Here is a 110,105-nt window from a genome sequence, read left to right as displayed (position 1 = left end):
GCCGGGCGATCACCGCCTGGGGCTCGGCCAGCTGTTCGGCGGTGGCCTGGGTATAGCCGCTGACCGGCCCGGCGAAGGCGACCAGCAGGGGGGCGCTGGCCAGCAGCCAGAGCACCCCCGCCAGCTGGGGCCGGGTGACGCGACCGCTATCGACCTCGCCCTTGTAGCTGGCCCAGAAGAACACCGAGCCGGCCCGGGACATGGCGATCAGCGCGCAGAGGCCGGCCAGCAGCAGCAGCGGCCAGAGCCACAGCCGCGCCGACCCCTCGGCGGCCTGCATCAGCAGGGCCTTGCCGAGCGATCCGGCCAGGGGCGGCAGACCCGCCACCGCCACGGCGGCGACCAGGAACATGCCGCCCAGCAGGTGGCGCTGATGGAGCCGGCGGCCCCGCACCAGGCGGGTGCCCGCCTTGCCGCGCTGCTGGCTGATCAGCTCGGCGATCAGGTAGAGGGCGCCACAGATCAGGGTGGTATGGGGCAGGTAGTAGAGCAGCGCGCCGATGGCATCGACGGAGCCCAGCGCCGTACCGGCCATCAGGGTGCCCACGGAGACCAGCACCAGGTAGGCCACCAGGGTTCGCAGGTCCCGGGCCGCCAGCACCCCGACGCCCGCCAGGGCGATGGTGGCCAGCCCCGACCACCACAGCCAGGTGGCAATCGCCTCGGCTACCGGGGTGTCGGCGAAGATCAGCGACTGCACGCGCAGAATGGCGTAGAGGCCGAGCTTGGTCATGATGGCGAACAGGGCGGCCACCGGCGCCGGCGCCGCCGCATAGGTGCGCGGCAGCCAGAAGTAGAGGGGCAGCAGCGCCGCCTTGAGGCTGAAGACCACGATCAGCAGCAGGGCGCCGGCGGTGACCAGGGCCGCCTGGTCGCCGGACATCTGCGCCACCCGGCGGGCCATGTCGGCCATGTTGAGGGTGCCGGTGGCGCCGTAGAGCACCCCCAGGGCGACGATGAAGAGCGCCGAGCCGGCCAGGTTCAGGATCACATAGTGCAGGCCGGCACCGATGCGCTCCTTGCCGCCGCCGTGCATCATCAGGGCGTAGGAGGCCAGCAGGGTGATCTCGAAGAAGACGAAGAGGTTGAACATGTCGCCGGTCAGGAAGGCGCCGTTGAGCCCCATCAGCTGCAGCTGGAAGAGGCCGTGGAAGTTGGTGCCGCGAGCATCCTCGCCGGCGCAGGCGAAGAGCACGCTGCCCAGTGCCAGCACGGCGGTCAGGATCAGCATCAGCGCGGAGAGCCGGTCCAGCATCAGCACGATGCCGAAGGGGGCGTGCCAGTTGCCCAGCGCATAGAAGAGCATCTGGCCGTCGCCCGCCACCGCCAGCAGCCAGGCGGCCACCAGCACCTGGGCCACGCAGAGGGCGGTGCTGAGCTGGCGCCTCCGGGTATCGCTGGCCTGGTTGAAGAGCAGCAGGGCAAGGGCGCCGATCATGGGGATCAGGATCGGCAGGGTCACGAGGTGCTGGCTCATTTGGCGTCTCCCGCTTCGCCGGACTGGCCGTCCACATGGTCACTGCCCAGCTCGCTGCGAGCGCGGATCGCCAGGATCACCACGAAGGCGGTCATGGCGAAGCCGATCACGATGGCGGTGAGCACCAGCGCCTGGGGGAGGGGGTCGGAGGGCGTGATCGATTCGCCGATGACCGCGGCGGCGTGGGTGTTGAGTCCGCCGGTGGAGAAGAGGAAGAGGTTCACCGCATAGCCGAGCAGGGCCAGGCCGATGATCACCGGGAAGGTGCGCCCGCGCAGCAGCAGGTAGATACCGCTGGCGGTAAGGACACCGACCACCAGGGAAAAGAGGGCTTCCATCAACGTTCCTCCAGCGTCGGGCGGTGGATCGTGGTGACCCGGCCCAGGTTGATCAGGATCATCAGGGTGGCGCCGACCACGGCCAGGTAGACCCCCACATCGAAGAGCATGGCCGAGGCGAGTTCGATCTCACCGATCAGCGGGATATGGAAGTGACCGAAGGTCGAGGTCAGGAAGGGGTAGCCGAAGAGCCAGCTGGCCAGGCCGGTGGCCACGGCGACGACCAGGCCGGATACCGCCACCGCCGGGTAGGAGATCGGCAGTCGCTCCCGAGTCCAGTCGTGGCCCCGGGCCATGTACTGCAGGATCAGCGCCACGGCGGTGATCAGGCCGGCGATAAAGCCGCCGCCGGGCTGGTTGTGGCCCCGCAGGAAGATATAGACCGAGACCAGCAGGGCCAGGGGTAGCAGAATCTGGGCGATCACGGCGAGGATCAGCGGGTAGCGGTGGCGCGACCAGCGGATCCCCTCCAGGTTGCCCGACGGCTTGAAGAGCTTCATGCGGTTGAGCAGCTTGAAGGTGGCCAGGCCCGCCAGGGTGAGCACGGTGATCTCGCCCAGGGTGTCGTAGCCCCGGAAGTCCACCAGGATGACGTTGACCACGTTGGTGCCGCCGCCGCCCGGCACCGCCTCGCGCAGGAAGTAGTCGGCGATGGAGATGGTCTCCCGGGTCAGCAGGGCGTAGTTGAGCATCGCCACCACCAGCCCCAGGGAGGCCGCCAGCAGCAGGTCGCGCAGGATGCGCCGCTGGGAGACCAGCAGCGGCGGGCGCTGGGGCAGGAAGAAGAGCGCCAGGATGAAGAGGATCATCGACACCACCTCCACCGAGAGCTGGGTCAGTGCCAGGTCGGGGGCGGAGAAGCGCACGAAGGTGAGCGAAACGGTCAGGCCTACCACCGAGAGCATCAGCAGCGAGACCAGCCGCCAGCGGTGGCTCAGGGCGCTGCCGACGGCGCCGAAGATGATCAGCGCCGCCCCCAGCACCAGCATACCGTCCAGGGGCTGCATGCCGAGGGGGCCGGTCAGGGTGTCGAGGTTGGCCAGCCCCACGCCCACCATGACCAGCGCACAGAGTACCAGCAGCGCCTGGTAGCGCTGCAGGGAGCCGTTCTCCAGGCGCTGGGTCAGCCAGAGGGTGGCCTTGATCACCTTCAGTACCGCCGCCTCGAAGGTCAGGCTGGCGTCGCGGGTCGGGAAGAGGGCGGCGATGTTGGCCAGGCGGCGATGCTGGCGCACCAGCAGGATGCCGCCGATGACCGCCATCAGGCTCATGGCGAGGGGCAGGTTGAGGCCGTGCCACAGCGCCAGGGAGATCAGCGGGGTGGTGTCACCCTGGACGGCGAGGCTGGCGGCGTTGACCAGCGGGGCGGCCAGGGTCATGGGGAAGAGCCCCACTGCCAGGCTCATGGCGGCCAGGAAGAGGCCAGGGGCCAGCATGCCCCGGGCCGGATCATGGACGTGCATGGGCGGCTCGGCCTTCTGCTCCCGGGTCAGCTTGGGCGCGGCGAAGAAGAGGCTCCAGATCAGGCGCAGCGAGTAGGCCACCGAGAGGGTGGCGGCCACCGTCACCAGCAGCGGAATCAGGCCGCTCAGGGCCCCCAGCACGTCGTTGATCAGGCTCTGCTCGAAGAGCATCTCCTTGGAGAGAAAGCCGTTGAAGGGGGGGAAGCCGGCCATGGCGGCGCCCGCCAGGATCACCATGGTGCCGGTCAGCGGCATCATCGACCAGAGCGCCCCCAGGCGGTCGATGTCCCGGGTGCCGGTCTCGTGATCGATGATCCCCACGCTCATGAAGAGTGCCGCCTTGAAGGTGGCGTGGTTGAGGATATGGAAGACCGCGGCGACGATGGCCAGCGGGCTGCCCAGCCCCAGCAGCAGGGTGATCAGCCCCAGGTGGCTCACCGTGGAGAAGGCGAGGATCCCCTTGAGGTCGCGCTGCAGCAGGGCGAACCAGGCGGCGTAGAGCATGGTGGTCAGGCCCACCAGGGAGAGCGCTACGGCCCACAGCTGGCTGTCGCCCAGGGCCGGAGTGAGGCGTGCCATCAGGAAGACGCCCGCCTTGACCATGGTGGCCGAGTGCAGGAAGGCCGAGACCGGGGTAGGTGCGGCCATGGCGTGGGGCAGCCAGAAGTGGAAGGGGAACTGGGCCGACTTGGTAAAGGCGCCCAGCAGCACCAGCGCCAGGATCAGCGGGTAGTGCGCCGAGGCGCGGATGACGTCGCCGGCGGCCAGCACGTCCGCCATGGCGAAGCTGCCCACCACGTTGCCGATCAGCAGCAGGCCGGCGAGCAGCGCCAGGCCGCCGGCGCCGGTGACCGCCAGCGCCATGCGCGCGCCGCGGCGGGCGTCGCTCCGGTGGCCCCAGAAACCGATCAGCAGGAAGGAGGAGACGCTGGTCAGCTCCCAAAAGAGCCACAGCAGGATAAGGTTGTCCGCCATGGCGATGCCGACCATGGCGGTCATGAAGAGCATCATGTAGGCGAGGAAGCGACCGTCATCCTCGTCGGCGCTGAGGTAGTGGCCGGCGTAGTAAAGGATCAGGCTGCCGATGCCCAGGATCAGCAGCGCAAAGAGCAGGGTCAGGCCGTCGATACGCAGCGCCAGGTCGAGGCCGAGCAGGGGCATCCAGGTCAGGGAGACCGAGACCACCTCGCCGGCCAGCACCGCCGGGGCGTGGATCAGCACCAGGCCCAGGGCGAGCAGGGGGGCAACGAGGGTCGCGAGCGTGCAGAGGCGTCGGCCGTGGCGGGAGGTGGCAATCGGCACCAGGGCGCCGAGAAGAGTGAGAAGGGGAATCCACAGCAGTGCCATCGGTATGCTCGTCCACTCAGTGGCGGAAGCGTACCTTCCAGGCCCTGGACGCCGGGGCGGCGCCTGTGGCCCGGGCAGTCACGTCACCGCCCGGCTCGTCTTCATTCCGCTGGCCAGCAGCCACCGGAGCGCTGGGGTGCGGCAACCGGGCGCGGCCGAAAATCGCATGGTAATCATTCACTAATGATATGATGTCGACTTCCGTTTAAGGTAACGCGCAGCCCGTTCTTGCCACTCGCCGGCGAGAGTCTATAGGCTTTCTCTATTGATAAACAGGCTCCGGGGTGCTGCGCTGCGTCATCCATTAGGCGAATGCTGATCCAGATCAGGCCGCCTGCCATGCGCCCTTGGACCTCAGGACGAACACGACCAGGAGAGCCCCCTTGATCCAATTCGCCGTGCTGTCGGGATTCCTGCTGGCCGCCCTGGCGCCGCTCTTCCACCGCTGGTTCGGCGACCGGACCAGCTTCGTGCTGGCCGTCTTTCCGGCGGCCCTGGCGCTATGGTTCCTGAACCAGCTGCCGGCCGTGATGGCCGGCGAGACCCTGGTGCTCAGCATGGAGTGGGTGCCCTCCCTGGGCATGAGCCTGACCTTCGTGGTCGACGGCCTCTCCATGCTCTTTGCGCTGCTGGTCACCGGTATCGGCACCTTCGTGCTGATCTATGCCGGGGGGTACCTCAAGGGGCACCCGGACCTGGTGCGCTTCCACCTGGCGATCCTGGCCTTCATGGTCTCCATGCTGGGCCTGGTGCTGGCCGACGGCCTCTTCACCCTCTTCGTCTTCTGGGAGCTGACCAGCATCACCTCCTACCTGCTGATCGGCTTCAACCACACCGATCTCGAGGCGCGCAAGTCGGCCCGCCAGGGGCTCTTCGTCACCGTGGCGGGGGGGCTGGCGCTGATGGCGGGCCTGGCCATGCTGGGGGTGGCCGGGGGCAGCTGGTCGCTCGCCGAGCTCAACGCCATGGACGATGTCCTGCGCGAGCACGACCTCTATACGCCGCTGCTCATCTGCCTGCTGCTCGGTGCCTTTACCAAGTCGGCTCAGTTTCCCTTCCATTTCTGGCTGCCCAACGCCATGGCGGCCCCGACGCCGGTCTCGGCCTACCTGCACTCGGCGACCATGGTCAAGGCGGGCATCTACCTGCTGGCGCGGCTGCAGCCGGGCCTCGGCGGCACCGAGATGTGGACGGTGACCCTCTCGGTGGTGGGGGCGCTGACCATGTTCACCGGCGCCTTCCTGGCCATCCGCCACACCAATATCAAGAAGCTCCTGGCCTACTCCACGGTGATGGCCCTGGGCACCCTGACCATGCTGCTGGGTATCGGCACCGAGGGGGCGATGATCGCCTTCGTCACCTTCCTGCTGGCGCACTCGCTCTACAAGGGGGCCCTGTTCATGGTGGCCGGGATCCTCGACCACGAGACCGGCACCAAGGACGTCACCGCCATGGGCGGCCTGCGGCCGCTGATGCCGATCACCGCGGTGATCGCCATGGTGGCGGCGCTCTCCCTTGCCGGGGTGCCACCGCTGTTCGGCTTCATCGGCAAGGAGCTGATGTTCGAGTCGGTGCTCGACGCCAGCGCCTGGCGATGGCTGGTGGTGCTGCTGGCCTTCAGTGCGGCCATCCTGACCATCGCCGTGGCGGCGATCATCGCTTTGCGTCCCTTCTTCGGCCAGCGCCGCCAGACCCCGCGGGTGGCCCACGAGGCGCCGGCCTCCATGCTGCTGGGGCCGGCGGTACTGGCCACGCTCTCCCTGCTGCTCGGCCTGCTGCCTGCCCTGGCCGGCACCGGCCTGCTCACCGCCGCCGCCTCGGCGGTGGTCGGCGCGCCGGTGGAGGTCAAGCTCTCCCTGTGGCACGGCATCAACCTGCCGCTTCTGATGTCGGTGGTGAGCCTGGTGCTGGGCTATCTGCTCTTCCAGCGCTGGGATCGGGTGCGGGCGCGCCTGGCACGGCTCGACCCGCTGATCGCCCGGGGTCCCGAGTCCGGCTATGACGCCTTCATGGACGGCGTGGTGGTGGTCTCCGAGTGGCAGACCCGTATCCTGCAGAACGGCTATATGCGCAACTACATCCTGGTGATGATCGTCACCCTGATCGCCCTGATCGGCAACTCGCTGCTCCTGCGCCACTCCCCCCAGCTGGCCTTCGACCTCGATGTCCAGTTCCACGAGGCGATCGTGGTCGGCACCATGGTGCTGGGGGCGCTGTTTGCCGCCATCTCCCGCTCGCGGCTCGGCGCCGTGGTCTCGGTGGGCATCATGGGCTTCTCCATCGCCCTGACCTTTATCCTGTTCAGCGCCCCCGATCTGGGCATCACCCAGCTGCTGGTGGAGACGCTCACCGTGATCCTGCTGGTGCTGGTGCTGTTCCGCCTGCCGCGCTTCTCCAGCCTCTCCACCCCCATCGAGCGGGTGCGTGACATGGCGGTGGCCGGCAGCCTGGGCGGCCTGATCACCCTGCTGGTGCTGACCTCCTGGAGCATCGATCAGTTCGTGCCGATCTCCGACTACATGATCGCCAACAGCGCGCCCCTGGCCTATGGGCGCAATATCGTCAACGTGATTCTGGTGGACTACCGCTCCCTCGATACCCTGGGCGAGATCTTCGTGCTGGCCCTGGCGGCCATCGGCGTCTTCGCCATGCTGAAGCTGCGCGCCCCGGAGAAGCCGAAGAAGTCCGCCCCGGCCAAGGAGAACGCCGATGGTTAAGTCCGGTACCATCATCCTCAACACGGCGGCGCGGCTGCTGATGCCGCTGCAGCTGCTGTTCTCCATCTTCCTGCTGCTGCGCGGCCACGATGAGCCCGGCGGCGGCTTTATCGCCGGCCTGGTGGCCGCCGGCGCCTTCACCCTCTACCTGTTCGCCTTCGGGGTCAGCGCCACCAAGGAGGTGCTGCGCATGATCGACCCTCGGGACCTGATCGGCATGGGGCTGCTGCTCGGCATGATCTCGGTGGTGCCGGCCTGGTTCGTGGGTGAGGCCTTCCTGACCGCCCAGTGGTGGGAGATTCCCGGCATCGACTTCAAGGCCTCGACGCCGCTGATCTTCGACGTGGGGGTCTATCTGGCCGTGCTGGGCGCGGTGATGACCATGGTGATGACCCTGATGGAGGTGGACAAGGATGAGCCCTGAGAACGCCGCCCACCGGACAGGAGGTGACCAATGGAACCCGTGATGGCCATCGCCATCGGCCTGCTCTATGCCGCGGCGATCTTCCTGATGCTGCGTCGCTCCATCGTCAAGCTGGTGATCGGACTGATGCTGCTCTCCAACGCCGCCAACCTGTTGATCTTCACCTCGGCGGGGATGACCCGGGGGGCTCCGCCGCTGATCCCCGAGGGGATGCTGGCGCCTGCCGGCGCGGTGGCCGACCCGCTGCCCCAGGCGGTGGTGCTGACCGCCATCGTGATCGCCTTCGGCGTGCTGGCCTTCGCCGTGGTGCTGATTCGCCGTGCCTACGAGATCGTCAAGGCCGATGACCTGGACAAGATGAAGGATACCGACACGTGAGGCCCGAAGTCGCACTTCCCGTCCTCCTGCCGCTGCTGTCGGGCGCCATCTCGCTGCTCTTCTGGCGCTCGCGGCCCATGCAACGCTTCACCGCCGTGGCCGGCAACCTGGCGCTGATGGTGGTGGCGCTCTGGCTGCTCGTCTCCGTCCATCAGGAAGGCTATGTGACCATCCAGATGGGCGGCTGGGAGGCCCCCTACGGCATCACCCTGGTGGCCGACATGCTCAGCGCGGTGATGATCGTGCTCACCGCCCTGATCGGCCTGGCGATCGCCATCTACTCCCTGGCCTCCACCGGGCCGGACCATGAGAAGTTCGGCTACTACCCGCTGATGCACCTGCTGCTGGCCGGGGTGGCCGGGGCCTTTCTCACCGGGGATATCTTCAACCTCTACGTCTGGTTCGAGGTGATGCTGGTCGCCTCCTTCGCGCTGCTGATCCTCGGCGGCGAGAAGGCCCAGATGGAGGGGGCGATCAAGTACGTCACCCTCAACCTGCTGGCCTCGGTGATCTTCCTGACCGCCATCGGCCTGCTCTACGGCATGGTGGGCACCCTCAACATGGCCGACATCGCCCTGCGCCTCCACGAGGCGGAGCACCAGGGCATGGTGGAGGTGCTGGCGGTGATGTTCATGGTGGCCTTCGGCATCAAGGCGGCGGCCTTTCCGCTCTTCTTCTGGCTGCCGGCCTCCTACCACACGCCCCCGGTGGCGGTATCGGCGCTGTTCGCCGGCCTACTCACCAAGGTGGGGGTCTACTCGCTGTTCCGGGTCTTCACCCTGATGTTCGACGAGACCCTGGACTACACTCAGGACCTGCTGCTCTGGGGGGCGGCCTTCACCATGGTCACCGGGGTGCTGGGGGCGGCGGCCCAGTACGAGTTCCGCCGCATCCTGTCGTTCCATATCGTCAGCCAGATCGGCTACATGATCCTGGGGCTGGCGCTCTACACCCCCCTGGCCATCGCCGGCGGCATCTTCGCGGTGATGCACAACATCGTGGTCAAGACCAATCTCTTCCTGATCAGCGGCATCACCCGGCGCCTGCAGGGCACCTACCAGCTGAAGAAGATGGGCGGACTCTACAAGGAGCGTCCCTGGCTCGCCGTGGCCTTCTTCCTCTCCGCCTTCTCGCTGGCGGGGATTCCGCCGCTGTCGGGCTTCTTCGCCAAGTTCGTGATCGTGCGCGCCGGCATCGAGGCGGAGGCCTATGTGGTCACCGGCATTGCCCTAGCGGTGGGCCTGATGACCCTCTACTCCATGGTCAAGATCTGGAACGAGGTATTCTGGAAGGCCCTGCCCGAGGACAACCTGGTGCCCGAGCAGGAGACCGTGGTGGGTGACGACGGCCGCATGGTCAAGCCGAGCCTGTGGATGATGACCCTGCCGGTGGGGGTGCTGGCCGCGCTGTCGCTTTTGATCGGCGTCTTCGCCGAGCCGCTCATGGTCATGATGAACACCATCGGCGAGCAGCTGATGACCCCCCAGGGCTATATCGACGCCGTCCTGGGCGGTAACGTGGACGTCAGTGAGGCCCTCATCGAGGCGCCGGCAAGCGAGGAGACAAGCCCATGACCGGAGCCATCTGGAACCTGCTGCTGGCCCTGGCCTGGGTCGTGCTGAGCGGCGACTTCACCGGCCTCAACCTGGTGGTGGGCCTGGTGTTCGGCTATATCGCCCTGCTGTTGATCGAGCCTCAGGTGGAGTCGCTGCAGGGCTATCCGGCGCGTATCCCGAGGATCCTGGGCTTCATCGGCTTCTTCATCAAGGAGCTGCTGATGGCCAACCTCAAGGTGGCCTTCGATATCCTGACGCCCCCCTGGCACATGAAGCCCGGGGTGATCGCCATGCCCCTGGAGGCGCGCACCGAGCTTGAGATCACCATGGTGGCCAACCTGATCTCCCTGACTCCCGGTACCCTGAGCCTGGACGTCTCTGACGACCGCAAGGTGCTCTACATCCACGCCATGTTCCTCGACGATGAGGAGGAGCTGCGCCGCAACCTCAAGGAAATGGAATACCGTGCCCTGGAACTGTTTCGCTGAGCCTGACCGCGAGGTGCCGACATGGAGATCGTGATTCTGATCAGCCAGGTCATCATGAGCCTGGCCCTGGTCCTCGCCTTCGTGCGGGTGGTGCGCGGGCCCAGCCTGCCCGATCGGGTGGTGGCCCTGGAGCTCTTCGCCAGCATCGTGGTGGGCCTGGTGGGCGTCTATGCCATCCAGTCCGATGTCTCGAGCTTTATCGATGCCGCCATCGTCATCGCCCTGATGGGGTTCCTGGCCGCCATCGGCTTTGCCCGCTTCCTGGAACGTGGAGGACCCCGCGATGATTGATTTCATAAAGGGTGTCTTTGTCCTCTCTGGCGCCTCGCTGATGCTGCTGGCGGCGCTGGGGCTGCTGCGGCTGCCCGATCTGCTGACTCGCATGCACGCCACCACCAAGGCGGCGGCCCTGGGCGTCATCCTGATCATGCTGGCGGTGGCGATGCATTTCGCCGAGGTGGGGGTGGCGGCACGGGCCCTGGCGATCATCATCTTTATCCTGATGACCGCCCCGGTGGCGGCCCACGTGATCGGCCGCGCCGGCTACTTCGTCGGCTCCAAGCTGTGGAGCGGCACGGTCAAGGACGAGCTGCGGCCCAACTATGACCCCCTGACCCACGAGCTGAAGAGCGGCTACGAGACCGAGGCCAATGCCCGTCGCGAACCCAGGGAGGGAGAGAGCTCCTGACGCAGTCGCTTGCCCGCCGACGAAGGCCGCCTCCGGGCGGCCTTCTTCGTTGGGGAGTGAGCCGAAGCGGAAAGACTTTTAATTGTACACACCCTGTACGATAATCTATGTATGTCCACTTTTAATGGATGCCGACATGCACCGTAAACCCCACCTGCCGAGCAAGCCGTGCGCCCACTGTCGACGCCCCTTCACCTGGCGGCGCAAGTGGGCCCGCTGCTGGGAGGAGGTTCGCTACTGCAGCGAGCGCTGCCGACGCGAGTCGCGCCAGGGGGGAGGTGCCTCATGGGCGTGACCCTCGCCTGGCTTCGCCATGACCTGCGGCTGGCCGATAATCCACTGTTCCGGTTCGAACGTCCCCCCGAACAGCTTCTCTGCGTCTATGTGCTGGACCGCGACTGGCTGGCGCCGCCGCCCGGGCTGGGCCTCCCGCGCATCGGCCCGGCCCGGCTGCGCTTCCTCTGGCAGAGCCTGATCGCCCTGCGCGGCGAGCTGCTCAGGCGCGGCAGCGATCTGCTGGTTCGTGTCGGGGACCCGGTGGAGGTGGTGGCAGGGCTCGCCGAGCGGCACGGCGCCTCCGAAGTGCGCGTGCGCCGCGATGCGGGCTGGGATGAGACGCAGCAGACGCTGCGGCTGGGCGAGGCGCTGGGGGAGGGCGTCAGGCTGTGGCAGATCGACGGGGGGATGCTGCTCGATGAGGCCAGCCTGCCGATGCCGCTTGCCTCGCTGCCGCCCGGGTTCTCCTCCTTCCGACGCCGGGTGGAGCGTGACTGGGCGGTGCCGGCGGCCTGTCAGGCGCCGGTTACCCTGCCGCCCTGGCCAGACGGGGCCCCCCGCGGGCTGCCGCCGCTGGCTCGCGTCTGTGACGGTGCGGCTCGCTGGCGACCCGATGCGCGGGGCGCGTTCAGCTTTGCCGGTGGGGAAGAGGCGGGGCTGGCGCGCCTGGAGCACTACCTGGCCAGCGGCGCCGTGGCGCGCTACAAGCAGACCCGCAACGGGCTCTCCGGCCCCGATTTCTCCACCCGTCTCTCGCCCTGGCTGGCCCACGGCTGCCTCTCGGCGCGCCAGGTGCACGACGCGGTGCAGGCCTGGGAGGCCCGGCACGGCGCCAATGAGTCGAGCTACTGGGTCATCTTCGAGCTGCTGTGGCGAGACTACTTCCACTGGGCGGCCCGCCAGGAGGGGGCTGCGCTCTTCGGCCCTCGCCGGCTTCCTCCTGAGGAGGCGGCCTTCCTCGCCTGGCGCGAGGGTCGCACCGGGATGCCCTTCATCGATGCGGCCATGGGCGAGCTGGCCGCCACCGGCTGGCTCTCCAACCGGGCACGGCAGAACGTGGCCAGCTACCTGGTGCATGAGCTGGGCGGTGACTGGCGCCTGGGGGCGGCCTGGTTCGAGCATGCCCTCATCGACTTCGACACGGCCAGCAACTGGGGCAACTGGCGCTATATCGCCGGCGTCGGCCGCAGCGCTCAGATGCATCGCTTCGACGTGCTCTGGCAGGCCGAGCGCTACGACCCCGAAGGCGCCTATGTGGCGCGCTGGCAGCCGGAGCTTGCCGAGCTGCCGGGGGGGCGGGCGCGGCAGCGGCCCTGGACGGTGGCGCCCGAGCGCTTTGCGCCACCGCTGGCGGGCACGTCCGGCCAGGGGGCTCGGGCCGGAGCGCGTCAGGGTGGCTGAGGCGCCCGTCCAGCTGGTGTGGTTCAAGCGCGACCTGCGCTGCCACGACCACCTGCCTCTCGCCGAGGCCTGCGCCCTGGGTCCCGTGCTGCCGCTCTACGTGATCGAGCCGTCGCTCTGGCAGCAGCCCGACAGCGCCCAGCGCCACTGGGATTTCATCGCCGAGAGCCTCGAGGCGCTGGCCGATGCCCTGGCCGAGCTCGGTCTGCCGCTCTGCGTGCTGGAGGGGGAGGCGGTGGAGGTGCTGGAGCGGGTCACCGCTGCGCTCGGCCCCTGTGCGCTGCGTTCCCACCAGGAGACCGGCAACGCCTGGAGCTTCGACCGGGACCGCACGGTGGCCGAGTGGTGTCGGCGCCGGGGCGTACCCTGGCACCAGGCACGCCAGCAGGGGGTGATCCGCGGGCTCGGGCACCGCCGCGGCTGGGCGACCCAGTGGGAGGCGCTGATGGCCGAGCCCCTGGCTGTCCCGCGTCCGGCCCGTCCTCCGTCAGGGTGGCAGGAGCTTCCGAGCCTGCCCCGGGCGCGCTGGCAGGCACGGCGGCTGGGCGTGGGGCGAGAGCCCTGTCCGGGGCGGCAGGCCGGCGGGCGCCCGGCGGGGCTCGATGTCTGGCACGCCTTCCTGGCGGGGCGCGGGGTGCGCTTCCATCGGGACATCGGCAGCCCCGACCGCGCCCGCCGCGCCGGCTCCCGGCTCTCACCCCATCTCGCCTGGGGCACGCTCTCCCTGCGCGAGGTGGTGCAGGGGCTGCGCCGGGCCAGGGGCGAGCGTCGCGACGATCCCGAGTGGTCACGGGCGCTGGCCGCCCTGGAGTCGCGGCTGCACTGGCACTGCCACTTCATCCAGAAGCTGGAGAGCGCGCCCGACCTGGAGCATCGCACCCTGCACCCCGCCCTGCGCGGGCTGCGCGAAACCCCCGCCCCCGAGCGGCTGGTCGCCTGGTGTGAGGGGCGCACCGGGGTACCCCTGGTGGATGCCTGCATGGTCTCCCTGCGCGAGACCGGCTGGCTCAACTTCCGCATGCGCGCCATGCTGGTCTCCTTCGCCACCTTCGGACTGGGGCTGCCCTGGCGCGACCCGGCCCTGCACCTGGCGCGGCTCTTCGTCGACTATGAGCCGGGCATCCACTACCCCCAGGTGCAGATGCAGGCGGGGCTCACCGGCACCAACGCCCTGCGCGTCTACAACCCCCTCAAGCAGGCCGAGGAGCGCGACCCGGAGGGGCATTTCGTGGCACGCTGGCTGCCGGCCCTGGCGGGGCTGCCGCCCACCTGGCGACACCGCCCCTGGGCCCTGCCGGTCGCCGAGCGCACCGTTCTGGGCTTCCACCCCGGGCGCGACTACCCGCTGCCGGTGCATGATTTTGAGTCGGAGGCGCGGCGCTGGAAGCGCCAGTTCCACGCCGCCCGGCGCGCCCCCGAGGCTCGAGCGGCCAGCGAGGCGCTGCTTGAGCGGCTCGCCAGCCGCCGGCCTGCGCGTCGCGCCGGAGCGCCCGCCGCCTCGCCCCAGCTCTCGCTTTTTTCGGATTCGGACAAGGAGACGCCATGACCCTCGCCGCCCTGCCTCGACTGCCCCTGGCCCTGGGCCTCGCCGGCCTGATTCCTTTCGTGACCACCGCGGCCATGGCCTGGTGGGCCCCCTTGGCCTGGCAGGTCGTGGCGATCAAGGCCTTTCTGTTCTATGGCGCGGTGATTCTCTCCTTCCTGGGCGGCGTGCAGTGGGGGGTGGCGATGTCCCTGGAGCCGGCGGAGAGTGCCGGCTTTCGAAGGCGCCTGCTGCTCAGCATGGTACCCAGTCTGATTGCCTGGCCGGCGCTGCTGCTGCATCCCTACAGCGGCGCCTGGGTCCTGGCGGCGGGCTTTCTGCTGGTACGCCTGCATGAGGCGGGGCGCGACAGCCGCGAACTGCAGCCGGACTGGTACCAGACGCTGCGCACCCTGCTGACCGTGGCGGTAGTGGCCTGCCATGGGGTCGTGATCTGGCGCCTCTCGTCAGGCTGAACGGGGCTGGTGGCGTGGGCCATTCTGGGCGATGATCGCCCTGAACCATCCCCCCTGAACCTCGCCACGGAGTGCGTAAGCGTGATGAAAAGGACCCTGACCCTCGGCCTGCTGATGCTCCTGCTGGCCGGCTGCCAGAGCGGCCCCGCCCGCGAGGCCAGTGCCGCGGACGGATCGACCCACGAGGCCCCGGCTGCCGGCGACCCCCCGTCCTCCCGGGCCGAGGCCGAGCCGGCCCCGCCCGCGGACTTTCGCGACTGGCTGGCCCGCTTTCGCCAGGAGGCTCGCCGCGAGGGCATCTCGGAGGCGACCCTGGCCAGCGCCCTGGACGGCGTGCGCTATCGCCCGCGGGTGATCGAGCTCGACCGTTCTCAGCCCGAGTTCGTGCGCCCCATCTGGCAGTACCTGGACAGCGCCGTCTCCGCCCAGCGCGTGACCCAGGGGCGAGCCAAGCTCGCCGAGCATCGCGCCACCGCCCGGCAGATGGAGCAGCGCTACGGCGTGCCCGCCGAGGTGATCGTGGCGATCTGGGGCATCGAGAGCAACTACGGTGGCAACTTCGGCAGCTTCTCGACCCTGGAGGCCCTGGCCACTCTGGCCTATGAGGGGCGCCGCAGCGACTTCGCCCGCGGCGAACTGCTTGCCGCCCTGCGCATCATCGACGCCGGCGACATCGCCCCGGAGCGCATGGTGGGCTCCTGGGCCGGCGCCATGGGACATACCCAGTTCATCCCCTCCAGCTTCGAGGCTTACGCCGTGGATGGCGACGGCGACGGGCGGCGAGACATCTGGGGCAGCATTCCCGACGTCATGGCCTCCACGGCCAACTATCTGGCCCGGGCGGGCTGGGTCTCGGGCCAGCCCTGGGGCGTCGAGGTGGTGATTCCCGACGGTTTCGACTACGCCCAGGCGGAGCTCTCCACCCGGCGCAGCGCCGCCGAGTGGGCCTCCCTCGGCGTGCGTCCGGTCGGCGGCGGTCGCCTGCCCGACTTCGACGCGGCCTCGGTGATCGTACCGGCGGGCGCCCGCGGGCCGGCCTTCCTGGTGGGCCCCAACTTCCGCGCCATCCTGCGCTACAACAACGCCACCAGCTATGCGCTGGCGGTGGGCACCCTGGCCAACGAGATCGCCGGGCGCGGCGGCATCCAGGGAAGCTGGCCCCGGGAGGAGCAGCCGCTTAGCCGCGCCCAGATGCGCGAGATGCAGCGCGCGCTCAATGACCGCGGCTTCGACGTGGGAACCCCGGACGGCATCATGGGTCCCAACACCCGTCGCGGGCTGCGCGCCTACCAGCGCTCCATCGGCGTGGCGCCGGACGGCTTCGCTACCTTGCGCCTGCTCGAACGCCTGCAGCGTTAACGGGAGGCCCGGTGCCGGCGAGATAGGACAGATCACTCATCGCCGGCGGGTTCAACGACGGCTTCGGCACCCTCCTGGGCGGTTTCCCAGGCCTCGCGGGCCTGCTCCCGGGCCAGATCCCACCACTCCTGGTCGTAGCGAGGCAACTCCTCGAAGGCCTCTTCGTGGATCTCGACGATCACGTCATGGCTGGTGTGGCCGTCATCGTCTTCGTAGGAAAGCAGGTGATAGCCGTCACTGCCGATCACGACCGAGCTATCACCGATGCCCAGGCTGTTGTGGGGACGCACCACCAGTGCCTCCACCTGCATGGCGTCGTCGAGCAGGATGTCCACGACATCACCTGCCTCGCTGTCCGGTGCGGCCTCGAAGTGAACATCGGCGTCGAGGATCGACATGACCGAGTAGAGCCCTTGGGGGCCGGTCTGGGCCTGGGCATAAGCGGTCAGGCTGGCTGCCAGCAAGGCGGCACCGGTGATCAGAGACGTTTTTGCAACACCTTGATATTCCATGGGTCGACCTCCTGATCTGGCGGTGGCGCCAGTGTCGGGTGGTGAGTTCAGAGTGGACTTGACGACGTCCTGCTCTTCAGCCTTGGAGAGAGAAGCGATATCGTCAAGCAATGGCTGGCAGTGAGCCTGATACGAAAGGAGGAGTTTCCATGCGATCGACCATATCTGGCCGGCGGCTGTCGGCGGCCATGATGGGCCTGCTGGTCGGCCTTGCGCTGGCTACCCCGCAGGCCCTGGCCGACAAGGTGTTCGGCTGGGTGGAGCGAGCCACCATCGAGCCCTGGGGCGTGGCGGTGAAGGCCAAGCTCGACAGTGGCGCCCTGACCTCCTCCCTGGATGCCCGGGAGATCGAGCTCTTCGAGCGAGAGGGGGAGGAGTGGGTGCGCTTCCGGCTCAAGCTCGAGGATACCGAGAGCGAGGAGGTCTTCTCCGAGCAGCTCGAGCTGCCGCTCTATCGCGACCTCAAGGTGCGCGGGGCGGGGGGGCGCGACGAGCGGCCGGTGGTGCTGATGAAGGTCTGCATGGGCGACACCGTCTACGAGGAGCAGTTCAGCCTGCGCGATCGCGGCGAGATGCTCTACCCGCTGCTGCTGGGGCGGCGCACCATCAGCCACCTGGGGCTGCTCGACGTGCGCCGGACCTTCCTGCAGGGTCCCAGCTGCGATGCGGACTCCCCGCTGCAGGCGTATGAGCCGGACGACCTGAGCGAGGGGCACTAGGCGTCGCCGCGGGGGCTTTCAGCGGGAGGCGCTCGGCCCGGGCGCCGGCTCAGGAGAGCCGGGCGAGCAGGGCGAGGGGCACTAGGCGTTGCCGCCGAGGCCGTCAGCGATCAGAAGAGCCGAGCGAGCAGGGCGGTCACGGCGGTCTCCACGCGCAGGATGCGCGGCCCCAGGTGGATGCCTTCACAGCCCGCCTCGAGTAGCTTCTCCACCTCCCAGGGGATGAAGCCCCCCTCGGGGCCCACCAGCAGCAGGGTGGGCGTCTCGATGCCCCGCGGGCAGGCGGCCGCCATGCCCGGGTGGGCCAGCAGGCCGCGGCGCCCCGCCAGCAGGCCCGGCAGCCGGTCCTCCAGGAAGGGGCGAAAGCCCTTCTCCAGGGTCACCGCAGGCAGCTGGGTATCCCGCGCCTGTTCCAGCCCCAGCTCCAGGTGTCGGTGGATCTTCTCGGGCTCGAGCTCCGGCGACATCCAGTAGCTCTTCTCCACCCGGCGGGTGTGCAGCAGGGTGATCTGCTTGACCCCCAGCGCCGTGACATGCTCCAGAGTGCGCGCCAGCATGCGCGGTCGCGGCAGGGCCAGCACCAGGTGGACCGGCAGCGCAGGGGGCGGCGGCTGGTCGAGGACATCGAGGGCGAAGGTGGCCTCGTGGTCGTCGAGGGTGAGCAGCTCCCCCTGACCGATGCCGCCCTCCATGATGCCCAGGGTCAGGCGATCGCCGGGCCTGGCGCGGTGCACCTCGCGCAGGTGGCGCAGGCGGCGGGGATCGGTGAGCCGTGCCAGCCGGTCACTCTCGAGCGCTTCCGGGGCGAGCAGAATCAGGTTCATAAAGCCTCGTGTTGGCGGTATGCCTTGCATGGATGGTGTCGCGGTGCACAATAGCCGTACAGGGGCAGACGCCCCCCACACTGAAGTAGGAGCAGCGCCGTGCGCGTGATTCGCAAGTATGCCAACCGCAGGCTCTATGATACCCAACAGAGCCGCTATGTGACCCTCGAGGATCTGCGTCAGCTGGTGCTCGACAATGAGCCCTTCCGCGTCGAGGATGCCAAGAGCGGTGAGGACCTGACTCGCACCATCCTGCTCTCGATCATCATCGAGCAGGAGCAGGCCGACGGCGATGCCGAGGTGTTCTCCAACGATCTGCTGGCCCAGTTCATCCGCGTCTACGACATGGCCCAGCCGCTGCCCCTGGCCCGCTATCTGGAGCAGGGCACTCGGCTGATGATGGAGCAGCAGCAGCGCATGCAGGACCAGTGGCAGCAGGCCATGCGCCACTCCCCCATGGAGCTGATGCGCGAGCTGGCCGAGGAGAACATGAAGTTCTGGCAGCAGACCATCGGCCAGGCCACCGGCAACGGCGTCAAGGACGACGAGGACGACGACAGCCGTTCATGACGGCCACGCCGGGCGCCCGGGCACGCTTTCTGACATAATGCCGCCTCGGCTCATGAAGCTCTCGATTCGCAGAACGAAGGTGTAACGGATGAAGGTGCTGATCATCGGCGGCGGTGGCCGCGAACATGCCCTGGCCTGGAAGGTCGCCCAGTCCCCCCTGGTGGCGCAGGTCTTTGTCGCTCCCGGCAATGCGGGAACCGCCCGGGAGCCGGGGCTGGCCAATGTGGATATCGGCGTGGAGGACCTCGATGGCCTGCTGGCCTTCGCTCGGGACGAGGGCGTCGACCTGACCATCGTCGGCCCCGAGGCGCCGCTGGTGGCCGGGGTGGTGGACCGCTTCCGCGAGGCGGGCCTGGCGATCTTCGGTCCCAGCGCCGGTGCGGCCCAGCTCGAGGGTTCCAAGTCCTTCACCAAGGACTTCCTGGCCCGCCACGCCATCCCCACCGCCGACTATCGGACCTTCACCGAGGTGTCGCCGGCCCTCGCGTATCTCGCCGAGAAGGGTGCGCCCATCGTTATCAAGGCCGACGGCCTGGCCGCCGGCAAGGGCGTGATCGTGGCCATGACCGAGGCCGAGGCCGAGGCGGCAGTGCGCGACATGCTCGAGGCCAACGCCTTCGGCGACGCCGGTGCCCGGGTGGTGATCGAGGAGTTTCTCGACGGCGAGGAGGCCAGCTTCATCGTCATGGTGGACGGCGAGACCGTGCTGCCCATGGCCACCAGCCAGGACCACAAGCGGGTGGGCGAGGGCGATAGCGGCCCCAACACCGGCGGCATGGGGGCCTACTCGCCGGCGCCGGTGGTCACCGATGAGGTGCATGCCCGCATCATGGAGCGGGTGATCCTGCCCACGGTCCAGGGCATGGCCGCCGAGGGGCACCCCTACACCGGCTTCCTCTACGCCGGTCTGATGATCGACGCTGCGGGCAACCCCAGGGTCATCGAATACAACTGCCGCTTCGGCGACCCCGAGACCCAGCCGATCATGCTGCGCCTGCAGTCCGACCTCGCCGAGCTCTGCCTGGCCGGTGCTACCGGCAAGCTCGCCGGCAAGGCGTGCGACTGGGACCCCCGCGCCGCGGTGGGCGTGGTGCTGGCCGCCGGCGGCTACCCCGGCAGCTACCGCAAGGGCGATGCCATCGAGGGCATCGAAGCGGCCGAGGCGACCGGCTGCAAGGTCTTTCATGCCGGTACGGCGGAGCAGGATGGCCGGCTGGTCACCGCCGGTGGCCGGGTGCTCTGCGTCACCGCCCTGGGCGAGGGCGTCTCGGCGGCCGCCGAGCAGGCCTACCGCGGCGTCGATGCCATCCGCTGGGAGGGCGTGCTCTGCCGCCGCGATATCGCCTATCGGGCCATTGCCCGGGAGCGCGGCCAGGCCTGAGGCCCACGACGGCAAGCGACCTCGACCACAACAAGAGCAACACAAGGAGGCATGCATGGAGCGCGTCAGGCTCGAGTTTCCCGAGACCGCCATCGTGCACCGTCAGCCGCTGACGGTGCGCGTGACCGACATGAACTATGGCCGCCACCTGGGCCATGACACCCTGGTGTCGCTGCTCCACGAGGCGCGCATTCAGGCCCTTGCCGCCCTGGGGCTCATCGAGTGGGACCTGGGGGGCTACCCCAGCGTGGTGGCGGACCTCGCCATCCAGTACCAGTCCGAGGCGCGCTGGCCCGATGCCCTGGTGGTGGAGACGGCGATTCCGGCCCCCGAGGGGCGAGCGATCACCGTCTACCATCGCGTGCTCCATGCCGAAGGGGGGCGCCCGGTGGCCACGGCCCGGCTCAACGTGCTGCTGGTGGACCCGGCGACGGGCCGCCCGGTGGCGGTGCCCGAGGCGGTGACCACCGCCATCGCCGGAGCGGGGGGCGCCTGATGTCCCGGGAGTATCCGATCATCGCCGTGACCGGCTCCTCCGGGGCCGGCACCACCACGGTCAAGCGCACCTTCGAGCGGATGTTCGCCCGGGAGGATGTCCACGCCGCCATGGTCGACGGCGACGCCTTCCACCGCTACACCCGGGAAGAGCTTTCGCGCATCTTCCGCGAGGAGCCCGAACGCAAGGACGAGCTCTCCCACTTCGCCGTGGAGGCTAACCTGCTCGACGAACTCGAGGCGCTGTTCGTGGAGTATGGCGAGCATGGCACCGGCACCTATCGCCACTATATCCACGCCGAGGACAAGCGGATGATCGAGGCCGGCTACCGGGTCGGCACCTTCACCGAGTGGGAGCCGCTGCCCTGCGGCACCGACCTGCTCTTCTACGAGGGGCTGCACGGCGGGCTGGTCACCCCCGAGCACGATATCGCCCGCCATGTGGATCTGCTGGTGGGGGTGGCGCCCACCATCAACCTGGAGTGGATCCAGAAGATCGTGCGCGACACCAAGCTGCGCGGCCACTCCCAGGAGGCGGTGATCGACACCATCCTGGGCCGCATGGATGACTATGTGCGCTATATCCAGCCGCAGTTCTCGCGCACCCATATCAACTTCCAGCGGGTGCCCACCGTGGATACCTCCAACCCCTTCGAGGTCCAGGATATCCCCTCCGATGCGGAGTCCTTCGCGGTGATCCGCTTTCGCGAGCCGGCTACCGTGGACTTCCCCTACCTGCTGGCGATGATTCCCGATGCCTTCATGAGCCGCCCCCACACCCTGGTGGTGCCCGGGGCTCGGGTGTCGCTTGCCATGGAGCTGATCCTGGCGCCGCTGGTGCGCCACCTGCTGGCCCAGCGCCGCTTTCGTTGATCAGCCTCAAGCCACGCTTGCTGCAAGGAGTCGAGATGTCCACGCTGTTCAGCCAGATCATCGCGCGTGAGATTCCCGCCGACATCGTCTACGAAGACGATCAGGTGCTTGCCTTTCACGACATCAACCCTCAGGCCCCGACGCATATCCTGATCATTCCCAAGAAGCCCATCGCCACCCTCAACGATCTCACCGAAGAGGACCAGGCGCTGGTGGGGCGGCTGCCGCTGGTCGCCGCCCGGCTGGCCAGGCAGTTTGGCTTCGCCGACGATGGCTATCGGGTGGTGATGAACTGCAATGACGATGGCGGGCAGACGGTCTACCATATCCATATGCACCTGATGGGCGGTCGACGCTTCACCTGGCCGGCTGGCTAGCCGGCGCCCTGCGGGAAACCGCGCAAGCCCGGGCGATCGACGCATCGGGTGCAGCTTTTTCTATCGATGAGATTGTCATGAACCGCCAACTCTCCCGAACCGACAACCTGATCCACCAGTTCGATACCGTGCTGCGCACCCTGGTGCCCCATGCGGCCCAGGCGTCGCGGCCCTCGCCGGCCACGCCGGAGGTGCGCGACGAGCCCATGGATGACGAGGAGCGCCGCCATGCGGCGGGCCTGATGCGTATCAACCACACCGGCGAGGTGTGTGCCCAGGCGCTCTACCAGGGCCAGGGGCTGACCGCCAAGCTGCCCGAGGTGCGCGGCCAGATGGAGGAGGCGGCAAGCGAGGAGATCGACCACCTGGCCTGGTGCGACGAGCGTCTTCGGGAGCTCGGCGATCGTCCCAGCCTGCTCAACCCCCTCTTCTACGCCGCCTCCTTCGGCATCGGCGCCGCCGCCGGCGCGGTGGGCGACCGGGTGAGCCTGGGCTTCGTGGCTGCCACGGAGGAGCAGGTGGGGCGCCATCTGGAGGAGCACCTGGTGAGGCTGCCGGCGGGGGACCACCGCTCCCGGGCGGTGCTGCGCCAGATGGCCATCGACGAGGCCCACCACGCCCAGCTGGCGCTGGAAGCGGGCGGCGCCCGCTTCCCCGCCCCGGTCAAGTTCGGCATGAAGCTGATGTCGAAGGTGATGACCGGAAGCGTCTATCGGGTCTGATCGGACCGGGGAAACCAGCGGCTGTTCTGGCGGTGGGGCGCGCTACTCTTCAACGATGGTAAAGGAGTGCGTCACCTCGACGCCGCCCTTGACCAGCATGATGGAGGCGCTGCAGTACTTCTCGGCGGAGAGCTCCACGGCCCGGGCCACCTGCTTCTCCTTGAGCCCCTTGCCGGTGACGGTGAAGTGCACGTGAATCCTGTTGAAGACGCTGGGCACGGCGTCGGCGCGCTCCGCTTCGAGACTCGCCACGCAGTCGCTTACCGGGGCGCGGGACTTCTCGAGGATCTCCAGCACGTCGAAGGAAGTGCAGGCGCCCATGCCCATCAGCAGCATCTCCATGGGGCGCGGGCCGGTGTTGCGGCCGCCGTGGTCGGGCGGACCGTCGATCACCACGCTGTGGCCGCTGCCGCTTTCGGCAACGAACTGACGTCCATCGGTCCATTTCACGCTGGCTTTCATGATTCTTGATTCCTTCTCGATTGTCGGGAAATCGCGGCAGCATAGCAGTCGTTGCTAAGCCCCGCACATCGCTCAAGGCTGTTCCGGCGACAGGCCTGTTCGGGGGCGCTGTAAATACTTCCCTGTACGCTACCGATGCCATCCCTGGCATAGGACCCCCTCTCAGACCTGCCCCCGGCGCCTCTCGCTCTAGGAGATATGCCTATCGCGCAGGCGCCGGTCGAGTTCGGCCAGCCGCTCGGGGGTGCCCACGTCGACCCAGTCGCCGCGATAGTGGTGGCCGCCCACGCGGCCATCGGCCATGGCGCGGCGCAGCAGCGGCGCCAGGGCGAAGGCGCCCTCCGGTTCGTCGGCCACCAGCGCCGGGTCGAGCAGGCTGATGCCGGCGAAGGTGAGGCGCGGCTCGCCCTCGGCGTGGACCCGGCCGGCGGCGTCCAGGTGGAAATCGCCACTGGCGTGGTGCTCCGGGTTGTCCACCAGCGCCAGCCACGCCAGGTCGTCGCCCAGGGCCGGCAGTGCGGCCGGGTCCAGGTCGCACCAGACGTCGCCGTTGACCAGCAGGAAGGGCGCCTCGCCGAGCAGCGGCAGGGCCCGGCGGATGCCGCCGCCGGTCTCCAGCGGCGACTCCTCCCGGCTCCAGGCGATCCGCACCCCGTGCTCGGCGCCGTCTCCCAGGGCGGCGATGATCTGCTCCGCCCGATAGCTGACGTTGATCACCACCTCGGTGATGCCCGCCGCGCGCAGGCGCGCCAGGTGGTGGACGATCAGCGGCCGGCCGGCCACCGGCAGCAGCGGCTTGGGGCAGCGGTCGGTGAGCGGGCGCATGCGCTTGCCGAGGCCGGCGGCCAGGATCATCGCCCTCATGCCGTCCCCTCCAGGCGTGCCGCCAGGGCCGGGCGGAAGGTGTCGCCCAGCCAGGCCTTGAAGGCGTCATGGCCGTGGAGTCCCGTCAGGCTATCCTCCAGGTGGGCGAGGAAGTGCGGCAGGCGTTCCAGGTAGCCGCTCTTGCGGTCGCGCAGGGTCAGCCGACAGAAGATGCCCAGCACCTTGAGCGAGCGCTGGGCGGCCATGGCCTGGGCCTGGGCGAGGAAGGTGGCGGCGTCCACGCTGGAGGGGAGACGGCCGTCGGCCACGGCGCGGCGGCGAAAGGCCTCCACCCAGGCGGCGAAGCGTGCGGCGTCGAAGCGGCAGTAGCGCCCCCGCAGCAGCGATATCAGGTCGTAGCTCAGCGGGCCTGCCACGGCGTCCTGGAAGTCGATCAGCGTCAGGGAGTCGCCCTGCACCATCAGGTTCATGGCGTCATAGTCGCGATGCACGGTGACCACCGGCTGGACCAGGGCCGAGGCGATCAGCGCCTCGCGCAGGGCCTCCCATCCCGGCGGCGCGTCGAGGGCGAGCCACTCGCCCAGGCACCACTCGGGGAAGAGGTCCAGCTCACGACCCAGCAGCTCGGCATCGAAGGGGGGCAGCGCATCGGGCCCCGCCCGGTTCTGCAGGGCGTGGATCAGCGCCAGGGCGCGCTCGTGCCAGGCGCCGATCTCGGCGTCGCCGATAAAGCAGCGCTGCAGGGGGGTGTCGCCCAGATCCTCCAGCTCCAGGAAACCCTCCGCCAGGTCGTCGGCGTGAAGCCGCGGCACCGGCAGGCCGGCGGCGGCCCAGCGCCGGGCGATGGCCACGAAGGGGCGACTGTCCTCCTGCTCGGGGGGCGCATCCATCAGCATGCGGGTGGTGCCGTCGGCAAGGTAGAGGCGATAGTAGCGGCGAAAGCTGGCATCGCCGGCGGCCAGGCGCAGGTCGACCTCCGCAAGGGGCAGGCCGTGGCGCTCGGCAACCCACTGCCTGAGCTGCTCGAGGCGCGAAAGGGAGGCGTCGGTCATGGCGGGCTTGGCTCCTGGTCGAAGAGGGTGGGGCAGGGTGGATGCTGTTGCCGGAGGCGGCCTGTATAATACCGATTCACCCTGCCAAGGACATCGAGGAACATGGGCAAGCGACTCACATGGACGGCCCTGGCCGGCCTGGCGACCCTGGGCCTGGGCGGCGCACCCCTGGCGGCGGCCTCGTCCGCCTCCCTCACGGCCGAGTCGCTGGACTTCCGCCCCTGGGGCGATGACCGGCCCGCCGACGCGCTCTGCCGCGGTGTCTACGTGATGCCCGACTACCGCCTGCCCGAGCCGCCTGCCGGGCGGGTCACCAGCGAGTCCGACAGCGCCAGCTACGGCGAGGATGGCGAGACGATTCTGCGCGGCGAGGTGGTCCTGCGCCGCGACGGCGCCCAGCTCGAGACCCCAGAGGTGCGCGTTCCGGGCTCCCGGGAGCGTGCCTTTGCCGAGGGTCCAATGGCCCTGCGCGACCAGAACCTGCTGGTGCGAGGCGAGGCCGCCGAGCTCTCCCTGGTCAGCGATGCAGCAAGCATCGACGACGCCCACTATGTGATTCACGACCGTCACCTGCGCGGCGACGCTCGGCGTCTTGAGCGCCTCGAGGATGGCCGCTACCGGCTCTCCTCGGCGAGTTTCACCACCTGCGACCCGGGTGACGACCTCTGGCGCCTGGTGGGGGGCGACGTGGTGCTCGACCGGGAGAGCGGCTTCGGCACCGCCCGCAATGCACGGCTCGAGGTGGGGCGGGTGCCGGTCTTCTACTGGCCCTGGGTGCGCTTTCCCATCGATGACCGCCGCCACACCGGCTTCTTGTGGCCCAACGTCGGGCTTTCCAGCGACGCCCTGGACTACGCTCAGCCCTTCTACTGGAATATCGCGCCAAACCAGGATGCCACCATCACCCCGCGCTGGATCACTGACCGCGGCCTGCTGCTGGGCGGTGAATATCGCTACCTGCTGCCCAGCGACGCCGGCCAGATCGAGGGGGCTTTCCTCGGCAGCGACGACGGCGGATCCAGCGACGACCCGAACGCCGCCTCGCGCCGCTACGAGGGCGAGGATCGCTGGTACCTGGACTACCGCCACGCCGGCGTCCTGAACCCGCGCAGCCGCTACCAGCTGCGCTACGGTGCGGCCAGCGACGGCCGCTACTTCGACGACTTCGGCAGCGACTTCGCCGAGCAGAACACCTCCGCCATGCCGCGCCTGGCCCAGATCGACTACCGCGGCGACGTCTGGCGCCTCGACGCCCGGGCCCAGGGCTTCCAGAAGCTCGACGACCCCCTGCGTGACCGCGACAAGCCTTTCTATCGGCTGCCGAGTCTCTCCGCCAGTGCGCGCTGGAACCAGGGGGGCTTCTACCAGCAGTGGGGCTCCAACTACACCTACTTCTGGCGTGACGTGGACGAGAACCGAGTGCGTGAGCGTGAGTCCGCCACCGGCTCGCGGCTGCATCTCTCCCCGGCGGCGGGCTGGCGCTTCGACGAGAGCTGGGGCCACCTGGAGCCGCGCCTGGAGTGGCTGGCCACCGCCTACGAGCTCGACTACGGCGAGCGTGACACCGACCGCGACACCAGCCTGACACGCCAGGTGCCGGTGGCTTCGGTGGACGGTGGCCTGGTCTTCGAGCGCGAGCTGGAGCTTGGCGGACGCGGCTACCGCCAGACCCTGGAGCCCCGGGCCAACTACGCCTATGTGCCGGCCCGTGACCAGTCCGAGTTCCCCGACTTCGACACCAGCGAGCGCGCCTTCTCCTGGAATCAGCTCTGGTCGCCGCACCGCTTCTCGGGCAGCGACCGGGTGGGCGACCTCAACCGCCTCTCACTGGGCGTCGACTCGCGGCTCCTCGAGGACGAGCGCGGCCGCCAGCGGCTCGCCGTGGGGCTGGGGCAGGCCTTCTACTTCGAGGATCGCACCATCGATATCAATGGCGATCCCGACGTGATTCCCGACCGGGACAGTGATTTTGCGAACTGGTACCGGGCGACCCGGGACCGCTCGCCCCTGGTAGCCCGCGCCGACTGGCAGATCACCGACCGCTGGCGCACTCGCTGGCAGTGGCTCTACGACGACAACTTCGAGCAGACCGAGCGCACCTCGGTGGACCTGCAGTATCGCTCCCCGGCGGGCCACGCATTGAACCTCGGCTACCGCTGGGAGCTCCAAGGCTTCGACCCCTCGGTCGAACCGGGGGATGACGAGTTCCGCGACTTCAACCGCGAGGAGTACGACCTGTCATTCGCCCTCAAGGCCAGCCATCGCGTTGACCTGATCGGTCGTTTCCTCTACGACAACACCAATGACCGCGCCCTGGAGCAGCTCGCCGGCGTGCAGTGGAACGACTGCTGCTACGGTCTGCAGCTGGTGTGGCGGGAGTGGATCGACGACAACGACACGGCACGCATCGACGATGACTTCACCGATCGCGGGATCTTCCTGCGCTTCGTCTTCAAGGGTCTGGGCGGCGTGGGCCGTGAGGCCGACAGCTACTTCGAGGAGGCCATCCCGGGCTACCGTTCCACCGCCTTCTGACCCGGGTGCCCCTGCCGTTGCCAACTTCCAGAGAGGAAAGATGAAACAGAAGCAGACATTGCGCCGCCGGACCCCCTTCCTGGCCGCCGGGCTCGCCCTGGCGCTGGGCCTTGCCGTCGCCCCCTTGGACGTCCAGGCCCAGCAGTTCCAGTCCATGCAGCGCCAGGCCCTGGATCGCATCGTGGCGGTGGTCAACCAGGGGGCGATCATGGAGAGCGAGCTGGAGGAGCGCCTGGCCCAGACCCGCAGCCAGCTGACCGCCCAGCAGATCGACCTGCCCCCGGAGCGGGTGCTGCGTGAGCAGCTGCTCGAGCAGATGGTCCTCGAGGAGATCCAGCTGCAGATGGCCCGGGATGCGGGCCTCTCCATCGACGATACCGAGCTCAACCGCCAGGTGCGGGCGATTGCCGAAAATAACGGCATGAGCGTGGAGCAGTTCGCCGACGCCCTGGAGGCCGACGGGCTGGCGCTGGCCACCGTGCGCGAGGAGATCCGTCGCGAACTGGTCATCCGCGAGCTCCAGCAGCGCCGGGTGGGCAGCCGGGTCAACCTCTCCGAGCGCGAGGTGGAGCGGCTGGTGGAGCAGGAGGGCGTCAGCCGCCAGCAGGCCCAGCAGAGACTCTTCCAGCGCCGCGCCAATGAGGAGCTGGAGGGCTGGCTGCAGGAGATCCGCTCCGAGGCCTTCGTCGACTACCGCCTCGACGACCGCTAATGGCCTCTATGCCGCGCCCCGTGCTGGCCCTGACCAGCGGCGAACCTGCCGGCATCGGCCCCGAGCTCACCGTCATGCTGGCCGCCGAGGGGGTGGCCGGCGTGGACCTGGTGGCGGTGGGCGACCCTGACCTGCTGGCCGAGCGCGCCGAGCGCCTGGGTCTCTCCGTCGAGATTGTGCCCCTGGCCCTGGATGAGTCGCTGCCGGCACCGCGTCCCGGCCGGCTGCCGGTCTGGCCGGTGGCGCTGCGGGCGCCGGCGCCCCCCGGCCTGCTGCAGGTCGCCAATGCCGACTACGTGCTCGAAACCCTGGACGTGGCGGTGCGCGCCTGCCTGGCGGGGCGGGCCGCCGGCATGGTGACCGCACCGCTCCATAAGGGGGTGATCCTCGAGGCGGGGCACGCGGGCTTCACCGGCCATACCGAATACCTGCGCGACGCCTGCGGAGTGGAGGAGGTGGTGATGATGCTAGCCACCGACCGTCCCCTGCACGCCACCCGCGAAGGCTGGCGGGGCCCGGGGGCGCTGCGGGTGGCCCTGGCCACCACCCACCTGCCGCTGCGCGAGGTGGCCGATGCCATCAGCGCCGAGGGGCTTTCGCGGGTGCTGCGCATCCTCGACGCCGACCTCCAGCGCTGGTTCGGTCTCCCGGCGCCCCGCATCGCCGTCTGCGGGCTCAACCCCCACGCCGGCGAGGGAGGACACCTGGGCCGCGAGGAGCTCGAGGTGATCGAGCCGGCCCTGGCGGCCCTGCGCGCCGAGGGGCTGCGCCTCGACGGCCCGCTCCCCGCCGATACCCTCTTTACGCCGCGCCATCTCGAGGGGGTCGATGCGGTGCTGGCCATGTATCATGATCAGGGCCTGCCGGTGCTCAAGTACGCCGGCTTCGGCAGCGCGGCCAATATCACCCTGGGTCTGCCGCTGGTACGCACCTCGGTGGACCATGGCACCGCCCTGGACCTGGCCGGCAGCGGCCGTGCCGACCCCGGCAGCCTGCGGGTGGCCGTGGCCCTGGCCGCGGAGATGGCCGGGCGCGACCCCATCAAACAGCGATAGAAGGACACCCCTGAATGGCATCTCGCCCCCCGGTACATCGGGCTCGCAAGCGCTTCGGCCAGAACTTCCTGCGCGATCGCGGCATCATCTCGCGCATCGTGCGCGCCATTGGGCCGCGTCCCGGCGAGCGGATCGTGGAGATCGGCCCCGGCCAGGGCGCGCTCACCGAGCCGCTGCTGGAGGCCGCCGAGGGACGCCTCGAGGTGATCGAGCTCGACCGCGACCTGATTCCCGGGCTGCGGGTGCAGTTCTTCAACTACCCCGACTTCGTGATCCACGAGGGCGACGCCCTCAAGTTCGACTTCCACGCCCTGCGCGGCGAAGGGGAGCCGCTGCGGGTGGTGGGCAACCTGCCCTACAACATCTCCACGCCGCTGATCGCCCACCTGCTCCAGGCCGGCGATGCCATCGCCGACATGCACTTCATGCTGCAGAAGGAGGTGGTGGAGCGCCTGGCCGCCGAGCCGGGCGGCCCCGACTGGGGGCGCCTCTCGGTCATGGCCCAGTACCGCTGCCGGGTGGAGTCGCTCTTCGTGGTGCCGCCGGAGGCCTTCGTGCCGCGGCCCAAGGTGGATTCCGCCATCGTGCGCCTGACGCCCCATGCCGAGCTGCCCCACCCGGCCGCCGACGAGGCGCTGCTCTTCACCCTGGTGCGCGAGGCCTTCGGCCAGCGCCGCAAGACCCTGCGCAACAACCTCAAGGGGCGTATCGAGGCCGAGGCCCTGGAGGCGCTGGGCATCGACCCGGCGCGGCGCCCCCAGACCCTCTCGGTCGAGGAGTTCGTGCGCATCGCCAACCACCTAGCCGCCGTCGGCGAGGGGGAAACCCCATGAGCCAGCGGCTGCCCGAGGCCCTGCCGGACCAGGTCCGCGTCGAGGTGGAGCCCGAGTTCCGTGACGAGGAGTCCGCCCCGGGGGAAGGGCGCTTCGTGTTCAGCTATACCATCACGGTGCACAACGCCTCGCCCCACAGCATCCAGCTGATGGCCCGCCACTGGAAGATCACCCAGGGCAGCGGCAAGGTGCAGGAGGTACGCGGCAAGGGGGTGGTGGGCCAGCAGCCGGTGATCGGCCCCGGCCAGCGCTTCCGCTACACCAGCCGCGCCATTCTCGACGGCCCGGTCGGGGTGATGGAGGGGGACTACACCTGCGTGGATACCGCCTCCCAGCGCCCCTTCGAGGTGGCCATCGCCCCCTTCCGCCTGGCCGGCCCCAACCAGGTACACTGAATCCACTGCTTCACCCCTTGCTGGGAGCGCCATATGACCACCTATGCCGTCGGTGACCTCCAGGGCTGCCACGCCGAGTTCGTCGAGCTGCTCGAGACCCTTGCCTTCGACCCGCGCCGCGACCGGCTCTGGCTGGCCGGGGACCTGGTCAACCGCGGGCCGGAGTCGCTTGCCTGCCTGCGCGAGGCGATGGCGCTGGGGGAGGCGGCACGGGTAGTGCTCGGCAACCATGACCTGCACCTGCTGGCGGTGGCCCGGGGCGGCGCCGGGCTCAATCGCAAGGACACCCTGGACGCCATCCTCGCCGCCCCGGACCGCGAGGCGCTGCTGGACTGGCTGCAGTCGCGCCCCCTGCTGGTGGCCGAGACCCGGGACGACTCCCCTGGGGCGGCGACGGTGATGACCCATGCCGGCCTGCTGCCCCAGTGGTCGCTGCCCCAGGCCCGCCGCCTGGCCGGCGAGGTGCAGGAGGTGCTGGGCGGCGAGGGCGCCGGGGCCTTCCTCGAGCGCATGTACGGCAACGCCCCGGCGCTCTGGCGCGACGACCTCGAGGGCATCGACCGGCTGCGCGCCGTCGTCAACGTCCTCACCCGCATGCGCTTCATCGACGCCGAGGGAAGGCTCGACTTCGCCGCCAAGGAGGGGCTCGACAGTGCCCCGCCGGGCTTCGCCCCCTGGTTCCAGTACCCCCGCGGCGACGATGCCCGGCTGCTGTTCGGCCACTGGGCGGCCCTGCAGGGCGCGACGCCCCACAGCCGGGTCGACGCCCGGGCCCTGGATACCGGCTGCGTCTGGGGCGGCAGCCTGACCGCCCTGAACCTCGAGAGCGGCGAGCGCGTCAGCGTTCCCAGCCGCCAGCGCCCCTAGGCGCCGCTTTCCTCATCCCCGACGACGACCTTCCCCTTCTCCGACGACGAGATTTGCCCATGAGCTTCCAGCACCTCGATATCGCGACCCTGACGGCCTGGCTCGATGCCGGCCGCCCCCTCGCCCTGGTGGATATCCGGGACCCCATGAGCTTCGCCCAGGGGGCCATTCCCGGCAGCCGCCGCCTGGACAACGACAGCGTCGGCGCCTTTCTCGACGAGACTCCGGCGGAGCGCCCGGTGGTGGTGGTCTGCTATCACGGCCACTCCAGCCAGCAGGCGGCGGCCTGGCTTGCCGGTCAGGGCCTCGGCGAGGTCTACAGCCTCGACGGCGGCTTCACCGAGTGGCAGCTGCGTCACCCCGACCGCGTGGAGGCCTGAGGTGGGTGCCCCGCGGGATCCTGCCGTGGAGGGCCTCGAGGTCTACTGCGTGGGCGGCGCGGTGCGCGACGCCCGCCTGGGCTGGCCGGTCTACGACCATGACTGGGTGGTGGTGGGCGCCACCCCGGAGGCGATGCGCCGCCGCGGCTTCAGGCCGGTGGGGCGCGACTTCCCGGTCTTCCTGCATCCCGAGACCCACGAGGAGTATGCCCTGGCGCGCACCGAGCGCAAGGCCGGCCACGGCTACACCGGCTTCGTGGTCCACGCCAGCCCCGAGGTGACCCTAGAGGAGGATCTCGCTCGTCGGGACCTGACCATCAACGCCATGGCCGAGAGCCCCGAGGGGGAGCTGGTCGACCCCCACGGTGGCCTGGCCGACCTGGAGGCCCGGGTGCTGCGTCACGTCTCGCCGGCCTTCGTGGAGGACCCGCTGCGGGTGCTGCGCACCGCACGCTTCCTGGCCCGCTATGCCGGCCTTGGCTTCACCATTGCCGAGGAGACGCAAAGCCTGATGCGTCGCCTGGTGGAGAGCGGGGAGATCGCCCACCTGGTGGCCGAGCGGGTCTGGGTCGAGACCGAGAAGGCCCTCGGCGAGCCCTGGCCCGAGGTCTACTTCCAGACCCTGGCCGGCTGCGGTGCCCTGGCGGTACTGATGCCGGAGCTCGCCGCCGACGAGGAGGCCCTGGACGACGCTCTGGGGCGGCTGCACCGCTTGCCCGAGGAGCTCGACGACGAGGCGCTGGTGCGCTGGCGCTGGGCGCGGCTGGTGGAGCACCTGGATGACGGGGCCCGCGGGCGGCTGGCCGAGCGGCTGCGTCTGCCCCGGGCCCATGCGGCCCTGGCCCGCCAGGCGGCACTGACCCGTACCCTCTGCGCCCGGGCCGCCCGGGAGGGGCTCGACGGGGAGGCGGTGCTGGCCTGGCTGGACGCCATCGATGCCTGGCGGCGCGGCGAACGGGTGGCGCCGCTGCTCAGCCTGATCAGCCTGGAGGCGCCGGCGCTGGCCGAGACCCTGGCGCTGGCCTGGCGGCTGGCCGCCCAGGTGCTGCCCAGGGCGCTGGTGGAGGAGGGCTATCAGGGGCGTGAGCTGGGCGAAGCGCTGGCGCGCCGCCGCCAGGAGGCGATCGAGGCGGCCCTGGGCGGGAGCTGAGGTGCGCCTCAGTCGGGGTGGGAGATCTTGCGCCCCGCCCACGCGAAGGGTACCGCCCAGAGGCGCTGGCTGCCGGGGTCGAAGTCGGCCCAGAGAGCGGCATAGGTCGCGCCGCTTTCGGGGTGGCGCGTTTCGGGGAGCAGCTCGGCCAGGGGCTGGAGCACGAAGGCGTGGTGGCAGATCTCGCCCCTGGGCAGCGCCACCCCGTCATGCTCGCCGGTGAGCTCGCCCACGGTAAGCAGGTCGATATCCAGGGTACGGGGGCTGAACTTGGGGCTGTCAGGGCGCCTGCCATTGGCGAACTCCAGCCGCTTGCACCAGGCCTGCAGTTCGCCCACCGACCAGTCGCTCTCGAAGGCGGCCACCAGATTGTAGAAATTGCGCCCATCCTCGAAGCCCACCGGCTCGCTCTCGAACACCCGCGATATCGCCAGCGACTCGAAGGTGGCCGCCAGGGCATCCAGGCAGGTGCGCACATGGCGGTCGCGCTCGATATTGCTGCCGATGCTCACCGTCACCAGGGTCATCAGCTCGCCTCCGGGCGCTGTCCACGCTCGATCTGCACCCCCACCGCGGCGGCGGCGGCCACTGCGCCGGGTTTGCGCACGGCAAGGCGCAGCCAGGGAATGCCGAACTCCTGGCGCAGGGTCTCGGCCAGCCGCTCGGCGAAGGTCTCCACCAGGGCGAAGTCGTGCTCAGCGGCGAAGTCCTGGATACGCTCGCTGATGGCGGCGTAGTCCAGGGTCAGGGCGATATCGTCGTCGGCCGCCGCCGGGCGAATATCCGTGGCCAGCGCCAGGTCGAGCACCAGGCGCTGGGTGATGGTGCGCTCCCAGTCGTAGACGCCGATCACGGTGTCGACGCCGAGGGACTCGATCAGCACGAGATCCATGGTGAGGGTTCCACGCTAGAGAGAGTGAGGCCGGGTGGGAATGGTCCGGCAGGCGTGGCCGGATTGTACGCGAGGCGGCCTTCGGGGAACACCGCCGGCGCTGGGCGCGCCGGGGTTCGCCTGGCAGAATGGCAGCTGTTCGAGTCTCGGGAGGTCCGCCATGGAGGCGCCACTTGTCCTGCCTCTGCCGGCCCTGCTGCCGCCGCTGGTGGCGCTGGGCTATCTCAGCGGCAGCTGGCTGGGCGCGCTGAGCGTCTGCCGCCTGGCCGGCGTGGAGGATCCGCGCCTGGCGGGCTCCTTCAATCCCGGTTTCTCCAACGTGCTCAGGGTGCATGGCCCCCGGCTGGCCCTGGCCACCCTGCTGGTGGATGCCGCCAAGGGCGTGCCGGTCCTGCTGCTGGCGATCCTGCTGGGGCTGCCTCCCTGGGCCCAGGGCGTGGTGGGTCTGGCGGTGCTGCTGGGCCACAGCTATCCGCTCTGGCACCGCTTCCGGGGCGGCAAGGCGGTGGCCAGCGCCTTCGGGGTGATGCTGGTGCTGACGCCGGGGGTAGCCCTGGTGTGCGCCGCCCTCTGGGCGCTGCTCGCCTGGCGGGTGCGCACCGCGGCGGTGGCGTCGCTGGTCAGCGCCGCTGCCGCGCCCCTGACCAGCCTGTGGCTGGCGCCTGACTATGTGGTCGTGGTGATCGCCTTTACCCTGCTGGTGCTGCTGCGCCACCTGCTCAATATCCAGCGCCTGGGGCGCGGCGATGAGCCGGGGCTCTAGCCGGGCAAGGTACTCGCCGGCCGGGTAACGAGACTCGCGATCCCGGGAACGAAACCCTGCCACTTCGCTTGCCGCTTGCACGTCGGGGCACAACATAATCCCTCACGGGTGCCCCTCACTCGACATCCCTGTCGATTGACGTGCGCGGCGGCGCTCGTTGCCAGCGTTCCCGGGTATATATCGCGTCGCTTCGTTACCCGGCCTTCCGCCTTGCCGCCCTCAGTGCCGTTCAGCTTCCGGCAGGAGCCTCCAGGGTATCCATCGGCCAGCGCGGTACCGCCTTCATCACGCCCTGCTCGTCGCGCTCGCCCGCCAGCAGCCGCTGGGCACCCACATAAGCGATCATGGCGCCGTTGTCGGTGCAGAAGCGGCCCCTGGGGTAGTAGGACCGGGCGCGGCGCTTCTCGCACTCGTGCTCCAGTCGCTCGCGCAGGCGCGCGTTGGCGCTGACCCCGCCGGCCATCACCAGGCGCTTGAGCCCGGTCTGGTCCAGGGCGCGGCGGCACTTGATCACCAGGGTATCCACCACCGCCTCCTCGAAGGCGCGGGCCACGTCGGCGCGGGCCTGGTTGTCGAGCCCGCCTGACGCCTCGAGCTGGCGGATGGCGGTGAGGGTGTGGGTCTTGAGGCCCGAAAAGCTGAAGTCGAGCCCCGGGCGGTCGGTCATCGGCCGCGGGAAGCGGAAGCGTCCGGGGTCGCCCTGCTCGGCCAGTCGCGCTACCTGGGGGCCGCCCGGGTAGTCCAGGCCGAGCATCTTGGCCGCCTTGTCGAAGGCCTCGCCGGCGGCGTCATCCACGGATTCGCCGAGCAGCGTATAGCGCCCCAGGCCGCGTACCTCCACCAGCTGGGTGTGGCCGCCCGAGACCAGCAGCGCCACGAAGGGGAACTCGGGGCGCTCATCCTCCAGCATGGGCGCCAGCAGGTGGCCCTCCATGTGATGAACGCCGAGCACCGGGATGCCCAGCGCCCGGGCCATGCCGTGGGCGGTGGCAGCGCCTACCATCAGAGCACCCACCAGGCCGGGCCCCGCGGTGTAGGCGATGGCGTCCAGCTCGCTGCGGGAGAGCCCCGCCTCGTCGAGCACCTGCTGGATCAACGGCAGCAGGCGGCGGGTGTGATCACGGGAGGCCAGCTCCGGTACCACGCCGCCATATTCGGCGTGCATGGCGACCTGGCTGTAGAGCGCATCGGCCACGAGGCCGCGCTCGGTGTCGAAGAGGGCGACGCCGGTCTCGTCGCAGGAGGTCTCGATGCCCAGTACGCGCATGGTGTTGGCTCGGTTGTGCGGAACAGGCCGGCATTCTACGCGGTTTGAAGGGGGAAAGCATTTGCAAAGGCTGGGGCTGACGACTAGACTACCGTGCGCTGCAAGACTGGGTCGTGCACCCAGGTGGCGACTCCCCGCGACCGACACGCTGCCCTCCGGCTCGCTTACGCGCTCCGGAACAGCTGCTGTCGCGATCACTGCCACCCACAGGGGTGTGCGTACTAACCGAACTCTAGTTACCTAAGGTAGGTGAGTGCTTAATGCCTTCTGTTAAAGTACGTGATAACGAGCCGTTTGACGTCGCACTGCGTCGTTTCAAGCGTTCCTGCGAAAAAGCCGGTGTTCTCTCCGAAGTGCGTCGTCGCGAGTACTACGAGAAGCCGACCGCAGAGCGCAAGCGCAAGTCGGCGGCCGCCGTCAAGCGTCACGCCAAGAAGCTCCAGCGTGAGCGCAAGCGCTTCGAACGGCTCTACTGATCCGTACTGGAGGCAGCCAGGGCCCCGGGCCCGGGCGGTCTCAGGAGGACGCCAAGCGGCCGCCATCCGGTGGCCGCTTGTTTTTTCCGGGGCGTTGGCCCACTGGTGCCGGCGACCCGCCGCGATCGCATCGCCAGTCGTCGAGGTGATCCGACCCCATGGCAGGACAGATTCCCCAGCGCTTTATCGATGACCTGCTGGCCCGCGTCGACGTGGTCGAGGTGGTGGGCGAGCGCGTCAAGCTCAAGAAGGCGGGCCGCAACTACTCCGGGCTCTGCCCCTTTCATCAGGAGAAGACGCCGTCGTTTACCGTCAGCGCCGACAAGCAGTTCTACCACTGCTTCGGCTGCGGTGCCCACGGTAACGCCCTGCGCTTCCTGATGGAGTACGACAAGCTGCGCTTCCCCGAGGCGGTGGAGCAGCTCGCCGGCCGGCTGGGGCTGGAGGTGCCTCGCGAGGGCGCCGACGATCCCCGGGCCCAGGCCCGTGAGCGCAAGCGCAAGGAGGGCGTCAACCTGCTGGAGCTCTCGGCGAGCTTCTTTCGCGAGCGGCTGAAGATGCCGGAAGGCCAGGGAGCTCGGGAGTACCTCGAACGCCGCGGGCTCTCGCCGGAGGTACAGCAGACCTTCGGGGTCGGCTATGCGCCGGACGGCTGGGAGGCCCTCAAGCGGCACCTCTCCGAACGCGGCGTCGCTGAGGCGGTGCAGGTGGAGTATGGCCTGCTGGTGCACCGGGAGGAGAGCGGACGCACCTACGACCGCTTCCGGGATCGGGTGATGTTCCCGATCCGCGATATCAAGGGGCGCACCATCGGCTTCGGCGGCCGGGTGCTGGGCGATGCCAAGCCCAAGTACCTCAACTCGCCGGAGACGCCGGTGTTCCACAAGGGACGCGAGCTCTACGGCCTCTATGAGGCGCGCCAGGCGGACCATCGGCTGGAGCGGGTGGTGATCGTCGAGGGCTACATGGACGTGGTGGCCCTGGCTCAGTTCGGCATTCGCAACGCCGTGGCGACCCTGGGCACCTCCACCAGCGAGGAGCACCTGACCCGGCTGTTTCGCATGGTCAGCGAAGTGGTGTTCTGCTTCGACGGCGACCGCGCCGGCCGCCAGGCGGCGGCTCGGGCCCTGGAGACGGTGCTGCCGCTGATGATCGACGGGCGCCAGGCGCGCTTCCTGTTCCTGCCCGAGGGGGAGGACCCGGATACCCTGGTGCGCCGCGAGGGGGCCGAGGCCTTCCAGGATCGCATCACCTGCGCCAGCCCGCTGTCGGAGTTTCTCTTCGACCAGGCGGCGGCGGGGCGCGACCTGGCCAGGATCGAGGATCGCGAACGCTACGCCAGTCAGGTGCTGGCGGCGCTGGCGAGGCTGCCGGAGGGGGTGCTGAAGTCGCTGATGCTCAGCGAGCTCTCGCGGCGTACCGGGGTCGAGGCGTCGAGCTTTGCCACCCTGCTGGCGCGCTCCCGTCAGGCGGCTCCCGAGCCGGCTGCGGGGCCGGGGGAATCAGCGCCGATGGGGGAGGCGGCGGGCGAGATGCCGGAGGCGCCGCCGCTCGGCGAGCGTGCGCCCCCGGCACGCCGCAGCGGCTCCCTGAGCCTGGCGGCTCGGGCGCTGCAGCTGCTGGTGCATGAGCCCGAGCTGGTGGCCCAGCTGCCGGAGGCAGACGACTGGTGCCCGGAGGAGGATCCCGACGGGCGCCTGTGTCGCGAGGTGATCCGCCTGCTGCGTGCCGGGCGCTACCGCAGCGCCCAGGTGCTGCTGGCGCACTTCCACGGCACGCCGGAGGGAGAGCGGCTGGCGGCGCTGGCGCGGCGCGAGCTGCTGATCCCGAGGCCGGCGCGGGGCGCCGAACTGGAGGGGCTGGTGTCGCACTTTCTTCGGCACCGGGAGCGGCGCTCGCCTCAGGAAGAGATCGATACGCTGCTGGCCAGGGAGAAGGCGGGGGAGCGGCTCTCCAGGGAGGAGAAGCAGCGCCTGATGGTGCTGCTGACCGAACTGCATCGCTGACCGTAAGGTCAATAGGGCATTCGCCTGCTTTCTAACGATTAGCTGGCGCCAGGGTTGATTTTTCTCCTACCATCCCCACATAGGAGAGGGCGCTTGGCACCGGCGTAACCAGACAACCTAACACACCTGAATGACCGCGCAAATAGATCGAACTGGCAGGAAGGTGCTTTCTGCCGCTATACTGTTCGGCTTCACGACTTTTCTCCACCCAGCGCTTCAGGTGCTTCATTCTTCTTCGTCGAGATAGGGTTTCTATGGCTGGAAATGCGCAGCAGCAGTCACGTCTGAAGGAGTTGATCGCGCGCGGCAAGGAACAGGGCTACCTGACCTATGCCGAGGTCAACGACCACCTTCCCGAGGATATCGCCGACCCCGATCAGGTGGAAGACATCATCGGCATGATCAACGACATGGGTATCAGCGTCGTTGAGGAAGCCCCCGATGAAGACACCCTGATGATGTCGGATCACTCCACCGACGAGTCTGCCGCCGAGGAGGCCGTGGCGGCCCTGGCCGCGGTGGAGAGCGACGTGGGCCGTACCACCGACCCGGTGCGCATGTACATGCGCGAGATGGGCACGGTGGAGCTGCTGACCCGCGAGGGCGAGATCGAGATCGCCAAGCGCATCGAGGAGGGCACCCGGGAGGTGATGTCCGCCCTGGCCTACCTGCCCGGTGCGGTGGAGTCGATCCTCGACGCCTATGATACCACCCAGGACGAGGAGGCCCCCGGCCGCCTCTCCGACCTCTTTTCCGGCTTTATCGACCCCGATGAAGGCATCCCCGGCGTGGCCGAGGCGGAGCCGCCCGAGCCCGAGGTCAGCGATGACGTCGACGAGGACGGCGACGGCTCCGACGACGAGGAGGAGGACGACTCCACCAGCAACGAGGGTGGCCCGGACCCGGAAGAGGCCCGCGCCCGCTTCGAGCAGATCCGCGAGCAGAACGCCGCCGCCCATGCCGCCATCGCCGCCCACGGCCGCGGCTCGAAGGAGGCCCAGGAGGAGCTGGCGCGTCTGGCCGAGCTCTTCTCGCCGATCAAGCTGGTGCCCAAGCACTTCGAGCGCCTGGTCAACCAGGTGCGGATCAGCGTCGAGCAGGTGCGCGCCCAGGAGAAGGCGGTGATGCAGCTTTGCGTCAAGAAGGCGCGCATCCCCCGCAAGACCTTTATCAAGGCCTTCCCGGGCAGCGAGTCCGACCCCCAGTGGCTGGACCGCTTCGCCGGCGAGCATCCCAAGTATGCCGATCGCCTCGAGCCGCTGCGCGCCGATATACAGCGCGCCCAGCGCAAGATCGCCTTCGAGGAGGAGATGGTCTGTCTGCCGGTGACCGAGATCAAGGAGGTCAACCGTCGCCTCTCCATCGGTGAGGCCAAGGCGCGCCGCGCCAAGAAGGAGATGGTGGAGGCCAACCTGCGCCTGGTGATCTCCATCGCCAAGAAGTACACCAACCGCGGCCTGCAGTTCCTGGACCTGATCCAGGAGGGCAACATCGGCCTGATGAAGGCGGTGGACAAGTTCGAGTATCGCCGCGGCTACAAGTTCTCCACCTACGCCACCTGGTGGATTCGTCAGGCGATCACCCGCTCCATTGCCGACCAGGCGCGCACCATCCGTATTCCGGTGCACATGATCGAGACCATCAACAAGCTCAACCGGGTCTCCCGGCAGATGCTTCAGGAGATGGGCCGCGAGCCTACCCCCGAGGAGCTGGGTGAGCGTCTCGAGATGCCGGAAGACAAGGTGCGCAAGGTGCTCAAGATCGCCAAGGAGCCGATCTCCATGGAGACGCCCATCGGTGACGACGACGACTCGCACCTGGGCGACTTCATCGAGGACGGGACCATGATCCTGCCCATCGACTCCGCCACCGGCGAGGGGCTGATCGAGGCGACCCGCAACGTGCTGGGTGGGCTCACCGCCCGGGAAGCCAAGGTGCTGCGCATGCGCTTCGGCATCGACATGAACACCGACCACACCCTCGAGGAGGTCGGCAAGCAGTTCGATGTCACCCGCGAGCGGATCCGTCAGATCGAGGCCAAGGCGCTGCGCAAGCTGCGTCATCCCAGCCGCTCCGAGCCGCTGCGCTCCTTCCTCGACGAGTAGCCGCCCACCGCACGGTCAGCCTCCGGCTGGCCTGATACGACGAAGCCCCCGTCGGCATGAACTGCCGGCGGGGGCTTTCGCTGTCTGGGTCACCCGGTGGCATGCGGCGTCCGGCCGGGGCCGAACGCGTTGCCCCGTTGGGGTGCTCTACAGCACGTAGTGGGTGGCAGAGCCAGGGCCCACCGGCAGGCCGAGAACAAACACCCAGACGAAGAAGAGCAGGCTCCAGCCCAGCAGCATGATCAGGGTATAGGGCAGCATCAGGGCGACAAGAGTGCCGATGCCCAGGTCCTTCCGGTAGCGTGCTGCCACCGCCATGATCAGGCCGAAGTAGCTCATCATCGGCGTGATCAGGTTGGTCACCGAGTCGCCGATCCGGTAGGCGGCCTGGATCACCTCCGGCGCATAGCCCATTAGCATCAGCATGGGCACGAAGATCGGCGCGGTCACCGCCCACTGGGCCGAGGCGCTGCCCAGGGAGAGGTTGACGAAGGCGCACAGCAGGATGAAGAGAGCGAAGAGCGCAGGCCCCTTGAGCCCCAGGGACTGCATCAGGTCGGCGCCGGCCACGGCGATCACGGTCCCGAAATTGCTCCAGTTGAACAGTGCCACGAACTGGGCGGCGAAGAAGACCAGCACGATATAGAGCCCGAGGCTGCTCATGCTCCTGGCCATGGCGTCGACCACGTCGCGGTCGCCGCGCATGGTGCCGGCCAGGCGGCCATAGACAAAGCCGAGGAGCGTGAAGGAGATCGCCACGATCACCACGATGCCGCTCAGGAAGGGCGACCCGCTGATCAGGCCGGTCTCAGGGTGGCGCAGCACGCCCCACTCCGGGACCACTAGCAGGGCCAGGCCGGCCACCAGGGCGAGGGTCGCCAGGCCGGTGCCCTTGAGCGCCCGTTTCTCCGTCGCCGAGAGGGTAGCCATCTGCTGGCTGTCGATATCCGCCTCGGCATAGGCGGCATCGAAGCGGCCCAGCTTGGGTTCGACGATACGCTCGGTCACCAGGCCGCCGATCAGGGTCACGGCGAAGGTGCTGACGATCATGAAGAACCAGTTGGCCTCGGCGCCGACCGTATAGGCCGGGTCGAGAAGCCGAGCCGCTTCCTGGGTAATGCCGGATAGCAGCGGGTCCACGGTGCCGATCAGCAGGTTGGCGCTATAGCCGCCTGACACCCCGCAGAAAGAAGCGGCCAGCCCCGCCAGGGGGTGGCGGCCCAGGGAGTGGAAGATCATCGCCGCCAGCGGAATCAGCACCACATAGCCGAGTTCGGCGGCCATGTTGGACATGATGCCGGCAAACACCACCGCATAGGTGACGATCCGCGGGGAGCGGTTCAGCACCAGGGCTCGCATGCTGGCCGAGAGCAGGCCGGAGTGCTCGGCTACCCCGACCCCGAGCATGGCCACCAGCACGGTGCCAAGCGGTGCGAAACCGGTGAAGTTGGTCACCATCTCGGTAACCAGTCGCCGCAGACCATCGGCGTTCATCAGGGAGTTGACGGCGATCCACTCGCCCTCGTTGGCGGGACGGGGATCGGCGACCGAAACGCCGAGGGCGCCGGCGATGCCGCTGGCCACCACCACGATGACGCAGAGCATGGCAAAGAGGGTGACGGGGTGGGGCAGCAGGTTACCGAGCCACTCCACGGTGTCGAGGAAGCGGGTGAAGGCACCGCGTCTGATGTGCTCTCCCCGCATACGGGAGCTGGACATGGTTGTTTCTCTTTAGGAGTGAGTTTGTAGTGGTATTTTTTGCCTTGAAGGCATGGCGCGCGACATTACTTCGAAGTGTCGGCGTCTGCAAACTCAATCTCTCTTACCCGTGACCTCACGCAGAGCGATCTCCCTGAGGAGGCCGCTCGGCGTGGTGAAGTAGCGGGTGGCGGGCTAGCGGAGTAGCGGGTGATTCAGGCCTTGCGGCGGGCCAGGGCCCAGCGCCGGGCGAGCAGGGTCAGCTCGATGACCGCGATCAGGATCAGCGCATAGCCGAGCAGCTCCACCACCTCTTCGGCGGCGTCCTTGAAGGTGCGCACATAGTGCTCCTCCATGACCGCCATCCAGAAGTCCTGGCGGCCGTAGAGGCGCGAGAAGACGTAGGTAGTGAGCACCCCTGCGGCAAAGAGGCCGAAGGAGAAGCTGTTGGCGTAGCTGGCGAACTCCTCGACGAAGCGTTTGCGCTCGCGGATCACCCAGAAGAGGATCGGCACTATCACCAGGGCCACCAGCACCTTCCAGGTATGGTAGGCCACCCGAGTATCCAGGAAGTAGTCCTGCTCCCGGATAAAGGAGCTGAAGGTGAAGGCGAACATCAGCAGGGTGACGGTGGGCAGCACCTTCAGCACCTGGCGGGTATAGAGCAGCAGCAGCGACGCCGTGAGCAGCACCGCGCTCTGGGCGAGCTCGGTGAAGCCGTACTCCGAGAAGCGCACCTCGGGGAAGTGCAGCGCCTCGATGTAGGCGCCCTGGGCAAGCCCTGCGATCAGCAGGATATAGAGGGTGGCGCGCAGGCAGGTAGCGGTAAAGCCGATCGGCCAGGGCTGGCCGGGAGGGGGGAGCTGAGACATGGCGTGTAGGGGCTTCCGGATCGAGACATTCATGATTGCATGTATTCTACTACCTAGGTCTCATGTTGCCCATGGTCGGGTAAACTTCTTTCTTTTCAAGGCTCTGTATCAGCTGGACGGTTTGTTTTCAAGCTATTGAAAAGCCTGGAACTACGCCATTGGTCGAGTCATGCCCAACAGGCTATTGCCGTGACGTCTCGACTCCTCTAGCTTACGTTAACGTAAAGTGCCGAACGCGGAGACGCATCGGCCAGTCCGCTGCCGAGATGGCCATAACAACGACAACGGCGCACAACAACGACAACAGCAATAACGGCGGATCGCTTCTGCGATCCAGAGAGGACGTCACATGACCCAGGACTTCATTCTGGAGACTCGCGGGTTGACCAAGGAGTTTCGCGGCTTCACCGCCGTGGACGATGTCAATCTGCAGGTCCAGGAGGGGCATATCCATGCCCTGATCGGCCCCAACGGGGCCGGCAAGACCACCGTCTTCAACCTGCTCACCAAGTTCCTGCCGCCCACTCGCGGCGAGATCCTCTATCGCGGCCAGCCGATCACCGGCATGAAGGCCAACGAGATTGCGCGGATGGGCCTGGTGCGCTCCTTCCAGATCTCCGCGGTGTTCGGCCACATGACCGCCATGGAGAACGTGCGCGTGGCGCTGCAGCGTCCCATGGGAACCTCCTTCCACTTCTGGAAGTCCGAGCGCACCCTCGACCACCTCAACGACCGCGCCATCGAGCTGCTCGAGGAGGTTGGCCTGCGCGACTATGCCGACGTGCTCACCGTGGAGATGCCCTACGGCCGCAAGCGCGCCCTGGAAGTGGCCACCACCCTGGCCATGGACCCCACCATGATGCTGCTCGACGAGCCGACCCAGGGCATGGGCGCCGAGGACGTCGATCGCATCGTCGAGCTGATCCGCCGCGTGGCCCGCGGGCGCACCGTGCTGATGGTGGAGCACAACCTCAGCGTGGTGAGCCGGCTGTGCGACCGCATCACCGTGCTGGCCCGCGGCGCGGTGCTGGCCGAGGGCGACTACGCCACCGTCTCCGCCGACCCGCGGGTCAAGGAGGCCTACATGGGCAGCGAAGCGGCGGAAGAGGAGGCCACGGCATGAATCAGGCAGCCCAAGCGGTGCAGGACCCGGCGCTCCAGTACCAGGACAACGATGGCGCCGAGATGCTCCGGGTCAGCGACCTGCACGCCTTCTACGGCGAGTCCCATATCCTCCACGGCGTCGATTTCAATGTGAAGCGCGGCGAGCTCGTGACCCTGCTCGGGCGCAACGGCGCCGGGCGCAGCACCACCCTCAAGTCGATCATGAACATGGTCGGCCGGCGCACCGGCTCGATCATGATCAACGGTAACGAGACCCTGGGCATGAAGGCCCACCGCATCCCCCGCCTGGGCATTGGCTACTGCCCCGAGGAGCGCGGCATCTTCGCCAGCCTCGACGTCGAGGAGAACCTGCTGCTGCCGCCCACGGTGCGCTCCGGCGGAATGTCGATCGACGAGATCTACGAGATGTTTCCCAACCTCTACGAGCGGCGCCGCAGCCAGGGCACCCGGCTCTCCGGGGGCGAGCAGCAGATGCTGGCCATGGCGCGGATCCTGCGCACCGGGGCGCGGCTGCTGCTGCTCGACGAGATCACCGAGGGGCTGGCGCCGGTCATCGTCCAGAAGCTGGGCGAGGTGCTGGTCAAGCTCAAGGAGCGCGGCATGACCATCGTGCTGGTGGAGCAGAACTTCCGCTTTGCCGCCCCCTTGGCCGACCGCCACTTCGTGATGGATCACGGGATGATCGTCGAGGAGATCTCGGCGGCGGAGCTGCCGAGCCGGCGCGAGCACCTGCATACCCTGCTGGGCGTATGAGTCGGCGCCGCCGCTGCTCCTCGCCGCGGCAAAAACAAATGCAACAACTGTCGTAACAACAACAAGAGCCCCGCCTCGGGGCAGAGGAGAATCACATGACCTTCATCAAGAAGAGCCTTACCGCCGCCGTCGCCCTGGCCGCCACCGCCGCCATGGCCACCACCGCCCAGGCCGAGATCAGCGACGGCGAGGTGCGCATCGGCTACCTGGCCGACATGTCCGGCACCTACCGCGATCTGGCCGGCCCCGGCGGCCTCGAGGCGCTGCGCATGGCCGTCGAGGACTTCGGGGGCAACGTCAACGGCGCACCGATCCAGGTGTTCAGCGCCGACGATCGCAACAGCGCCGACGTGGGCGCCAGCACCGTGCGCGAATGGATCGACACCCGCAATGTCGACATGGTGGCGGGCCTGGTGGCCTCCTCGGTGACCATCGCCGTGACCCGCGTGCTGGAGGAGAACAACAGCTTCGGCATCGTCTCCGCCTCCGCCGCCTCGAGCATCACCAACGAGCACTGCACCCCGAATCATATCCACTGGGTCTATGACACCTACCCGCTGGCCAACGGCACCGCTCGCGCGGTGGTGGAGCAGGGCGGTGACAGCTGGTTCATGCTTACCGCCGACTACGCCTTCGGCCACGCCCTGGAAGGCGATGTGACCCGCGTGGTCGAGGAAGCCGGCGGCGAGATCATTGGGGGCGTGCGCCATCCCTTCCCCACCGACGACTTCTCTTCCTACATCCTCCAGGCCCAGGGCTCCGGTGCCAAGATCATCGGCCTGGCCAACGCCGGCTCCGATACCGTCAACTCCATCATGACCGCCAGCCAGTTCGGCGTGGTCCAGGCTGGCCAGCAGCTCGCCGGTCTGCTGGTCTTCCTCAACGACGTCTACGCCATGGGCCTCGAGGATACCCAGGGGCTGCTGTTGACCACCGGCTGGTACTGGAACATGGACGACGAGTCCCGGGAGTGGTCCGAGCGCTACTACGAGCGCGTGGGTCGCATGCCGACCATGGTCCAGGCCGGCATCTACTCCAGCACCATGCACTACCTGCAGGCCGTCGAGGCCACCGGCAGCGATGACCCGGCCACCGTGCGCGAGTACATGATGGGGCAGGAGATCAACGACTTCTTCGCCCGTAACGGTCGCCTGCGCGAGGACGGCCGCATGGTCCATGACATGTACCTGGCCCAGGTGAAGTCGCCGGCCGAGTCCGAGCACGAGTGGGACCTCTACGAGATCCTCTCCACCATCCCCGCCGAGGAGGCGTACCGTCCGCTCTCCGAGAGCCAGTGCAAGCTGGTGCAGAACTGAAGCGAGCAGACCGGCGGCGGCGCGAGCCGCCGCCCCCTCTGACGGGAGATTCCTGACATGACGATGATATTCGGGGTGCCGCTGGCGGTGTTCCTCGGCCAGCTCCTGCTCGGCCTGATCAACGGTGCCTTCTACGCCCTGCTCAGCCTGGGCCTCGCGGTGATCTTCGGCCTGCTGAAGATCGTCAACTTCGCCCACGGCGCCATGTACATGCTGGGGGCCTTCGCCACCCTGCTGGGCATGCGCTACCTGGGCATCAACTACTGGACGGCGTTGCTGCTGGCGCCGCTGATCGTCGGCCTGTTCGGCATGCTGCTCGAGCGCACCATGCTGCGCCGCATCGCCCATCTGGACCACCTCTACGGCCTGCTGCTGACCTTCGGCCTGGCGCTGATCTTCGAGGGGACCCTGGTCAACTTCTTCGGCGTCTCGGGCGCTCGCTACCCGACCCCCGAGCTGCTGCAGGGCGGCTTCCAGACCGGCTTCATGTTCCTGCCCAAGTACCGCGCCTTCGTGCTGGTGGCGGCCATCGCGGTCTGCCTCTTCACCTGGTACATGATCGAGCGCACGCGCCTCGGCGCCTATCTGCGCGCCGGCACCGAGAACCCGGCGCTGATGCAGGCCTTCGGCGTCAACGTGCCGCTCCTGATCACCCTCACCTATGGCTTCGGCGTGGCCCTGGCCGCCTTCGCCGGGGTGCTGGCCGCACCGCTCTACCCGGTGTCGCCCACCATGGGCTCGAACCTCTTGATCGTGGTCTTCGCGGTAGTGGTGATCGGCGGCATGGGCTCGATCCTCGGCGCCGTGCTCACTGGCCTCGGCATGGGGCTGATCGAGGGCCTGACCAAGGTGTACTACCCCGAGGCGGCCAACACCGTGATCTTCCTGGTGATGATCCTGGTGCTGCTGCTGCGACCCGCCGGCCTGTTCGGCAAGGAGGCATGACCATGTCCGCGACCCAGACTCAGACGCTGACCCCCTCCATGAAGCGCCAGCGGCGCGCCGATATGCGCCGCAACGTTTTCTACCTGGTGCTGATCGGCATCGGCCTGGTGGCGCCCTTCGTCGCCTACCCGGTGTTCCTGATGAAGGTGCTCTGCTTCGCGCTCTTCGCCTGCGCCTTCAACCTGCTGCTCGGCTATGCGGGGCTGCTCTCCTTCGGGCATGCCGCCTTCCTGGCCACCGGCGGCTATATCACCGGCTACCTGCTGGCCAGCTACCCGGGGCTGACCCCGGAGCTTGGCATCATCGCAGGCACCCTGGTCGCCGTGGCCCTGGGGGCGGTGTTCGGTGCCCTGTCGATCCGTCGCCAGGGCATCTACTTCGCCATGGTGACCCTGGCGCTGGCCCAGCTGGTGTTCTTCGTCTACGTCCAGTCGCCCTTCACCGGCGGTGAGGACGGCCTGCACGGGGTGCCGCGGGGCGAGCTGTTCGGCATCATCAGCCTGCGCAGCAACCTGGCGATGTACTACTTCGTGTTCGCCATCTTCCTGTTCGGCTTCGCTCTGATCCAGCGTGCGGTGCACTCGCCCTATGGCCAGGTGCTCAAGGCGATTCGCGAGAACGAGCCGCGGGCGATCTCGCTGGGCTACAACGTCGACGCCTACAAGCTGGTGGCCTTCGTCCTCTCCGCGGGCCTCGCCGGCCTGGCCGGCTCCACCAAGACGGTGGTCTTCCAGCTCGCTTCCCTGACCGATGCCCACTGGCACATGTCCGGCGAGGTGATCCTGATGACCCTGCTCGGCGGGGTGGGTACCCTGTTCGGCCCGGTGGTCGGCGCCGGCATCGTGGTCAGCCTGCAGCACATGCTGGCCCAGTCGCCCCTGGGCAACTGGGTGGGACCGATCCTCGGGGTGATCTTCGTGATCTGCGTGCTGAGCTTCCGCAGCGGCATCGTCGGCGAGATCCTCAAGTCCTACCGCAAGAACTTCAAGTAGGCGGACTCGCGGTATCGACAGCCACGCCAGCGAAGGCGCCCCACGGGGCGCCTTCCTGTTGTCAGGGCGGGCTCGCTTCTGGCCGGAGCTAGAGGATGCCCTTGGACTTGGCCGTATGGATGGCGATGGCATCCATCAGGGGCGGCGAGAGGCAGTCATAGGGCTCCAGTTTCAGCGCCTTCAGCCTGTCGCGTACCTTGCCCATGTTGTCCGGATTGGCGCCGGACTCGATGATCGACGACACGAAGGCCGCGAACTCCGGCGCGGCCCAGCCATCGTCGTCGGAGAGCTCGGTATGGATGAAGTCGAGGCCGTGGAAGGGGTGGCCGGTATTCTCGATGCGGCCGAACATGTGAACCCCGCACTCCTTGCAGGCGTGGCGCTGGATGGCGGCCGAGGGGTCGACGATCTCCAGCTTCTCCTCGTGACCCGTGACGCTGAGGCTGTCACGGGGCACCACGGCCACCATGGAGAAGAGAGCGCCTTCGGGCTTCCAGCACTTGGTGCAGCCGCATACGTGGTTGTGGGCGCACTGGGACTCGACGCTGACCTCGACGCGGTTGCTGGCGCAGTGGCAGTGCAGGGTACCGCCGCTGAAGCTCTCGCTGCCGGCCTTCAGACCGCCATCCACCGCGGGGTGAATTGGGACGCTGCTGTTCGGGGTTGCCTGGGTGCTCGCCGCAACGGATGGCGCCGCCGGGGTGCCCCTGTGCTGGCTGGTTGCGGTGGCAGGGGCGCTCTGGCCCCCGAACCAGCGTTTCAGGGTATCCATCAGGCCCATGGGCTTGCGCTCTTCGTTCAGGCTCAGTCGTGTCAACATGGTCGTTCACCTCGCGTGGCCATTGTTGTTATCGCATTGGCTCCAGGGAACTGGGGCGTGCACTGCTGTCAGTCTAGGTGGCGCGGCGAGGGGAGATTATGCTCCAGCGACACTAGTGCGTTCCCGTCAGGCAACGGTTAAGTGGATTGCGTGTGGTACCACCAGCGGCGGGGAGGCCCGGCCTCCAGCAGGGCCTCCTCGGGACCGCCGGCCGCGACCGCCTCGTTCATGAGCGGCAGAAGATCCGCGACTCGTGAACGTTGCGCGGCGTCAGTGCCCCGACCGTGCCGGCGGCGCCGTCTTCTGCCTCGCGGCGGGCCGCCTCGATCAGGTGGTGGTTCGGGGAGAGCGAGCAGACCGGGTCGGTGGCATCGGGGTCGCCGGTCAGCAGGTAGGCCTGGCAGCGGCAGCCGCCGACGTCGCGATGGCGCTCGTCACAGCTGCGACAGGGCTCCTGCATCCAGGCATCGCCGCGATAGCGATTGAAGGCCTCGCTGTCGTACCAGATCTCGCGCAGCGGCCGGTCGCGGACGCTGGGAAAGGTCATCGGCAGCAGCCGGGCGCTGTGGCACGGCAGCACGGCACCATCCGGGGCCACGGTCATGAAGATCGAGCCCCAGCCGCCCATGCACGCCTTGGGCCGGTCGTTGTAGTAGTCGGGCACCACGAACAGCAGGTCCATGGCGCGTCCCCGCTCGGCGAGGCGTGTCCGCCAGCGGCCGGTGGTCGCCTCCGCGGCCTCGAGCTGCTCGCGGCTCGGCAGCAGTCCTGCCCGGTTGAGGTGGGCCCAGCCGTAGAGCTGGCAGTTGGCCAGCTCCACGGCGTCGGCGCCGAGCTCGTCGCACAGGGCAATGATGGCATCGAGCTGGTCGATGTTGTGGCGGTGCAGCACCACGTTGAGCACCATGGGATAGCCGGCGGCCTTGACCGCCCGGGCCATGGCCAGCTTCCTGGCATGCGCCTTCGCGGAGCCCGCCACCGCCGCGGCCACGTCGGGGTCGGAGGCCTGCAGGCTGATCTGGATATGATCGAGGCCGGCCTCGCGCAGGGCGGCGATGCGGGCCTCGTCGAGGCCCTGGGCCGAGGTGATCAGGTTGGTGTAGAAGCCCAGCCGGCGCGCCTCGGCCACCAGCTGCTCGAGGTCCTGGCGCACCAGGGGCTCGCCACCGGAGAAGCCCAGCTGCACGGCGCCCATCTCGCGGGCCTGGGCCAGGAGGTCGAGCCACTCCGCGGTGGTCAGCTCCTCCCTGACGCCGGCGAAATCCAGGGGGTTGGAGCAGTAGGCGCACTGCAGGGGGCAGCGGTAGGTGAGCTCGGCCAGCAGCCAGAGCGGTGCGCCGCTGTGGGCATTGATGGTGGCGGTGTCGGTGCGGTCAGTCATGCTGGATCCAGCCCTGTTGCGAGGCCTCGACGAGGAACGCCTGGACGTCCAGGGCGATGGCCCCTGCCGGCGCCTGGGGGTAACGCGCCTCGAGCCGCTGGATCACGGCCTCCACGTCGCGCTGGCCGTCGAGTTCGCCGAGGATGGCACCGGCGGTGTCGTTGAGCTGCACCATGCCCTCGGGATAGAGCAGCACATGGCGCTGCTGGGCCTCTTCCCACTGCAGGCGCCAGCCCGGACGCAGGCGGCAGACACTGGTGGCTCGGATCATGGTCGCCATCACGACACCCCCCGATGGTAGACCCGCTGGTCGGTGACGGTGTGGTAGGGCGGCCGGCCGAGCTGGTAGGCCAGGGTCATGGCGTCGAGCATCGACCACAGCACGTCGAGCTTGAACTGCAGGATCTCCAGGGCTCGCTCCTGGGTCGCCCGGGTGGTGCAGACCGCCAGGGCCACCTCGAGCCCGTGTTCGACGTCCCGTCGCGCCTCGGTCAGCCGCTTGCGGAAGTAGCCATAGCCGGCCGTGTCGATCCAGGGATAGTGGGTCGGCCAGGTCGCCAGGCGGCTGCGGTGGGCCTCCGGTGCGAACAGCTCGGTGAGCGACGAGATCGCCGCCTCGCGCCAGTCCGCGCGGCGCACGAAGTTGACGTAGGCATCCACCGCGAAGCGGACCCCCGGCAGGACATGCTCCTGGGACCAGAGCTCGTCGCGGGAGAGGCCCACCGCCTCGCCCAGGGTCAGCCAGGCCTCGATGCCGCCGCCGTCGGCGTCATGGCCGTCATGGTCGAGCAGGCGCTGGATCCAGCGCCGCCGAAAGGCGGCGTCGGGGCAGTTGGCCAGCAGGGCGGCATCCTTCTGGGGGATAGTGATCTGGTAGTAGAAGCGGTTGGCGACCCAGCCTCGCAGCTGTTCCGGGCTGGCGCGCCCCTCGGCCATGTCGACCTGGTAGGGGTGGTGGATATGGTAGTAGGCGCCCTTGGCCATCAGGGCCTCGCGGAAGGCAGAGGGGCTCAGGGCTTCTCTCTGCGCTGTCGTCGACGCGATGCGAGTCATGCGGGACTCCTCCTGCTGGGCCCGACCGGGTCAGGCCCCTTCTGCGTGAGACGGTGGGACGTGCCGAGGGGTTCACACCTCCAGGCGCATGCCGTCGTAGGCCACCTGGAGCGGGAAGCCGCCTCTCGCCGCGGCGCCAAGCACCAATACCTGCATGTCAGTCTCCCCGGGCCGGATCAGCCTGCTGGCGCAGGGGGAAAGAAAAAGGCTGACGCACCCGGGGGCGGCGTCAGCCGTGTCGGAACTTCCTGGCGCTGAAGGTCAGCGATTGGAAATGTACAGCGTTACCTCGAAGCCGAGGCGTAGATCCTGATAGGCAGGTTTGGTCCACATGGGAGTCCCTCCTCGTCGGCCGGTTTTCGTCAGACTGCACACCTCAGTCAAGCACGCCGGGCGAGTTCCGCCTTGCGACCAAGGTCGTAGAGGCCGAGGTGGGAGTCCATCACGACATCCGGCGGGGATCACCAGTCCCGTCACCATGCGCCCCGGCAGGGATGTGGCCGCATTGTTGCCGAGAGGCAAAAGTCTTTTGCTTCGGGCAGAGGCGGAAAACCGCCGGCCAGGGCAAGCGCCGCCGAAAGATGTGCTAGACCTTCTGTTGTCAACACCTGAATCAGGAAAACAATCACAACGAGGTGTGCCGACCCCTGGCACACACTCCAGCGCACTGCGCGGAGACACGCCATGCTACGTCCAATCCTCTATACGGCAGCGGCCGCCGGGATGCTCTCGGCTGCCATTGCCCATGCCAACCAGAATCTGCTGGAGCTACAGCAGAACCCCGAATACTGGCCGACCCAGCTGGGCAACTACCAGGGCAATCGCTACAGCCAGCTGGACCAGATCAACCGCGACAACGTGAATGACCTGCGCTCGGTCTGGCAGTTCTCCACCGGCGTCCTGCGCGGCCACGAGGGCGGTCCCCTCTACGTGGGCGACGGGCGCCTCTACATCCACACGCCGTTCCCCAACAAGGTCTTCGCTCTCGACCTGGAGGACGAGGGGCGCGTGATCTGGAGCTACGAGCCCGATCAGGACTCCCGGGTCATTCCCGTGATGTGTTGCGACACCGTCAACCGCGGTCTGGCCTATGCCGACGGGCGACTCTTTCTCGGCCAGGCCGACAATACCCTGATCGCGCTGGACGCCGAGACCGGCGAGCTGCTCTGGGACGTCAGCAACGGGGACCACTCCGTCGGCGAGACCAACACCATGTCGCCGCTGGTGGTCCATGACAAGGTCATCGTCGGCATCAGCGGCGGGGAGTACGGCATCCGCGGCCACATCACCGCCTATGACGTCGAGAGCGGCGAGATGGCCTGGCGCGGCTACTCCACCGGCCCCGACGACGAGGTGCTGATCGACCCGAGCGTCACCCTGATGATGGGCGAGCCCATCGGTGAGGCAGACCTGGGCCTGACTACCTGGCCGGAGGGCGAGTGGGAGCGCGGCGGCGGGGCCCCCTGGGGCTGGGTCACCTATGATCCCGACCTCGACCTGATCTACTACGGCACCGGCAACCCGGGGACCTGGAACCCCGAGCAGCGCACCAAGGACGGCGAGCCGGCCGACAACAAGTGGGCGATCACCGTCTTCGCCCGTGATCCCAACGACGGCTCGGTCAAGTGGGTCTACCAGAAGGTGCCCTTCGACGAGTGGGACTATGACGGGGTCAACGAGAACCAGCTGATCGACGTCGAGTTCAACGGCGAGGAGCGCAAGGGGCTGGCGATCATCGACCGCACCGGCTTCGGCTTCCTGCTGGATCGCGAGACCGGGGAGCTGCTGGTGGCCGAGAAGTTTGCCCCCGAGACCAACTGGGCCGACAGCTATGACATGGAGACTGGCCGACCCAATGTCAACGAGCAGTACAGCACCTATCGCCAGGGGGTGAACGTCAACACCACCGACATCTGTCCCACCGCCATGGGCGCCAAGAACATGCAGCCCAGCGCCTACTCGCCGAAGACCGGGCTCCTCTATGCGGGGATCAACCGGATCTGCATGAACTATGAACCCTATGAGACCGACTACGTGGCGGGCCAGCCCTATGTGGGGGCGACCCTGACCATGATGCCGGCGCCGCTGCAGAACGGCGGCATGGAAGGCCGCATGGGCAGCTTCATCGCCTGGGATCCGGTAGCCGGCGAGGTGGTCTGGGAGATCGACGAGCGCTTCGCGGTGTGGAGCGGCGCCCTGGCCACGGCCGGCGACCTGGCCTTCTACGGCACCCTCGAGGGGCACGTGAAGGCGGTGGATATCGAGACCGGGGAGGAGCTGTGGCGCTTCAAGACTCCCTCCGGAATCATCGGCAACGTGAACACCTTCATGCACGAGGGCAAGCAGTATGTGGGGGTGCTCTCCGGGGTTGGTGGCTGGGCCGGGATCGGCCTGGCGGCAGGGCTCGAGGACCCTGAGGAGGGCCTGGGGGCCGTCGGCGTCTTCTCAGCCCTGGGCGACTACACCAAGCTCGGCGGGGTGCTGACGGTCTTCGCACTGCCGGACTGAGTGACGTCCCATGCCCATCCGGCGGGGCACGAGCGGTCGCCCGTGCCCCGCCGACCTATCCGACCCCGGGGGCAGGGCCCCCGGTGCCACGAGAAGGACGGTCTGCATGACGGTATTCCAGCGCCTTTACGGCCATTCCCTGCCTGTTGTTCTGCTGAGTCTCTTGCTTGTCCCCCCGGCGGTGGCGAAGGAGCTGGGGGAGGCGCCCTACCGGCCCGGGGACTACGTGGTCGAGGATGGCAAGGTCGACCCCAACACCTATGAGGGGTATCTCGTCTACACCCGCGCCTGCATGGCCTGCCATGGGCCTGATGGCCTGGGCTCCTCCTTCGCCCCCAACCTGATCCGCGCCGCCGAGCGGCGTGGCTGGGCCGATTTCGCCGGCACGGTAGCGGCGGGGCGGGAGGTGCAGCCGGGGCAGGTGATGCCCTCCTTCGCCGACGATCCCTACGTGATGCGCAATATTCCCTACATCTTCAGCTACATGAAGGCCCGCGGCGAGGGTGGGCTTGGACGCGGCCGGCCTCGCATCATCGAGTCGATGGCGGAAGAGGCCGAGGAGCCGGAGGAAGTGAGCGAGTAACGCCTCGAGGAGGCGGAATAGTGCCTCGGCGTCCATGCTGATTCGAGTCCCGCCGCCAACGTACCCTTCCGGCAATGGAGGCCCCATGCCCAACAGAATGCTTCGATGCCTGCCACTGCTGCTGGCCGCTTTACTGCTCGGCTGGGTCCTGGCTCCGGCGGTGGCCGACCTGCCGGAACGGCAGGAGCGCGAGGCCCTGCGGGTCTGTGCCGACGGCAATAACCTTCCCTTCAGCAGCGAGGCCGGCGAGGGCTTCGAGAACCGTATCGCCGAGCTCATGGCCGAGGACCTGGGCGTCCCCCTGGTCTATGTCTGGTCGCCTCAGGTGATGGGGTTCGTGCGCAACACCCTGGAGCTGAGGGTCTGCGACGTCATGATCGGCGCCGTGGCCGGCTACGAGTTCGTGCAGAACAGCAACGAGGTCTATCGCTCGGTCTACGCCCTGGTGGTGCCCGAGGCGTCGGACCTCGAGGTCACCCGCTTGACGGATCCGGCGCTGCAGGGGCGGCGCATCGGCGTGGTGACCGAGACGCCGCCCCTGGTGCCCCTGCGCCGCACCGGAGCGATCCTCCAGAGCTACCCCCTGATGGTCGATACCCGGGTCCGGGCACCGGTGCGCGACGCCATCGAGGATGTGGTGGCCGGCCGCACCGAGGGCGCCGTGCTGTGGGGGCCGCTGGCCGGCTACTATGCCGCCCGCGCGGAGCCGCCGCTCAGGGTCATCCCGCTGGTCGACGACGACTCGGGGGCACGCCTGGACTACCGCATCACCATGGGGCTGCGCCGCGGGGAGCCTCACTGGAAGGACTGGATCAACGACTTCATCGACCGCCGCCGGGACGAGATCCACGCCATCCTCGCCGAGTACGGGGTGCCCCTGCTCGACCGGCGCGGCCAGCTGCTTTCCCCCGGCGCAGGAGGTGACTCATGAGGCTCGCACGGTTGCCGGCACGGGCCGCGCCCGCGCTGCTGGCCCTGGCGCTCGGCTCGGGCCTGCTGCTCTGCGCCGTGCCGTCGGTCGAGGCCCAGCGTGCGGCGGCGGGGCCTCCCGACTGGCCCTGCGTGCAGCGCCTGATCCCGGAGCTTGCCTGGGGCACCCTCTGGACCGGCCCCTCCCTGGACGACCTGGAGCAGCGCTGGTGGGAGGACGAGGAGGTCGGCCGGGTGGTGCGCTTCGCCATGGCTCGCGATACCCCCCCGGAGCAGGCGCTGGCGCGGGTGCGCGACTTCGTGGCATCGCTGGAGGATGACGAGGCACAAGCGCGGCTGACGCTGCTGTTCGCCGGGCTCTTCGAGCTTACCGGCCGCCAGCGCGGCCGCGCCATCGATGCCGTGCGCCAGGCGAGCCGTGCCCAGGTGGCGCGCCTCGACACCATCTCCGCCATGGTCGATGAGCTGGAGGCGCTGCGGGCCGATGAGGGCGCGAGCCCGGAGGAGATCGAACGGCTCTCGGACGCCCTGTTCTGGGAGCAGCGCACCTTTCAGATGCGCCAGCAGACGCTGCCGGCCATGTGCGAACAGCCCTATCTGCTGGAGGAGACACTCAGCCGCATGGTGCGGTTGATCATGGAGCGGATGCCCCAGCGGTAAGACGCCGCCGGGCAGATGACAACAACAAGACCAGCGGCAGCCATGGCTGCCTGAGGAGCCTGCATGAGAACCTTGCCACGCTTACCCCTGCCACACTGGCTGGCACTGGGAGGCATCATCGTCGGCCTGAGCTGGTCGGCGACGCTGCCGGCCGATGCCCCGGAGACCATGACGCTCGGCTATCTGGGCATGGAGCGGCCGGACGACCTGGAGCCGCTCTCGGTGCTCGCCCCGGTGCTCGATGACGAGGGGCGCCAGGGGGCGCGCCTGGGGGTCAACGACAACAACGCCACGGCGCAGTTTCTCGACCAGGAGTTCGTGCTCCACGAGGCCGAGGTGGCGCTGGGTGACGACGTCGGCGAGGCGCTGCAGGGCCTGATCGACCAGGGGGCCGACTGGATCATCAGCGGCCTGCCCTATGATGCACTGCTGGAGGTGATGGCCCACCCGGCCCTGGGTGATCGCGTGGTGTTCAACGCCTGGGCCCCGGACGATGTCCTGCGCGGGGAGTCCTGTCACCCCAACCTCTACCACACCACGCCGAGCCGGCGGATGCTGGCCGATGCCCTGGCCCAGTTCCTCGGCTACAAGCAGTGGGATCGCTGGGCGTTGGTCCATGGCAACACCGACGAGGATCGCCTGCTCGCCGAGACCCTGCGCGCCTCGGCCGAGCGCTACGGCCATCGCATCGTCGGCGACAAGATGTGGCCCCACGACCCCATGGCGCGACGCGCCGAGGGGGGCTTCCATGCCATCCAGCGCGAGATCCCGGTGTTCGTCCAAGACTTCCCGGACCACGATGTCCTGGTGATCGCCGACGAGACCGACTACTTCGGCGAGTACTTCCCCTTCCAGACCTGGATCCCGCGCCCGGTGGTGGGCACCCAGGGGCTGATCGCCACCCCCTGGCACCGTGCCCACGAGTCCTGGGGCGCGGTGCAGCTGCAGCGTCGCTTCGAGAAGCTGGCCGATCGCTGGATGACACCCCGCGACTTCGGCGCCTGGCTCGCCGTGCGCTCCCTGGGCGAGGCGGCGGCGCGCACCGGCTCCGTGGAGCGGGACACCGTCCTCACCTACATGCTCGGCGAGGAGTTCGAGCTCGCCGGCTATCTCGGTTTTCCTGTCAGCTACCGCACCTGGAACCATCAGCTGCGCCAGCCGATCCTGGTCACCGGCCCGCGCATGGTGGCGTCGGTCTCGCCCCAGGAGGGCTATCTGCATCCACGCACGCCGCTCGATACGCTCGGCGCCGATGAGGGGGAATCATCATGTCAATTCTGAGCCGGGGACGCCTGATTCCTGCCATCAAGCATGTCGCCATCGGCCTGGCGCTGGGCGGCGGCCTGCTGGCGCTGCCCCTCGCCGCCCAGGCCGAACGCATCTTCGTCTCCAACGAGAAGGACAACACCATCTCGGTGATCGACGGCGCCAGCCTCGAGGTGGTGGAAACCATCCCTGTCGGCCGCCGTCCGCGCTCCATGGCCTTCAGCAGCGACGGCAGCGAGCTGTTCGTGGCGGTGGGCGACGACGAGTCCATCGACATGATCGACCTGGAGAGCCTGCGCGTGGTGCGCAGTCAGGCCTCCGGCGACGACCCCGAGGTGATCCGCGTCGATCCCAACCGCCCCTATATCTACGTCTCCAACGAGGATGACAACATCGTCTCGGTGCTCGACTACGAGGCCCGCACCCTGGTCACCGAGATACCCGTGGGCGTGGAGCCCGAGGGGCTCGGCATCAGCCCCGACGGGCGCTGGCTGGTCTCCACCACCGAGACCTCCAACATGGCGCACATCATCGATACCGAGACCATGGAGGCGGTCCACCATCGCCTGGTGGGCGCCCGGCCGCGGCATGCCGAGTTCACCCACGACGGTCGCGAGGCCTGGGTCTCGGCAGAGATCGCCGGGACGGTATCGATCCTCGACATGGAGGAGACCTTCGACGTCAAGCACACCATCCGCTTCGAGGTTCCGGGGGTGCCTCGGGAGACCGTCCAGGCGGTGGGAGTCGTCCTGACCTCCGATGGGCGCTACGCCTTCGTGGCGCTGGGGCCCTCCAACCGGGTGGCGGTGGTGGACCAGCAGACCTATGAGGTCCTCGACTACATCCTGGTGGGGCAGCGGGTCTGGCACCTGGCCCTCAACGGCGACGAGAGCCGCCTCTACACCACCAACGGGGTAAGCGGCGATGTCACCGTGATCGAGGTCGATGGCCTGAGGGCGATCCGCTCGATCCCGGTGGGGCGCTTCCCCTGGGGGGTGATCGTCGAACCGTGAGTGATTCGCCCACCAGGGAGGGGGACGCACCTGCCCTCGAGGTCCGGGAGCTGAGCTTCGCCTATGGCGGCCGGCCGGTGCTGGAGACGATCTCCCTGGCCATCGCGGCCGGGGAGTTCGTCGTGCTGCTGGGCCCCAACGGCGCCGGCAAGACCACGCTCTTCTCGCTGGTCACCCGACTGCATGACCGGCGCCGGGGCGAGATCCGCATCGGCGGCTTTGATGTGAAACGCCAGGCGGTGAAGGCCCATGCCCGGATCGGCGTGGTGTTCCAGCAACCGACCCTGGATCTGGATCTCAGCGTTGGCCAGAACCTGGCCTACCATGCGGCCCTGCACGGCATGGGGTCCGGGGAGGCGCGCCGCCGGGCCGATGCCCAGCTGGCCCGGGTCGGCCTCGCCGATCGCCGGCGCACCCGGGTACGCCAGCTCTCCGGCGGTCAGCGCCGGCGCGTGGAGATCGCCCGGGGCCTGCTCCACGAGCCGCGGCTGCTGCTCCTCGACGAGCCCACCGTGGGGCTCGACGTGGCCTCGCGGCGCGAGCTGGTCGAGCATGCCCATCGGCTCTGCGCCGAGGAGGGCGTGGCGGTGCTCTGGGCCACCCACCTCATCGACGAGGTGCGTCCGGGGGATAGGGTGCTGGTGCTGCATCGGGGGCGGCTCTTGGCCGACGGCACGCCCGAGGCACTCTCCGCCCGGCTAGGCGTCGCCACCCTGGGGGAGGCCTTCGATCGCCTGGTCGGGGACGAGGAGGCGCCATGCGACTGATGCCCTGGCTGCACTGCCTGCGCGGCGTGGTGGGGCGCGAGCTGCTGCGCTTCCTGCACCAGCGCAGCCGCTTCTTCGCCGCCCTGGTGCGGCCGCTGGTATGGCTGTTCGTGTTCGCCGTCGGCTTTCGCATGGCACTGGGCGTGGCCATGACCGAGCCCTACCAGACCTACATCCTCTACGAGGTCTACATCGTGCCGGGGCTGGTGGGCATGATCCAGCTGTTCAACGGCATGCAGAGCTCGCTCTCCATGGTCTATGACCGGGAGATGGGCAGCATGCGAGTGCTGCTGGTCAGCCCCTTTCCGCGCTGGTACCTGCTGGTCTGCAAGCTGCTGGCCAGCACCCTGGTCTCGGTGGTGCAGGTCTATGTCTTCCTTGCCATCGCCTGGTGGTACGGCATCCAGGCGCCGCCGATGGGCTATCTGTGGATCCTGCCGGCGCTGCTGGTCACCGGCTTCATGGTCGGGGCCCTGGGGCTCTTGCTCTCCACCTTCGTGCGTCAGCTGGAGAACTTCGCCGGGGTCATGAACTTCGTGATCTTTCCGATGTTCTTCCTCTCCTCGGCGCTCTACCCGCTGTGGCGCGTCCGTGAGGGCAGCTACCTGGTCTACCAGATCGCCGCCTTCAACCCCTTCACCCACGCCGTGGAGATGCTCCGCTTCGCCCTCTACGAGCGCTTCAACGGCGAGGCGATCCTGATCAGCGTGGCGGTGACCCTGGTGCTGCTGGCGCTGGCGATCCTCGGCTACAACCCCTCCCGCGGCCTGATGGCACGCAAGGGCGGCGGCGACTGAAGGCGAGGCGGGGGCTCAGGGCTCGGCGTCGGCGGCGAGGGCCTCGAGGTAGCGGATGATCTGCCGGCGGGGCCGTTCGGCGAGCCCCCACAGCACCATGCGGTTGCCAGGCAGGAACTCCGCCGGGGCGGCGAGGAAGGCGTCGAGGGTCTCGGCGTTCCACTCGAAGTCGGCGGCCTCCAGCACCGGCGAGTAGCCGAAGCCCTCGAGGCCGCCGGCGGGGCGCCCGATCAGCCCATGCAGGCTGGGGCCGGCGATATGCCGCCCCGGGGCCAGGCTGTGGCAGCCGACACACTGGCTGCGAAACAGCCTCTCCCCCTGGCGGCGGTCGGCGTCATCGGCCGCCGCGGGTGTCGCGGCCAGGGCCGCCGAGAGGGCGATGCCTGCCAGACGGCGCCGAAGTGCGAGCAGGTGATGGCGTGCCATGGGGCCTCAGAAGCAGCGCAGGTTGGCATCGGCCTGGGCCTGGTGCAGGGCCTGCACCTGGTCCTGCATGCCGCGCTCGGTACGGAACAGCACCCCCAGCTCGCCGCGCTGGTCCTGCATGCCCATTACCGTGGCGACCTGCTCGTAGGTCTCGTAGCTGAGGTGCTCGGCGATGACGTCGATGCTGCAGGAGCACTTCTGCATGGTCAGGTAGCTGTTGCCGTTGGCCGCCATGCAGCCCAGCACGTAGTCGACCCGGCTCTCCGTGGGGTAGTCGTTGGCCAGGGCGGCGGGGCTGACCAGCAGCGAGAGCGAGAGCAGCGAGAGGACCAGCAGGGGCAGGGCGGAGGAGCGTCCGGCGCCTGGTGGGAGGAAGGTGCGCATCATCGGGACCTCGGGGAGTGGAAGCGCCAGTGCGATACCCCTTCAAGCTATGGCACCTTGCCGCTTTTTTCCACTGCGTCGGTCGTCGAGGGCTCGTCGTGGGCCGGTCCGAAGTTGCGGCGCACCGGCAGCAGCTCCTCGATATGCGCCACCAGGTAGTCGATGAACTGATAGACCTTGGGCGAACGGTGGCGATGGCGAGGGTAGACGGCCCAGACCGCGGTGTCGTCATGGCGATAGGCGTCGAGCACCGAGATCAGCTCGCCGCTGGCGAGGTAGGGGTCCACGTAGTAGTCGGGCAGCTGGGCCAGCCCCAGGCCCTTGAGGGCGGCATCCAGCAGGGCGGGGCCGGAGTTGCCCTCCCAGGGGCCCTCGACGCGCACCTCGCGGCGCACGCCGTGAATGTCGAACCGCCAGTGGTCCCGGGAGCCGACCAGGCAGCGGTGCCGGGAGAGCTCCGAGAGGGTGTGGGGTACCGGCACCCGGGCGAAGTACTCCGGGGAGCCGACGACATACTCGTGGCGCTCGCAGAGCCGCCGGGCGATCAGCGTCGAGTCCTTCAGCGTACCCATGCGGATGGCGATGTCGTAGCCCTCGTTGATGATATCCACCTGGCGGTTGGTGAAGTGGAAGCGCACCTCGAGCTGCGGATTGAGCCGCATGAAGTCATTGATCAGCGGGGCCACGAAGCGCTCGCCGAAGGTGGTCGCCGAGGTCAGCTTGAGGACGCCGCGCGGCTGTGCCTGCAGGTCGTTGATGGCGGCCTCGGCATCGCGCAGACCGTCGAACAGATGGTGGCAGTGCTCGTAGTAGAGCGCCCCGGCGTCGGTCAGCCGAATCTGGCGGGTGGTGCGGTAGAGGAGGGTGGTCCCCAGCTGGGCCTCCAGCTGGCTGACCAGTCGGCTGACATGGGAGTTGGAGACCTTCAGCTGCCGCGCGGCGGCGGCGAAGGTCCCCAGCCGCACCACCTCGACGAATGCCTCTACCCTGTCCCAGCGTTGCATGGTCACCTCATGAGCAAGGATTGTTGCTGTTGGACAATAATGTCATGTCTTTAATGCAGTTTATCCCAGGCCGGCGCTTTGCCTACACTGGTTGCACCTTTCGCCCATCATCAACGAGGATATCGTCATGAAATCACGCGCCGCCGTCGCCCTGGAAGCGGGCAAGCCCCTTGAGCTCGTCGAGCTCGATGTCGAGGGGCCCAAGGCCGGCGAGGTGCTGGTGAAGATCGCCGCCACCAGCGTCTGCCACACCGATGCCTATACCCTCTCCGGCGCCGACCCGGAGGGCAACTTTCCGGCGGTGCTGGGCCACGAGGGGGCCGGCATCGTCCAGGAGGTGGGCGAGGGAGTCACCAGCGTGCGCCCCGGCGACCACGTCATCCCGCTCTATACCGCTGAGTGCGGCAAGTGCAAGTTCTGTCTCTCCGGCAAGACCAACCTCTGTGGCAGCGTACGCGCCACCCAGGGCAAGGGCCTGATGCCCGACGGCACCAGCCGCTTCTCGCTGGAGGGCAAGATGCTGCACCACTACATGGGCACCTCCACCTTCAGCGAGTACACCGTGCTCCCCGAGGTGTCGCTGGCGGTGGTCTCCAAGGAGGCGCCCCTGGACAAGATCTGCCTGCTGGGCTGCGGCGTGACCACCGGCATCGGCGCGGTGATGAACACCGCCAAGGTGGAGCCGGGCGCCACCGTCGCCGTCTTCGGCCTCGGCGCCATCGGCCTCGCCGTGATCCAGGGGGCGGTGATGGCCAAGGCGAGTCGCATCATCGCCATCGACGTCAACCCCGAGAAGTTCAAGCTGGCCGAGCAGTTCGGCGCCACCGACTTCGTCAACCCCAAGGACTACGGCGACCCCATCCAGCAGGTGATCATCGACCTGACCGACGGCGGCGTCGACTACTCCTTCGAGTGCATCGGCAACGTCAACGTCATGCGCTCGGCGCTGGAGTGCTGCCATAAGGGCTGGGGCGAGTCGATCATCATCGGCGTGGCCGGCGCCGGCGAGGAGATCTCCACCCGCCCCTTCCAGCTGGTCACCGGGCGGGTCTGGAAGGGCTCCGCCTTCGGCGGCGTCAAGGGGCGCTCGGAGCTGCCGGGCTACGTGGACCAGTACATGAAGGGTGAGCTCAATATCGACGACTTCATCACCCACGACCTGCCCTTCGAGAAGATCAACGAGGCCTTCGATCTGCTGCATCGGGGTGAGAGCATCCGCACCGTGCTTCACTACTGAGCGCCACGCGCCGCGTAGCCCTTTATCCCTGAAAGTGCGGCCGGGACAGGAGTCCCGGCCGCCAGGAGACCCAACCATGACCATGACCGAGAACCTGGAGCTGGTATCGGCCAACAAGAGCTTCGGTGGCTGGCACAAGCGCTACCGCCACCGCTCCCGGGCGCTGGACTGCGAGATGGTCTTCGCCATCTACCTGCCGCCCCAGGCCGAGGCCGAGCGGGTGCCCCTGCTGTGGTGGCTCTCCGGCCTGACCTGCACCGACGAGAACTTCATGCAGAAGGCCGGCGCCCATCGCCTGGCGGCGGAGCTGGGTATCGCCATCATCTGCCCCGACACCAGCCCCCGGGGCACCGACCTGCCCGGCGAGCACGACAGCTACGATTTCGGCAGCGGTGCCGGCTTCTACGTCAACGCCACCCAGGCGCCCTGGAAGAAGCACTACCGCATGTACGACTACGTTACCGAGGAGCTCCCTTCGGTGGTGCGCCAGCACTTCCCGGTGAACGGTCGCGAGTCCATCAGCGGCCACTCCATGGGGGGCCATGGGGCGCTGATCATGGCCCTGCGTCGGCCCGGCCACTACCGCTCGGTATCGGCCTTCGCCCCCATCGTCAACCCGTCCGACTGCCCCTGGGGCCAGAAGGCCTTCAGCGGCTACCTGGGCGAGGATCGCGGCAAGTGGACCCAGTACGACGCCTGCGAGCTGGTGGCCCGGGGCGCCTCCAGCCAGCCGCTCTTCATCGACCAGGGCGAGGCCGATGACTTCCTCGAGGAGCAGCTTCGGCCCGAGCGCCTGGAAGCGATATGCGCCGAGCACGACCATCCGCTGACCCTGCGCCGCCAGCCCGGCTACGACCACAGCTACTACTTCATCGCCTCCTTTATCGAGGACCACCTGCGCTATCACGCCGAGCGGCTGCACCGGAAGCAGTGAGGCGCCGGGGATTCGAGCCGTTGAGGCAGCGTCGGCCGCTCGTCTCCCCGCCGGGCAAGGCCGTATACTGGCGTCAGGGTTTTCGGCGCACAGGGGCGAGCGGCAGTGGTGAGAAAGATGGTAGCGGCATGGGGGAGACGACTCTGGGGCTGGCTGTGGCGAGCCCTGCTGGGCTTCGTGGTGCTCTCGGTGCTGCTGGTGCTGCTCTTCCGCGAGGCGCCGGTATTCGGCTCCATGGTGATGGTGGAGCGCAAGGTCCAGTCCTGGATCGCCCGGGAGCCACTGGAGATTCGCCACCAGTGGCAGCCCTGGGAGGCGCTCTCCGACCATGCCAAGCTGGCGGTGATCGCCGCCGAGGACCAGCGCTTCCCCGAGCACCGCGGCTTCGACCTGGTGGAGATGCGCCGCGCCTGGGAGTCCAATCGTGCCGGGGGGCGGCTGCGCGGGGCCAGCACCCTGAGTCAGCAGACCGCCAAGAACCTCTTCCTCTGGACCGGGCGCAGCTGGACGCGCAAGGGCCTGGAGGCCTGGTTCACCCTGCTGATCGAGACCCTGTGGCCCAAGCAGCGCATCCTCGAGGTCTATTTGAACATCGCCGAGTGGGACAGCGGGGTGTTCGGCCTGGAGGCGGCCGCCCAGCACTATTTCGGGGTCTCGGCCAGCCAGCTCAATGCGGTGCAGGCCAGCCGCCTGGCGGCCATCCTGCCCAACCCGCGAGGCTGGGATGCGGCGCGCCCCAGTCCCCACGTGGAGCGGCGCAGCGTCTGGATCCGCCAGCAGATGAACAATCTGGGCGGGCCGGCCTATCTTGAGAGACTCTAGCCTCGTTTGCCCGCCGACACCGGGAGTCCGCCATGACCGAATCGACCGTCACGTCCAAGCGCCGCCGCGGCAGGCCTCGCGGCCGCGAGCTGGCGCCGGTGGCGCTGGCCGCCCTGAGGCTGCTGCTTGGCGATGAGCGCGAGCGGCCGGAGCTGCGTCGCCGCGACCTGCTGATCGAGCACCTGCACGCCATCCAGGATGCCCACGGCCACCTCTCCCTGGTGGAGCTGCGGGCCCTTGCCGCCTACATGAACCTGCCCATGGCGGCCATTTACGAGACCGCCACCTTCTATGCCCACTTCGACGTGGTCCACGACGGCGAGGCGCCGCCGCCGGAGGTCACGGTGCGGGTCTGCGATTCGCTCTCCTGCCAATTGGCCGGCGCCGAGGCGCTGCGCGAACGGCTGGCGGCGGGCCTTGACCCGGAGGCGGTGCGGGTGGTGCGCGCCCCCTGCATGGGGCGCTGCGACACCGCCCCGGTGGTCCAGGTGGGGCACCACCACGTGCTCTACGCCACCCCCGAGGGGGTCGAGGCGGTGGTGGATACCGGCCACACCCATCCCGAGGCGATCCTCTGGCAGCGCCTGGCCGACTACCGCGCCACCGGCGGCTACGCGCTGCTGACCCGGTGTCGTGCCGGCGAGGTGGGCGTCGAGGTGCTGATCGATGAGCTCGAGCGCGCCGGCCTGCGCGGCCTGGGCGGGGCGGGCTTCCCTACCTTTCGCAAGTGGCAGGCGGTGCGCGCCGAGCCCGCCCCCCGCTACGCGGTGATCAACGCCGACGAGGGCGAGCCCGGCACCTTCAAGGACCGTGTCTATCTCGAGCGCGAGCCGCACCGCTTCCTGGAGGGGGCCCTGGTCAGCGCCTGGGCGGTGGAGGCCAGCGCCCTCTATATCTATCTGCGTGACGAGTATCCCGGGCTGCGCCGGGTGCTCGCCGAGGCGATCGCCGAGCTCGAGGCCGCGTGCCTGGTCGCTCCCGGTTTCGTGGTGCTGCGCCGCGGCGCCGGGGCCTACATCTGCGGCGAGGAGTCGGCGCTGATCGAGTCCCTGGAGGGCAAGCCCGGCAAGCCGCGCCACCGGCCGCCCTTCGTGGCCCAGCGGGGGCTCTTCGATCGGCCGACCCTGGTCAACAATGTCGAGACCGTCGCCTGGATCCCGCTGATCCACGAGAAGGGCGCCGACTGGTTCGCGAGCCAGGGCCGGCACGGGCGCAAGGGGCTGCGCAGCTTTTCGGTCTCCGGCCGGGTCAAGCGGCCCGGGGTGCACCTGGCCCCCGCCGGCATCACCCTGGCCGAGCTGCTCGAGGAGTACTGCGGCGGCATGGCCGAGGGGCACCGCCTCGCGGGCTACCTGCCGGGCGGCGCCTCGGGGGGCATACTCCCGGCCGGCAAGGCGGATCTCCCGCTGGACTTCGATACGCTCCAGGAGCACGGCTGCTTTATCGGTTCGGCGGCGATCATCGTGCTCTCGGACCGGGACGATCTGCGCGCCGTGGCCGCTAATCTGCTGGCCTTCTTCGCCGACGAATCCTGCGGCCAGTGCACGCCCTGCCGGGTCGGCACCGAGAAGATGCTGACCCTGCTCGAGCGCGACGAGTGGGACGTCGAGGCGCTCGAGCGCCTCGCCCGGGTGATGATGGACGCCTCCATCTGCGGCCTGGGCCAGGCGGCGCCCAACCCGGTGCTGAGCCTGCTGCGCGACTTTCGCGGTGAACTCGAAGCCCAGAACCTCATCGTGAAAGGGTAGGGAGGCAGACCATGCAGACCACTCAGACCCCGAACCCCGAGACCTTTACCCTGACCCTGGACGGCGTCGAGGTGAGCGCCCGACCCGGCGAGACCCTCTGGCAGGTGGCCAAGCGTGCCGGCGAGACCATTCCCCACCTCTGCTTCAAGGACGCTCCGGGCTATCGGGCCGACGGAAACTGCCGCGCCTGCATGGTGGAGGTCGAGGGAGAGCGGGTGCTCGCCGCCAGCTGTATCCGCGAGGCGGCTCCCGGCATGGTGGTGAGGAGCGCCAGCTCCCCGCGCGCCCGCGAAGCGCGGGAGTCCGTCATGGAGCTGCTGCTCGCCGACCAGCCCGAGCGGGAGGCGAGCCCCGACCGCGCCAGCCACTTCTGGGCCATGGCCGAAGCGCTGGCCATCGACGCCGCGGCGGTGGGCGAGCGGCTGCCCGCCCGGGCGGAGCGCGCCGCGCCCACCGTTCACCATGTGCGCTCCCGAGAGGCGCAGCGCTTACAGGATGCCTCCCATACCGCGATGAACGTCAACCTCGACGCCTGCATCGAGTGCGGGCTCTGCGTGCGCGCCTGCCGCGAGGTGCAGGGCAACGACGTCATCGGCCTGGCCCACCGCGGGGCGGCGGCGAAGATCGTCTTCGACTTCGACGACCCCATGGGGGAGAGCACCTGCGTGGCCTGCGGCGAGTGCGTCCAGGCCTGCCCCACCGGGGCGCTGATGCCGGCGACCCTGATCGACGAGGCGGGCCGCGGCGACTCCGCCGCGGCCGACCGCACCGTGGACTCCGTCTGTCCCTACTGCGGGGTGGGCTGCCAGCTCAGCTACCACGTCAAGGATGAGCAGATCCTCTTTGTCGAGGGCAGGGACGGCCCCGCCAACCAGGGGCGACTCTGCGTCAAGGGACGCTTTGGCTTCGACTACCCCAACCATCCGGCGCGCCTCACCCGGCCGCTGATCCGCCGGGACGGCGTGGCCAAGGGGCTCGACCCCGACTTCGATCCGGCAAGGCCGCTCACCCACTTCCGCGAGGCCAGCTGGGAGGAGGCGCTGGAGATGGCCGCCCGAGGCCTCGTCGACCTCAAGTCGGCCCATGGCCCCGGGGCGCTGGCCGGCTTCGGCAGCGCCAAGTGCTCCAACGAGGAGGCCTGGCTCTTCCAGAAGCTGGTGCGCACGGGCTTCGGCTCCAACCACGTGGACCACTGCACCCGGCTCTGCCACGCCAGCTCCGTGGCCGCGCTGATGGAGTGCCTGGGCTCGGGGGCGGTGACGGCGTCGTTCATGCAGGCCCTCGAGGCGGACGTGGTGCTCCTCACCGGCTGCAATCCGGCGGTGAACCACCCGGTGGCGGCCACCTACTTCAAGCAGGCGGCGAGGGGCGGCACCCGGCTGATCATCCTCGACCCCCGCGGCCAGGCGCTGGACGCCTACGCCTGGCGCAGCCTGCGCTTCTCCCCCGGCGGCGATGTGGCGCTCTATAACGCCATGCTCAACGTGATCATCGACGAGGCGCTCTACGACCAGGCCTATATCGACGCCCATACCGAGGGCTTCGCGGCGCTCAGGCAAAGCGTGGTGGACATGACCCCCGAGGCGATGAGCGGCCTGTGCGGCGTCGCCCCCGAGACCATCCGCGAGATCGCCCGCGCCTACGCCACCGCCGAGCGGGCGATGATCTTCTGGGGCATGGGCATCTCCCAGCACGTCCACGGCACCGACAACGCCCGCTGCCTCATCTCGCTGGCGCTGGCCTGCGGCCAGACCGGCCGACCCGGCACCGGCCTGCACCCGCTGCGCGGGCAGAACAACGTCCAGGGCGCCTCGGATGCCGGCCTGATTCCCATGGTGCTGCCCGACTACCAGCCGGTGGGCGACGCCCAGCTGCGCGCCGCCTTCGAGGAGCTCTGGGGTGCCGAACTCGACCCCGAGCCCGGGCTCACCGTGGTGGAGATCATGGATGCCATCCTGGCGGGCCAGGTCCGCGGCATGTATATCCTCGGCGAGAACCCGGCCATGTCCGACCCGGACCTGAATCACGCCCGCCAGGCCCTGGCGGCCCTGGAGCACCTGGTGGTGCAGGATCTGTTCGTCACCGAGACCGCCCAGTTCGCCGATGTCATCCTGCCGGCCACCGCCTGGCCGGAGAAGGAGGGTACGGTCACCAATACCAACCGCCAGGTGCAGCTGGGCCGCGCCGCCGTGGCGCCGCCGGGAGAGGCCAAGCCCGACTGGTGGATCATCCAGGAGATCGCCCGGCGCTTCGGCCTGGCCTGGGACTACGCCCACCCGAGCGAGGTGTTCGCCGAGATGAAGCGCGGCATGCCCTCCCTGGACAACATCTCCTGGGAGCGCCTGGCGCGGGAGGGCTCGGTGACCTATCCCTGCCCCGCCGAGGACGCCCCGGGCCAGGACGTGGTCTTCAGCGACGCCTTCCCCCGGGCCGGCGGCCGGGCCAGGTTCGCCCCCACCCGGCCGCTGCCGCCGGACGAGCCCATCGACGCCGACTACCCTACGGTGCTGACCACCGGGCGGCTGCTGGAGCACTGGCATACCGGCGCCATGACCCGCCGCGCCAGCGTGCTCGACGCCCTGGAGCCCGAGGCGACGGCCAGCCTCTCGCCGGGGGAGCTCAACCGCCTCGGGGTGGCGCCGGGGGAGGCGATCACCATCGTCACCCGCCGCGGCGAGATCACCCTTGCGGCCCGCAGCGACCCGGGGATGCCCGACGGCATGGTCTTCGTGCCCTTCGCCTATGTGGAGGCGGCGGCCAACCTGCTGACCAACCCGGCCCTGGACCCCTTCGGCAAGATCCCCGAGTTCAAGTACGCCGCCTGCCGCCTGTCGCGGGCTGCCCCCTGACCACCAGCACCACCCCGGCGATGGCGACGGCCATGCCGACAAGCGAGATGGGCGGCAGGGCCTCGTCGAAGAGCCACCAGGCCTGCAGGGCGGTCACCGGCGGCACCAGGTAGAAGAGGCTCGCCACCCGGGAGGCCTCGCCGCGCCGGATCAGCGCCATCAGCAGCAGGATGGCGGCGATCGACAGCACCAGCACCAGCCAGCCCAGGGTGAGGGCGAAGGTGGGGGTCCAGGTCACGCTGCGCTTCTCGAAGAGCAGGGCGCCGAGCCCCAGCACCGCCCCCGCCGCCAGGTACTGCACCACGGTGCCGGAGAGTAGCGGCATGCCGGTGCAGTGGCGCTTCTGGTAGAGGGTGCCGCCGGAGATGCCGGCCAGGGCCACCAGGATGGCCAGCAGGGCGCCGGCGCCGAAGCCCTGGAAGAGCGCCTCGCCCGGGTCCAGCTTGCCGCCCAGCACCAGGGCCACGCCCACCAGGCCCAGCACCAGCCCCAGCCACTGGCGGCCGCCCAGCCGCTCGCCCAGCAGGGGGCCGGCCAGCGCCGCGGTGAGCAGCGGCTGTAGCCCCACCAGCAGCGAGGCGAGCCCCGCCGGCATGCCCAGGTAGATGCCGTAGAAGACCCCGCCCAGGTAGGCGCCGTGGACCAGCAGGCCGGAGATGGCGATATGGCCCCAGAGCCGGGCGCCCCGGGGCCACTCCCCGGAGAGCCAGTGGGCCAGGGGTACCAGCAGTGCCAGGGTCAGCGCGAAGCGGATGAACAGGAAGGTGAAGGGCTCGGCGTAGGGCAGGCCGAACTTGGCACCGATGAAGCCGGTGCTCCACAGCACGACGAACAGCAGCGGCATGGCGGCGAGCCACAGGCCGGCGGCACGGGAAGCAGGAGCGGGGGGCATCTGGAACGTCCATGTCAGTTAAAAGGGGAGCCACTGACCATACTGCGCCGCTCGAGTTTCGCCTAGCCCCCGGCAGGCTGCCGGAGGCTCTCCCGGGGAATGAATGTTATTCCCATTCGCCGGCGATGCCTCGAAGCCGCCCATGCCGGGCCTGATGGCGAAGCGATGACTCAGGGTGTCGCTTCTTAGATACGAATGTAACGTTGTGAGAACTTAATGTTTCCAACTATTACAAGAAAATTGTGAACGTGAGGCACTCATCGCCGTCACACTCCCCACATACACGCAACGCCCCTCTGGAGGTATTCATGAAACGGATGACTGCTCTGTTCTCTGCCGCCCTGCTCAGCGCCGGCCTGATGTCCGCCACCGCCCACGCCCAGCAGGATCCGGCGGCCACCCCCGAGCAGCCCCAGGCCGCTGCCCCGGCCATGGACTTCTCCGATGAGCAGCTCCAGCAGTTTGCCGACGCCTCCCAGGAGATCGCCGTGATCTCCCAGGAGTATACCGAGCGACTGCACGCCGCCGAGGACGAAGCCTCCCAGCAGGAAGTGCGCATGGAAGCCAACGACAAGATGGTCGAAGTGGTCGAGGAGAGCGGTCTCGACGTGGATACCTTCAACGCCATCGGCCAGGCGATCCAGCAGGATCCCGAGCTGATGCAGCGCGTCCAGGAGATGGCCCAGTCATAAGGCTGCGTCCTTGCTGAAGCCGACTCCCATCGGCAGCCGAGACGGCCACCCTCCGGGGTGGCCGTCTTCGTGTGGGCGCCTGCCCGCCATACGCTTTACAGCGCCCCGGCGAACTCCCAGACTTGGCGTGACGATACCGCCAGAGGGGAGCGTGACGCATGGAAGTCGAACTGCTGGAAATTCGCCAGCATATGGGGCGCTTCCCGCCCTTTGATGCCCTCTCCGACGAGCTCCTCGACGAGATCGCCGGCCAGGTGGAGGTCGCCTACTTCCAGGCCGGCAGCGACATCCTGCTGCTCGACCAGGAGATCCACGAGCTGGGCTATATCCGCAGCGGCGCCGTGGAGGTCTATCGCCGCAGCGGCGAGCTCTACAACCGCCTCGGCGAGGGTGACATCTTCGGCCACTTCAGCCTGCTGCGAAACCACCGGGCGCGCTTCCCCGCCAGGGCGCTGGAAGACACCCTGGTCTATTTCATCCCCGATGCGCTCTTCCAGCGGCTCTGCGAGGAGGACGAGCACTTCGCCGACTTCGTGGAGCTCGAGCGGCCCCGTCTCGAGTCGGCGGTGGAGCATCAGAAGAAGCAGAACGACATGATGATCACCCGGGTACGCAAGCTGCTGACCCGCTACCCGGTGATGGTGGAGGCGAGCACCACGGTCCAGGCAGCCGCCCGCCAGATCAGCGACTCCGGCGCCTCGGCGGTACTGGTGCTCGACGCCCCCGGCGACAACCCCCGCTACACCTTCCGGGACAGCGAGGAGCGCGCCTGGCAGGTGTGCGGCATCCTCACCGACAGCGACTTCCGGCGCATGATCGCCGAGGGCCGCGGCCCCGAGACGCCGGTGGGGGAGGTGGTGGACCACCACCTGGTGGCGATCCAGTCCGACGAGTCGGTCCACGAGGCGATGCTCACCATGCTGCGCAACAATATCCACCACCTCCCGGTGGTGTATCGGCGCCATCCGGTGGGCATCGTGCATCTCTCCGACATCATCCGCTACGAGACCCACTCCAGCCTCTACCTGGTCAGCAACATCTTCAACCAGTCCTCGGCGGAGGGGCTGGCCAGGCTCGCCCCGGACGTGCGGGCCGCCTTCGTGCGCATGGTGGAGGACGGCGCCGATTCGCGCATGATCGGCAGCGCGCTCTCCACCATTGGGCGCAGCTTCACCCGCCGCCTGCTGGAGCTGGCCGAGGAGGCCCTGGGCCCTCCGCCGGTGCCCTACTGCTTCATGGCCATGGGCTCCATGGCGCGCAACGAGCAGTCCATCGTCACCGACCAGGACAACGCCCTGGTGCTGGATGACGCCTTCGACCCCGAGGTCCACGACGCCTACTTCCTGGCGATGGCCAGGATCGTCAGCGACGGCCTGCACGCCTGCGGCTACACCTACTGCACCGGCGATATCATGGCCACCAACCCGCGCTGGCGGCAGCCGCTGTCGGTGTGGAAGGGCTATTTCCTGGACTGGATTCGAGACCCCACCCCGGAGCGGCTGCTGCACAGCTCGATCTTCTTCGACCTGGATGTCGTCCACGGCGAGAACGTCTTCGTCGAGCAGCTCCAGGACCTGGTGGCCGAGGAGGCGCCGAAGAGTGCCCTGTTCCTGGCCGCCATGGCCCGCAACGCCCTGAACCGTACGCCGCCGCTGGGCTTCTTTCGCACCTTCGTGATGGAGAAGGACGGCAAGCAGAACAACTCCATCAACCTCAAGCGCCGCGGCACCGCGCCGCTGACCGACCTGATCCGCGTCCACGCCCTGGCCTGCGGCTCCCGGGCCCAGAACAGCTTCGCGCGCCTCGACGATATCGACCGCACCCAGCTGCTGGCGCAAGGGGTCAGCGACAAGCTGCGTTACGCCCTGGAGTTCCTCTCCATGGCGCGCATCCGTCACCAGGTGATCGATCTGCAGCAGGAGCGCACCCCGGACAACAATATCGAGCCGGAGAACGTGTCCGACGCCGAGCGCCATACCCTCAAGGATGCCTTCCAGGTGCTCAGCAACGCCCAGAAGTTTCTCAAGTTCCGCTACCCGGTCCCTTCCGGTGCGGCGCGCCGCTCGCGAGGGACCCGGTGATTCGTCTGCCGGGCGCGGCGCGCCAGCAGACGCCCGGCTGGCCCGAGTACCTGGCGGACCGCGCCGCCCGGGTCCAGCATCCGCTGCTCAAGGCCTATTGCGCCGCGGGCTGTCCCGACCCGGCCACCCCCATCGGTGAGCTGCCGATGGCGGCGCTGGATATCGAGACTACCGGGCTCGACCCCCGGCGCCACGCCATCGTCAGCGTCGGCGTGGTGCCCTTTACCCTGGCGCGCATTCCGCTGCGCGAGCGGCGCTACTGGGTGCTCAAGCCGGCCCGGGAGCTCACCGAGCAGTCGGTGACCCTGCACCGCATTACCCACGCCGAGGTGGAGAACGCACCCGACCTCGCCGAGGTCCTGCCCGAGCTGCTGGAGGTGCTGAAGGGGCGCGTCGCCGTGGTGCACTATCGCCAGATCGAGCGGCCCTTCCTCGACAGCGGCATCCAGGCCCGGCTGGGGGAGGGGCTGCGCTTCCCGATGATCGACACCATGTCCCTGGAGGCGCGCCTCCATCGCCAGTCGCTCTGGGCGCGCTTTCGCCGCTGGCTGGGCCGTCCGCCGGTCTCCATCCGCCTGCACAACAGCCGTGAGCGCTACGGCCTGCCCGCCTATCAGGGCCACCACGCCCTGGTCGACGCCCTGGCCACCGCCGAGCTGCTCCAGGCCCAGGTAGCCAGCCGCTACTCGCCGCAGACCCCGGTGGGTGAGCTCTGGAGCTGACTATCCTGCTGTGATCGCGAGGCTTTCGAGCGGCGCCGGCCGGTGGAAGTGGTAGCCCTGGAAGAGGCGACAACCCCGGGAAGCGAGCCAGTCGCGCTGCTCGGCGCTCTCGACCCCCTCGGCGATCACCTCCAGGCCCAGGCTCGCCGCCAGGGTGAGAATGGTCTCCACGATGGCGGTATCCGCCGCATCGTCGGGCACGCCCATCACGAAGCTCCTGTCGATCTTCAGCTCGTCCAGCGGCAGGCGCTTGAGGTAGCTGAGGGACGAGTAGCCGGTGCCGAAGTCGTCCAGCGCCAGGCGAATGCCCAGCGCGCGCAGCTCGGTCAGGGTCCTGCGCACCCGCTCGGGGTCCTCCAGCAGCAGCGACTCGGTGACCTCCAGGGTCAGCCGCTCCGCGGGTGCACCGGTCTCCGCCAGCAGCGCCTCGAGCCGGGCGACGAAATCGGGCTCGTGAAACTGCACGGCGCTGACGTTGACCGCCACGCGCAGCCGGGCCTTCGCCGTGCCGGCCCAGTCGGCCAGCAGCTCACAGGCGCTGCGCAGGACCCAGTGACCGATGGGCAAAATCAGGCGCGTCTGCTCCGCCAGCGGAATGAACGCCACGGGGGGGACCGTGCCGCGCTGCGGATGCTGCCAGCGCAGCAGCCCCTCGACGCCGATGCAGTGCCCGTCGGCGTCCATCTGGGGCTGGTAGTGGAGGGTCAGCTCATGGTGGGCCAGGGCCTGCTGCAGCGCCTGCTCCATGCGCACCCTCTCCACGACCTCGCTCTGGATCTCCTCGCTGAAGAAGCGCAGGGTGGCGCCCCCCGCGGCCTTGGCCCGGGCCAGGGCCAGGTCCACCTGCTGGATCAGGCTGCCGGCATCGGGCTGGCCGTCGGCGAACAGGGTCATGCCGATGCTGGCCGTGGTGCGAGGCGTGCCCTGACAGGGGGGCAGGGCGGAGACGGCGTCGAGCAGCGCTTCGGCGAGCCGCTCCACGCGGTGCGCGGCCGCCGCCATCGGCCCGTCGAGATCCTCGATCAGGATGGCGAACTCGTCGCTGCCCAGGTGGGCCAGAAATCCCGGCTCGGCCAGGCGCTGTTCCAGCGCCTCGGCCACCCGCAGCAGCAGCCGGTCCCCCTGCTCGTGGCTATGCAGGTCGTTGATCAGCTTGAATCGGTCCAGGTCCAGCAGCAGCAGCGCGCCGGGCTTGCCGCGCGACTCGGGGCGCTGCTGGGCGGAAAGGGTCTGCTGAAGCTGGGCGAGCAGCCGGCCGCGGTTGGGCAGCCCGGTCACCGGGCTGTAGTGGGCCAGGCGGTGGCTGTGCGCCTGGGCCTCCTGGTACTGGGCGGTGCGTGCCCGAACCCGATGGCGCAGCAGCAGGCTCGTGGCGGCGCTCAGCGCCAGCAGGAGCAGCAGGCCGCCGAGCCCCCACCACAGCAGCGGTGGCACATGGAAACGGTCGTCACTGCGCACGTTCCAGCCGGCCAGCGCCTGGTGGTAGGGCGAACGGGCGTTGGGCTTCCAGAGCTCGAGATAGTGGTCGATACGCGCCAGAATCGCCTCGCCTTCGCCGGCGGGCGCCGCATAGAAGAGCCCGGCAGGCTGGAACATGATGGGGGTGACCTCGAGGCCCTGGGCGCTGGCCTGCCAGTCGCCGTAGTGGCGATTGGCCACGGCGGCGTCCGCCTGTCCCCTGCGAACCGCCGCGAACCCCTCCTCGAAGCTGCCGACCTCGAGGAGGGAGGGCGTGACGCCGAAGCTGTTGGTGAGCTGGTGGAGAAACTCGCTCTGTATCGACCCCTCAAGGACCGCCAGCCGCCGGCCGTCCAGGTCGACGATGGCATCCAGCGACAGCCCCGGGCGCTGATAGACCTGGGACCAGCTGTGCAGCACCGGCTCGCGGTGAAAGGCCAGGACCTCGGCGCGGGCCGTTGTCCAGGCCACGTCGGGCAGCAGGTCCAACTCGCCGGCCTCGAGGGCCGCCAGGCAGGCCTGCCAGCTGCAGGGGTGCACCTCCAGCTGCCAGCCTTCACGGTCGGCCATGGCCAGCAGCAGGTCGCCAAGGATGCCCCCGGGCTGCTGGTCGTTCAGCATCAGCTTGGGAGGATTGTGGTAGACGCCGACGCGCAGCGGCTCTGCCAAGGCCTCAGTGGAAAGTATTAGCAGGAGTGCCGTGGCGACCAGGATGCGTCGCGCCCCTGATAAGGCATTCTGAGCTGTCACGGTGCGAGTATTCCTTCACCTGCATGGGTGAGTCCTCATCATGACATAAGCGAGAGGGCCATCCGCGCCCGGTAACAAAAAAGGCGACCCGAAGGTCGCCTTTCCACTTTCACGCCGGCTTCGCTTGCCCTTACCTGACGCGAGGCTCGCTCATCAGACCCTTGATGATGGCGTAGCAGCCCACCAGCAGGACCAGGGTGAAGGGCAGGCCGGTGGAGATCACCGCCGCCTGAAGCGCCGCCAGGCCGCCGCCGATCAGCAGGCCGATGGCGATGGCCCCCTCGATGATGGCCCAGAAGATGCGCTGGGGCTTGGGCGCGTCCACCTTGCCGCCGGCGGTGATGGAGTCGATCACCAGGGAGCCGGAGTCCGAGGAGGTGATGAAGAACACCACTACCAGCACGATGGCGATAAAGGAGGTGATCTCGGTGAGCGGCAGCCCGGCGAGCATCACGAAGAGCGCATCCGCCTCGCCCTCGAAGGTGCCGGCCAGCAGCTGGCTGATGCCGGCGCTGCCGAAGGAGGTCATCCACAGCACCGAGACCAGCGACGGCACCAGCAGCACGGCGATCAGGAACTCGCGCACGGTGCGACCGCGGGAGACCCGGGCGATGAACATGCCGACGAAGGGCGACCAGGAGATCCACCAGGCCCAGTAGAAGGCGGTCCAGCCCTGGCTGAAGTTGGCATCCTCACGGCCGAAGGGATTGGAGAGTGCCGGCAGATAGGCGAGATAGTGGCCCAGGTTCTGGAAGAAGCCGGTGGCGATCATCAGCGTCGGGCCGACGACGATCACGAAGGCCAGCAGCAGGAAGGCCAGCCCCATGTTGAGCTGGGAGAGGCGCTGCACGCCCTTGTCCACCCCCAGGGTGATGGAGCCGATGGCCACGATGGTGATGGCCACGATCAGCAGCACCATGGTGACGTTGGTATCGGGAATCCCGAAGAGGTCGTTCAAGCCGTTGGTGGCCTGCTGGGCGCCCAGGCCCAGGGAGGTGGCCAGGCCGAACAGGGTGGCAAATACCGCCAGGATATCGATCACATGCCCCGGCCAGCCCCAGACGCGCTCCCCCAGAATGGGGTAGAAGATCGAGCGCATGGTGAGCGGCAGGCCCTTGTTGAAGGAGAAGATCGCCAGCGACAGCGCCACCACGGCGTAGATGCCCCAGGGGTGCAGGCCCCAGTGGAAGATGGTGGCGGCCATGCCCAGCGCCAGGGCGCCGGCCTCATCGCCCTCGGCGGCACCAAGGGGGGCCCAGTCGGTGCGCGCGCCGCCCTCGCTGCTGATGCCGCCGAGCGCCGCCTGGAAGTGGTCCATGGGCTCGGAGACGCCGAAGTACATCAGGCCGATGCCCATGCCGGCGGCGAACAGCATTGCGAACCAGCCCGCGTAGCTGAAGTCCGGCTTGGCGTCCATGCCGCCGATGCGCACCTTCCCCAGGGGCGTGAAGATCAGCACGACCGACAGCAGCACGAAGATGTTGGCGGCCAGCAGGAAGAACCAGGCCATGTTCCCGGTCAGGAAGGAGAAGGTGGCGCTGAACAGCGGCGCGACCTGCTCCTGCAGAGCCAGGGTGATGATCACGAAGAACAGCACCACGATGGAGGAGACCGCGAAGACCTTGCCGTGCAGGTCCACGTCGATCCCCATGGGCGAGGCGGAAATATTGTCCTGACCGATCACGTAGTCGGTGTCGATCAGGTTGGCGGCCCCCTCCGGGGCCGGTATGCCTTCGGAAGCCTCCGGCTTCCCGTTGGCATTCTCGTTATCAGCCATAACGGCTATCTCCCTTGGGTGGTCTCTGGTTTGCTCGAGTGGCGAATCCGCTCCGGCGGCTCAGCCCTTGCGGGGCCGCACCAGGAATACCGACACATCGGTATGCGTCGCCACCTTGCCGCCGTGGGACGGCATGATCACGTCGATATGCTTCGGCAGGTGGGTGGGCATCACCACCAGGTCGGCGCCGACCTCATCGATGGCCTTGACGAGGTCCCTGTCGAGGTCGGCCACGGGGTCCGGGCTTGCGATGGTGTGGGTGCTGACCGGCTGGCCATGGACCGCAGCGCGCTTCTGGGCAAAGGCCTCGAGCTTGCGGGTGAACTCCTCGGGGGTCCGGGCCACGCTGCTCGGCGTGGTGGAGGTGACCCCGACGTAGCACACTTCGGCATCGTAGTGGCGGGCCAGGTCCGCCACGGTCTCCAGGGTGGGCTCGATCACCTCGATATGGGCGAGGTCGATCGGCACCATGATCTTTCTGTACATCACGGCATCTCCTTGGTCGGCTGCGATGAGGCTCTCGAGGGCGTCCAGGCCCAGCCGCCAACGGCAGGATGGCGACTCGCGTCTCCGTTCGGTCTACCGAGCAAACTATACCTTTGTATAGCGTTGATTCCGAATAAGCGACGGGGCGAAAACGGGGTGGCAAGGCGCCTCATGTGCCAGATCGACTCACTTCCCGAAGGTGCCCGGGGGCCTGGCGGGATTCGTCTTATTTTCTCAAGTGTATGAAAAATAGATGATATTTATCATTTGGGCTGGTCTGGCATGGAGTGTGCTAAATTTGGGAGAGACTTCGACAAGCGAGGAGGTAAGCATGACCCATCAGCGTTCCGATATGCCGATGCCGTTTGGCCGTCGCCTCAAGGCCATGGCCGCCATCGCCGCGCTTTCGCTCGGCAGCCTGGCCTTGGCCGGCTGCGGGAATGGCGATGATGAGCTGCCGCCCATGGAGCCCGCGGATCCGCCTATGGAGGAGCCGGCCCAGCAGGCGCCCATGGAGGATGAGCCCGCCATGGGGCAGGACCCGGCCATGAATGAGGAGCCCATGGACCCCATGGAGAGCCAGGAGCCGATGATGGACGAGCCGGCAATGGACGAACCGGCAATGGACGAACCGGCAATGGACGAACCGGCAATGGATGAGGAGGAGCCGGGCAGCTTCTGATCGGTTTTCCAGCCTGACCCCTGCGTTCCCCCTGCCAGGTGCAGGGGGTTTTTACATCAGGGCCCCGGGCTCAGCGGTCGTCGAGACGGCGATAGAGTGTGCGCCGGGCGATGCCCAGGATGTCGGCGGTGCGTCGCTTGTTGCCGCCGGTGGCATCCAGCACCTTGCGGATATAGCGCTGCTCGACCTCTTCCAGGCTTGGCCAGGGCTGTGCCCCGTCACCGGGCACCAGGCTGCCTGCCCGGACTTCGCTGCCCTCGGCCCGCGAGGGGTGGGGCCGGTCGCGCAGCCGTTCGGGGAGGTCCGCCAGGCGGATCTCCCCGGCCTCGGCCAGGGTCACGGCGCGCATGATGGCGTTCTCCAGCTCGCGCACGTTGCCGGGGTAGGGGTAGCCGAGCAGCGCCTCCAGGGCGGCAGGCTCGATGCTCTCGATGGGCTTCTCCTGGGCGCCGGCGTGCTTGTCGATCAGCGCCGTGATCAGCCGCTCCACGTCCCCCTCCCGCTCCCGCAGCGGCGGGATGCGCAGCGAGAAGGTCTCCAGGCGATAGAAGAGGTCGTTGCGAAACTGCCCCGTCTCGATGGCCTGCTCCAGATCCCGATGGGTGGCGGCGATGATGCGCACATCCACCGGCTCCTCCCGCTCACCGCCCACCGGACGCACCGTCTTCTCCTGCAGGGCGCGCAGCAGCTTAGCCTGCAGCTCCGGTGACATCTCGCCGATCTCGTCGAGGAAGAGGCTGCCGCCCCGGGCCGACTGGAAGAGCCCCTGGCGGTGCTCGCTGGCCCCGGTGAAGGCGCCCTTCACGTGGCCGAAGAACTCGCTCTCCATCAGCTCGCCGGGGATGCTGGCGCAGTTGACCGCCACGAAGGGCCCCTCGGCGCGCGGGCTCTCGGCATGGATCGCCCGGGCCAGCAGCTCCTTGCCGGTGCCGCTCTCGCCGAGCACCAGGATGGGAGCATCGCTCTTCGCCAGGCGGGCGGCGTCATGGAAGAGCCCCTGCATCGCCTCGCTCTCGCCGATGATGCCGTGGAAGTGGCGAGGGGGGCCCTCCCGGTGGAAGCGTTCGGCCAGGCGGCGGTGCTCCAGCACCCGGAAGACCGCCTCGCGGACGTTCTCCAGGTCGAGGGGCTTGGTGAGAAAGTCGTCGGCGCCGAGCTTGAGCGCCTCCACCGCCTGGTCGATGGTGCCGAAGGCGGTGATGACGATAAAGCCGAGCGGGCTCTGCTCGTCGCGCAGCCGCTCCAGCAGCTCGAGGCCACTCATGCCGGGCAGGCGCACGTCGCTGATTACCATGGCCACCGGCGTATGGCTCAGGGTGGCGATGGCCTCCTCGGCGCTGGCGGCACCCAGGGTGCCGTGGCCGGCCTCCTGGAGCTCCTCCTCGAGCAGCTCCAGGATGGCGGGGTCGTCCTCGACGATCAGGATCGGGCAGGGAGGCACGGTGTCCTTTCGTGTCACGTTTGGCGTCCTTGTATGGGCGGTTCATTGACGGGCGTCACGCTCCTGCCGTCGGCCAGGCTGTCCTCCAGCGGCAGGGTGACAAGGAAGCCGGCGCCACCGAGATCGCTGTCGAAGACCGTGATGGTGCCGCCGTGGTCGTTGATGATGCGGTGAACCATGGAGAGCCCCAGGCCGCTGCCCTGGCCCACCGGCTTGGTGGTGAAGAAGGGGTCGAAGACCTGAGGCTTGTCCTGCTCGCGGATGCCGTCGCCGTCATCCTCGAGCCTGAGCCTGAGCTGCTCGCCTCGGGACTCGGCGCTCAGCCGCACCCGGCGGGTGCCCTCGGCCTGGACGGCATTGCGCAGCAGGTTGGTGAGCACCTGGACCAGCTGCTGGCCGTTGGCCAGCAGGCGCGGCGAAGGCCGGGGCAGGGCGGTCTCCAGCACGATGCCGCGCTGCTCCAGATCCTCCTCCACCAGCGCCTGGGCGGCCTGCACCAGGTCGTTCAGCACCGTCCACTCCTTCTCGACGTTGTGGCGCCGCCCCAGCTCCATCAGCTGGCGCACGATCTCCACGATGCGCTCCACCTCGCCGCGAATGCGGGTCAGGCGGGCGCGCTCGTCGTCGCCGATGGTCTCCCGACGGGCCAGGCGCTGGGCCTGGCCGTTGATCACCGTCAGCGGCGCGCCGATCTCATGGGCGACGCCGGCGGCCAGCACCCCGAGCTCGGCCAGCTTGTGGGACTTGCGCAGCTGTTTCTCCAGGGCGATCTCGTTGAGGCGGCGCGCCTCGATGTCGGCGTCCTTCTCGGCCATGGCGTCGAGCATGCCGTTGAGGGCTACCGCCAGGCGGCGGTACTCCTCAGGGCCGCGGGGCTCGGCGCGCTGCTGGCGATCACCGTTCTCGACCCGGGCCATCACCTCGAGCAGGCGATTGAGTGGCCTTTCGATATGACGCCTGAAGCCCCACCAGATACCGAACACGATGCCGGCGGAGCCGACCAGGAAGACCGCCCCGGCCACCAGGGTCAGAAAGCCGGTGTAGTTCTCGATGCCGGTGTTAAGGCGGTTGACCTGCAGCACCCCGCGCACTTCGCCGCCTGGCGTGGCCAGCGGCATCAGTGCCGAGTAGTAGGTCCAGCCGTCGTGCTGGCGATAGGTCCCGGTGAGCTCGCCGTCTTCCACCACGGTGCGAATCTCCTCGGGCTCGAACAGCTCTCGGCCGAGCCCCAGGCCGTAGACCTCCCGACCCGCCACGTCGAAGACGTAGGCGCCATAGATGCGGTGGAAGGAGAAGGCCGAGTGCAGCGACTCCTCCAGGGACTCTGGAGAATCCCGGGCCAGGGCGTAGCCCAGGGAGGTGCCGATGGCGTGGGTGATGATCTGGACCTCGGTCTGCAGCTTGGAGCGGACGTTGTCCTCCAGGGAGTGGATCGCCACCAGGCTGAAGACCACCAGGATCAGGAACAGCGGCACGATGACGGTCAGAATGATCAGGTTGCGCAGTCGCATGCGGGTTCCCGTGGCTGGCGATGGCCGGCCACGCTGAGCGCGTGGCCGGCGTCGTGAGCGACTCTTGCCGACAAGCGTCACTGAGCCGGCATCAGCCGGAAGAGGCTGCCGCGCTCATCGTCATCGAGCAGGTAGAGGGCGCCGTCGCGCCCCTGGCGCACGTCGCGGATGCGGCCGATCTCGCCATCGAGGATCACCTCGCTCTCGGCCACCTCATCGCCCTCCAGCACCAGGCGCTTGAGCAGCTGGCTGCGCAGGCCGCCGGCCAGCAGGCTGCCCCGCCATTCGGGGAAGTGCTCGCTTGCCACCTCGGCCAGGCCCGAGGGGGCGAAGCGCCCCTCGAAGATGTACTCGGCGTCGCGCATGCCGGGCAGAGAGTCCGCGCCGATGGGCGCTCGGGTGGAGTAGTCCACCCCCAGGCTCACCTCGGGCCAGCCGTAGTTCTCGCCGGCCTCGATCAGGTTGAGCTCGTCGCCGCCCAGGGGGCCATGCTCGGTGGCCCAGACCTGCCCCGCCGCGTTCACCACCATGCCCTGAATATTGCGATTGCCGATGCTGTAGAGCTCGTCCAGGGCGTCGGCGTCCTCCAGGTAGGGATTGTCCTCCGGCACGCCGCCAGTCTCGGTCAGGCGCAGTACGCTGCCGGCATGGTCCCCCTGGTCCTGGGAGCGCTCGGGATGGCTGCCGCGGTCGCCGATGCTCATCACCAGGGTGCCGTCGGGCAGCCAGGCCAGGCGCGAGCCGTAGTGGCGGCCGGGGCCGGAGAAGCGGTCCTGGACGAAGAGCTCCTCCACCTCTTCCAGGGCGCCGTCGCCCAGCCGGGCCCGGGAGAGGGCGGTAACGGTGCCGCCGCTGCCGGCCTGGCTCCAGGTGAAGTAGATCCAGTCCTGCTCGCCCCCTTCGCTGCCGTACTCGGGGTGGAGCACCACGTCGAGCAGGCCGCCCTGGCCGCGGGCGTTGACCTCGGGTACGCCCTCCAGATGGCGGATGTCGCCGTTCTCGCTGATATGGGCCAGGCGGCCGGGGCGCTCGCTGACCAGGAAGCTGCCGTCGGGCAGCTGGGCCAACGCCCAGGGGTGCTCGAGGCCGGTGGCCAGGCGCTCCAGGCGCAGGTCGTGGTGGTCGGTGGCGATTCGCTCGATGACTATCTCGGGCAGGGTCTCGGCGGCCAGGGCCTGGCCGCCAACGGCCAGCCCTCCCAGCAGCAGGGCGGTGGGCAGTCTGCGCAGTGGTGCAGGCATGGTCTTCCCCCTCGTTGGCTCGTTCATCGAAAGATGAGGCATCTACCAGCATAGGGACTTTTCGGCGGCGGGCGCGTTCCCTGTCGCCATATGGCAACGCTTGCTTACATCAGCCAGGCCAGCAGCAGCGGCAGATAGAAGAGCGCCATCAGGGTCGAGCAGAACACCAGGCTGGCCACATAGGCGGGCTCGCGGCCGGCCTTCTGGGCGAAGAGGTAGTTGAAGACCGCCACCGGCATGCTCATCTGCAGCACCAGGATGCTCTGGGCCAGGGGGGGCAGTCCCAGCAGGGCGGCGATGCCCCAGGCGAGCCCCGCCGCCACCGGGATGCGCACCAGGCTGAAGCCGACCCCGGAGGTGAGGCTCCTGACCTGGATGCTGGCCAGCGACACCCCCAGGGTGATCAGCATCAGCGGCACGGTGAAGCCGGAGATCAGGTCGACGCTGTTGTCGAGCCAGCGCGGGAGCTCGGTGTCGGTGAGCAGCAGCCCCAGGGAGAAGACGATGGCGTAGACGGTGGGGGTGCGGGCCAGGGTCTTCAGGGCGTTGCCCTGGCTCGCCATGATCGAGCCCACGGTGAACTGGAACAGCGATACCGTCACCATCACCGTGATGCCGAAGGCGAAGCCGGCGCTGCCGAAGGCGTATAGCACTACCGGCAGGCCCATGTTGCCGGTGTTGGGGTACATCATGGGGGCGAGGATCACCCGCCAGTCGCGGCCCAGCAGCCGTGCCATCAGCGGGGTCGCGGCGGCCATGGCGGTCATCACCAGGGCGGCGGCCAGCATGGTGCGCCCGACGCTGCCGGCATCGATCTCGGCGCCGGAGAGGGAGGCGATGATCAGCGCCGGTGTGCCGATATTGAAGACCAGGCGAGTGACGAACTCCACCGGGTAGGGGTGGCCCAGGCGCACCCAGGTATAGCCCAGGCCGGCACCGGCCAGCACCGGGGCCATCACCGCGAAGAGTTCGGCAAGCATGCAGGCGTCCTTGTTGGTCAGGGCGCACTATTGTCCGCAAGGCCAGGGTGGGCGGCAAGGGCGGGCTCAGGCCGCCTGGCGTGCCATCTGCCACGCCTCGGGGACCGCCTGGCGCAGGCAGTCGAGCAGGGCGGTGACCCGCCGCGGCTGATGGCCGAAGGGGTAGAGCAGGGTGATCGGCAGCGGCTCGGGCTGCCATTCGGGCAGGCAGGCCACCAGCTCGCCGGGATGGTGGTGTTCGCGGCGGGCCACCATCCAGTGGGGCAGCAGGCCGAGGCCGCGCCCGCGGGCCACGGCGTCCAGCTGCAGCTCCGGCAGGTCGACCCGCAGCCGCGAGACCGGCGGCTGGAAGTCGAAGCGGCTGCCGTCCCGGTGGTGCAGCGCCACCCCGTCGCGGTTGGCGCCCAGCAGATCGATCCAGGCGTGATGGGCGAGCTCCCGGGGGTGGTCTGGCGCCCCGCGGCGGGCCAGGTAGTCGGGGTGGGCGTGCAGGCCCCGGGTCAGGGCCCCCAGGGACTCCTGGCGCAGCGCCGAGCAGGGCACCTTGCCCAGCCACACGCTCACGCCCCGGCTGTCCGGATGGAGGCAGGGGGTGTCGCAGGTGCGCAGGGTGAGCTCCACCTCGGGATAGCGGGCCAGGAAGGCGTCCAGCACCGGGGCCAGCCAGCTGCGCGTCAGGGCGCAGTGAGCCTCGATGGCCAGCTCGCCGCTCACCTCCTCGCGCAGCTCGTCCAGGGCGGCCTGACTGCGCTTGGCCAGCGCCAGCATGTCGCGACAGTAGTCATGGAAGACCAGACCGGCCTCGGTGGGAATCAGGCGGTTGGCCTGGCGGCGCAGCAGCGGCTGGCCCAGCCGCGCCTCTAGATGGCTGATGCGGCGGCTCAGCGTCGACTTGGCGAGCCCCAGTTCCCGGGCGCTGCGAGTCAGGCTGCCTGAGGCCATGACGGAGGCGAAGGCGTTGAGTTCATCGAAGTCGTGCATGGAAGCAACCGTGGCAGGTGTCCTTGTCCCCGGCAGTATGCCAGCTAATCATGCGGATGAAAATCATTGCTAATTGCTTCTGAGTCTCATGATCTCCTTTGCCACGCACCCGACGCCGTGGCAAAGGGTGTCGACACAAAAAAGCCCCGGCGGTGCCGGGGCGAAGGTCAGGATCGAAACAGTGCCGTCGGGCGACAGCGCTGCCGGGCGCCTAGCGGCCTAGAAGTCGTAGCTGGCGGAGAGCCAGAAGCTGCGGCCGTCCAGGGCCACGCCGTCGGTGGAGCGTCCGGTCTGGGTGAAGCGGTAGGCCTGGTAGGTGTCACCCTGCCACTCGTAGCTGTCGGCTTTGCCGAAGTCCTTGTCGAAGAGGTTGTAGACGGTGCCGGTCAGGCGCACGTTCTCTGCCAGCTGGTAGGAGCTGCGCAGATGGAAGAGCTCGTAGCCGTCCAGCTTGTTGCCCACCTGCTCGTAGAGCGCCAGGTTCTGGCCCGAGGTGGGCAGGCCGCCGGAGAAGCGCTCCCGGGAGGAGTAGTATTCACCGTCCAGGCTGGTGCTCCAGCGGTCGTTGATCTGCCAGGTCACGCCGGCGGTCAGCTTGTGCTTGGGCGTGTTGGTCAGCAGCAGGCCTTCGTTGTCGCCGGAGGTGATCTCGGTGTCGGTCCAGGTATAGCCGCCGCTCAGGTACCAGGAGGGAGTCAGCTCCACCCGGGTGCTGAATTCGATGCCCCGAGTCTCGGCGCGATCGATATTGACCAGCTGGCCGAAGCCCTCCTGGGCGGTGAAGTTGCCCACGCTGATGCAGTTGGCCAGGCCGGCGTTGGGCGTATTGCCGTCGCTATCCACGAACTGGCAGTTGGGAACATCCGCGGCGCTGGCGATACGGTCGGTGAAGCGGTTGTAGAACGCCGTGGCGCTGGCGGTGATGCCCCGCTGGTTGTCGTAGCTGGCGCCCAGCTCGTAGCTGGTGCTTTTTTCGGGTTCGAGGTCCGGCGAACCGATGGTGACGGTCTGGCCCTGAGAGGTGAAGCCGGTTACGCCGTCGTGAAGCTGGTTGAGGGTCGGCGTCTTGTAGCCGCGGCTGATGCCACCCTTGAGGGTCCAATCGTCGCTGGTGTTCCACACCAGATAGCCGCGGGGGCTGAAGTGGCCGCCGAAGGCGTCGTGGTTCTCGTAGCGGCCCCCCAGGGTCAGCGCCAGGTCCTCGGCGAGCCACCACTCGTTCTCGGCAAACAGCGCCCAGCTGTCCTGGCGGAACACCTGACTGCCTGCGGCGCCATCTTCCAGCCGTGAATCGATGTATTGGCCGCCCAGGGTCAGCATATGGTCGCCCAGCGGCATCACGAATTTCGAATCGAAGGTGATATCGCGATTCTCCAGCAGGCGCGGCTCGCCGCCCTCGGCCTCGTAGCCGAAGTCGGGAGCGCTGCCCGCCGGCAGGGTGCGTCCCAGGGTCTCGGTGGTGCTGTGGGTCAGGCTGCTCTCCAGGGTGCCCGCCGGCAGCCGTGCGGTGTGGCCGATCGCCACCTGGTCGCGGTTGAAACGCAGCTCATCCTCGTAGCCGAAGACCCGCTCCGGGGTGTCCAGGTTGCCCAACCGACCATCCGAATTGTCATAGACCTGGCGGGCGCGCTCGAGGTCCAGCCACAGCTCGTTCGTCTCGTCCGGCGTGGCGTTGAGCCGGCCGCCGATGGAGTAGATGCGCGCCTCGCTGGGGCGAGGGTCGCGGCCGGTGCCGTCTTCGATGAGGCGCTCGGAGGCGTCGCGGTCATAAAGGCGGCCGCGCAGCTGGACGCCGAGTCGCTCCTCCACCAATGGGCCTGTGGCATAGAGGTTGAGGGTCTGGGAGTTACCCGCGTCGCGGTCCTGCTGGAAGGTGGTGTCCACCGCCACCGAGCCGCTCCACTCGCTGGCCACCCGGCGGGTAATGATATTGATCACCCCGCCCATGGCGTCGGAGCCGTAGAGGGTCGACATGGGGCCGCGGATCACCTCGATGCGCTCGATGGCGGAGAGCGGCGGAATGAAGCTGGTGGCGGTCTCGCCGAAGCCGTTGGGCGTGACGCTGCCGGCGGTATTCTGACGGCGACCATCGATCAGGATCAGGGTGTACTCCGCCGGCATGCCGCGGATGCTGACGTTGAGCCCGCCGGTCTTGCCGGTGCCCGAACGCACGTCGACCCCGGGCACGTCGGCAATCGCCTCGCCGATATTGGAGAAGCGCCTGCGCTCAAGCTCCTCCCGGGTGACCACCGAGATGCTGGCCGGCGCATCGCGCAGTGCCTGCTCGAAGCCGGCGGCGGTGACTACGATGTTCTCCAGGCGAGCGCTGTCACCGGACTGGGCCTGGGCGGGGAGAGCGGTAACGGCGGCCAGGGCGATGGCGCTGGCCAGCGCCTTGGGCCGGAAGGGGTGGGCTGAGCGAAGCATGGCGTCCTCTTGAATGAGTTTGATTCTCAAATGCAGCGGCGATTCTAGGCCCGAAAGTTCCCCGGCGAACAGCGGCGAGGCCGAAACGCCGCGTTGCCGAAGACGCAACGCGCTCGGTTGCGCTGCCTCGAACGCGGTGTTCCGGCGGGAGGGATATCTACTGGTGATGAGAATCATTAACATGCATGGCTTTCATCCTGTCCGGGAGTTCTCCATGCCACGCCAGCCCTCGTCCCTGTCCCTGATGCCCTCCCTTCGCCTGCTGCTCGGTGGGGCATCTCTGCTCCTGGCGCTGGGGGCCCAGGCGCACAGCGTCGAGACGGCCAATGGTCCCGTCGAGGTGCCAGAGTCCCCCGAGCGGATCGTCACCCTCTATGAGGGCGCCCTGGATGCCGCCCTGGCCACCGGCCGGCTGCCCGTGGCGGCGGTGACCACCCGCGGCGGTGACGGCGTGGCCCGCTATATCGAGTCCCACCTGGAGGCGGAGCACCCCGGCGCCGAGCTGGCCATCGTCGGCGTGGTGAGGGAGATCAACCTGGAGGCGGTACTGGCCCAGCGCCCGGACCTGATCCTGGCCGCGCCGCAGCTCAGCGCCGAGCAGTACGCCCTGCTGTCGCGCATCGCTCCCACCGTGGTGCCGGAGGCTCGCCCCCTGGCGGCGGACAACTGGGAGGCCGAGGCGCGCCTCTTCGGCGAGGCCCTGGGCCAGGCCGACGCCATGGAGGCGGCCATCGCCGAGGTCCACGAGCGCAGCGCCGCCCTGGCCGAGGCGCTGGAGGAAGCCGATGGCCTGGGCAGCGCCAACCTGATCCGTTGGATGCCCCAGGGCCCCATGGTGATGTCGGAGCGGCTCTTTACCTCCGGGCTGATCGCCGAGGCGGGCCTGGATCTCAGCGACGCCGGCCTGGTGCGCGATGGCGTGGTGCACAGCGATACCCTGAGCCTGGAGAGCCTGTCGCGACTGGACGGCGACTGGCTCTTCCTGGCCACTCTCAATGAGGAGGGCCAGGAGGCGCTGGACGCGGCCCGCCGCTCCCCCGCCTTCGCCCGCCTGCCCGCGGTGGCCGCTGACCGGGTGGTGCCGGTGGACGGTCAGCTCTGGACCAGCGCCAACGGCCCCCTGGCCGCCCTGGCGATCCTCGAAGAGCTTGAAGCGGCGCTGCTGCCCTGATGGCGGAAGTGGCGGCCCCTCTAGCCCTGCACGGCCGGCGTTCCCTGGCCGGGATGACGGCGCTGGCCTGCGTCCTGCTGCTGCTGGCGGTGCTGGCCAGCCTGCTGCTGGGCGCCGGTGATGTCGGCCCGGCCCGGGCCCTGGCCGTACTGCTGGGGGCGGGTGACGAGGAGGCACGCTTCGTGGTGGGTTCCTTGCGGCTGCCTCGCACCCTGATCGGTATCGGGGTGGGGCTGGCGCTGGCGGTCTCCGGGGCGCTGCTCCAGGCGGTATCCCGCAACCCCCTGGCCGAGCCGGGGCTGCTCGGGGTCAGCGCCGGGGCCGCCTTCGCCGTGGGCGTGGCGCTCTGGCTGGGCGCCAGCACCGCCACCCTGCGCGTGGCCGTGGGCCAGCTCGGCGCGCTGCTCGGCTGCGCCGCCGTGCTCAGCGTGGTACGCCTGCGTGGCGTGGGCAGCGACCCGGTGCGCCTGGTGCTGGCCGGGGCGGCGCTCTCGGCGCTGCTCGCCTCGCTGACCGCGCTGCTGCTGCTGTTCGATCAGCGCAGCGCCGACGAGATCCGCTTCTGGGTGATCGGCAGCCTCTCCGGGCGGCGCCTGGAGGACCTGCTGGCGGTGCTGCCGAGCCTCACCCTGGCCCTGGGCCTGACCCTGTGGCTGGCCCGCCCCCTGGCGGCGCTGGCCCTGGGCGAGCGGGTGGCCGCGGGCCTGGGGCACCATCCCGGCCGGGTGCGCCTGCTGGTGGTCCTGGCGGTGGCGCTGCTGGTGGGTGCCGCCACGGCCATCGCCGGCCCCATCGCCTTCGTGGGCCTGGTGGTGCCCTTCGCCGCCCGGGCCCTGGCCGGCCCCGATATCCGCCGCACCCTCTGGCTCTGCCTGCCGTTGGGCCCGCTGATGGTGCTCGGCGCCGACGTCGCCGCCCGGCTGCTGGTCAGCCCCGCGGAGATGCCCCTGGGCGTGCTGACCGCCCTGCTCGGCGCACCGGTGCTGGTGGCGGTGGTGCGCGCCCGCCGCCTGCCGACGCTCTAGGAAAAGGAAAAGACGATGGAGACGCAGCGCCTTCGGGGGCAGTCAGCGGCGGCGGGGCTGGACTCGCAGGGCGATAGCCAGCCGCCTTCAGGCTACTGGCACCTGACCGCCGGCCGGGCCAGCCTGCTGCTCGAGCGCCGCGCCCTGGCGGTGAACCTGCTGCTGCTGGCGCTGCTGCTGACCGCCTCCGCTGCCTACCTGATGGCCGGCAGCATCCCGGTGAGCGCCAGCGAGCTGATCCGGGCGCTCGCCGGCGACGGCGAGGTGGTCACCGCCTTCGTGATCCACGACCTGCGCCTGCCGCGGCTGGCGGCCGCCTGGCTTACCGGCGCCGCCTTCGCCGTGGCGGGCTGCCTGATGCAGACTCTGGCCCGCAACCGCCTGGCCACGCCCGGCATCATCGGCATCGACAACGGTGCTACCGCCTTCGCCGTGGCCTCCGTCGTGGGGGTGGGGGTCTCGCTGGCGCCGCCGGCCATGGCCCTCACCGGCGCGGCCACCGCCGCGGCCATCACCTTCGGCCTGGCCAGCGGCGGCGATACCCGGGGCTACCGTTTCATCGTGGCCGGCATCGGCATCGGCGCGGTGTTCGGCGCCGTCACCCAGCTGCTGCTGGCCCGGGTGCCCATCGACACCGCCAACGCCGCCTACCCCTGGACGGTGGGCACTCTCAACGCCCGCCCGGGCAGCGCGGTCAGCGTGCTCGCCCTGGGCCTGGCCGTGGGCCTGCCGCTGGCCCTGGCGCTCGGCCGCTCGCTCTCGCTGATGCGCTTCTCCGACGCCGTGGCCGCCGGGCTCGGCGTCAGGCTGCGCCGCCGCCGCGCGCAGGTGCTGGCGCTTTCGGTGCTGCTGACGGCGCTGGCCGTGGCGGTGGCCGGCCCGGTGGGTATGGTGGGGCTGATCGGCCCGGAGATCGCCCGTTCGCTGTCGTCGTCCCGGGGCGTGCCCCTGGCCGCCTCGGCGCTGGCCGGCGCCCTGGTGATGGTGCTGGCCGACCTGGCCGGCCGGGTGCTGCTGGCCCCCATCGAGCTGCCGGTGGGTATCGTCACCGCCATCGTCGGCGGCCCCTGGCTGCTGTGGATCCTGCTGCGACCCGCCTCGAGGAGGCTCTCATGAATGCGCGAACCCTGCCGCTGCAGCGCCTGGAGGCCGAGGCGCTGCGTCTCGCCCACGGCCGCACCCCGGTCATCGACGGCCTGGATCTCGCCCTGCCGCCGGGCCGGGTGACCGCCATCGTCGGGCCCAACGGCTGCGGCAAGTCGACCCTGCTGGCCGGCCTGGCCCGGCTGCACGCCCCGGACGGGGGCGCGGTGCTTCTCGACGGCGGCGATATCCGCAAGCTGCCGGCCCGGGAGCTTGCCCGGCGCCTGGCGCTGCTGCCCCAGGAGGCCAGTGCGCCGGAGGGGCTCACCGTGCGCGACCTGATCCGCTTCGGCCGCCAGCCCCACCAGGGCTGGCTCAGCCAGTGGTCGGCGGACGACCAGCGGGCGGTGGAGGAGGCGCTGGCCGCCGCGGGGCTCGAGGCCCTGGCCGAGCGCCCCCTGGAGGCGCTCTCCGGCGGCCAGCGCCAGCGCGCCTGGATCGCCATGACCATCGCCCAGCAGACCCCGCTGCTGCTGCTCGACGAGCCCACCTCGGCCCTGGACCTGGGCCACCAGCTCGAGGTGTTCGAACTGGTGCGTCGCCTGGCCGCCGCCGGCCGCACCCTGGCCCTGGTGCTCCACGACCTGGCTAGCGCCTGCCGCTACGCCGACCACCTGGTGGCCATGCGCGAGGGGCGCATCGTGGCCCAGGGCGCCCCGTCGGAGGTGGTCACCGAGGCGCTGGTGCGTGAGCTCTACGACGTCGCCTGCACCCTGCTTCATGACCCGGTCACCGGCACCCCCATTCTCACCGATCTGCGGCGCCTCTCGCCCGGCCGCTGAGGCGGCGCCGGTCGCGCCTTCTGCCTGCTCTTTCTCCACCGATAAGGAAAATCGCCATGTCATCCGCTACGTCCCGCACCCTGCGCCTGCTGCCCCTGGCGGCCCTGGTCGCCTCACCCCTGGCCCTGGCCGCCGAGCCCCTCAAAGTCTTCTCGCCGCGGCTGGCCGACCCCGAGGCGCCGATCTACACCACCTTCACCGCCGAGACCGGCATTCCGGTCGAACTGGTGGAAACCTCCATGGAGGCGTTCACGGACGGCATGCGGGCGGCGGCAGAGGAGGGCGCCACGCCGCCCGCCGACGTGCTGATGGTGGTGGACTCCGCGAATATCCATCGCCAGCGTGAGGCCGGCTGGTTCCAGCCGCTGGAATCCGAGACCCTGGAGGCGCGGGTGCCTGAGGCCCTGCGCGACCTCGAGGCGGGCTGGAGCGGCTACGCCACCCGGGCCCGGGTGATCGTGGTTAACGAGGCGAAGCTCGACTGGGTGCCGGAGAGCTACGAGGCCCTCACCGACCCGCGCCTGGCCGGCAGGCTCTGCCTGGGCGGCGGCGCCTCGGCCTACAACACCTCCCTGGTCAGCGCCATGGTGGCGCACCACGGCGCCGAGCAGGCCGAGGCCTGGGTCGAGGGGCTTTCGGCCAACCTGGCGCGCCCCGCCGGCGGGCGCGACGGTGAGCTCTTCGCCGCCCTGGCCGCAGAGGGCGACTGCGCGGTGACCGTCGCCAACCACTACTACCTGCTGCGCATGCTGGGCGGCGAGGAGGCCGAGCAGCGCGAGCTGGCCGAGTCCCTGACCCTGGTATGGCCCAACCAGGCCGGCGAAGGGCTGGAGGGACGCGGCGCCTACCGCAACGTCGCCGCCTTCGCCGTGGCCCGCGGCACCCCCAACGCCGACGCCGCCCGCCTGTTCCTGGAGCACACCGCTTCCGGCGCGGTGCAGCAGGACGTGGCCGAGGGCATCTTCTACCCGGTGGTGGCGGATATCGGCCCGATCGAGGCCGAGGCGGCTTTCGGCGAGGCGACCATGGATGCGCTCGCCATCACCGCCATGGGCGAGCAGGCCGAGACCGCCCGCGAGATCATGGTGCGCGCTGGCTGGGAGTAAGCGCGGGGAGCCGGCATTGGCCGGGGGCGGGCGCCCTCGGCTATGCTTCGCTGGCTAAGCACAAGGACGCCTCATGACCATCTCCGCCTCATCCGCCAGTGCCTCACCCAACAGCTTCCAGGCGCTGGTGCGCCTGCTGCGCTACGCCCGCGGCTACCGGCGGCGCATCATCGCCGCCACCAGCTGCTCGATCATCAACAAGATCTTCGATATCGCCCCGGAGATCCTGATCGGCGTGGCCATCGACGTGGTGGTCAACCAGGAGCGCAGCTTCGTGGCGCGGCTGGGCTTCACCACGCCCCAGGAGCAGATCATGATCCTGGCCGTGCTCACCTTCTTCATCTGGGCCGGCGAATCGATCTTCGAATACCTCTACAAGATCCTGTGGCGCAACCTGGCCCAGCGCCTCCAGGCCGACATGCGCCTGGACACCTACGAGCACGCCCAGCGCCTCGACATGGCCTACTTCGAGTCGAAGAGCTCGGGGCAGCTGGTGGCCACCATGAACGACGACGTCAACCAGCTGGAGCGCTTCCTGGACGGCGGCGCCAACTCGCTGATCCAGGTGGGCGTCACCGTGGTGGCGGTGGGCGCGGTCTTCTTCGTGATCTCGCCGCTGATCGCGCTGCTCGCCTTCACCCCCATCCCACTGATCATCTGGGGCGCCTTCTTCTTCCAGCGCAAGGCCGGCCCGCTCTACGCCGACGTGCGCGAGAAGGTGGGCGATCTCGCCAGCCGGCTCTCCAACAACCTGGCCGGCATCGCCACCATCAAGAGTTTCACCAGCGAGGCCCGGGAGGCGGCGCGGCTGCGCGAGGTGAGCGAGGCCTATGTGGAGGCCAATCGCCGGGCCATCCGCGTCAGCTCCGCCTTCATCCCGGTGATCCGCATGGCGATCCTCGCCGGCTTCCTGGCCACCTTTACCGTGGGCGGCATGCTCGCCCTGCGCGGCGACCTCAACGTGGGCGCCTACGGGGTGCTGGTGTTCCTCACCCAGCGCCTGCTCTGGCCGCTCACTGGCCTGGCCGAGGTGATCGATCTCTTCGAGCGCGCCATGGCCAGCACCCGGCGCATCCTCGACCTGCTGGCGGTGCCCATCACCGTGCGCGACAACCATGACGCCCCCCTGGCCGAGCCGCTGCGCGGCGAGGTGAGCTTCGAGGGGGTGAGCTTTCGCTATGCGGCAAGCGAGGTCGGGGTGGAGAACATCAGCCTCCGGGTGCCCGCCGGCCATACGCTGGCCCTGGTGGGCGCCACCGGCTCCGGCAAGTCGACCCTGATCAAGCTGCTGCTGCGCTTCTACGACCCCAGCGCCGGGCGGGTGCTGATCGACGGCCAGCCCATCGATCAGGTAAGCCTCGCCTCATTGCGCGGCGCCATCGGCCTGGTCAGCCAGGACGTCTACCTGTTCGAGGGCTCGATTCGCGACAATATCGCCTATGGCAAGCCCGAGGCCGCGGAAGTCGAGATCATCGAGGCGGCTCGCACCGCCGAGGCGTGGGAGTTTATCCAGGCGCTGCCCCAGGGGCTCGACACCCCGGTGGGGGAGCGCGGCATCCGCCTCTCCGGCGGCCAGCGCCAGCGGCTCTCGCTTGCCCGGGCGCTGCTCAAGGACCCGCCCATCCTGGTGCTGGACGAGGCCACCAGCGCCGTGGACAACGAGACCGAGGCGGCCATCCAGCGCTCCCTGCGCAAGATCGCCCACGGCCGCACCGTGATCATGATCGCCCACCGCCTCTCCACCATCGTTCACGCCGACGAGATCGTGGTGATCGAGGGCGGCCGGGTGGTGGAGCGCGGCACCCACGCGCAGCTGCTCGAGGCCGACGGCCGCTACGCCGCCCAGTGGCGGGTGCAGACCGGGGCGCTGATGGAAGGCGAGCCGCTCGGCTGAGGCGCTGCCTGGGGCGGTGCTCTTCATCGCGGCGGCGTTGCTCGCGGTGCCGTTCTGGGCAAGACTCGCTCCATCACCTCGAGACAGGAGCGAGCGTCATGTCAGCGAACGTGGGGTCTGGAATATCGGGGCGTCAGCGGCCTGCGCGGCTAGGGCGCCGGGCGCTGGTCGCCGCCCTCGCGGCGGCGGGCATGGCGCTGCCGGCGGCGGCCGAGCCGCTTCTCACGGCGGCGGAGTCCGATCCGGTGGCGCTGGGCTGGATGCAGGGCTTCCCGCCTCCACCCGAGAAGATCATCGGCCAGCCCGACAGCGACTACTTCGGCTTTCCCAAGCTGCGCTGGACGGTGTGTCATTTTCGCGAGCTGCTGCCGACACGGCGGGTGAGCCGTGGCCTCGAGGCGTCGCGACCCTTGCCCTATGCCCTGGATCCGAATATCGACGCGGTCACCTTCACCCCACTGGGGGGCGGCGAGCCGATGACCTGGGAGGCGGCCTTCGACGCCAACTACACCGACGGCCTGCTGGTGCTGCACGAGGGGCGGGTGGTCCACGAGCGCTACGCGGGCTGCCTGGACGAGGCCGGCGTGCATGGCGCCATGTCGGTGACCAAGTCGGTGACGGGGCTTCTGGCCGAGATCCTGGTGGCCGAAGGGGTGCTGGACGAGACGGCCCTGGTGGCGGAGATCCTGCCGGAGCTCGAGGAGAGCGCCTTCGGCAACGCGACCGTGCAGCAGGTCATGGAGATGACCACCGGGCTCGACTTCAGCGAGGACTACGCCGACCCCGAGGCGGAGATCTGGACCTACAACGCGGCGGCAAGCCCGCTGCCCAAGCCTGACGACTACGAAGGGCCACGGAGCTACTACGAGTTCCTGGCCACGGTGCAGCCCGAGGGCACCCACGGCGAGGCCTTCGGCTACCGTACCGTGAACTCCGATGCCCTGGGGTGGATCATCGCCCGCACCGCCGGCCGCTCGGTGGCGGACCTGGTCAGCGAGCGCTTCTGGCAGCCCATGGGCGCCGAGCAGGACGCCTACTTCACCGTGGACGCCATCGGCACGCCCTTCGCCGGCGGTGGGCTGAGCGCCGGCCTGCGCGACCTGGCGCGCCTCGGCCAGCTGGTGCTGGAGGGCGGCGAGCTCGACGGCGAGCGGCTCTTCCCCGAGGCGGCGGTCGAGCGCATCCGCCAGGGCGGCGACCGCGACGCCTTCGCCCGGGCCGGCTACGCGAACCTGCCCGGCGGTAGCTACCGCGGCATGTGGTGGGTGCTGCACAACGAGCACGGTGCCTTCGCCGCCCGGGGCGTGCATGGCCAGACGATCTACATCGATCCCACCGCCCGCATGGTGATCGTGCGTTTCGCCTCCCACCCGGTGGCGGGCAACGCGGCCAACGACGCCACCTCGCTGCCCGCCTATCAGGCCCTGGCCGAGTATCTGATGGGGCGTGAGGTGGAGTAGCGGACCCGGATTGTCTGCGCCTACCGGTGCCCCAAGCCCCACATGAAGTAGGCGCCGCCCAGCAGCGAGGCCACCAGGCCAGCGGGAATCTCCGCGGGGAACAGCAGCTGGCGGCCCAGCCAGTCGGCCAGCACCATCAGCAGGGCGCCGATCAGCGCGGCCCCGAGCAGCTGCGCCCGTGCCCGGGAGAAGCCCGCCAGCCGGGCCATGTGGGGCGCCAGCAGGCCGACAAAGGAGAGCGGCCCCACCACCAGGGTGGCGCAGGCGGTCAGCAGGGCGACCAGCAGCAGCAGTGCCAGCCGGGCCCGCTCGACCCGCACTCCCAGCGCCGCGGCCGTGGCGGCCCCCAGCGGCAGGATATCCAGCCAGCGGGCGAAGGGGCCTGTCGCCAGGGCCAGCGCCACGGCAAGGCCCGCCACCAGCGTCGCGCTGACGGGATCGACGTAGTAGGTGGAGCCCGAGAGCCAGGCGATCACCTGCTGGCCGCGGGGATCGCCGCCGGCCAGCACGATGGCGCGCACCGCATCGAACAGCGCGGTGATCGCCACGCCGCTGAGCAGCAGCCGTTCGGGCACGAAGCCGCTGCGCCGATTGAGCAGCACCAGCACGGCGAGGCTGGCCAGCGCCCCCAGGGTGCCGGCGGCGACCAGGGTCAGGTTGCCAGGGGCGGGCAGCAGGAAGAGGGCAGCCATCAAGGCGATGGCGCTGCCGCCACTGATGCCCAGTACCTCGGGGCTGGCCATGGGGTTGGCGGTGAGGCGCTGGATCAGGGTGCCAGCGATGGCCAGCATCACCCCGCTGGCGGCGGCGGCCAGCAGCCGCGGCCAGCGCCATGCCAGCACCGCCTCCTCAACAGTGGTGTACCAGCCGCCGGCCGCCTGGCCCAGCAGCAGGGCGATGAGAGTGGCGGCCATGAGTCCCAGGGCCAGCCCCGCGGCCAGGCGTCCGGGGGCGGGGTGGCGCGGGGCCAGAGCGGTGGCTGCGCCGGGTGGGCGGGCGGCCTCCAGGCGCAGCCGGGGAATCAGCCACAGCAGCAGCGGTGCACCCAGGGCGGCGGTGGCGGCCCCGGTGGGGATCAGGGTCGGCAGGGTACCGGCGAAGCGCTGCAGCAGCAGGTCGGTGGTGGCCAGCAGCAGGGCGCCGAGCAGCGTCGACCAGAGGAGACGCGGCCCCAGCCGGCGCGCACCGGCCAGGCGCACGATATTGGGCGCCGCCAGGCCGATGAAGCCGATCACCCCCACCACGCTGACCACGCAGGCGGTCAGGAAGACCGCCAGCCCCAGCCCCACCAGACGCAGGTGCTTCAACGACACGCCGAGGCTCCTGGCGCTGGCGTCGTCGAGTTCTAGCACCGCCAGCGGACGCAGCAGCAGCCAGGCCGCCAGGCCGCCCAGCAGCAGGCGCGGGGCCAGGAAGGCGGCGTCATGCCAGCCGTTCTGGGAAAGCGACCCGGCGCCCCAGATCAGCAGCCCCTTGAGGGTCTCCTGGTGGAACAGCAGCAGCACCATGCCCAGGGCTCCGGCGTAGAGGTTCACCACCAGTCCGGCGAGGACCACCACCGCAGGCGAAAGCCCGCGGCGCCAGGTCAGGGCGAAGACCAGCGCCATGGCTCCGGCGCCGCCCGCCAGGGCCACCCATTCGCGCCCGGCCAGCAGCAGGCCGGGGGCGAGCAGGGTGGCGGCCATCAGCGCCAGGTTGGCGCCGCTGGCCACCCCCAGGGTGGTGGGCGCGGCCAGCGGGTTGCGCAGGACCTGCTGCATCAGCACCCCGGCCAGGGCCAGGCCGCCGCCGGCCAGCAGCGCCATGGCCAGTCGCGGCCACCAGCTGTAGTGGCGCACCAGCGACTCGGCGCTCGCCGGCATCACCGTCGTCAGGGCGTGCAGGCCATCGAGCAGCCCCTCCTCGGCGAGCGAGCCGAGCACCAGGGCTAGCAGCGACAGCCCCGGCAGGAGGCAGACGAGGGCAGGGGCGTGGCGGCGGGTGGCCTCAGTCGTCATGGGATACCTCCTCCAGGGCGGCCACCAGATGCTCGGCGAAGCGTATCGCCGAGGGCAGGGCGCCGAAGCTCCACACTGGGGGCAGGGTGATCAGGCTGTCATTGCGCACGCTGGGCTGCTGCTGCCAGAGGCCGCTGTCGGCCAGTGCCGCCTCGACGCCCACCGGATAGGGCTCCACCACCACCAGCCGTGCCTCCAGGCCGGCCAGCTGCTCCAGGCCGACCAGCGAGAAGCCCCAGGCGTTGGTCTCGCCGCGCCAGGCGTTCTCCAGCCCCAGGCGGGCCATCACGGCCTGGTAGAGGCCCCCCTCACCGAATACCCGGACATGGCGCTCGTCCATGAACTGCACCACCAGCAGCGGCGGCACCCGCTCGGGAAGCCGCTGCCGCAGGGCCGCCAGTCGCGCCTCCGTCTCGGCGATCAGTCGTTCGGCGGCCGCTTCCCGCTCGGCCAGGCGGCCCACCTGGTGGGTCAGCTCGTGCAGCTGGGGCCAGGTCTCGCGGCCCGGAGTATAGAGCGGCACTGTTGCCACCGGGGCGATGTGCGAAAGCCGCGGCGCCAGATTGGCGAACATCGGTGAGATCAGGATGTGATCGGGTGCTAGGTTCGCCAGCAGCTCCAGGTTGGGCTGGCTGCGCAGGCCGAGATCGACGGCCGCCTCGGGCAGGTGCGGCGCGCCGACCCAGGCATGGTAGGCCTCGACCTGGGCGACCCCGACCGGTGTCACGCCCAGCGCCACCAATGTCTCGGCCAGGGTCCAGTCGAGGGTGGCGATGGCCGGCTGGGCCAGGGCGCGAGGTGACGCTGCCAGGCCCAGGGCCAGCAGCAGGGCGAGGAGAGCGCGGCGATGCCACCAGGCAGGTGATCCCGCAGCGGTCACGGCAGTGCACAGGGAAGAGACGATCATCGGGGCGTGGGATTTCGAGGCTAGAGTGGGGGAGTCGCGGCCATGGGAGCGTCAGGCATGAACCAGGGCGACGGGATGGTGGCCGACGGGGTGTGGCAGCACTCGCATGGGGATGCCGTAGATGGCCTCTAGGGTGGCCTCGTTCATCAGCTCGGCCGGCGACCCTTGCGTCAGCACGCGCCCGCCGTGCAGGGCGACCAGGTGGTCGCAGTAGCGCGCCGCCATGTTGACGTCGTGCAGCACGATGACCACGCCGAGCCCCAGGGTCTGGCTGAGCTCGCGGATCAGCGCCAGCACCTCCACCTGGTGGGCGATGTCCAGCGCGGCGAGGGGTTCGTCGAGCAGCAGGAAATCGCTGCCCTGGGCCAGCAGCATGGCCAGCCAGACCCGCTGGCGTTCGCCACCGGAGAGGGTGTCGACCAGGCGGTCGGCGAAGGCCTCGGTGTGGGTGGCAGCGATGGCGCGGTCTATGGCCGCCCCGTCCTCGCGGGTGTGCCGCCCCAGCAGGCCGCGCCAGGGATAGCGGCCCATGGCCACCAGCTCGCGGCCAAGCAGGTTCTCGGTGGCGGGCACCTGCTGGGGCAGGTAGGCCACCCGGCGGGCGAACTCGCGATGCCCCCAGCGGGAGAGTGGGCGACCGGCGAAGTACAGCTGACCCCGGCTCGCCGGCTGCTGGCGGGCCAGCAGCTTGAGCAGGGTCGACTTGCCCGAGCCGTTGTGGCCGATCAGTCCATGCACTCGGCCGCCCTTCAGGGTAAGGTCGGTGGCGCCAAGCAGCTGCCGTCCGTGAACCTCGAAGGTGGCAGCGCGGATCTCGAACATGCAGTGTTTCCTATGAGTTGATCAGAATGCGACGTGGAAAGAGGCAGTAACGCTGCGTTCGGCGCCGAAGTAGCAGAAGTTCAGGTCGTAGCAGGAGGCCACGTACGTCTCGTCGAGCAGGTTGCTGACGTTGAGGCGTGCGCTCATGCCGTCGAGGCCCAGGCGGCTCAGGTCATAGCCCAGGGTGGCGTCGACCAGGGTGGTGTCCGGCACCCGCTGGGTGTTGGCGTCGTCGGCATGGATACCGGCGTGATGGCGCACGCCGAGTCCCGCGTCCAGGCCGGCCAGGCCGCCGGACTGGGCGGTATAGTGGCCCCAGACCGCGAGCTGGTGGCGTGGCACCTGGTGGCTGCGATTGCCCTGGCTGGCGTCGCCGGTCTTCTCCAGGGTCACGTCGGTGTAGCCGTAGGCGGCCTGCAGCGAGAGGGCGTCGGTCAACTGATGGTGCGCCTCCAGTTCGACGCCGCGGGACTGGATCTCGCCGGTGGCCCGATAGAAGGTCTCGTTGGGCCGCTTGGCGGAGACGTTCTCCTGGGTGATATCGAAGAGGGCGAGGCTGTAGCGGTTGCGCGTCCCCGGGGGCTGGTACTTCAGGCCCAGTTCCCACTGTTCGCCCTCAGTGGGGGCCAGCAGGTCGCCGTCCTGGTCGGTGGTGCTGTTGGGGCTGAAGGAGGTGGAGTAGCTGGCATAGGGCGCCAGGCCGTTATCGTACGCATAGAGCAGGCCGGCGCGGCCGCTGACCTGGGTGTCGTCCAGCACGCTTTGGGTGCCGCTCACCGGGTCGCTGTTGGTGATATCCACCCAGTCGTGGCGCAGGCCGAGGTTGGCTCGCCAGTTGCCGAAGGCCAGCTGATCCTGGAGGTAGAGGCCGGTCTGCTCCAGCTCGCGGCGCTGGCGTACCTCCGGGAACATCATGCTGGGCCCGGCGCCGTACTGGGGATCGAAGGCGTCGATGGCGGGGAAGGCCCCGGAGGTCCAGGTGACGTCGTTGTTGCGTCGCTGATGGTCCAGGCCCAGCAGCAGGGTGTGATCCACGCCGCCGGTGGCCAGGCGCGCCTCCAGCTGGTTATCCACGGTCAGGGCATCGAGGGACTCTTCGCCGCCGGAGAAGTAGCGGTTGAGCTCGGTTTGCGAGGCCCAGCCGTAGGCGTAGACCTGGGCCAGCTCCACCTCGGTCTCGGTATAGCGCAGCCGTTGGCGGGCGCTCAGGCCGTCATGGAAGCGATGCTCGAACTCATAGCCGACCATGAGCTGGTCGCGCTCGAATGTCTCGAAGGCCTCCTCGCCCTCGAAGAAGGTGTTGGCGATGCGGCGGCCGTTACGGTCCACCATCGTGCCCTCGAAGGGCAGGCCGGCATGGTAGCCTCCCTCCGGCTCACGCTGCAGGTAGGCGTGGAGGGTCAGGCTGGTGGCGTCGCTGATGTCCCAGCTGAGCTGGGGGGCGATGGCGTAGCGCCGCTCCTCCACCGGGCCGAACTGGGTATCGGCGGCCCGGGCCAGGCCGGTGAGGCGGAAGGCCAGGCGGCGCTCGGCGTCCAGCGGGCCGGTGACGTCGAAGGCGGCACCGCGCTGGGCATTGTTGCCCAGGCGCAGGCGCAGCTCGCCGCTGGACTCGAACTCCGGGCGGCGACTGGTCTGGGCCACCAGGCCCCCCGGGGAGGCGCGGCCATAGAGCACCGAGGCCGGCCCCTTGACCACTTCGATACGCTCCAGGAACCAGGGATCGATCACCAGCGAACTGAAGGAGCCGCCGTCGCTCATCACCTTGAGGCCATCGAGGAAGGTGTTGTTGATGCTGCCGTCGGCGAAGCCGCGCAGCACTAGGTAGTCGTAGCGGTTGGAGGCGCCGATCTGGTTGGTGAAGACGCCGGGGGTATAGTCGGCGGCGCGCTGGACGCTCTCGGCGCCACGGGTCTCCCAGTTCACTCGCTCGACCACCGAGATCGTCTGAGGCGTCTCGATAAAGGGCGTCTCGGTCTTGGTGGCGGCGCTGGCGGTGACCGTCAGGGTCTCCAGGGCCTCGTCGGCCAGGAGCGGGTTGGACAGGGAGATGGAGGCCAGGGCAGTGGCGAGGGTCAGGGGATGCAAGCGGGGCATGGATCACTCTCGGACGATAGATTTGCAAGTGAGAATTGTTCCACTTATTCGCTCCGGTGAGTTATGCGTGCCGCGCAAGGGGTTATGGGCGAGTGCCAGCCTGCTTCAAGGGCGGGAACTCGACAGGCTCCCAGGGGAAACGCCATAGGTGCGGCGGAAAGCGGTGATGAAGTTACTGGCGTGGCGATAGCCGCTCAGATGGGCGACCTGCTGGACGCCATACCCGCCGAGCAGCAGCTCCCGAGCCCGGGCCAGACGCCGGCGGCGCAGGTAGTTGATGGGCGAGCAGCCATAGGCGGCGCGGAAGCGGCGTGCCAGGGTGCTGGGGCTTATGGCGGCCAGGCTCGCCAGAGCCGCCAGGTCATGTTCCCGCTCGGGATGCTCCTCGAGCAGGCGGCGGACCGCCTCCAGGCGTCTGGCCGGCGCCGCGGTGGCCGTGGCTGGCAGACGTTCCGGAGCGGGAGGAGTGAGCCCCTGGGCCAGCAGCTGCAGCGCCAGACCCTGGAAGAAGAGACGGCGTGCCTGGCCGGAGAGGCCGCTGCGGTAGCCCTGCTCCAGGGTCAGAGCCAGGGCGTTGGGCAGCGACCAGGCGTACGGAGCCGCCGGGGGGAGCGAGCCGCACCACTGGCCCAGGGCCTCATCGCTCATTGCCAGGCTGAGGGTGCGCAGGCGCTGGTCGGCAGGCTGATGGGTACCGAGTACCTGACGGTCGTCGAGACACAGGGTGTAGGCCTCGCCGGCGGTCAGCCAGCGCTCCCTGCCCGCCAGCCCCAGGCGTACCCGACCCTCCAGCACCGCCACGATCAGCAGTGCCGCCTGGCCTCGGGAGCGAGACGCATAGGGCTGGATCACCTTCAGGTCGGAGAGCACCAGCTCGGCCCCCGCCGTCAGCGTGACCTCTTCCACCCGGCCCTGGGCAATGGGCAGCCGGGCGGCGCGCTCCGGCTGGCCGGGCGCCACCGGAAAGCGGTAGTCGATCTGGTAGCGGCGACCGTAGCCGAGGAAGTCGGCGACGGTGTGGCGGCGGGTCGGAAACATGGCCTGTCACCTGCGCCTATGGCCTAGGCCGTCGACAGCTCAGCGGGCAGTTACCGCAGACGCCGAGCTCCTCGATCAAATAGCGTATGCAGCACAGGCGACGCACCCGCCGCAGGCTTCCGTCATCACGCTCGACGTAGCGCACCGGCCGGTAGAGCGGGTTGCGACGTCCGTCTGGCAGCGTGCGTCTTTCCACCAGCGCCCTGGCGGGTTCCGCGACGCCCGGCGCGGCCATGGGGTGGTCGGCCAGGGCGCCGGCGAAGTGCTCGAAGTAGTTGCCGGCATTGCTCCAGAACACCTTCGGGGAGGCACCGGTGGCCGCGGCCAGGGCCTCGATCAGCGGTTCCAGATGACCATCGAGCAGGGTAGCGAAGCGCCGACAGGGGTCGAGGTCGGTCAGGGGGCGGCCGGCATGGCGCAGCGCCAGGCCGGTGGTCTGCCCTTCGGGAGACTGCTCGAGGTGCAGCTCGTCGAGCCCCAGCGGTAAGTCGCGCTCAAGTAGCAGGTTGGCGGCCAGGCAGTGGGCCGCCAGGGCGCTGAAGTGCCACTTGGACCATAGCGAGGCCACGGCGCGGCGGTCGCCATGACCGTAGCGGGCGCCGAAGCGCGTGAGCAGCGCGCCCAGCGAGGTTGGATCGATCAGCTGTCGGGCCGGCATGCCGAGGTGGGGTGACAGGGGAGTGACCGCCGGCGGGGCAAGGTGCTGCAATGGGCCGATGTAGAGCTTGGCCAGGGAGGAGGGCATGGCGAGACCACTGGATTCGCGGAAAGCTCTATTATACAAATAATAATCATTATCAAAAGTGTCGGTGTGCGCCATGCCCAGCGCGGTATAGGTGCGCCGCAGCGACTACCCCCTCACCAGCACCGTATCCAGGCTCACCGGCACCTCGTCGCCGATTCGCTCGTAGCCGAGCAGCCGCATCACCGAACGCAGCGTCGGGTCGGCCATCAGCTCGCGGCCGTCCAGCGCCACCCGCTCGGCGTTGGTGACCCGCACCCGCTCAGGCGATTCCCGAGTGAAGCGCACCGCCAGGGGCTCGGTTCGGGAGCTGTTGCCGGACTGCACCGAGAGCATCAGCACCTCCACCAGGGAGTCGCCCACGGCCAGCCGCTCCAGGCGCTCCGGCGGGAAGCGAGTGGTGAGCGTGGCCATGGGCCTCTCGGTGAAGCCCGAGAGCCAGGGCGGCAGGGGCCCCATGCGCTCAATCACGTCGCTCTGGGCCAGCCGCAGCGGCAGCACCAGGGTGCCGTCCGCCTCGGCGACGCCGGTGAGCCGGCGCACCTCGTGCTGGCGGGGGATGGGGCCCTCGGGGGCGAGCTGCACCACGGTGGCGGCGACCCGCGACTGGGCCGGGTCGAGCTCCCAGGCGGCGGCGGGCAGAGCCAGCAGCAGAATGAGGAGGGTAGGGCCAAGCACTGGCAGGCTGGCAATAGAGCGACGTGGCACCGGCGTATCTCCTGAAGGGGCGGGCCCATGAAAGACCGCGGCAACCGGGGAAGGTGCCGCGGACCGCAGGGGAGACCGATCGGGCTATGGTCAGCTCCCCTGCCATTCGCTATCATACGCCGGCGCGTTCGCGCATCCTTCGCTGAAAGGGCCTATAGCTCAGTTGGTTAGAGCAGGGGACTCATAATCCCTTGGTCGCAGGTTCAAGTCCTGCTGGGCCCACCACAAACCAGGCATATGCGCTTGGCCTCCCTTTTGCTTCACTGTCCTCCACTTTACCTGCCCATACAAGACTGTGGCTGATCAGCAGCTGTGGTGACGGGGCTTTATGGCACGATAGGGTAGGCAGGCTACCTATGCGGGCTCTCCCCATCACGGTCCAACCACAGTAGGATGGCATCGGCCTTCCTGGCGGTTTTTATCCCGCTGGCAAGTGTGCTGCGGCTATATCCGTGAGCCAAGAAGGCTGAGTTCAGGCCATGAAAGGAACCCATGACACGATGCTGGTTTACAACGCCACCAAGCAGCAGTTCATCGACGATGTGCGAGCCAACGCCATCGTCGACGCCATTGAAAACGAGGTGGCGCGAAGGCTGAACCGCAACTCGCCGCCTAGTGAGGTGAATGCTTGGGAATGCTCTCTTCGCTTCATGATGAGCGCTTTGCTAGACGAAGCGATTCCCGCATCGGCAGGCGTAGCCATCGAATACAATATTCCGCTGACCAATCGTCGCGTGGACTTCATACTGACCGGCAAGAACCACCAGCGTGACGATGCCGCGGTCATTGTGGAACTGAAGCAGTGGCAGTCCGTCGAGGTAACGAAGAAGGATGCCATCGTGCGTACCCGGCTGGGCGGCGGAGTTCGCGAGACCAACCACCCGTCTTATCAGGCCTGGTCCTATGGCGCGCTGATCGAGGACTACAACGAGACGGTGCGCTCCGAGTCAATTCGCCTGGTGCCCTGCGCCTACCTGCACAACATGAAGCAGGGGGACGCCATCAATGATCCCTTCTATGAGCACCACACGCGCCGTGCCCCAGTCTTTATCTCGCAGGATGCCTTGAAGCTCTCCGAGTTTCTGAGCCAGCACATCAAGTACGGCGACAGCAACGACATCATGTATCGCATCGAGCACGGTGTGATCAAGCCGAGCAAGAACCTGGCGGATGCCCTGGCCTCGATGATGCAGGGCAACGCCGAGTTCCTGATGATCGATGACCAGAAGCTCGTCCATGAGACCGCCCTTGATCTTGCGCATCGCGCAGGCAGCGGCAATAAGCAGTGCCTGATCGTCAAGGGTGGGCCAGGTACCGGCAAGTCGGTGGTGGCCATCAACTTGCTGGTGGAGCTGACGAAGCGCGAGATGATGACCCAGTACGTCTCGCGCAACTCGGCCCCTCGGGAGGTCTTCAAGAAGAAGCTGACCGGCACGCGCAAGAAGACCCACATCGACAACCTGTTCAAGGGCTCGGGCAGCTACGTCAACGCGAAGCCGGATACCTTCCATGCACTTATCGTCGATGAGGCGCACCGCCTGAACGAGAAGTCGGGCATGTATCAGAACCTGGGGGAGAGCCAGGTCAAGGAGGTGATCGCCGCGTCACGCTTCTCGATCTTCTTTATCGATGAAGCGCAGCGCGTGACGCTGAAGGATGTGGGGACGGTTGAGGAGATCCGGCGGCGAGCGGCTGAGTGCGGCGCCGATGTCCAGGAGCTTGAGCTGGCCTCGCAGTTTCGCTGCAACGGCTCGGACGGCTATCTGGCCTGGCTCGATCACGCCCTTCAGGTTCGGACCACGGCCAATACCGACCTGGAGCACATCGACTACGACTTCCAGGTGTTCGATGACCCGAGCGCCATGCGCCGGGCGATCCTCGAGAAGAACCGCAAGGCCAACAAGGCACGCATGGTAGCGGGCTACTGCTGGCCCTGGACGAGCAAGAAGGACAAGCAAGCCATGGACATCGTGTTTCCCGAACATGGCTTCGCGGCCCAGTGGAACCTCGACGACGACGGCATGCTGTGGGCCATCGCCGAGGACTCTGTGGAACAGGTCGGCTGCATCCACACCTGCCAAGGGCTCGAGTTCGACTACGTCGGCGTCATCATCGGCGACGACTTCGTGATTCGTGACGGCCGCGTGGTGACAGACGCGGCCAAGCGGGCAGGGCAGGACCGTTCCGTGCATGGCTACAAGAAAATGCTCAAGGAGCAGCCCGGGCATGCCCGTGCCGCGGCCGACCAGATCATCAAGAACACCTATCGCACGCTGATGACGCGGGGCCAGAAGGGCTGCTACGTCTATGCCACGGACCCCGAGACCCGGGAGTACTTTGCCGCCTTTGCTCGAGCTCAAGCGGCGACCGAGCAGCTGGACGCGGGTCAGGAAGGCGAGAGGCTGGATGGCTTGCACCTTCCCATCGTGACGCGTGACGAGGCAGCGCCGTTCGAACGCCATGTACCCGTCTACGACCTGCGCATCGCCGCCGGCGAATTCAGCGAGATGCAGGTCGCCGAAGCTGAGCGCTGGGTCGAGCTGCCGGATCATGTACGTATGAGCTCCGACCTTTTCGTCAGCCGGGTGGTAGGGGAGTCGATGAATCGGCGCATTCCCAACGGTGCCTGGTGCCTGTTCCGCGCCAATCCCGGCGGTACCCGGCAGGGCAAGGTTGTAGTGGTACAGCATCGCGCCATCGAGGACCCGGACCACGGCGGTAGCTTCACGGTCAAGCTGTACCAGAGCGAAAAGGTCGAGGAGTACGGCGAGCTCGTGAACCAGCGCGTCGTGCTCAAGCCTCAGACCAACGCCTTCGGCTACAAGGATATCGTGCTTGAGGACGAGCTTGAGGAGCTGAAGGTCATCGGCGAATTTCTCTCTGTGCTCTGAGCGAGCGGGCGGCCGGATGGTCGCCTATGCCGATACCGGCTGGATAGCGAGCGGGAGAGCAGGCATGCTCACCGCTATCCGATACCGCAGAACCAGGTGACCCCTAGATGTCAGACCCGTTCAAGCAACTCCGCGACGCCATGGACCAGTTCGCCGTCGAGCGCGACTGGGATCAGTTCCACTCGCCCAAGAACCTGGCCATGGCGCTGACGGTGGAGGCAGCCGAGCTGCAGGAGTGTTTCCAGTGGCTGACCGAGGCGCAGTCCAGGGAGCTGGATGAGCAGCAACTCGCCGCCGTGCGTGACGAAATAGCCGATGTTCAGCTCTATCTGATCCGGCTGGCGGGCAAGCTGGACGTGGATATCGAAGCGGCATGCCGGATGAAGATGGAGAAGAATGCGAAGAAATATCCCGCCGACCAAGTGAAGGGAAGTGCGAAAAAGTACACGCACTATCAGGGGTGACGTGATGTGTGGCCGCTTCCCTCTGCCGTGACTTCCCCTGCCCACGATATCTGACGGCCTCGACCTGCCATGGGTGCGGGGGCGTGCCATTCTCCCGGATCAGCGCTGCTGGTGTCGGCTCCTGCGGCCCGGCAGGGGCTCTGGTTCCGGCTCGCGACGCTCTTGTGGCCTGGTGCCGCAGAGGAGCATGGCCTCGTCCAGGCTGGTGGCTACCGCATCCCAGGGCAGCGGCGAGCCGGCGAGGTGGCAGTGGTAGAGAGCGTCGTCGTCGATCTCGACACGATGGATGTCGTTGCCCTGATCGTCTTGCCACCAGTCGGCGTGGATATGCTGCCAATGGGGGGTGAGCGGGGCGCCAAAGGAGATATTCATATGGCTGTCCCTCCTTGAGCACGAGGCTGGACGTGAAGGATGACGACTTCGCGAAAGGGGTGCCAGGCCTGATGCATCATCGGCCCCTCCCTGCTGCTCGAAGTGCCAGGGGGCTTGCGGCTCTCTGTGATGCTGGCGGGTCAGGGTGGTGACGCGCCGTCGGCATGCTCCCCTTATGCCTCAGGCTAGTTGAGAAACGACGTTTGTAAATACTGTTAACATTTGATCTTTCTCTGTAGTCATCTCACCTGAGGGACAGTAGAAACCTGGGTCATGCTCGAATAACGCCCCCCTGATCCAGCGCAACTGGTTTGTGATGCCGCGGTGCGATACTACCGCCCCGCAGGTTTACACCCCGTCATGTCAGAGGAGACGCAGATCATGTCCCGGCGTACTCGCCCTGATCTCAGCACGGCCATGCAGCGCCTGATCCGGGAGGTACGCACGCAGGTGCCCTTCGATATGCCGGAGGCGAGCCTCTGTCGGGGGCCCTGCAAGGGGTGCTCGAAGAAGCTGCTGGAATTCCTCGATACCGAACTCGAGGAGTGGGAAGGCCGGCTCGAGGAGGGCGAGGTACCCCGCTTCGGCGACCTGACGCGGCTGGAGAGGCTCGCCCGCAAGGTCGTGGCGGCCCTTCGCAAGAACGGCCTGATCGCTACCGTCTGAGACCCGCCGAGGCTTGCGACATGCGGTTCAGGCCCGCTGGCTTCACACGAACTGCCGCCACAGCGCGGCTGCCAGTACCCCGCCGGCGATGGCCGGCAGGGGTTTCCTGAGCGTCAGCATGATCACGGCGGTGGTGAAAAGGGCCAGGCGGGCGGCGTTGTCGCCGGTCACCGCCAGGGGAGCGAGCAGGGCCACCAGTACCGAGCCGGACATGGCGTGGATGAACTGCCGTACCCGGTAGCCGATGGGCACGAAGGACATCACGAAGACACCGCCCCAGCGGGTCGCCAGGGTCACCACCCCCATGGCCAGGATGATGAGAAACACCCCCAGGCCGCCTGTCTCCAGGTTCATTCGCGCTTCCCCCACACCAGACCCACCAGGCCCCCGGCAAGGGCGCCTACCACCACGTGGCTGTTCTCCGGCAAATGGTAGAAGGCGAGCAGGGAGGCGCCGGCGGCTACCGCCCAGATCAGCAGCATCCGCAGGTTCTTCTCGCCGCCCACCACCATGGCGAGCAAAAAGCACCCCATTACCATGTCGAGCCCCAGGCTCGCAGGGTCCTGCACCGCTCCGCCGACGTGCAGGCCCAGCCAGGTGCCGAGCACCCAGAAGCTCCACAGGGCCATGCCGCCGCCCAGCAGCAGCCCCAGCCCGGGCTGGCCGCGGCCGAAGGCCTGCATGGCCATGGCCCAGTTGGCGTCGGAGGCGACCACCATGATGCCGTAGCGCCTGGCCGGCGAGAGCGGCTCCAGCCAGGGGTAGAGGGTGGCGCCCATCAGCAGGTGGCGAGCATTGATGGCAAAGACCGTCACCAGCAGGGTGAAGACGGGAATCTGCGGCCCCCAGAGCTCGAGGGCGGCGAACTGGGAGGCACCGGCGAAGACCAGGGTGCTCATCAGCACGATCTCCAGGTCGCCGAGCCCCACCTGGGTCGCCGCCAGGCCGAAGGCGATGCCGAACACGATCACGAACAGCGAGAGCGGCAGCAGCGTCTTGAACCCTGCCCACACCAGCGCCCTGTCCAGGCGGTATGGGCTCGTTTCCCTGGTCGTCATGTCGTGCTCCCTTGTGCCCGATCGTTCGGCGCTGCCGATACAGTGAATCCGCCAGTTCGCCATGCCCTGCGGAGGGAATCAAGTCGGCCCTTGGCAGTGGGGCTGCGCCCAGGGGGGCCGTCGGCGGGCAAGACGCTAGTCGCTTGCCCCGCCGCTTCCGAACCGGGCCCGATGCTGGCTGGGTGAAAGCCCCGTGTGCTTGATGAACATCTTGCGAAAGGCGCTGGTGTCCTCGTAGCCCACCGTCAGGGCGACCTGTTCCACGCTGTCACGGCGGTTTTCCAGCAGCTCCCTGGCGCGCTGCAGGCGCAGCTGCTGGAGGTATTCGCCGGGGCCGAACCCGGTGGCCTGGCGGAAGCGGCGCATCAGGGTGCGTTCGCCGAGGCCCGCGGTGGCGGCCATCTCGGCGGTGGTCTGGCGGCGGGTGAAATGTGCGTGCAGGTGGTGCTGGAGCCGCAGGATCGCGCGGTCGCCGTGGGCCATCTCGGGAGTAAAGGCGCGGTAGTAGCGCTGCTGGCGCTCGCCGGTGTCGATGACCAGGAAGCGGCCCAGCGACTGCACCACGGAGGGCGGCACGTGGCGTGCAACCAGGTGCAGTCC

General features: G+C 68.7%; 106 protein-coding genes and 1 tRNA gene (2 of these 107 running past the window's edge). 64 read left to right on the top strand and 43 right to left on the bottom strand.

The window, feature by feature from the left end:
* The 3 genes in view from ACRYRV_RS04920 to ACRYRV_RS04910 are tightly spaced (each overlapping or abutting the next) and all read right to left on the bottom strand, a layout consistent with a single transcriptional unit that may run on beyond the window.
* On the bottom strand, positions 1-1,477 hold the 5' portion of the coding sequence (locus ACRYRV_RS04920) for a monovalent cation/H+ antiporter subunit D (protein ID WP_444985763.1). Its footprint begins 62 nt before the window's first position; only the first 1,477 of its 1,539 coding nucleotides appear in the window; its start codon is at positions 1,475-1,477; its stop codon lies off the left edge, out of view.
* Positions 1,474-1,815, bottom strand: a complete 342-nt coding sequence (locus ACRYRV_RS04915; RefSeq protein WP_253449410.1) for a Na+/H+ antiporter subunit C — start codon at positions 1,813-1,815, stop codon at positions 1,474-1,476. Before ACRYRV_RS04915 ends, ACRYRV_RS04920 begins: the two co-directional genes overlap by 4 nt.
* The gene (locus ACRYRV_RS04910) at positions 1,815-4,625 is read right to left on the bottom strand and encodes a monovalent cation/H+ antiporter subunit A (RefSeq protein WP_444985764.1); all 2,811 of its coding nucleotides are present in this window, start codon (positions 4,623-4,625) and stop codon (positions 1,815-1,817) included. The genes ACRYRV_RS04915 and ACRYRV_RS04910 overlap by 1 nt, the downstream gene beginning before the upstream one ends.
* A 386-nt stretch (positions 4,626-5,011) precedes the next feature.
* Here ACRYRV_RS04910 and ACRYRV_RS04905 point away from each other — a divergent pair, with 386 nt between their 5' ends.
* The 12 genes from ACRYRV_RS04905 (at position 5,012) to ACRYRV_RS04850 (ending at position 15,910) form a co-directional block, all read left to right on the top strand.
* Complete coding sequence (locus tag ACRYRV_RS04905) at positions 5,012-7,342, top strand: putative monovalent cation/H+ antiporter subunit A (protein ID WP_299316575.1); 2,331 nt, start codon at positions 5,012-5,014, stop codon at positions 7,340-7,342.
* Positions 7,335-7,766, top strand: a complete 432-nt coding sequence (locus ACRYRV_RS04900) for a Na+/H+ antiporter subunit B (RefSeq protein WP_299316562.1) — start codon at positions 7,335-7,337, stop codon at positions 7,764-7,766. Before ACRYRV_RS04905 ends, ACRYRV_RS04900 begins: the two co-directional genes overlap by 8 nt.
* 30 nt (positions 7,767-7,796) lie before the next feature.
* Positions 7,797-8,144: a Na+/H+ antiporter subunit C gene (locus ACRYRV_RS04895; protein ID WP_299316563.1), complete on the top strand. Its 348-nt coding sequence runs from the start codon at positions 7,797-7,799 to the stop codon at positions 8,142-8,144.
* On the top strand, positions 8,141-9,718 hold the full coding sequence (locus ACRYRV_RS04890) for a Na+/H+ antiporter subunit D (protein WP_309637540.1): 1,578 nt from the start codon (positions 8,141-8,143) through the stop codon (positions 9,716-9,718). Before ACRYRV_RS04895 ends, ACRYRV_RS04890 begins: the two co-directional genes overlap by 4 nt.
* Positions 9,715-10,188 carry a Na+/H+ antiporter subunit E gene (locus tag ACRYRV_RS04885; RefSeq protein ID WP_309637541.1) on the top strand — a complete coding sequence of 158 codons (474 nt, stop codon included), beginning with the start codon at positions 9,715-9,717 and terminating at the stop codon, positions 10,186-10,188. The genes ACRYRV_RS04890 and ACRYRV_RS04885 overlap by 4 nt, the downstream gene beginning before the upstream one ends.
* A gap of 21 nt (positions 10,189-10,209) precedes the next feature.
* The gene (locus ACRYRV_RS04880) at positions 10,210-10,479 is read left to right on the top strand and encodes a monovalent cation/H+ antiporter complex subunit F (protein ID WP_253449422.1); all 270 of its coding nucleotides are present in this window, start codon (positions 10,210-10,212) and stop codon (positions 10,477-10,479) included.
* A complete protein-coding gene (gene mnhG, locus ACRYRV_RS04875) occupies positions 10,472-10,876 on the top strand; it encodes a monovalent cation/H(+) antiporter subunit G (protein ID WP_444985765.1) in 405 nt (134 codons plus the stop codon). Before ACRYRV_RS04880 ends, mnhG begins: the two co-directional genes overlap by 8 nt.
* A gap of 124 nt (positions 10,877-11,000) precedes the next feature.
* Positions 11,001-11,171, top strand: coding sequence for a DUF2256 domain-containing protein (locus tag ACRYRV_RS04870; RefSeq protein WP_444989254.1), 171 nt, complete (start codon positions 11,001-11,003; stop codon positions 11,169-11,171).
* Positions 11,162-12,553, top strand: coding sequence for a DASH family cryptochrome (locus ACRYRV_RS04865; protein WP_444985766.1), 1,392 nt, complete (start codon positions 11,162-11,164; stop codon positions 12,551-12,553). Before ACRYRV_RS04870 ends, ACRYRV_RS04865 begins: the two co-directional genes overlap by 10 nt.
* Positions 12,546-14,099: an FAD-binding domain-containing protein gene (locus ACRYRV_RS04860; RefSeq protein ID WP_444985767.1), complete on the top strand. Its 1,554-nt coding sequence runs from the start codon at positions 12,546-12,548 to the stop codon at positions 14,097-14,099. Before ACRYRV_RS04865 ends, ACRYRV_RS04860 begins: the two co-directional genes overlap by 8 nt.
* A complete protein-coding gene (locus ACRYRV_RS04855) occupies positions 14,096-14,551 on the top strand; it encodes a DUF3429 domain-containing protein (RefSeq protein ID WP_253449434.1) in 456 nt (151 codons plus the stop codon). The genes ACRYRV_RS04860 and ACRYRV_RS04855 overlap by 4 nt, the downstream gene beginning before the upstream one ends.
* A gap of 84 nt (positions 14,552-14,635) precedes the next feature.
* A complete protein-coding gene (locus tag ACRYRV_RS04850; RefSeq protein WP_444985768.1) occupies positions 14,636-15,910 on the top strand; it encodes a lytic murein transglycosylase in 1,275 nt (424 codons plus the stop codon).
* 32 nt (positions 15,911-15,942) lie between these two features.
* Here the strand turns inward: ACRYRV_RS04850 and ACRYRV_RS04845 are convergent, their stop codons facing one another.
* The gene (locus ACRYRV_RS04845) at positions 15,943-16,422 is read right to left on the bottom strand and encodes a PRC-barrel domain containing protein (RefSeq protein WP_444985769.1); all 480 of its coding nucleotides are present in this window, start codon (positions 16,420-16,422) and stop codon (positions 15,943-15,945) included.
* A 149-nt stretch (positions 16,423-16,571) separates the two neighbouring features.
* Here ACRYRV_RS04845 and rloA3 point away from each other — a divergent pair, with 149 nt between their 5' ends.
* Positions 16,572-17,141 carry a retropepsin-like aspartic peptidase RloA3 gene (gene rloA3, locus ACRYRV_RS04840; protein ID WP_444985770.1) on the top strand — a complete coding sequence of 190 codons (570 nt, stop codon included), beginning with the start codon at positions 16,572-16,574 and terminating at the stop codon, positions 17,139-17,141.
* Positions 17,142-17,251: 110 nt separating this feature from the next.
* Here rloA3 and ACRYRV_RS04835 read toward each other — a convergent pair whose 3' ends face one another.
* Positions 17,252-17,965, bottom strand: coding sequence for a 16S rRNA (uracil(1498)-N(3))-methyltransferase (locus ACRYRV_RS04835; protein ID WP_444985771.1), 714 nt, complete (start codon positions 17,963-17,965; stop codon positions 17,252-17,254).
* 99 nt (positions 17,966-18,064) lie between these two features.
* On the opposite strand from ACRYRV_RS04835, the gene phaR reads away from it, so the two are divergent.
* The 6 genes from phaR (at position 18,065) to coq7 (ending at position 22,383) form a co-directional block, all read left to right on the top strand.
* Entirely contained in the window at positions 18,065-18,535 is a 471-nt protein-coding gene (gene phaR / locus ACRYRV_RS04830; RefSeq protein ID WP_253449443.1) for a polyhydroxyalkanoate synthesis repressor PhaR, read from the top strand.
* 88 nt (positions 18,536-18,623) lie between these two features.
* On the top strand, positions 18,624-19,916 hold the full coding sequence (gene purD / locus ACRYRV_RS04825; protein ID WP_444985772.1) for a phosphoribosylamine--glycine ligase: 1,293 nt from the start codon (positions 18,624-18,626) through the stop codon (positions 19,914-19,916).
* Between the two features lie 55 nt (positions 19,917-19,971).
* Positions 19,972-20,412, top strand: a complete 441-nt coding sequence (locus tag ACRYRV_RS04820) for an acyl-CoA thioesterase (RefSeq protein WP_444985773.1) — start codon at positions 19,972-19,974, stop codon at positions 20,410-20,412.
* The gene (locus ACRYRV_RS04815; RefSeq protein ID WP_253449449.1) at positions 20,412-21,284 is read left to right on the top strand and encodes a phosphoribulokinase; all 873 of its coding nucleotides are present in this window, start codon (positions 20,412-20,414) and stop codon (positions 21,282-21,284) included. The genes ACRYRV_RS04820 and ACRYRV_RS04815 overlap by 1 nt, the downstream gene beginning before the upstream one ends.
* Positions 21,285-21,319: 35 nt before the next feature.
* Entirely contained in the window at positions 21,320-21,661 is a 342-nt protein-coding gene (locus tag ACRYRV_RS04810) for a histidine triad nucleotide-binding protein (RefSeq protein ID WP_253449452.1), read from the top strand.
* A gap of 77 nt (positions 21,662-21,738) precedes the next feature.
* Complete coding sequence (coq7, locus tag ACRYRV_RS04805) at positions 21,739-22,383, top strand: 2-polyprenyl-3-methyl-6-methoxy-1,4-benzoquinone monooxygenase (protein WP_309636070.1); 645 nt, start codon at positions 21,739-21,741, stop codon at positions 22,381-22,383.
* A gap of 42 nt (positions 22,384-22,425) precedes the next feature.
* On the opposite strand, the gene ACRYRV_RS04800 is transcribed toward coq7, so the two are convergent.
* The 3 genes from ACRYRV_RS04800 to ACRYRV_RS04790 form a co-directional block, all read right to left on the bottom strand.
* Positions 22,426-22,845 carry an OsmC family protein gene (locus tag ACRYRV_RS04800; protein ID WP_444985774.1) on the bottom strand — a complete coding sequence of 140 codons (420 nt, stop codon included), beginning with the start codon at positions 22,843-22,845 and terminating at the stop codon, positions 22,426-22,428.
* A 189-nt stretch (positions 22,846-23,034) separates the two neighbouring features.
* Positions 23,035-23,709, bottom strand: a complete 675-nt coding sequence (gene murU / locus ACRYRV_RS04795) for an N-acetylmuramate alpha-1-phosphate uridylyltransferase MurU (RefSeq protein ID WP_253449462.1) — start codon at positions 23,707-23,709, stop codon at positions 23,035-23,037.
* On the bottom strand, positions 23,706-24,722 hold the full coding sequence (locus ACRYRV_RS04790; RefSeq protein ID WP_309636072.1) for an aminoglycoside phosphotransferase family protein: 1,017 nt from the start codon (positions 24,720-24,722) through the stop codon (positions 23,706-23,708). The genes murU and ACRYRV_RS04790 overlap by 4 nt, the downstream gene beginning before the upstream one ends.
* Positions 24,723-24,824: 102 nt before the next feature.
* Here ACRYRV_RS04790 and ACRYRV_RS04785 point away from each other — a divergent pair, with 102 nt between their 5' ends.
* Genes ACRYRV_RS04785 through ACRYRV_RS04750 form a run of 8 tightly spaced genes read left to right on the top strand, consistent with a single transcriptional unit; the run spans position 24,825 to position 32,649 of the window.
* Positions 24,825-27,257, top strand: a complete 2,433-nt coding sequence (locus tag ACRYRV_RS04785; RefSeq protein WP_444985775.1) for an LPS-assembly protein LptD — start codon at positions 24,825-24,827, stop codon at positions 27,255-27,257.
* A gap of 40 nt (positions 27,258-27,297) precedes the next feature.
* Entirely contained in the window at positions 27,298-27,969 is a 672-nt protein-coding gene (locus ACRYRV_RS04780; RefSeq protein WP_253449468.1) for a SurA N-terminal domain-containing protein, read from the top strand.
* Positions 27,969-29,024 carry a 4-hydroxythreonine-4-phosphate dehydrogenase PdxA gene (gene pdxA / locus ACRYRV_RS04775; RefSeq protein ID WP_444985776.1) on the top strand — a complete coding sequence of 352 codons (1,056 nt, stop codon included), beginning with the start codon at positions 27,969-27,971 and terminating at the stop codon, positions 29,022-29,024. The genes ACRYRV_RS04780 and pdxA overlap by 1 nt, the downstream gene beginning before the upstream one ends.
* Before the next feature lie 14 nt (positions 29,025-29,038).
* Positions 29,039-29,857, top strand: coding sequence for a 16S rRNA (adenine(1518)-N(6)/adenine(1519)-N(6))-dimethyltransferase RsmA (rsmA, locus tag ACRYRV_RS04770; RefSeq protein ID WP_253449471.1), 819 nt, complete (start codon positions 29,039-29,041; stop codon positions 29,855-29,857).
* Entirely contained in the window at positions 29,854-30,252 is a 399-nt protein-coding gene (gene apaG / locus ACRYRV_RS04765) for a Co2+/Mg2+ efflux protein ApaG (protein WP_253449474.1), read from the top strand. The genes rsmA and apaG overlap by 4 nt, the downstream gene beginning before the upstream one ends.
* 33 nt (positions 30,253-30,285) lie before the next feature.
* Entirely contained in the window at positions 30,286-31,119 is an 834-nt protein-coding gene (locus ACRYRV_RS04760; protein ID WP_444985777.1) for a symmetrical bis(5'-nucleosyl)-tetraphosphatase, read from the top strand.
* A gap of 59 nt (positions 31,120-31,178) precedes the next feature.
* Positions 31,179-31,499, top strand: coding sequence for a thiosulfate sulfurtransferase GlpE (gene glpE, locus ACRYRV_RS04755; protein WP_299311002.1), 321 nt, complete (start codon positions 31,179-31,181; stop codon positions 31,497-31,499).
* A 1-nt stretch (position 31,500) separates the two neighbouring features.
* A complete protein-coding gene (locus tag ACRYRV_RS04750; protein ID WP_444985778.1) occupies positions 31,501-32,649 on the top strand; it encodes a polynucleotide adenylyltransferase in 1,149 nt (382 codons plus the stop codon).
* 8 nt (positions 32,650-32,657) lie between these two features.
* Here the strand turns inward: ACRYRV_RS04750 and folK are convergent, their stop codons facing one another.
* Positions 32,658-33,176 carry a 2-amino-4-hydroxy-6-hydroxymethyldihydropteridine diphosphokinase gene (gene folK / locus ACRYRV_RS04745; protein ID WP_444985779.1) on the bottom strand — a complete coding sequence of 173 codons (519 nt, stop codon included), beginning with the start codon at positions 33,174-33,176 and terminating at the stop codon, positions 32,658-32,660.
* Complete coding sequence (gene folB / locus ACRYRV_RS04740) at positions 33,176-33,541, bottom strand: dihydroneopterin aldolase (protein WP_309636077.1); 366 nt, start codon at positions 33,539-33,541, stop codon at positions 33,176-33,178. The genes folK and folB overlap by 1 nt, the downstream gene beginning before the upstream one ends.
* Before the next feature lie 160 nt (positions 33,542-33,701).
* Here folB and plsY point away from each other — a divergent pair, with 160 nt between their 5' ends.
* The gene (gene plsY / locus ACRYRV_RS04735; RefSeq protein ID WP_444985780.1) at positions 33,702-34,304 is read left to right on the top strand and encodes a glycerol-3-phosphate 1-O-acyltransferase PlsY; all 603 of its coding nucleotides are present in this window, start codon (positions 33,702-33,704) and stop codon (positions 34,302-34,304) included.
* 229 nt (positions 34,305-34,533) lie between these two features.
* Here the strand turns inward: plsY and tsaD are convergent, their stop codons facing one another.
* Positions 34,534-35,571, bottom strand: coding sequence for a tRNA (adenosine(37)-N6)-threonylcarbamoyltransferase complex transferase subunit TsaD (gene tsaD, locus ACRYRV_RS04730; protein WP_444985781.1), 1,038 nt, complete (start codon positions 35,569-35,571; stop codon positions 34,534-34,536).
* Between the two features lie 260 nt (positions 35,572-35,831).
* Here tsaD and rpsU point away from each other — a divergent pair, with 260 nt between their 5' ends.
* Together rpsU and dnaG are read left to right on the top strand one after the other, a co-directional pair.
* The gene (gene rpsU / locus ACRYRV_RS04725; protein WP_253449498.1) at positions 35,832-36,047 is read left to right on the top strand and encodes a 30S ribosomal protein S21; all 216 of its coding nucleotides are present in this window, start codon (positions 35,832-35,834) and stop codon (positions 36,045-36,047) included.
* A gap of 158 nt (positions 36,048-36,205) precedes the next feature.
* A complete protein-coding gene (gene dnaG, locus ACRYRV_RS04720) occupies positions 36,206-38,053 on the top strand; it encodes a DNA primase (RefSeq protein ID WP_309636080.1) in 1,848 nt (615 codons plus the stop codon).
* A gap of 31 nt (positions 38,054-38,084) precedes the next feature.
* Here dnaG and ACRYRV_RS04715 read toward each other — a convergent pair whose 3' ends face one another.
* The gene (locus ACRYRV_RS04715; protein WP_309636081.1) at positions 38,085-38,282 is read right to left on the bottom strand and encodes a hypothetical protein; all 198 of its coding nucleotides are present in this window, start codon (positions 38,280-38,282) and stop codon (positions 38,085-38,087) included.
* Positions 38,283-38,307: 25 nt separating this feature from the next.
* Here ACRYRV_RS04715 and rpoD point away from each other — a divergent pair, with 25 nt between their 5' ends.
* Positions 38,308-40,158, top strand: a complete 1,851-nt coding sequence (gene rpoD, locus ACRYRV_RS04710; RefSeq protein WP_309636082.1) for an RNA polymerase sigma factor RpoD — start codon at positions 38,308-38,310, stop codon at positions 40,156-40,158.
* 147 nt (positions 40,159-40,305) lie between these two features.
* Here rpoD and ACRYRV_RS04705 read toward each other — a convergent pair whose 3' ends face one another.
* Complete coding sequence (locus ACRYRV_RS04705; protein ID WP_444985782.1) at positions 40,306-41,877, bottom strand: AbgT family transporter; 1,572 nt, start codon at positions 41,875-41,877, stop codon at positions 40,306-40,308.
* A gap of 194 nt (positions 41,878-42,071) precedes the next feature.
* The gene (locus ACRYRV_RS04700) at positions 42,072-42,728 is read right to left on the bottom strand and encodes a hypothetical protein (RefSeq protein WP_444985783.1); all 657 of its coding nucleotides are present in this window, start codon (positions 42,726-42,728) and stop codon (positions 42,072-42,074) included.
* A gap of 349 nt (positions 42,729-43,077) precedes the next feature.
* On the opposite strand from ACRYRV_RS04700, the gene ACRYRV_RS04695 reads away from it, so the two are divergent.
* The 5 genes from ACRYRV_RS04695 (at position 43,078) to ACRYRV_RS04675 (ending at position 47,859) form a co-directional block, all read left to right on the top strand.
* Positions 43,078-43,851 carry an ABC transporter ATP-binding protein gene (locus ACRYRV_RS04695; protein ID WP_309636084.1) on the top strand — a complete coding sequence of 258 codons (774 nt, stop codon included), beginning with the start codon at positions 43,078-43,080 and terminating at the stop codon, positions 43,849-43,851.
* Between the two features lie 62 nt (positions 43,852-43,913).
* Positions 43,914-44,606 carry an ABC transporter ATP-binding protein gene (locus tag ACRYRV_RS04690; protein WP_253451963.1) on the top strand — a complete coding sequence of 231 codons (693 nt, stop codon included), beginning with the start codon at positions 43,914-43,916 and terminating at the stop codon, positions 44,604-44,606.
* Between the two features lie 95 nt (positions 44,607-44,701).
* Positions 44,702-45,922 carry an ABC transporter substrate-binding protein gene (locus ACRYRV_RS04685; protein ID WP_253448752.1) on the top strand — a complete coding sequence of 407 codons (1,221 nt, stop codon included), beginning with the start codon at positions 44,702-44,704 and terminating at the stop codon, positions 45,920-45,922.
* Between the two features lie 57 nt (positions 45,923-45,979).
* A complete protein-coding gene (locus ACRYRV_RS04680) occupies positions 45,980-46,867 on the top strand; it encodes a branched-chain amino acid ABC transporter permease (RefSeq protein WP_253448753.1) in 888 nt (295 codons plus the stop codon).
* A 2-nt stretch (positions 46,868-46,869) separates the two neighbouring features.
* Positions 46,870-47,859 (top strand): branched-chain amino acid ABC transporter permease, encoded by a 990-nt coding sequence (locus tag ACRYRV_RS04675; RefSeq protein ID WP_253448755.1) that lies wholly within the window; start codon positions 46,870-46,872, stop codon positions 47,857-47,859.
* 88 nt (positions 47,860-47,947) lie between these two features.
* Here the strand turns inward: ACRYRV_RS04675 and gfa are convergent, their stop codons facing one another.
* The 5 genes from gfa to pqqA form a co-directional block, all read right to left on the bottom strand.
* On the bottom strand, positions 47,948-48,679 hold the full coding sequence (gene gfa / locus ACRYRV_RS04670) for an S-(hydroxymethyl)glutathione synthase (RefSeq protein ID WP_444985784.1): 732 nt from the start codon (positions 48,677-48,679) through the stop codon (positions 47,948-47,950).
* A gap of 226 nt (positions 48,680-48,905) precedes the next feature.
* Positions 48,906-50,060, bottom strand: coding sequence for a pyrroloquinoline quinone biosynthesis protein PqqE (gene pqqE, locus ACRYRV_RS04665; RefSeq protein WP_309636088.1), 1,155 nt, complete (start codon positions 50,058-50,060; stop codon positions 48,906-48,908).
* Positions 50,053-50,340, bottom strand: a complete 288-nt coding sequence (gene pqqD / locus ACRYRV_RS04660) for a pyrroloquinoline quinone biosynthesis peptide chaperone PqqD (RefSeq protein ID WP_309636089.1) — start codon at positions 50,338-50,340, stop codon at positions 50,053-50,055. The genes pqqE and pqqD overlap by 8 nt, the downstream gene beginning before the upstream one ends.
* Positions 50,340-51,113, bottom strand: coding sequence for a pyrroloquinoline-quinone synthase PqqC (gene pqqC, locus ACRYRV_RS04655; RefSeq protein ID WP_444985785.1), 774 nt, complete (start codon positions 51,111-51,113; stop codon positions 50,340-50,342). Before pqqC ends, pqqD begins: the two co-directional genes overlap by 1 nt.
* A gap of 261 nt (positions 51,114-51,374) precedes the next feature.
* Entirely contained in the window at positions 51,375-51,446 is a 72-nt protein-coding gene (gene pqqA, locus ACRYRV_RS04650) for a pyrroloquinoline quinone precursor peptide PqqA (protein ID WP_119023712.1), read from the bottom strand.
* A gap of 351 nt (positions 51,447-51,797) precedes the next feature.
* Here pqqA and ACRYRV_RS04645 point away from each other — a divergent pair, with 351 nt between their 5' ends.
* The 8 genes from ACRYRV_RS04645 to ACRYRV_RS04610 all read left to right on the top strand — a co-directional run bounded on the left by ACRYRV_RS04645 (position 51,798) and on the right by ACRYRV_RS04610 (position 59,637).
* Positions 51,798-53,621: a methanol/ethanol family PQQ-dependent dehydrogenase gene (locus tag ACRYRV_RS04645; RefSeq protein WP_309636091.1), complete on the top strand. Its 1,824-nt coding sequence runs from the start codon at positions 51,798-51,800 to the stop codon at positions 53,619-53,621.
* A 106-nt stretch (positions 53,622-53,727) separates the two neighbouring features.
* The gene (locus ACRYRV_RS04640) at positions 53,728-54,204 is read left to right on the top strand and encodes a c-type cytochrome (protein WP_444985786.1); all 477 of its coding nucleotides are present in this window, start codon (positions 53,728-53,730) and stop codon (positions 54,202-54,204) included.
* 85 nt (positions 54,205-54,289) lie between these two features.
* Complete coding sequence (locus ACRYRV_RS04635; RefSeq protein WP_444985787.1) at positions 54,290-55,135, top strand: quinoprotein dehydrogenase-associated putative ABC transporter substrate-binding protein; 846 nt, start codon at positions 54,290-54,292, stop codon at positions 55,133-55,135.
* Entirely contained in the window at positions 55,132-55,794 is a 663-nt protein-coding gene (locus ACRYRV_RS04630; RefSeq protein ID WP_444985788.1) for a hypothetical protein, read from the top strand. Before ACRYRV_RS04635 ends, ACRYRV_RS04630 begins: the two co-directional genes overlap by 4 nt.
* Positions 55,795-55,857: 63 nt before the next feature.
* The gene (locus tag ACRYRV_RS04625; protein ID WP_444985789.1) at positions 55,858-57,075 is read left to right on the top strand and encodes an ABC transporter substrate-binding protein; all 1,218 of its coding nucleotides are present in this window, start codon (positions 55,858-55,860) and stop codon (positions 57,073-57,075) included.
* Entirely contained in the window at positions 57,063-58,073 is a 1,011-nt protein-coding gene (locus ACRYRV_RS04620) for a PQQ-dependent catabolism-associated beta-propeller protein (protein ID WP_309636096.1), read from the top strand. Before ACRYRV_RS04625 ends, ACRYRV_RS04620 begins: the two co-directional genes overlap by 13 nt.
* Complete coding sequence (gene ccmA, locus ACRYRV_RS04615) at positions 58,070-58,840, top strand: heme ABC exporter ATP-binding protein CcmA (RefSeq protein ID WP_309636097.1); 771 nt, start codon at positions 58,070-58,072, stop codon at positions 58,838-58,840. Before ACRYRV_RS04620 ends, ccmA begins: the two co-directional genes overlap by 4 nt.
* Positions 58,831-59,637, top strand: a complete 807-nt coding sequence (locus ACRYRV_RS04610) for an ABC transporter permease (protein WP_444985790.1) — start codon at positions 58,831-58,833, stop codon at positions 59,635-59,637. Before ccmA ends, ACRYRV_RS04610 begins: the two co-directional genes overlap by 10 nt.
* A gap of 15 nt (positions 59,638-59,652) precedes the next feature.
* Here ACRYRV_RS04610 and ACRYRV_RS04605 read toward each other — a convergent pair whose 3' ends face one another.
* Genes ACRYRV_RS04605 through ACRYRV_RS04595 form a run of 3 tightly spaced genes read right to left on the bottom strand, consistent with a single transcriptional unit; the run spans position 59,653 to position 61,451 of the window.
* A complete protein-coding gene (locus ACRYRV_RS04605) occupies positions 59,653-60,063 on the bottom strand; it encodes a c-type cytochrome (protein WP_444985791.1) in 411 nt (136 codons plus the stop codon).
* A gap of 6 nt (positions 60,064-60,069) precedes the next feature.
* Positions 60,070-60,450, bottom strand: a complete 381-nt coding sequence (locus ACRYRV_RS04600; protein ID WP_302141254.1) for a hypothetical protein — start codon at positions 60,448-60,450, stop codon at positions 60,070-60,072.
* Between the two features lie 44 nt (positions 60,451-60,494).
* Positions 60,495-61,451, bottom strand: a complete 957-nt coding sequence (locus ACRYRV_RS04595; RefSeq protein ID WP_309636099.1) for a LysR family transcriptional regulator — start codon at positions 61,449-61,451, stop codon at positions 60,495-60,497.
* A 127-nt stretch (positions 61,452-61,578) separates the two neighbouring features.
* Between ACRYRV_RS04595 and ACRYRV_RS04590 the strand changes: the two genes are divergently transcribed.
* The 5 genes from ACRYRV_RS04590 to fdhF all read left to right on the top strand — a co-directional run bounded on the left by ACRYRV_RS04590 (position 61,579) and on the right by fdhF (position 69,041).
* Positions 61,579-62,688, top strand: a complete 1,110-nt coding sequence (locus ACRYRV_RS04590) for an S-(hydroxymethyl)glutathione dehydrogenase/class III alcohol dehydrogenase (protein ID WP_309636100.1) — start codon at positions 61,579-61,581, stop codon at positions 62,686-62,688.
* Between the two features lie 76 nt (positions 62,689-62,764).
* On the top strand, positions 62,765-63,622 hold the full coding sequence (gene fghA, locus ACRYRV_RS04585) for an S-formylglutathione hydrolase (protein ID WP_444985792.1): 858 nt from the start codon (positions 62,765-62,767) through the stop codon (positions 63,620-63,622).
* Positions 63,623-63,739: 117 nt separating this feature from the next.
* Positions 63,740-64,444, top strand: a complete 705-nt coding sequence (gene mtgA, locus ACRYRV_RS04580) for a monofunctional biosynthetic peptidoglycan transglycosylase (RefSeq protein ID WP_444985793.1) — start codon at positions 63,740-63,742, stop codon at positions 64,442-64,444.
* Between the two features lie 32 nt (positions 64,445-64,476).
* Positions 64,477-66,192, top strand: a complete 1,716-nt coding sequence (locus tag ACRYRV_RS04575) for an NADH-ubiquinone oxidoreductase-F iron-sulfur binding region domain-containing protein (RefSeq protein ID WP_444985794.1) — start codon at positions 64,477-64,479, stop codon at positions 66,190-66,192.
* A gap of 11 nt (positions 66,193-66,203) precedes the next feature.
* Complete coding sequence (fdhF, locus tag ACRYRV_RS04570; protein ID WP_444985795.1) at positions 66,204-69,041, top strand: formate dehydrogenase subunit alpha; 2,838 nt, start codon at positions 66,204-66,206, stop codon at positions 69,039-69,041.
* Here fdhF and ACRYRV_RS04565 read toward each other — a convergent pair.
* Positions 69,001-69,933 (bottom strand): DMT family transporter, encoded by a 933-nt coding sequence (locus ACRYRV_RS04565; RefSeq protein ID WP_444985796.1) that lies wholly within the window; start codon positions 69,931-69,933, stop codon positions 69,001-69,003. The genes fdhF and ACRYRV_RS04565 overlap by 41 nt on opposite strands.
* 308 nt (positions 69,934-70,241) lie before the next feature.
* Here ACRYRV_RS04565 and ACRYRV_RS04560 point away from each other — a divergent pair, with 308 nt between their 5' ends.
* From ACRYRV_RS04560 to ACRYRV_RS04550, 3 genes are all read left to right on the top strand, one after another.
* Positions 70,242-70,625, top strand: coding sequence for a DUF4168 domain-containing protein (locus ACRYRV_RS04560; RefSeq protein ID WP_309636106.1), 384 nt, complete (start codon positions 70,242-70,244; stop codon positions 70,623-70,625).
* 158 nt (positions 70,626-70,783) lie between these two features.
* Positions 70,784-72,706, top strand: a complete 1,923-nt coding sequence (locus ACRYRV_RS04555; protein ID WP_444985797.1) for a DUF294 nucleotidyltransferase-like domain-containing protein — start codon at positions 70,784-70,786, stop codon at positions 72,704-72,706.
* Complete coding sequence (locus ACRYRV_RS04550) at positions 72,706-73,428, top strand: 3'-5' exonuclease (RefSeq protein ID WP_444986213.1); 723 nt, start codon at positions 72,706-72,708, stop codon at positions 73,426-73,428. Before ACRYRV_RS04555 ends, ACRYRV_RS04550 begins: the two co-directional genes overlap by 1 nt.
* On the opposite strand, the gene ACRYRV_RS04545 is transcribed toward ACRYRV_RS04550, so the two are convergent.
* The 3 genes from ACRYRV_RS04545 to ACRYRV_RS04535 all read right to left on the bottom strand — a co-directional run bounded on the left by ACRYRV_RS04545 (position 73,429) and on the right by ACRYRV_RS04535 (position 77,899).
* Positions 73,429-75,555 (bottom strand): putative bifunctional diguanylate cyclase/phosphodiesterase, encoded by a 2,127-nt coding sequence (locus ACRYRV_RS04545; protein WP_444985798.1) that lies wholly within the window; start codon positions 75,553-75,555, stop codon positions 73,429-73,431.
* 211 nt (positions 75,556-75,766) lie between these two features.
* Positions 75,767-77,413: a BCCT family transporter gene (locus ACRYRV_RS04540; protein WP_309636109.1), complete on the bottom strand. Its 1,647-nt coding sequence runs from the start codon at positions 77,411-77,413 to the stop codon at positions 75,767-75,769.
* 60 nt (positions 77,414-77,473) lie between these two features.
* Positions 77,474-77,899 (bottom strand): universal stress protein, encoded by a 426-nt coding sequence (locus ACRYRV_RS04535; protein WP_253449550.1) that lies wholly within the window; start codon positions 77,897-77,899, stop codon positions 77,474-77,476.
* A 331-nt stretch (positions 77,900-78,230) separates the two neighbouring features.
* Between ACRYRV_RS04535 and ACRYRV_RS04530 the strand changes: the two genes are divergently transcribed.
* Positions 78,231-78,581, top strand: coding sequence for a hypothetical protein (locus ACRYRV_RS04530; RefSeq protein WP_444989226.1), 351 nt, complete (start codon positions 78,231-78,233; stop codon positions 78,579-78,581).
* A gap of 70 nt (positions 78,582-78,651) precedes the next feature.
* On the opposite strand, the gene ACRYRV_RS04525 is transcribed toward ACRYRV_RS04530, so the two are convergent.
* From ACRYRV_RS04525 to ACRYRV_RS04500, 6 genes are all read right to left on the bottom strand, one after another.
* Positions 78,652-80,040 carry a sigma-54-dependent transcriptional regulator gene (locus ACRYRV_RS04525; RefSeq protein WP_309636111.1) on the bottom strand — a complete coding sequence of 463 codons (1,389 nt, stop codon included), beginning with the start codon at positions 80,038-80,040 and terminating at the stop codon, positions 78,652-78,654.
* Positions 80,037-81,533 carry a sensor histidine kinase gene (locus ACRYRV_RS04520; protein ID WP_444985799.1) on the bottom strand — a complete coding sequence of 499 codons (1,497 nt, stop codon included), beginning with the start codon at positions 81,531-81,533 and terminating at the stop codon, positions 80,037-80,039. Before ACRYRV_RS04520 ends, ACRYRV_RS04525 begins: the two co-directional genes overlap by 4 nt.
* A 77-nt stretch (positions 81,534-81,610) precedes the next feature.
* Positions 81,611-82,774 (bottom strand): PQQ-dependent sugar dehydrogenase, encoded by a 1,164-nt coding sequence (locus ACRYRV_RS04515; RefSeq protein ID WP_444985800.1) that lies wholly within the window; start codon positions 82,772-82,774, stop codon positions 81,611-81,613.
* Between the two features lie 104 nt (positions 82,775-82,878).
* Positions 82,879-83,754 (bottom strand): AEC family transporter, encoded by an 876-nt coding sequence (locus ACRYRV_RS04510; RefSeq protein ID WP_253449565.1) that lies wholly within the window; start codon positions 83,752-83,754, stop codon positions 82,879-82,881.
* Between the two features lie 66 nt (positions 83,755-83,820).
* Positions 83,821-84,735, bottom strand: coding sequence for a LysR family transcriptional regulator (locus ACRYRV_RS04505; RefSeq protein ID WP_444985801.1), 915 nt, complete (start codon positions 84,733-84,735; stop codon positions 83,821-83,823).
* A 219-nt stretch (positions 84,736-84,954) separates the two neighbouring features.
* Positions 84,955-87,162, bottom strand: coding sequence for a TonB-dependent receptor domain-containing protein (locus ACRYRV_RS04500; protein ID WP_444985802.1), 2,208 nt, complete (start codon positions 87,160-87,162; stop codon positions 84,955-84,957).
* A 214-nt stretch (positions 87,163-87,376) separates the two neighbouring features.
* Here ACRYRV_RS04500 and ACRYRV_RS04495 point away from each other — a divergent pair, with 214 nt between their 5' ends.
* The 7 genes from ACRYRV_RS04495 to ACRYRV_RS04465 all read left to right on the top strand — a co-directional run bounded on the left by ACRYRV_RS04495 (position 87,377) and on the right by ACRYRV_RS04465 (position 95,743).
* Positions 87,377-88,333 carry an ABC transporter substrate-binding protein gene (locus ACRYRV_RS04495; protein ID WP_444985803.1) on the top strand — a complete coding sequence of 319 codons (957 nt, stop codon included), beginning with the start codon at positions 87,377-87,379 and terminating at the stop codon, positions 88,331-88,333.
* A gap of 53 nt (positions 88,334-88,386) precedes the next feature.
* Positions 88,387-89,358 (top strand): FecCD family ABC transporter permease, encoded by a 972-nt coding sequence (locus ACRYRV_RS04490; RefSeq protein ID WP_444986215.1) that lies wholly within the window; start codon positions 88,387-88,389, stop codon positions 89,356-89,358.
* 15 nt (positions 89,359-89,373) lie between these two features.
* Positions 89,374-90,474 (top strand): FecCD family ABC transporter permease, encoded by a 1,101-nt coding sequence (locus tag ACRYRV_RS04485; protein WP_444985804.1) that lies wholly within the window; start codon positions 89,374-89,376, stop codon positions 90,472-90,474.
* Positions 90,471-91,283, top strand: coding sequence for an ABC transporter ATP-binding protein (locus ACRYRV_RS04480; RefSeq protein WP_444985805.1), 813 nt, complete (start codon positions 90,471-90,473; stop codon positions 91,281-91,283). The genes ACRYRV_RS04485 and ACRYRV_RS04480 overlap by 4 nt, the downstream gene beginning before the upstream one ends.
* 56 nt (positions 91,284-91,339) lie before the next feature.
* Positions 91,340-92,389 (top strand): extracellular solute-binding protein, encoded by a 1,050-nt coding sequence (locus ACRYRV_RS04475; RefSeq protein WP_444985806.1) that lies wholly within the window; start codon positions 91,340-91,342, stop codon positions 92,387-92,389.
* Between the two features lie 73 nt (positions 92,390-92,462).
* Positions 92,463-94,283 (top strand): ABC transporter ATP-binding protein, encoded by a 1,821-nt coding sequence (locus tag ACRYRV_RS04470; RefSeq protein WP_444985807.1) that lies wholly within the window; start codon positions 92,463-92,465, stop codon positions 94,281-94,283.
* Positions 94,284-94,381: 98 nt separating this feature from the next.
* Positions 94,382-95,743 carry a serine hydrolase domain-containing protein gene (locus ACRYRV_RS04465; protein ID WP_444985808.1) on the top strand — a complete coding sequence of 454 codons (1,362 nt, stop codon included), beginning with the start codon at positions 94,382-94,384 and terminating at the stop codon, positions 95,741-95,743.
* Between the two features lie 20 nt (positions 95,744-95,763).
* On the opposite strand, the gene fhuB is transcribed toward ACRYRV_RS04465, so the two are convergent.
* From fhuB to ACRYRV_RS04430, 7 genes are all read right to left on the bottom strand, one after another.
* The gene (gene fhuB / locus ACRYRV_RS04460) at positions 95,764-97,740 is read right to left on the bottom strand and encodes a Fe(3+)-hydroxamate ABC transporter permease FhuB (RefSeq protein ID WP_444985809.1); all 1,977 of its coding nucleotides are present in this window, start codon (positions 97,738-97,740) and stop codon (positions 95,764-95,766) included.
* Positions 97,730-98,620: an ABC transporter substrate-binding protein gene (locus tag ACRYRV_RS04455; protein ID WP_444985810.1), complete on the bottom strand. Its 891-nt coding sequence runs from the start codon at positions 98,618-98,620 to the stop codon at positions 97,730-97,732. The genes fhuB and ACRYRV_RS04455 overlap by 11 nt, the downstream gene beginning before the upstream one ends.
* A gap of 78 nt (positions 98,621-98,698) precedes the next feature.
* The gene (locus ACRYRV_RS04450) at positions 98,699-99,469 is read right to left on the bottom strand and encodes an ABC transporter ATP-binding protein (protein ID WP_444985811.1); all 771 of its coding nucleotides are present in this window, start codon (positions 99,467-99,469) and stop codon (positions 98,699-98,701) included.
* Between the two features lie 21 nt (positions 99,470-99,490).
* Positions 99,491-101,566: a TonB-dependent siderophore receptor gene (locus tag ACRYRV_RS04445; protein ID WP_444985812.1), complete on the bottom strand. Its 2,076-nt coding sequence runs from the start codon at positions 101,564-101,566 to the stop codon at positions 99,491-99,493.
* A 105-nt stretch (positions 101,567-101,671) separates the two neighbouring features.
* Positions 101,672-102,604 carry a helix-turn-helix domain-containing protein gene (locus ACRYRV_RS04440; protein WP_444985813.1) on the bottom strand — a complete coding sequence of 311 codons (933 nt, stop codon included), beginning with the start codon at positions 102,602-102,604 and terminating at the stop codon, positions 101,672-101,674.
* Positions 102,605-102,620: 16 nt separating this feature from the next.
* Entirely contained in the window at positions 102,621-103,349 is a 729-nt protein-coding gene (gene fhuF / locus ACRYRV_RS04435; protein ID WP_444985814.1) for a siderophore-iron reductase FhuF, read from the bottom strand.
* A 105-nt stretch (positions 103,350-103,454) separates the two neighbouring features.
* The gene (locus ACRYRV_RS04430) at positions 103,455-104,054 is read right to left on the bottom strand and encodes a hypothetical protein (protein WP_444985815.1); all 600 of its coding nucleotides are present in this window, start codon (positions 104,052-104,054) and stop codon (positions 103,455-103,457) included.
* Between the two features lie 148 nt (positions 104,055-104,202).
* On the opposite strand from ACRYRV_RS04430, the gene ACRYRV_RS04425 reads away from it, so the two are divergent.
* The 3 genes from ACRYRV_RS04425 to ACRYRV_RS04415 all read left to right on the top strand — a co-directional run bounded on the left by ACRYRV_RS04425 (position 104,203) and on the right by ACRYRV_RS04415 (position 107,409).
* A tRNA-Ile gene (locus ACRYRV_RS04425) sits at positions 104,203-104,279 on the top strand.
* Between the two features lie 254 nt (positions 104,280-104,533).
* Positions 104,534-106,945, top strand: coding sequence for a DNA/RNA helicase domain-containing protein (locus tag ACRYRV_RS04420; RefSeq protein WP_444985816.1), 2,412 nt, complete (start codon positions 104,534-104,536; stop codon positions 106,943-106,945).
* Between the two features lie 107 nt (positions 106,946-107,052).
* Positions 107,053-107,409, top strand: a complete 357-nt coding sequence (locus tag ACRYRV_RS04415; protein WP_444985817.1) for a nucleotide pyrophosphohydrolase — start codon at positions 107,053-107,055, stop codon at positions 107,407-107,409.
* A 99-nt stretch (positions 107,410-107,508) separates the two neighbouring features.
* Here ACRYRV_RS04415 and ACRYRV_RS04410 read toward each other — a convergent pair whose 3' ends face one another.
* Entirely contained in the window at positions 107,509-107,781 is a 273-nt protein-coding gene (locus ACRYRV_RS04410) for a hypothetical protein (RefSeq protein WP_444985818.1), read from the bottom strand.
* Positions 107,782-108,162: 381 nt separating this feature from the next.
* Between ACRYRV_RS04410 and ACRYRV_RS04405 the strand changes: the two genes are divergently transcribed.
* Positions 108,163-108,447, top strand: coding sequence for a hypothetical protein (locus ACRYRV_RS04405; RefSeq protein ID WP_444985819.1), 285 nt, complete (start codon positions 108,163-108,165; stop codon positions 108,445-108,447).
* Between the two features lie 42 nt (positions 108,448-108,489).
* On the opposite strand, the gene ACRYRV_RS04400 is transcribed toward ACRYRV_RS04405, so the two are convergent.
* From ACRYRV_RS04400 to ACRYRV_RS04390, 3 genes are all read right to left on the bottom strand, one after another.
* The gene (locus ACRYRV_RS04400; RefSeq protein WP_444985820.1) at positions 108,490-108,801 is read right to left on the bottom strand and encodes an AzlD family protein; all 312 of its coding nucleotides are present in this window, start codon (positions 108,799-108,801) and stop codon (positions 108,490-108,492) included.
* Entirely contained in the window at positions 108,798-109,505 is a 708-nt protein-coding gene (locus ACRYRV_RS04395) for an AzlC family ABC transporter permease (protein WP_444985821.1), read from the bottom strand. Before ACRYRV_RS04395 ends, ACRYRV_RS04400 begins: the two co-directional genes overlap by 4 nt.
* Before the next feature lie 135 nt (positions 109,506-109,640).
* Positions 109,641-110,105: the end of a GlxA family transcriptional regulator gene (locus ACRYRV_RS04390; protein ID WP_309636139.1), read on the bottom strand. The gene runs 498 nt beyond the window's last position; the window shows 465 of its 963 coding nt (coding positions 499-963); its start codon lies off the right edge, out of view; the stop codon is at positions 109,641-109,643.

Source organism: Halomonas mongoliensis (assembly GCF_052496345.1).
The sequence above is the reverse complement of the archived record's forward strand: the minus strand, read 5'-3'. Positions and strand labels throughout refer to the sequence as shown.

Bases quoted from the DNA above. Each gene is read 5' to 3' on its own strand.
- ACRYRV_RS04915 (WP_253449410.1), bottom strand. From the start codon at position 1,815: ATGGAAGCCCTCTTTTCCCTGGTGGTCGGTGTCCTTACCGCCAGCGGT.
- ACRYRV_RS04910 (WP_444985764.1), bottom strand. From the start codon at position 4,625: ATGGCACTGCTGTGGATTCCCCTTCTCACTCTTCTCGGCGCCCTGGTG.
- ACRYRV_RS04900 (WP_299316562.1), top strand. From the start codon at position 7,335: ATGGTTAAGTCCGGTACCATCATCCTCAACACGGCGGCGCGGCTGCTG.
- ACRYRV_RS04895 (WP_299316563.1), top strand. From the start codon at position 7,797: ATGGAACCCGTGATGGCCATCGCCATCGGCCTGCTCTATGCCGCGGCG.
- ACRYRV_RS04885 (WP_309637541.1), top strand. From the start codon at position 9,715: ATGACCGGAGCCATCTGGAACCTGCTGCTGGCCCTGGCCTGGGTCGTG.
- ACRYRV_RS04880 (WP_253449422.1), top strand. From the start codon at position 10,210: ATGGAGATCGTGATTCTGATCAGCCAGGTCATCATGAGCCTGGCCCTG.
- mnhG (WP_444985765.1), top strand. From the start codon at position 10,472: ATGATTGATTTCATAAAGGGTGTCTTTGTCCTCTCTGGCGCCTCGCTG.
- ACRYRV_RS04870 (WP_444989254.1), top strand. From the start codon at position 11,001: ATGGATGCCGACATGCACCGTAAACCCCACCTGCCGAGCAAGCCGTGC.
- ACRYRV_RS04865 (WP_444985766.1), top strand. From the start codon at position 11,162: ATGGGCGTGACCCTCGCCTGGCTTCGCCATGACCTGCGGCTGGCCGAT.
- ACRYRV_RS04855 (WP_253449434.1), top strand. From the start codon at position 14,096: ATGACCCTCGCCGCCCTGCCTCGACTGCCCCTGGCCCTGGGCCTCGCC.
- ACRYRV_RS04850 (WP_444985768.1), top strand. From the start codon at position 14,636: ATGAAAAGGACCCTGACCCTCGGCCTGCTGATGCTCCTGCTGGCCGGC.
- ACRYRV_RS04845 (WP_444985769.1), bottom strand. From the start codon at position 16,422: ATGGAATATCAAGGTGTTGCAAAAACGTCTCTGATCACCGGTGCCGCC.
- rloA3 (WP_444985770.1), top strand. From the start codon at position 16,572: ATGCGATCGACCATATCTGGCCGGCGGCTGTCGGCGGCCATGATGGGC.
- ACRYRV_RS04835 (WP_444985771.1), bottom strand. From the start codon at position 17,965: ATGAACCTGATTCTGCTCGCCCCGGAAGCGCTCGAGAGTGACCGGCTG.
- purD (WP_444985772.1), top strand. From the start codon at position 18,624: ATGAAGGTGCTGATCATCGGCGGCGGTGGCCGCGAACATGCCCTGGCC.
- ACRYRV_RS04820 (WP_444985773.1), top strand. From the start codon at position 19,972: ATGGAGCGCGTCAGGCTCGAGTTTCCCGAGACCGCCATCGTGCACCGT.
- ACRYRV_RS04815 (WP_253449449.1), top strand. From the start codon at position 20,412: ATGTCCCGGGAGTATCCGATCATCGCCGTGACCGGCTCCTCCGGGGCC.
- ACRYRV_RS04810 (WP_253449452.1), top strand. From the start codon at position 21,320: ATGTCCACGCTGTTCAGCCAGATCATCGCGCGTGAGATTCCCGCCGAC.
- coq7 (WP_309636070.1), top strand. From the start codon at position 21,739: ATGAACCGCCAACTCTCCCGAACCGACAACCTGATCCACCAGTTCGAT.
- ACRYRV_RS04800 (WP_444985774.1), bottom strand. From the start codon at position 22,845: ATGAAAGCCAGCGTGAAATGGACCGATGGACGTCAGTTCGTTGCCGAA.
- murU (WP_253449462.1), bottom strand. From the start codon at position 23,709: ATGAGGGCGATGATCCTGGCCGCCGGCCTCGGCAAGCGCATGCGCCCG.
- ACRYRV_RS04790 (WP_309636072.1), bottom strand. From the start codon at position 24,722: ATGACCGACGCCTCCCTTTCGCGCCTCGAGCAGCTCAGGCAGTGGGTT.
- ACRYRV_RS04785 (WP_444985775.1), top strand. From the start codon at position 24,825: ATGGGCAAGCGACTCACATGGACGGCCCTGGCCGGCCTGGCGACCCTG.
- ACRYRV_RS04780 (WP_253449468.1), top strand. From the start codon at position 27,298: ATGAAACAGAAGCAGACATTGCGCCGCCGGACCCCCTTCCTGGCCGCC.
- pdxA (WP_444985776.1), top strand. From the start codon at position 27,969: ATGGCCTCTATGCCGCGCCCCGTGCTGGCCCTGACCAGCGGCGAACCT.
- rsmA (WP_253449471.1), top strand. From the start codon at position 29,039: ATGGCATCTCGCCCCCCGGTACATCGGGCTCGCAAGCGCTTCGGCCAG.
- apaG (WP_253449474.1), top strand. From the start codon at position 29,854: ATGAGCCAGCGGCTGCCCGAGGCCCTGCCGGACCAGGTCCGCGTCGAG.
- ACRYRV_RS04760 (WP_444985777.1), top strand. From the start codon at position 30,286: ATGACCACCTATGCCGTCGGTGACCTCCAGGGCTGCCACGCCGAGTTC.
- glpE (WP_299311002.1), top strand. From the start codon at position 31,179: ATGAGCTTCCAGCACCTCGATATCGCGACCCTGACGGCCTGGCTCGAT.
- folK (WP_444985779.1), bottom strand. From the start codon at position 33,176: ATGACCCTGGTGACGGTGAGCATCGGCAGCAATATCGAGCGCGACCGC.
- folB (WP_309636077.1), bottom strand. From the start codon at position 33,541: ATGGATCTCGTGCTGATCGAGTCCCTCGGCGTCGACACCGTGATCGGC.
- plsY (WP_444985780.1), top strand. From the start codon at position 33,702: ATGGAGGCGCCACTTGTCCTGCCTCTGCCGGCCCTGCTGCCGCCGCTG.
- tsaD (WP_444985781.1), bottom strand. From the start codon at position 35,571: ATGCGCGTACTGGGCATCGAGACCTCCTGCGACGAGACCGGCGTCGCC.
- rpsU (WP_253449498.1), top strand. From the start codon at position 35,832: ATGCCTTCTGTTAAAGTACGTGATAACGAGCCGTTTGACGTCGCACTG.
- dnaG (WP_309636080.1), top strand. From the start codon at position 36,206: ATGGCAGGACAGATTCCCCAGCGCTTTATCGATGACCTGCTGGCCCGC.
- ACRYRV_RS04715 (WP_309636081.1), bottom strand. From the start codon at position 38,282: ATGAAGCACCTGAAGCGCTGGGTGGAGAAAAGTCGTGAAGCCGAACAG.
- rpoD (WP_309636082.1), top strand. From the start codon at position 38,308: ATGGCTGGAAATGCGCAGCAGCAGTCACGTCTGAAGGAGTTGATCGCG.
- ACRYRV_RS04705 (WP_444985782.1), bottom strand. From the start codon at position 41,877: ATGTCCAGCTCCCGTATGCGGGGAGAGCACATCAGACGCGGTGCCTTC.
- ACRYRV_RS04700 (WP_444985783.1), bottom strand. From the start codon at position 42,728: ATGTCTCAGCTCCCCCCTCCCGGCCAGCCCTGGCCGATCGGCTTTACC.
- ACRYRV_RS04695 (WP_309636084.1), top strand. From the start codon at position 43,078: ATGACCCAGGACTTCATTCTGGAGACTCGCGGGTTGACCAAGGAGTTT.
- ACRYRV_RS04690 (WP_253451963.1), top strand. From the start codon at position 43,914: ATGCTCCGGGTCAGCGACCTGCACGCCTTCTACGGCGAGTCCCATATC.
- ACRYRV_RS04685 (WP_253448752.1), top strand. From the start codon at position 44,702: ATGACCTTCATCAAGAAGAGCCTTACCGCCGCCGTCGCCCTGGCCGCC.
- ACRYRV_RS04680 (WP_253448753.1), top strand. From the start codon at position 45,980: ATGACGATGATATTCGGGGTGCCGCTGGCGGTGTTCCTCGGCCAGCTC.
- ACRYRV_RS04675 (WP_253448755.1), top strand. From the start codon at position 46,870: ATGTCCGCGACCCAGACTCAGACGCTGACCCCCTCCATGAAGCGCCAG.
- gfa (WP_444985784.1), bottom strand. From the start codon at position 48,679: ATGTTGACACGACTGAGCCTGAACGAAGAGCGCAAGCCCATGGGCCTG.
- pqqE (WP_309636088.1), bottom strand. From the start codon at position 50,060: ATGACTGACCGCACCGACACCGCCACCATCAATGCCCACAGCGGCGCA.
- pqqD (WP_309636089.1), bottom strand. From the start codon at position 50,340: ATGGCGACCATGATCCGAGCCACCAGTGTCTGCCGCCTGCGTCCGGGC.
- pqqC (WP_444985785.1), bottom strand. From the start codon at position 51,113: ATGACTCGCATCGCGTCGACGACAGCGCAGAGAGAAGCCCTGAGCCCC.
- ACRYRV_RS04645 (WP_309636091.1), top strand. From the start codon at position 51,798: ATGCTACGTCCAATCCTCTATACGGCAGCGGCCGCCGGGATGCTCTCG.
- ACRYRV_RS04640 (WP_444985786.1), top strand. From the start codon at position 53,728: ATGACGGTATTCCAGCGCCTTTACGGCCATTCCCTGCCTGTTGTTCTG.
- ACRYRV_RS04635 (WP_444985787.1), top strand. From the start codon at position 54,290: ATGCCCAACAGAATGCTTCGATGCCTGCCACTGCTGCTGGCCGCTTTA.
- ACRYRV_RS04630 (WP_444985788.1), top strand. From the start codon at position 55,132: ATGAGGCTCGCACGGTTGCCGGCACGGGCCGCGCCCGCGCTGCTGGCC.
- ACRYRV_RS04625 (WP_444985789.1), top strand. From the start codon at position 55,858: ATGAGAACCTTGCCACGCTTACCCCTGCCACACTGGCTGGCACTGGGA.
- ACRYRV_RS04620 (WP_309636096.1), top strand. From the start codon at position 57,063: ATGTCAATTCTGAGCCGGGGACGCCTGATTCCTGCCATCAAGCATGTC.
- ACRYRV_RS04610 (WP_444985790.1), top strand. From the start codon at position 58,831: ATGCGACTGATGCCCTGGCTGCACTGCCTGCGCGGCGTGGTGGGGCGC.
- ACRYRV_RS04605 (WP_444985791.1), bottom strand. From the start codon at position 60,063: ATGGCACGCCATCACCTGCTCGCACTTCGGCGCCGTCTGGCAGGCATC.
- ACRYRV_RS04600 (WP_302141254.1), bottom strand. From the start codon at position 60,450: ATGATGCGCACCTTCCTCCCACCAGGCGCCGGACGCTCCTCCGCCCTG.
- ACRYRV_RS04595 (WP_309636099.1), bottom strand. From the start codon at position 61,451: ATGCAACGCTGGGACAGGGTAGAGGCATTCGTCGAGGTGGTGCGGCTG.
- ACRYRV_RS04590 (WP_309636100.1), top strand. From the start codon at position 61,579: ATGAAATCACGCGCCGCCGTCGCCCTGGAAGCGGGCAAGCCCCTTGAG.
- fghA (WP_444985792.1), top strand. From the start codon at position 62,765: ATGACCATGACCGAGAACCTGGAGCTGGTATCGGCCAACAAGAGCTTC.
- mtgA (WP_444985793.1), top strand. From the start codon at position 63,740: ATGGTAGCGGCATGGGGGAGACGACTCTGGGGCTGGCTGTGGCGAGCC.
- ACRYRV_RS04575 (WP_444985794.1), top strand. From the start codon at position 64,477: ATGACCGAATCGACCGTCACGTCCAAGCGCCGCCGCGGCAGGCCTCGC.
- fdhF (WP_444985795.1), top strand. From the start codon at position 66,204: ATGCAGACCACTCAGACCCCGAACCCCGAGACCTTTACCCTGACCCTG.
- ACRYRV_RS04565 (WP_444985796.1), bottom strand. From the start codon at position 69,933: ATGCCCCCCGCTCCTGCTTCCCGTGCCGCCGGCCTGTGGCTCGCCGCC.
- ACRYRV_RS04560 (WP_309636106.1), top strand. From the start codon at position 70,242: ATGAAACGGATGACTGCTCTGTTCTCTGCCGCCCTGCTCAGCGCCGGC.
- ACRYRV_RS04555 (WP_444985797.1), top strand. From the start codon at position 70,784: ATGGAAGTCGAACTGCTGGAAATTCGCCAGCATATGGGGCGCTTCCCG.
- ACRYRV_RS04540 (WP_309636109.1), bottom strand. From the start codon at position 77,413: ATGGCTGATAACGAGAATGCCAACGGGAAGCCGGAGGCTTCCGAAGGC.
- ACRYRV_RS04535 (WP_253449550.1), bottom strand. From the start codon at position 77,899: ATGTACAGAAAGATCATGGTGCCGATCGACCTCGCCCATATCGAGGTG.
- ACRYRV_RS04530 (WP_444989226.1), top strand. From the start codon at position 78,231: ATGACCCATCAGCGTTCCGATATGCCGATGCCGTTTGGCCGTCGCCTC.
- ACRYRV_RS04520 (WP_444985799.1), bottom strand. From the start codon at position 81,533: ATGCGACTGCGCAACCTGATCATTCTGACCGTCATCGTGCCGCTGTTC.
- ACRYRV_RS04515 (WP_444985800.1), bottom strand. From the start codon at position 82,774: ATGCCTGCACCACTGCGCAGACTGCCCACCGCCCTGCTGCTGGGAGGG.
- ACRYRV_RS04510 (WP_253449565.1), bottom strand. From the start codon at position 83,754: ATGCTTGCCGAACTCTTCGCGGTGATGGCCCCGGTGCTGGCCGGTGCC.
- ACRYRV_RS04505 (WP_444985801.1), bottom strand. From the start codon at position 84,735: ATGCACGACTTCGATGAACTCAACGCCTTCGCCTCCGTCATGGCCTCA.
- ACRYRV_RS04500 (WP_444985802.1), bottom strand. From the start codon at position 87,162: ATGCTTCGCTCAGCCCACCCCTTCCGGCCCAAGGCGCTGGCCAGCGCC.
- ACRYRV_RS04495 (WP_444985803.1), top strand. From the start codon at position 87,377: ATGCCACGCCAGCCCTCGTCCCTGTCCCTGATGCCCTCCCTTCGCCTG.
- ACRYRV_RS04490 (WP_444986215.1), top strand. From the start codon at position 88,387: ATGACGGCGCTGGCCTGCGTCCTGCTGCTGCTGGCGGTGCTGGCCAGC.
- ACRYRV_RS04485 (WP_444985804.1), top strand. From the start codon at position 89,374: ATGGAGACGCAGCGCCTTCGGGGGCAGTCAGCGGCGGCGGGGCTGGAC.
- ACRYRV_RS04480 (WP_444985805.1), top strand. From the start codon at position 90,471: ATGAATGCGCGAACCCTGCCGCTGCAGCGCCTGGAGGCCGAGGCGCTG.
- ACRYRV_RS04475 (WP_444985806.1), top strand. From the start codon at position 91,340: ATGTCATCCGCTACGTCCCGCACCCTGCGCCTGCTGCCCCTGGCGGCC.
- ACRYRV_RS04470 (WP_444985807.1), top strand. From the start codon at position 92,463: ATGACCATCTCCGCCTCATCCGCCAGTGCCTCACCCAACAGCTTCCAG.
- ACRYRV_RS04465 (WP_444985808.1), top strand. From the start codon at position 94,382: ATGTCAGCGAACGTGGGGTCTGGAATATCGGGGCGTCAGCGGCCTGCG.
- fhuB (WP_444985809.1), bottom strand. From the start codon at position 97,740: ATGACGACTGAGGCCACCCGCCGCCACGCCCCTGCCCTCGTCTGCCTC.
- ACRYRV_RS04450 (WP_444985811.1), bottom strand. From the start codon at position 99,469: ATGTTCGAGATCCGCGCTGCCACCTTCGAGGTTCACGGACGGCAGCTG.
- ACRYRV_RS04445 (WP_444985812.1), bottom strand. From the start codon at position 101,566: ATGCCCCGCTTGCATCCCCTGACCCTCGCCACTGCCCTGGCCTCCATC.
- ACRYRV_RS04440 (WP_444985813.1), bottom strand. From the start codon at position 102,604: ATGTTTCCGACCCGCCGCCACACCGTCGCCGACTTCCTCGGCTACGGT.
- fhuF (WP_444985814.1), bottom strand. From the start codon at position 103,349: ATGCCCTCCTCCCTGGCCAAGCTCTACATCGGCCCATTGCAGCACCTT.
- ACRYRV_RS04420 (WP_444985816.1), top strand. From the start codon at position 104,534: ATGAAAGGAACCCATGACACGATGCTGGTTTACAACGCCACCAAGCAG.
- ACRYRV_RS04415 (WP_444985817.1), top strand. From the start codon at position 107,053: ATGTCAGACCCGTTCAAGCAACTCCGCGACGCCATGGACCAGTTCGCC.
- ACRYRV_RS04410 (WP_444985818.1), bottom strand. From the start codon at position 107,781: ATGAATATCTCCTTTGGCGCCCCGCTCACCCCCCATTGGCAGCATATC.
- ACRYRV_RS04405 (WP_444985819.1), top strand. From the start codon at position 108,163: ATGTCCCGGCGTACTCGCCCTGATCTCAGCACGGCCATGCAGCGCCTG.
- ACRYRV_RS04400 (WP_444985820.1), bottom strand. From the start codon at position 108,801: ATGAACCTGGAGACAGGCGGCCTGGGGGTGTTTCTCATCATCCTGGCC.
- ACRYRV_RS04395 (WP_444985821.1), bottom strand. From the start codon at position 109,505: ATGACGACCAGGGAAACGAGCCCATACCGCCTGGACAGGGCGCTGGTG.